We start from the raw sequence: 115,343 nt of genomic DNA on the forward strand, positions 1-115,343 counted from the left end.
TCGGGCTGGGTTTACGGGGTGGGCGGCGGCCGGGCACCTGCCCGGCGCCGCACCTGTGTGTCAGCCGCAGTACCGGATCAGCCACTCGTCGGGGTTGTAGGTGTCCCGCGCCGGGTCGGGAACGCTCGCCGGCTTCGTCTCCACCGTGTCCTCCGGGCGTATCCGCTCGGGCAGCGAGCCGAAGCGGTCGCGACGCAGGCGCGCCGCGTCGGTGGTGTCCACGGGCGCCTTCCGGGGCTCCGTGCCCTGTGTCATCTGGTCCCTCCCGTCTGCGCGGGCGTCCCCCGTCATGGTGCACAACGCCCGCGTGCCCCCGGTTGGTTCCCGGCCACGCCGGAACCGAATCCGTCGTGGTTGCGCAGGAACGACCGGGGGCACGCGGCAGCTTCACGCTCCGCAGGACCGCAGGAACCGCCGGGTCCGCACCGCGATCGGCAGGGGCCGGTCCGGCTCGCAGGGATACATGTCCTGCTCGACGATCGCGAAGAGCTCCACACCCAGCCGCTGCGCGGCCTGCAGGACCGGCTCCAGCTCGGGGACGCCGGACGGCGGTTCGCACATCACGCCCCGCTGCACCGCCGGCCCGAACGGCACCTCGTTCGCGACCACCTCGGCGAGGACGTCCGGGTCGACCTGCTTGAGGTGCAGATAGCCGATGCGCTCGCCGTAGGTCTCGATGAGCTTGACGCTGTCCCCGCCGCAGTAGGCGTAGTGGCCGGTGTCCAGGCAGAGGTTGACCAGCTCGGTGTCGGTCGAGTCCAGGAAGCGCTCGACGTGGTCCTCGGTGTCGATGTGGGTGTCGGCGTGCGGATGGACCACGATGTCCAGGCCGTAGGTCTCCTTGACCTCGTGGCCGAGCCGCTCCATGCCCTTGGTGAGATGGGCCCACTGCTCGGGCGTCAGCTCGGCCGGCTCCAGGATCTCGGCCGTCTTGTCGTCCCGCCAGAAGGAGGGGATGACCACCAGGTGCCGCGCGCCCGTCGCCCGGGTGAGCGCGGCGACCTGGCTCACGTGCGCCCAGGTCTCCTCCCAGACGGACGGGCCGCGGTGCATGGCGGTGAACACCGTGCCCGCCGAGACCTTCAGGTCGCGCCGGGCCACCTCGTCCTTCAGTCGCGCGGGGTCGGTGGGGAGGTAGCCGTAGGGGCCGAGTTCGATCCACTCGTAGCCTGCCTCGGACACCTCGTCGAGGAAGCGTTCCCAGGGCACCTGCCGCGGGTCGTCTGGGAACCACACGCCCCAGGAGTCGGGGGCCGAGCCGACCCGGATACGGTCCAGCGGAGTGGGGACGGCCATGGTCAGGGGGTTCCTTCCGCAGAGGGCGCGACGGGTGCGGTGAGGTCGCTCTCCTCGGGGAGTTCCTCGGTGTCGACGCCGCGTACCTGGGCCAGTTCGTGCTTGAGCGCGGCGAGTTCGGCGCCGCCGGCCATGTGATTGGTCAGCTCCTCCAGGGTGACCTCGCTGCGGTCGGCGGACAGTTCCAGGGTGCCCAGGCGCAGCACGCTGAAGTGGTCGCCGACCATGTAGGCGTGGTGGGGGTTGTGGGTGATGAAGATGACGCCCAGGCCGCGGTCGCGGGCGGCGGCGATGTACTTCAGCACCACACCGGACTGCTTGACGCCCAGGGCCGCGGTCGGCTCGTCCAGGATCAGCACCCGCGCGCCGAAGTAGACGGCGCGGGCGATGGCCACGCTCTGGCGCTGCCCGCCGGACAGGGTCCCGATGGGCTGTTCCAGGTCGTCCAGGACGATGCCCATGTTGCGCAGTTCCCGGTCCGCGGTGGCCTTCATCCCGGCGATGTCCAGCCGGCGCACGGGCCAGGGACCCCGGGTCATCTCCGAGCCGAGGAAGAAGTTGCGCCACACCGGCATCAGCGGCACCGTGGCCAGGTCCTGGTAGACCGTGGCGATCCCGCGGTCCAAAGCCTCGCGCGGGGTGGAGAAGCGCACCGGGTGCCCGTCGACGAGGAACTCGCCCTCGGTGTGCTGGTGCAGCCCCGAGACGATCTTGATGAGGGTGGACTTGCCCGCACCGTTGTCCCCCAGGACGCAGGTGACCCGGCCGGCGTGGACCGTCAGGTCGACGCCGTGCAGGGCGCGGATGTTGCCGTAGGACTTGCCCGCCCCGCGCAGCTCGACCAGCGGTTGGCCCGAGGCGGGCGGTGTGTCCTGCACGACGGTGCCGTGGGTGGTGTTGTCGCTCATGGGTTACCTCCGGGTCGCCGTGCGCTGGACCCACAGATTGATCAGGACGGCGCCGAGCAGCATCACGCCCAGGAAGGCCTTGAACCAGTCGGGGTTCCAGCCCGCGAAGACGATGCCCTGGTTCACCATGCCGAACATGAACGCCCCGAAGACCGGTCCGATCGCCGAGCCGTAGCCGCCGGTGAGCAGACAGCCGCCGATCACGGCCGCCGCGATGTAGATCAGCTCCTGGCCCACGCCCTCGCCGGACTGCACGGTGTTGAAGGAGAACAGCTGGTGCATGCCGATGAACCAGGCCCCGAAGCCGACCAGCATGAACAGCGAGATCTTGGTGAAGGTGACCGGGACACCGACCGCCCGCGCGCTGTCCTTGTTCCCGCCGACCGCGAAGATCCAGTTGCCGTACCTGGTGCGCAGCAGCACCCAGGTGGCCAGCGCCGCGAAGACCAGCCACCACACCACCGTGATCTTCACCTCGACCCCGCCGACGTCGAACGAGGACGCGAAGACCTTCTTCGCCTGGTCGAAGCCGTCCATGTCGCTGATGTCGTCGGTGGCCACGTTCCCCGTGACCAGCTTGGTCACGGCCAGGTTCACGCCCTGCAGGATCAGGAACGTGCCCAGCGTGATCAGGAAGCTCGGCAGACCGGTCCTGACCACCATCCAGCCGTTGAGGAAGCCGATCGCCAGGGACACCACCAGGGCCACGACCACGCCGGTCCACACGTTCATGCTCAGCTGGTAGCTGAGCATGCTCGCGGTGAGCGCCGACGTGATCACGGCGACGCCCGCGGAGAGGTCGAACTCGCCGCCGATCATCAGCAGGGCGACCGGCAGGGCCATGATCCCGATCGTCGAGGACTGGTACAGGACCGTGGCCATCGAGCTGCCCTGGCGGACCGAGGGCGCCACGATCAGGAAGAAGACCAGTACGGCGGCCGCGCCGAGGAAGACGCCCACCTCGGGCCGGGCCAGCAGGCGCAGCGCCAGCGGGCGCCGGGTGGTGCGGCCGTCCGTCTCCTTGGGGCCGGGCCCCGGCGGCGTGGACACCGCCGGTTCGGCGTGCTGGGCCATGCTCATCACCGGGTCCCCTTCGCGGCGAACTCGGCGACCTTGTCGACGTTGGACTTGTCGACGAAGGCCGGGCCGGTCAGCACCGGCTGGACCCCGCCGCCGCTGTAGTTGCCGTTGTACTTGTAGAGCCACAGCGCGTCGACCGCGAGGTAGCCCTGGAGGTAGGGCTGCTGGTCGACCGCGAACTCGATCGAGCCGTTCTGCACGGCCTTGACCAGGTCTTTGTTCAGGTCGAACGTGGCCACCTTGGCCTTGCTGCCCGCGTCGCCCACCGACTGCACGGCGGTCAGCGCGAACGGGGCGCCGAGGGTGACGACCGTGTCGATGGAGGAGTCCTGCTTCAGCTTCGCCGTGATCGTCGACCGCACGGACGGCATGTCGGTGCCGTTCACATACAGGGTCTCAGTCGTGCCCTTGAACGTCTTCTTCACACCGTCGCAGCGCTGCGTGAGGCCCACGTTGCCCTGCTCCTGGATCACACAGGCGATCTTCTTGGCGCCGGTGGTGTTCAGCTTGTCGCCGAACGCCTCGCCCGCCACGCTCTCGTCCTGCCCGAAGAACTCCAGCAGGCCGAGCCTCTTCCAGTCGCTCAGCCCCGAGTTCAGGCCCACCACCGGGATGCGGGCCTGCTCCGCCTTGCCGACGACGCCCTTCATGGCGTCGGGCTTGGCCAGGGTGACCGCTATGCCGTCGACCTTCTGGTCGATCGCGTTCTGCACCAGGTTGGACTGGTTGCCGGCGTTGGGGTCGGCGGAGTAGACGAGTTTGATGTTGTCCTTGGCCGCGGCGGCCTCGGCGCCCTTGCGGACGGTGTCCCAGAAGGTGTCACCGGGCGCCTGGTGCGTGACCAGCGCGACGGTCATGCGAGGGGTGTTGGCCTTGCCCGCCGAGGCGTTCTGGGCCGCCTCCTCGGCCTTCTTGCCACCGTGGCTGCTGGCGCAGCCGGCGAGGGTGAGGGCCGCCGCGGCAGCCACCGCCACGAACGGGGCCAGTCTCTGCGGACGGGAGGGAGAAGAGCGGTCCATCTTTCCTGCACCTCACTGTGCGTGCGACGGGGGAGGAACGCTGTTGCGTTGGGACGCGATCCAAGTCCTTGGCGGGCCCGCTGTCAATACTTTGTTAAGACATCATTTCACAACGAGGTCCGAATGTAAGTACAAACCATTGACACCCTCGTCCCCCGGGACCTACACCTGGGAGGCATGAGCCCAGTACACCGCACCCCACAGCGAACGGCACCGGGTGAGCGCGCGCTCGACTCCCTCACCTTCACCCTGGACCGCACGAGCCCGGTGCCGCTGTACTACCAGTTCGCGCAGCAGCTGGAGGCGGCCATCGAACACGGCACGCTGGCGCCGGGCAACCTCCTGGGCAACGAGGTCGACCTGTCCGTACGGCTCGGCCTGTCCCGGCCCACCGTGCGCCAGGCGATCCAGTCCCTGGTCGACAAGGGACTGCTGGTCCGCCGCCGCGGCGTGGGCACACAGGTCGTGCACAGCAAGGTCCGGCGGCCGCTGGAGCTCAGCAGCCTCTACGACGACCTGGAGTCCGCCGGACAGGTCCCGACCACCCGGGTGCTGCGCAACGAACGGATCCCGGCACCCCCGGAGGTGGCCGCGGCCCTCGGCCTCGAGGAGGCCGCCGAGGTCACCGTGCTGGAGCGGCTGCGCTGCACCCACGACCGGCCGGTGGCGTTCCTGTGCAACTACCTGCCGGCCGCACTGCTCGAACTCCCCACGGAGCGGCTGGAGTCGACGGGCCTGTACCGGATGATGCGGTCCGCCGGGATCGTCCTGCACAGCGCCCGTCAGTCCATCGGTGCCCGCGGCGCGACGGCCGGGGAGGCCGCCCTGCTGGACGAGAGGAAGGGCGCGGCCCTGCTCACCATGGAGCGCACCGCGTACGACGTCACGGGCCGGCCGGTGGAGTACGGCAGCCATGTGTACCGGGCGTCGCGGTACGCCTTCGACTTCCAGCTGCTCGTCAGACCCTGAGCCGCTGGTCAGCACCCGAAGCGGAACCACTCGTGTTCACACAGCCCCCTCGGCCGTCCGCGCCGTGGGGGCTGTCGGCTCTGCGCTCCGGCGAACACGCAGGTAACCGTGACGATTACGTTTCGGGCAAGACACCGCCCAGTGGGGGCCGACCTATTGACGCATGAGCGGACATGGGGCTGTTATTACGCCCACGATGTTCGGTCGAGTTGGTTTCTGATCGGTTTCGGGAACCTTTCGGTGATCAACTCAACCCCTTGACCGAGCCCTGCATTCCTCAGGAGCCGCCATGCGCCTCTCCCCCTCCGGTCTCTCCCTCCCGGGCCCCAGCCGTCGTTCGGTCCTGCGCGGAGCGGGCAGCGCCGCCCTGCTCGCCGGTGCCGGCATACCCCTGCTGTCCGCGTGCGGAGGCAGCGGTTCCTCCTCCGACCCGAAGACCGTCACCCTGGGCTCCAACGCCTCGGACGCGGTGCCGAAGAAAGCCTTCGCCGAGATCTACACCGCCTTCACCAAGCAGTCCGGGATCAAGGTCGACGTCAACACGAAGGACCACAACACCTTCCAGGAGCAGATCAACTCCTACCTCCAGGGCACGCCCGACGACGTGTTCACCTGGTTCGCCGGGTACCGCATGCAGTTCTTCGCGGCGAAGAACCTGGCCTCGCCGATCGACGACGTGTGGGCGAAGATCGGCGACAACTTCCCCGACGCGATGAAGCAGCTCAGCAAGGGCGAGGACGGCAAGTACTACTTCGTGCCGCTGTACACGTACCCCTGGGCTCTCTTCTACCGCAAGAGCGTCTTCCAGCAGCACGGCTACAAGATCCCCACCACCTGGGACGAACTCGTCGCGCTGTGCAAGCAGATGAAGAAGGACGGCCTGATCCCGATCGCCTTCGGCGACAAGGACGCCTGGCCGGCGATGGGCACCTTCGACCAGATCAACTTCCGCCTGAACGGCTACGACTTCCACAAGTCCCTGATGGCGGGCAAGGAGTCGTGGACCGACCCCAAGGTGAAGGCCGTCTTCGACCACTGGGCGGAGATCCTCCCCTACCACCAGGACGGCTTCATGGGCCGTACCTGGCAGGACGCCGCGCAGACCCTCGTGTCCAAGAAGGCCGGCATGTACCTCCTGGGCTCGTTCGTGGGCCAGCAGTTCACCAACAAGGCCGACCTGGACGACCTCGACTTCTTCGCCTTCCCGGTCCTCAACTCCGCGTACGGCCAGGACACGGTCGAGGCGCCGACCGACGGCTTCATGGTGAGCAAGTCCCCGAAGAACCACGACGGCGTCACCAAGCTCATGGAGTTCCTCGGCACCCCCGAGGCCGAGGCGACCTACCTCAAGGCCGACAACAGCGTGGTGGCCGCCTCCAGCAAGGCCGACACCTCCTCGTACACGGCGCTGCAGAAGAAGGCGTACACGATGATCAGCGGCGCCAAGAGCCTCACCCAGTTCATGGACCGCGACTCCCGCCCCGACTTCACCTCCACGGTGATGCAGCCGGGCCTGCAGAAGTTCCTCCAGAACCCCAAGGGCGTGGACAGCCTGCTGTCGTCCATCGAGCGCCAGAAGAAGACCATCTTCGCGTCCCAGTGAGCGGCCCGATGACGACCGATACGACCACGAAGACCCCGGAGGCGGCCGCGGTGCCGCCTCCGGGCGCCTCGCCTGCGCGCACACGGGCCACACACGGCCACCGCCGCCTGCTGACCCGCCGTGACCGGATCACGCTCGCCCTGATGGCGGGCGTGCCGACGATCCTGCACGTGCTCCTGGTGTGGGTCACCGCCATCGCCTCCATCTTCCTCGCCTTCACCACCTGGGACGGCATCGGGTTCGACTCGATCAAGTGGGTGGGCCTGGACAACTTCAAACAACTTTTCAACGACAACCCGCAGTTCTGGCCGGCCGTCGAGCACAACATCATCTGGTTCGTCGTCCTGATCCTGATCCCGACCCCGCTCGGGCTCTTCCTCGCGGTCCAGCTGGACAAGAAGATCCGCTTCAGCCGCGTCTACCAGACCGCGTTCTTCCTGCCGGTCGTCATCTCGATGGCCTGCATCGGCTTCGTCTGGCAGCTGGTCTACAACCCGGACACCGGACTGATCAACAGCATCATCGGGGCCAACAAGCCCGGCCACTACATCGACTGGATCGGCGACCCGCACCTCAACCTGTGGGCGGTCCTGATCGCCGCGTCCTGGCGGCACGCCGGCTACATGATGATCCTGTACCTGGCCGGTCTGAAGAGCGTCGACCCCTCGCTCAGGGAGGCCTCCGCGCTGGACGGCGCCAACGAGTGGCAGACGTTCAAGAACGTCATCTTCCCGACCCTGCGCCCGACCAACACCGTCGTGCTGGTGGTCACGATCATCGAGGCGCTGCGCGCCTTCGACCTGGTCTTCGTCTTCAACAAGGGCGCCCAGGGCACCGAGTTGCTGTCGATCCTGGTCACCAACAACATCATCGGCGAGTCCAGCCGCATCGGGTACGGATCCGCCATCGCCGTCGTCCTGCTGGTGATCTCCCTCGCGGTGATCATCCCGTATCTCATCGCCACCTTCCGGAAGGAGCGGCGCGCATGAGCAGCACCACTGTGCCGCTGAAGCGGCGCGCCCCGGTCCGCCCCGCCCGCGTCCTGCTGCACGTCTTCCTCGCCGGCACGGCGCTGGCGTGGCTGGCACCGCTGCTGTGGGCGATCTTCTCGGCCCTGCGGCCGTACAGCGAGACCAGCGCCAAGGGCTACGTCTCCTGGCCGAGCAAGCTGACGTTCGAGAACTTCACGAACGCGTACCAGCAGTCGGACATGCTGCACTACTTCGGCAACACGCTGGTCATCGCGATCCCGGCCGTGCTGCTGACGCTGTTCCTGTCCTCCTGTGTGGCGTTCTACGTCGCCCGGTTCGACTTCCGGCTCAACCTGGCCCTGCTGCTGGTCTTCACGGCCGGCAACCTGCTCCCGCAGCAGGTCATCATCACCCCGCTGTACCGGCTGTACCTGCTGACGAACCTGCCGGGCATCACGGCCAGCGGCAAGCTGTACGACTCCGCGCTCGGCCTGGTCCTCATCCATGTGGCGTTCCAGTCCGGCTTCTGCGCGTTCGTGCTGAGCAACTACATGCGCTCGCTGCCGCACGAGCTGACGGAGGCCGCGCTGGTCGACGGCGCCTCGGTGTGGCGGCTGTACTGGCAGATCACCCTGCCGCTGTGCAAGCCGGCGATGGCGGCCCTGGCGACCCTGCTGTCGATCTGGATCTACAACGACTTCTTCTGGGCGCTGGTGCTGATCTCGACGGGCCAGAACATGCCGATCACCTCGGCCCTGAACAACCTCTCCGGCCAGTACTTCACCGATCCCAACCTGGTGGCCGCGGGCTCCCTGCTGACCGCGATCCCCACCCTGGTCGTGTACTTCGCGCTCCAGCGTCAGTTCGTCAGCGGCCTGACCCTGGGCTCCAACAAGGGCTGAGCCGCGCGTTTCCCGAAAGAGAACGAAGAGAACACAGTGAAACCCACCCTGTCCGTCCCCGGCCTCGCCTACGGCGGCGACTACAACCCCGAACAGTGGCCCGAGGAGGTGTGGGCCGAGGACATGCGCCTGATGCGCGAGGCCGGGGTGAACCTGGTCAGCGTCGGCATCTTCTCCTGGGCGCTGCTGGAACCGTCCGAGGGCGTGTACGACGTCTCGCGCCTGGACAAGGTCCTCGGCCTGCTGCACGACAACGGCATCGCCGCCGACCTGGCCACGCCCACGGCGGCGCCTCCGGCGTGGTTCTTCCGTGCCCACCCGGAGGCGCTGCCGGTCGACCGCGACGGCCGCGCCCTCTCCTACGGCAGCCGGCAGACCTTCTGCCCGTCCTCCCCCGCCTACCGCGAGGCCGCGCTGCGGATCGCGGGCGCGCTCGCCGAGCGGTACGCGGACCACCCCGCCGTACGCATGTGGCACGTGCACAACGAGTACGGCTGTCACAACGCGGCCTGCTACTGCGACACCAGCGCGGCCGCGTTCCGCCGCTGGCTGAGGACCCGCTACGGCGACGACCTGGCGGCCCTCAACGACGCCTGGGGCACGCGGTTCTGGAGCCAGTGGTACTACGACTGGGAGGAGATCCTGCCGCCGCGCGCCACCGGCGCCGTACCCAATCCGACGCACGAGCTGGACTGGCGCCGCTTCTGCTCCGACGAGCTGCTGTCGCTGTGCACGGCGGAACGGGACGTGCTGCGGGCGGCCGCGCCGTCGGTCCCGGCCACCACCAACTTCATGGTCATGTTCAACTTCGACGCGCTGGACTACTGGCGCTGGGCGCCGGAGCTGGACATCGTCTCCAACGACCACTACCTGATGTCCACCGACCCGGAGCCGGAGATCGACATCGCGCTCAGCGGCGACCTGACCCGTTCCCTCGCCGGTGGCCCGTGGCTGCTGATGGAGCACTCCACCGGTGCCGTGAACTGGCAGCCGGTCAACCGGGCAAAGCGGCCGGGCGAGTTGCGCCGCAACGCGCTCGCTCATGTGGCGCGCGGCGCCGACGGCATCGCGTACTTCCAGTGGCGGCAGTCGAAGGCGGGTGCCGAGCAGTGGCACTCGGCGATGGTGCCGCACGCGGGCACCGACAGCCGGATCTGGCGCGACGTGGTGCGACTGGGCGCGGATCTGCGGGCGTTGGCCGAGGTCCGGGGCAGCACCAGCCCGGCCGAGGTGGCGATCGTCTGGGACTGGGACGCCCGCTGGGCGCTGGAACTGCCCTCGCAGCCGAGCGGCGAACTGCGCTACGCGGACCTGGTCCGGTCCTGGTACGAGCCGCTGTGGCGGGCGGGCGTGGCCGTGGACTTCGTACGGCCGCGGGCGGACCTGTCCGCCTACCGCGTGGTGCTGGTCCCGAACCTGTACCTGGTCGACGACGAGGGCGCGGCGAACCTGTCCGCGTACGCCGAGCGCGGCGGCACCCTCGCCGTGGGCTTCCACAGCGGGGCCGTGGACGAGAACTCCCATGTGCGCCTGGGCGGTTACCCGGGCGCCTTCCGCGAGGTGCTGGGCGTGCGCGCGGACGAACCGTTCCCGCTGCTGCCCGGCGAGCGGGTCGCGCTTGCCGGCGCGGTGCCGGACGGGGCGGCGGGCACGCTGTGGTCGGAGCGGCTGCGCCTGGAGGGCGCCGAGGCGGTCGCGTCGTACGCCGACGGTCCGCTGTCCGGTGTCCCCGCGGTGACCCGCAGGCCGCACGGCGCGGGCGCCGCCTGGTACCTGGCCACGCTCCCGGACCCGGCCACGCTGGCCGCCCTGCTGGACCGCGTCCGGGGCGAGGCGGGCGTGGAGCCGGTGCGCACGGCCCCGCCCGGTGTGGAGGTGGTCCGCCGGCGCGGTCCGGAGGCGGACTATCTGTTCGTCATCGACCACGCCGGCCGGGGCGCCGAACTGCCCGTCGCGGCGGGCTCCTCGGAGCTCCTCACGGGCAAGGAGACGGCAGGCACGGTCACCGTCGCACCGGGTGACGTGGCGGTCGTGCGGGAGCCGCGCACACGGTGACTTTGGTCCCGGCGGACGCGTTCGCCGTCCGGTTCCGGGACAGGTGATCTACCTAAGTGGTCCCTGCCCGGAGGGGATTACCTACGTAGGGCGCGGCCGGCCGGGCCGGAGGCCGCGCCCTACCCCGATCGCGTGCTGTGACTCCCGTCACAGGAGTGCCCGGTCGTGGGCTCCGTGATCAGGCGGAAATGGTCATCGCGGGCCGGCATTCCGGGAATCCCGGCCCGCTGCCGCGCCGCCCGGCTTTACGTACGCAGTTTCCCCGATGTGCGGCACGGAGACGGTGAGCGAAGGTGAACTCCTTGCACGACGTGGGGAGGACGCTACGTGTACGGCAGCCGGACAGAATTCCGGGGGGACCTCTCGGGCAAAGAGATCCTGACGGGCTGGGACCGTTCCCCTGGAGAAACGACAGCACACCTCGTGGTGGACAAGGACGATCCGTTCTTCTTCGACCACACCCTCGACCACCTGCCGGGAATTCTCATCGTGGCCGGCCTGCTGGATCTGGTCCGGGCCACGGACAGGAGCCCGCGTCCGAACCGGCGGCTCACGCTGTCCCTGGACTTCCACAAGTTCTGCGGCCTGGACGACGACGTCACCCTGTCGGTCTCGCCGCCGCCGGCCGGGGACGGCCACGAGTCCCGCTGGGAGCTGCACGGCGCCATCGGCCCCGATCCCGCCTGCGGTGGAACGGCCGTGCTGCGCGACGACCCCGCGGCGCGCTGCGCACCCGCCGCCCCCGGCCGGACCGGGGACACCCTCCCCGTGGCCGACCTGTCCCATCGCGCCCGGCCCGAGAACTGCTTCATCGACGCGGCCTGGTGGCACGCGGACCGCCTGCTGGCCCGGGTGCGGCGGCCCGGCGCGGACCATGCGCTGCGGGACCGCCCCCTGGAACATCTCATCGAGGCGGCACGGCAGTTCGCGACACTCATCGGGCACGCCGGCTTCCAGAACGCCCTCGACTCCAAATTCATTCTGCGGACCCTGGAGGCGGACCTTCCGCTGACGCCCGCGCCGGGCGACATCCGTATGGAATGGACGCGACGGCCCGTCGAAAGGCGGACGTTCGATCTCATGATGAGGCTTTACCGCCGTACCGGCGGAAGCTTCGACGAGGAAATCGGCAGCGCGAATTTCCACACGCTGATCGTGGACCCGTACCGGTACGAGAGAATTCGCAATCGCCGGCCTCGCGTCGAGGAGCGTGTCGTATGACGCACGGGACGGTCTTCGCCGACACCGCGCCGGAGGCGGCCGATCCGCTGCTCGTCGGGCACAAGTTCGCGCGTCAGGCGCGACTGCGGGCCGCGGGACACCGGGTTCCGGAGTTCGTCTGCGCCTCGGCCGCGGCCTTCGACCGGATGATGGAGACGGCCGGCCGGGACATTCCCGAACCGGCCGCGGGCAGCACTCCCGGCGAGCTCGCCGAGTGGGCGCGGAAGGCCGGGGCCGCGGTACGGCGGCACGGCGTGCCGCGAGAGCTGGCCGAGGCACTGCTGGACCACTTCGACCGACTGGCCGGGGCGTCGGGGGTCGTGGCGGTCCGCTCCTGCGCCGTCCCCCACGCGGGCGACGGGGAACAGGGCGGCGAGGACTCCGCGGCCGACCCCTTCGCCGGCCTGGGGCGCAGCTTCCTGGCCGTCGGCCGTGCCGAACTCGTCGACCGGGTCGCCGAGTGCTGGGCCTCGGCCTTCACGGAGGAAGGGGTGCTCTACCGGACCAGACGCGGCGGCGATCCCACCGCGACGAGGATGGCCGTGGGGCTGCAGCGCATGGTCGCCGCCACGCGCTCCTTCGTGGCGTTCAGCCGCGACCCCCGTGGCACCTCGGAGAACGGCCGGTGCCTCGTCGCGGCGGCCTACGGGCTCGGGGAGGGAGTGGTCCAGGAACAGGCCGATGTCGATCACTTCTCCGTGGACCGGGAGACCGGGACCGTCCAGGCGCGGCTCGTCCACAAGAAGCGCCGTGTCGTGCCGGGCGAGTCCGGCGGCACGACCACCGCACGGGTGCCCGACGAGCTCGCGGACCGTCCGGTCCTCGACGACGGCACCGCACGGCGCGTCGCGGAACTGGCGGTGGCACTGGAACGCCACTTCGGCACACCGCAGGACATCGAGGGAGCGATCACCGAGGACGGTGAGATACACCTCGTCCAGGCGCGGCCCGCCGTCCTGTCCGCGCCCGCCCGGGCGACGCGCGAACTGCACTGGAGCAACGGGAACATCTCCGAGAGCTTCGCCGGGTACACCTCCGTGCTGACCTGTTCCGTGGCCCGCGAGCTGTACGCCGTCGGATTCGAGGAGCTCTACCGCCGCATGGGGGTCCCGGAGAGGACGCTCCGGGCGCACCGCTACGAGCTGCGGCGGATGCTCGGCCATCTCGACGGCCGCGTGTACATGCGGCTGGAGTCCTGGTACCGGCTGCACTCCCGGATGCGGGCCTTCCTCGGACTGCGCCGCAAGTGGGAGAAGGCCGTGGTGACGGTCGACTCCTCGGTGGTCGTGCCCGCGCCCGGGCGGTTGCGGCGCTGGGCGACCCTGGCGCGCGAGCTGCCGGCCTCCGGTGTCCGGCGTGCCCTCAACCCGCCGCGGATGCGCCGGTTCTTCGCCTGGTGGGAGGAGCGGCGCGAGGCACTGCCCGATCCGCGGACCCGCACGCCCGGGCAGATCGTGCAGGACTACCGGGAGCTGTGGGCGGACGTCGCCCTGCGCTGGGGCGGCACGCTCGTCACCGGCTCCCATGTCATCGCCGAACTCGACCTGGCCGAGCGGCTGATGGGCCGCTGGGCCCCGGGGGCCGACCGCGGGGTGCTCAACGGCATGCTGTGCGACGGCCCCGTCAACCGGTCGGTCCTGGCGCTGCGTTCGCTGCTGACCCTGGCGGAGGCCGTCGGGAACCGGCCCGAGGCGCGGGCGGCCGTGCTGGCGGACGGGGAGCGGGACTCGGCCGCCGTGTGGCGCCGGCTGTCGGCGGGCGGGTTCGGCACGGACCTCGCCGAGCTGGCCCACGCCCATGTGCGGCGGTACGGCGACCGCGGGCTGCACGACCTCAAGCTGGAGACCACCGTGGTCGCGCAGCGTCCCGAACTGCTCGTCGACCAGCTCAGGCCGCTGGTCGCCACCGGCCGCACGGTCGCGGTCAGCGTCGAGGAGGAACGCCGGGCGCGCCGGCAGGCGCAGAGCGAGCTGCGGGCCCACTGCCGGGGACCGCTGCGGCTGGCCGCGCTGCGGATTCTGTTCTGGTCGCTGCGCCGCAATCTGCTCATCCGTGAGAACGCGCGCTTCTGCCGCACCGAACTGATCGGTGCCTCGCGCCGGATGGTGTCGGCGCTCGCCGGGCACCTCGTCGCCGCGGGGCAGCTGGACGCGGTCACCGACGTCCACGACCTGACCATCGAGGAGATCCTGGGCGCCTACGAAGGCGACGGGACGGGCGTCGCCCTGCGCGACCTGGCGCGGCTGCGGGCCGCCGCCCGCGAGGCCTCCGCCGGGCGGGCCGACCCCCCGAACGTGTTCACCACCGACGCCGACCTGCCCGTGACCACCGCGCTGGCGACCGCCACCGCGGTCCGCGGCGAGAGCGGACCCGAGTTGCACGGCCTCGCCTCCAGCGGGGGTGTGGTCAGCGGACGGGCCCGGGTGGTCACCGACCCGCACGTGGACCCCGAGTCGTGCCGCGACCGGATCCTGGTGGCCCGGGAGACCGACCCCGGCTGGCTGTTCCTGATGCTGGTGGCCAAGGGGCTGGTGGCCGAGCGGGGAACGGTCCTGTCGCACATGGCCATCACCGGGCGGATCTTCGGCGTCCCCACGGTCGTCGCGGTGCGCGGAGCCGTGGACCGCATCCCCGACGGGGCCTGGATCGAGGTGGACGGCGACCGGGGTACGGTCACCGTGCTCGAGGAGCCGGGAGCCGAGGACGCGTCGTGATCATCCGGCTCACCAGGTACGCCCTGACGTATCCGCTCTGGTTCTACGCGACGGCGGGCCTCGGCTGGTCGTACGGCCTGACCGCCGTCTACCGCACGGCCCACCGCTCCGGACCGGTTCCGGCCTCCGGTCTCGCCGTGACCGCGGCGACCATCGCGGTCACGCTCCTGCTGTTCCGCGCCGTCGACGACGTCCGCGACCTCGACTACGACCGGGTCCAGAACCCCCGCCGGCCGCTGGTCACCGGTGCCGTCCGGGTCATGGACCTGATGCTGCTGTTCTTCCTGGGCATGGGCGGGCTGCTGCTGCTCAACGCGCCCCGCGGCGCCCCCGCGGCCGGCTACGCCGCGGTGTGCGGGTACGTGTGCCTGATCCTGTTCGTCGAATGGCGCTGGCAGTGGCCGGACCCGGAGCGGCCCCTGCTGCAGCTCCTGATCAACGTCCCGCTGCAGACGCTGATGTGCGGCTATGTGTACCTGGGCTCCGTGCAGGGGTACGACGCGTCGCCGAGCGGCGCGGACCTGGCCGCCGCCCTGGGATTCGTGCTGTCGCTCACCCATCTGGAGTTCGCGCGGCGGCTGGTGCGCGACCCCGCTGAGCACCTGCGCACCCCCGTGCACGCGCTGGGCGTCCAGGGCACCGCGAGGGTCACGCTGGCCCTCGCGTACGCGGCGGCGGCGCTGGAACTCGTGGCGACCCGGCCCTGGTCGGCGGGCCAGGCGGCGGGCTGGCTGGTGCTGCTCCCACTGCCCGTCCCCGTGCTGGCCGCGACCCGTTTCCACCGGGGGGCGCCGCGCTGGCCCGTGGGCCTCGCCGTGCTGTACCTGCTGCTGTCCTTCCTCTCCTTCGCGGCCCTCGGCCTGCTGGACACGCGGTGACAGGGGCTGGACTCGACCGAGGAACAGGAGGGAAGTTCCCTTGACCGGATTCTGGACACTGCTCGGCCCGGACTTCTCCGGAAAGTCCACGCTCCTGAGCCGGCTGCACACCGAGCACGGCTGGCACGTGGTCTCCTACGACGACCGCTACCTGGAGGGCTCCCCACTCGTCCGGCAGCTCCGCGAGACCTGGGTGGACGGGGCGTTCGCGCGCACCGGCCGGCCGTACTCGCCGGAACTGGTCCTCGCCGTACTGCACCCGATCGTGCTGCACCTGCGGGACGAGCTGGCGCGGGCCGCGAACCGGGAGAAGGTGGTCGTCGACTCGTACTACTACAAGCTGCTCGCCAAATGCGCCCTGCTCGGTGTCGAGCACCGGGAGCTGTTCGACTACTGGCGGACCTTCCCCCGGCCCACGGGCGTGGTCTACCTGGACCTGCCCTCCGCGGTGGGATGGGCCCGCAGCGGCGGCGGCCACCGGCTCAACGCCTTCGAGTACCTGGGCGCCGAACCGACCGAGGCGGGCTTCGCGCGGCTGCAGGACGAACTGCGCGGCGCGCTGCTCAAGGAGGTCGCAGAACTCCCGCTGACCGTGCTGGACGCCGACGTGCCGCCCGCGAGCCTGCTGGCCCGGGTCCGCGAGGTGATCGAACCGAGGGCGGCCCGATGACTCCGGCACCCGCGCCGGTCACCGCCCGGGAGGCCCAGGACACCCGGGGCGCCCAGGACCGGCTGACGTCGCTGTTCGACGAACGGGCCCGGCTGGTGGCCGAGTCCGGCAAGGACGCCGACCCCGTCACGACCCTCGTCGTACTGCGCAGCCTGGACGTCCACGACCTGGTGCACGGCGTCCGCGCCTTTGCGGCGGACCTGTCCGCGGCGGAGGGCCGGGCCTGGATGGGCTCGTGGACCCGCACCCGGTTCCTGTTCGGCAACCCGGTGAACCTGACCGGCCGCGCCCGGGCCCGGACGGTGGCTCCGGCCGGTTCGGCGGCCTGGCTCGGGCCCTGCCCGGCGCAGCATCCGCCGGGGGTGAGCCGGCTGCTCAAACCGCTCACCGGTTCGCTGCCGCCGCTCCCCGCGGTCCTCGACATACCGGGCCGCGCCGCCGGCCCGCCTCGCGAACTGCAGCTCGCCACGGGCGGGCTGACGCTCGTCGGCTACCTCGTGCACCTGCACCACACGCTCGCGGAAGCCGCGCTGCTCGGCCGGCTCGGCCCCGGGGAGCCGCTCCGGATCACCCACCGGCTCGAACTCGACGCGCACCGCGCCCCCGGCGGTCCCGGCTACGCCCGGGTGCACCACGCCGCCGACGACTCGCCGGCGCTCCGCCTGTACGCCTCGCTGGCACCCTGACGTAGGAGGAAACGATGCCGGCTCACTTCACCGAGTCCGACCTGGCCCGGCTGGCGCTGTCGGCGCGGCTGCGGGACCTGTCCGAGGAGCTGCGCGAGGCGGTCGCCGCGCCGGACGGTCCCGCCGGTTCCGGGAGCGCGCTGGCCGAGCGGCTCTGGCAGCTCCTGGACGATGACGTGCCCGCGCTGCGGGACGCGCTGGTGGGCTATCTGCGCGCACGCGACACCCCCTGGTCCTGGATCGGCGAGCGCACCGGCACGGGTGAGACCGGCGCCCGGGCGCGCTGGGGCACCGCCGGTCCCGCTCCCCTGGACGACCCGCGGGCCACGGCCGCCGCGCTGGACGCCTGGTACGTGCGACACGCCCAGGTGGAGCCCCTGGCCCAGGTCGCCGACCCGGTCAGCCGGCTGCTCGGCGGGAGCGAACCGGGGCAGGAGCGCTGCCTGATCTGCGCCAAGTACGCGGGTGAGCCGGTGCCCGCCTGGGCCGGCCGCCCGGTACCGCCCGGCGGGCACCTCGTCGACGACGGAACCTGGCGGGTCGGGCACGGTCCGACCGGGTTCTGGCCGCGCGGCACCCTGCTCATCGAGTCCCGCCGCCACTTCCTCGACCACAGCGACATCTCCCCGGACGAGGCCGTCTCGCTCGGACTGCTGGTCCGGCGGCTGACCGGGGCGATCAAGGAGGCCACCGGAGCGCCCCGGGTGCACGTGTGGTCCTGCATGGAGGGCACACCGCACTTCCACACCTGGCTGGTGCCGCGCGTCGGCGAGGTGGACAGCGGACGGGCCTTCATCGGCGCCCCCGGCCACTGCACCGAGGCCCAGGCGACGCAGAGCGTGCAGGCGATACGCGAGGCCCTGCAGGGCCGTGAGCCGAGGGAGGACGCCGCGTGAACCCGGCACGGCCGTTCCCCTTCCCCGAGCACCACGGCGTCGAGCCGGCCCCGGACTTCCGTACCCTCGCGGGGCTGGGCCGGCTGGTGCCGGTGACCCTGCGCAGCGGGGTGTCCGCGCTGCTGGTGCACCGGCACGCGGACGTGAGCCGGGTGCTCACCGACCCCGCCTTCGCCCGCTTCCCCGCGGCACGGTTCGGGCTCAGCGCCCGGTCGCCCGAATCGCTGGCGCTGAACTCGGTGGATCCGCCCGACCACACCCGGCGACGTCGTCTCGTGGCCCACGCCTTCACCGGCCGGCAGGCCGCCCGGTTGCGCCCGGAGGTGACGCGGCTGGCCGAGGACCTGCTGGCGGGGATGATCGAACGCGGCGGGCCCGCCGACCTGTTGGCGGACTTCGCGGTGCCGCTCACGGTGGGCGTGATCGGCGGGATCTTCGGACTCGCCGAGGCCCGGGTGAGGGGGCTGCTGCCGCTGGTGGAACGGATGATGTCCACCACGGCGTTCGACCGGGACGAGGTGGCGGCCGCGCACCGTGCCATGTTCGACGAGTTCGAGACCTTCCTCGCCGGGCCGCACGCGGATCCCGACGGCGTGTTCGGCCGGCTCGCGCGGGCCCGCGACGACGGGGAGGTGACCTCGGACGAGGCCGTGCACCTGGCGTACGGGCTGCTGATCGCCGCTCACGAGACGACGGCCAACCAGCTCGGCCTGTGCGTCCTGGTGCTGCTGCGCGACCCCACGCTGGCGGGGCGGCTGCGCGGGCGTCCGGACCTGCTGCCCGCCGCCGTGCAGGAGATGCTGCGGTTCACGTCGCTCAACGCCACCGGCGGGGTCCCGCACGTGGTGCGGCGGCCCGTCCGGCTCGGTGGGTGCCGCCTCGGACCCGGCACGGTCGTCCTGCCCGTGACGGACGGCGCCAACCGCGACCCCGAGGTCTTCCCCGAACCGGACACCCTGCGCCCGGACCGGCCGGCCAACCCGCACCTGTCCTTCGGGCACGGCCGTCACCGGTGCCTCGGCGCACCGCTGGCCCAGATGGAACTGGAGGTCGCTCTCGGCTGTCTGCTGCGTCTGCTGCCGGGGCTGAAGCCGGCCGTCCCGGAGAAGGAACTGCAGTGGCGGACCGGCATGTACGTGCGCGGCGTACGAAGGCTGCCGGTCTCGTGGTAGCCGACGCCGCAGGGCGCGGCCGGCGCCAACGGGTCCTGCTCGCCCCGGTCACGGTGAGCCCCACCAAGCCGCTGACGCCCACCCATGTGAAGTACCTGCTGTCCCTGGACGTCATCAGACGGGCCACACCCGCCTTCGCGGACATCGACGTCGCCTACCATCATGCGTCGTACGCGGGCAGCCGTCAGGTGGCGGGGTTCTGGGAGTACCTCGACCGCCGGCACCCGGGGCTCGACGCCGGGGCGCTCGGCGAGGAGGACATCGGCCGCCTGTACGTCGCGCATCACCGGGAGGGGGGCGCACCGTTCGCGTCGATCAGGCCGACGGTGCGGCGCGCCGAGGAGGGCTGGGTCCACCCGGTCAGCGCCCGGCTGCTCGACCTGTGGGAGCAGCACTACCGTCGCCTCGGCCTGGCGGACCCTCACCTCGGCCGGGGGCGGCCGGAGCTGGCACCCACCGACGAGGTCATCGACCTGCTGGTGCGCCACGACGTGTGCCTGGACGGGCGTCCGCTCGGTGCCCCCGTCTACCTGGACGCCACCCGCGAGGGACTGCCCCTGCGCGCCGTGCTGAGCGAGGAGGGGCAGGCCAACTACCTGCTGTACCTCCTGCGCGAGCTGATTCCGGTGCTCGGCCGGTACGACCTGGTGGTGCTCGCCCACGACGTCGAACTGCGTTCCGACTACCGGACGGTGGCCCGCGTTCTGGAGACGCTCGGGGCCCCGGCCGTGCTGCGGTTCGAGGTGCCGCGGGTCCCGCTGGACGGCGTCACCCGCTCGGCGCGGGCCGGCGGCTGGGAGGGGTACACCCTCGGCGCCTACCAGGGAGCCCTGATCGAGGAGCACGGCCCGGCGGCGTTCCGGCTCGGTCTGCGCCTGTACCTGGTGGCCGGGCTGGGCCGGACCGCCGCACAGTCCTTCTCGCTGCGGCAACTCGGGCGGTGGGTGCGGCGGGCCGGGCGGCTGCTGCGGGACCACGCCGGCGACGGTGCCGAGGCAACGCGCTATCTGACCCGGCTCACCGGTCGGCGCGGGTACGCGGACCCGTACCGGGTGACCACCGCCCTGCTCAACCACGACAGCGAAGTGCCGGTCGCGGGCCTGCTCCGCACGGTGACCGGCGGAAGCGAGGAACAGTGAGCGGGTTCTCCTCCGGTACCGTCCTGCTGACCGGCGGGTTCGGCTTCATCGGCTCCCACGTGCGCGAGGCCCTGGGCTCCCGTGGGACGCCGGTACGGGTGCTCGCCCACCGCGCCGGTGCGGACGCGACCGAGGTGGTGCGGGGCGACCTGGCCGACCCCGCCTCGCTCCGCGGGATCTGCCGGGGCGTCGGCACGCTGGTGCACACCGCCTCCGTGATCGACGGCGGCGAGGAGGAGTGCTGGGCCGTCAACGAGCGCGGCACGGCGGCCCTGGTCGCCGAGGCCCGGCGCGCGGGAGTGCGCCGCATCGTCTACGTCAGCACCGCCGCGGTGTACGGCGAGGGCGTCCACCGGGGCATCGCCGAGGACGAGGTCGAGCCCGCCCCGGTGTCGCCGACCAGCCGCTCCCGGCTGCTGGCCGAGCGCAGCGTCCTGGCCGCCGGGGGCACGGTGCTGCGGCCGATGTTCGTGTACGGCGCCGGGGACCGCTGGTTCGTGCCGGCGGTGGCGGAGCTGGTCCGCCGGTTGTCCGCCCGCCCGGCCGGCGGTGCCGCGAGGCTCTCCCTCATCTCCGTGCACGCGCTGGCCGAGGCGGTGTGCGCGGTGGCGCTGCGACGGGCGGCCGGTCTCGAAGGGGCCGTCCTGCACGCGGCGCATCCCGTGCCGACGACGCTGGCGGAGATCCTCGACGTCCTCGCCGCCGAGTCCCTGGCTCCCGCCGTCACCGACGGGATCGGCCACGACCGTGCCGTGGCCGTGCTGGGCGCCGCGGCCGCCCGCCGCCTGAGCCTGCTCGGTCAGGACCACTACTACGACAGCACACGGCTGTGGCGGTCCGTGGACGTCTCCCCCGGCGCCGGCTTCCGCGAAACCTGCCCGCGCTACGCGCACTGGTACCGCGACGCCCTCAGCACCGCCCGCCCGCCGGGGTGAGCAGGCCGGCACGCGGACCGCGCCCCGGACTTCACCCGGCACTCGGGCCCCCGCGCCCAACGGCTGCGGCAGGGCGCACAGTTGCCGCCGGTGGCGCCTCCACGGCCGACCGGCCGGTGATGCCTCACCCGGGGCAGAGCGCGCCCCTCCCCCTAGGCGGGCTCCCGGCCCGGTGCCGGTGCCGTCCCTTCCGGGATGTCCCCCCTCGCAACCGCGGCGGACTCCCGGCCCTGTACCGGCCTCGCCCGCCCCGCGTTGCCGTGTTCCGCGGGCCGGCTCGCGGTGACGGCCCGCCACCAGGGCTCGTCCGGCGTCTCCAGCAGGGGCTCGAAGGGCCGGCCCGGTTCGGGTGCGGCCACCCGTACGTCCCGACGGCGGGCCGCGGCCGTGATCCCCTCGACGGGGGCGGACCAGGGGTGCGGGGCCAGGTCGAAGGTGCCCCAGTGGATCGGCAGCAGCGCGCCTCCGGGGGCGCCGCCGGACAGCTCCAGGTGAGCGCGCAGGCCTTCCTCGGGGGTCATGTGGTGGGTGGGCCACAGCTCGTTGTACGCCCCGACCTGGATCATCGTGGCGTCGAACGGCCCGTGCTCGGCGCCGATCCGGGAGAACCCCGGGAAGTAGCCGGTGTCCCCGCTGTGGAAGAGGCGGTGGGCCGCGGAGGCCACCACCCAGGAGGCCCACAGCGCCCGCCGCGGTCCCGCCAGCCCCCGGCCGCAGGAGTGCAGTGCGGGCGTGGCGGTGAGCGCGAGGCCCGCGATCCCGGCGGACTCGCCCCAGTCCAGCTCCCGCACCCGGTCCGCCGGCACCCCCCAGCGCTCCAGGTGGGCGCCGACGCCGAGCGGTACGGCGAAGACGGCGTTCCCCGTGGCCAGGGTGCGGACGGCCGCCATGTCCAGATGGTCGTAGTGGTCGTGGGAGACGACGACCACGTCGACATCGGTGAGCGCCTCCAGCGGCACGGGCACCGGATGCAGCCGCCTGGGGCCGAGGAAGCCGAAGGGCGAGCAACGGGCGCTCCACACCGGGTCGAAGAGCACCTTCCGGCCGCCGATCTCGGCCAGCACGGTGGAGTGTCCGAGCCAGGTCAGCCGCAGCCCGGAGGCCGGCGGCACGGCGAGGTCCGCGAGCGTGGTGCGGTGCAGCGGGACGGGCCGGACCGGCCTGCGCCCCGAGTCGGTCCACACCCGCACCTGTCCCAGCAGCTCGGGCAACACCTTCCAGAAGCGCGGCAGTTCGGGTTCGGGCACGGGATTGACGAAGCCGCCGCCCGCGTGGTTCGGCGAGCGCAGGATCCGCTGGAGCCGTCGCCCCTCGGGGACGGCGCCGAACACCGCCGGGCGCTTGCGGAGCGGTCGTAACAGGCGGCGAGCGGTGGCGAGCACGGGGCCTCCCGGTGGGCGGAGCGCGCGTACGGACTTCCTCATCACTTCGTCAGCTGGCTCCACAGTTGTTCTTCGACGGCGTCCAGCGGCACTCCGGCGACCAGGCGCTCGGGATGCCCCGGCCCCGGTTCCGACAGGACCGGTCCGGTGCCGGGCTCCTCCTCCCACTCGTCGTCCCAGTGCCAGCCGAGCGGGAGGAGGGCGCCACAGGCCAGTCCGAGCGCGGTCAGTGCCGGGCCCATGCCCCGCAGCGCGCTCCATGTCCAGCCGCCCAGGCGACGCCACATCGGCATGCCCCCTTCGTTCACGGATACCGAATCCAGAAGCCTGCAGATCACAACAAGAATCAGAAGTCAACGCGCAGAAGACAAGAGACAAAAGGAGCCACACGATGAGAACACCATCGTCGTGGTGACCTCCAAAGCCCGGCTAAGGTGGCGCCGGGACGGGACGGTCCGCTGTTTTAGGACAGCTTTATGCGAAGGGGCGATTCTGGCGGTACGGCAAGGCCCGCACAGGTCACTGCCCGACGCTCGTCCGATCGAAGGAGACGACACATGACCGCGCCCAGGCCCAACGTCTTGCTCCTCGGTGGCCGGCCCCCGCAGCTGAGCCAGGAGGAACGGATCCGGTATGTGGCCGACGTCAGCACGAAGGTGAAGGTCCTGAACGGAAACCGGTACGACCACTTCGAACCCACCGGCGAGACCGTCGTGGAGGAGGAGCACGAACTCCTCGTGTACGAGTGGAGCGGGTGCACCTACGTGGCCGAATAGCCGCGGTCCGCGGCTCATGCCGTACGTCGTCCCCCGCCCGAGAGGAATCGGACAGTGCGCAGACTCGCGATCGAAGGTGTTTGGCTGCATTCTCCCCTCATTCACCGTGATGAGCGTGGAAGCGTGCTGGAGTGGTTCAACGGAGAGGAATTCCGCAAAAGCGTGGGGCACGAACTGACCGCCGCGCAGGCCAATTGCCCGGTGACCCGGCGCGGGGCGATCCGCGGAATACATTTCGCGGACGTCCCGCCCGGTCAGGCGAAATACATCACCTGCGCGGCCGGGGCGATCCTGGACGTGGTCGTGGACCTGCGCACCGGCTCGCCCACCTTCGGCCGGTGGCTCTCCGTGCGGCTGGACGACCGGAACCGGGACGCCCTCTACATCGCGGAGGGCCTCGGCCACGCGTTCATGGCGCTGAGCGAGGAGGCCACGGCGTTCTACCTGTGTTCGACCCCGTACACGCCGGAGCGTGAGCACGGCATCCACCCGCTGGACCCGGACATCGGCATCGACTGGCCGGCCGGCACGACCCCGGTCCTCTCCGCACGCGACGCGGCCGCCCCCACCCTGAAGGAGGCCGAACGGGACGGGATCCTGCCGAGCTTCCGCGCCACGCAGGAGCTCCGCCTGTCCCGCGTCTGAGCGGCACCCCGCTCCCCTCGATCCCCCCACTCCGGCCGGACCGCGTCCCCTTCCGGTCCGGCCGGATTCCCCCACGAAGAAGCCGCAGCTCCCGGACAGCCCGTCAGGCTCCGGGAGCTGCGGCTTTCCGGGTGTCCGACCGCGCTCCGGCACGGACGGAGGCGGGCGGGGAACCGGGCCGCACACCCCGATTCCCCGCCCGCCTCTGCGTGTGCCTCCTCAGCCCAGGACCGCCGGCGCCCGGCTCGGGCCGAACCAGTGGTCCAGTGCCCGGGCCGGCGAGTCCGCCTCGGTGCCGAGATCGCGGGCCCAGGCGACGTACCCGTCGGGACGTACCAGCACCGCGGCCAGTCCGGGGCGGCCGGGGCAGACGCCCCGGACCCAGCGCAGATCCGGACGGCCGGCCACGGCCGCACGCAGTCCGGCCGAGCCCACCACGTCCACCAGCAGCCCACGGCCGTCGACGGGCCGGAGCACGCCACCGTCCTCGGCGGACACCAGGTCGGGTGCGAAGGCGCCGACGAGCGGATGGCCGGAGGCGGGCCCGTCGTAGACGATGTCCAGTCCGTGCAGCATCTCGATCAGTGTGCGCTTGCCCTGCGGGAGTCCGGCCAGCTCGGTGAACAGCTCACGCAGCGCGTCCACCTGGGGGCCGTGGCGCAGCAGTGCCGCCTGGGCCCGCGAGTTGCGCAGGACGCGGGCCGCCACGGGGTGGCGTTCGGCCGTGTACGTGTCCAGCAGTCCGGGCTCGGAGGTGCCACGTACCACGCGGGCCAGCTTCCAGCCGAGGTTGGCGGCGTCCTGGATACCGAGGTTGACGCCCTGCCCGCCGAAGGGCGAGTGGACGTGCGCGGCGTCGCCGGCGAGCAGCACCCGGCCGCGCCGGTAGGTCGAGGTGTGGCGGGCGTTGTCGCTGTAGCGGAACGGAGAGCGCACCCGGGTGACCGTGACGTCGGTGCCGCTCACCCGCCGCAGCGCCGCCTGCAGTTCGTCCTTCGTGGCCGTCGCCAGCCGGTCGGCCGGCGGGACGTCGTACTCGATGGCCACGAGCTGGCCGGGCACCACGTCGACCATCAGCGCGCCCCGTGGTGTCCGCGTGAACCCGTGCGGGAGCTGCTCCGGATCCAGCAGGGTCACGTCCTCGCCGCCGACGGCGAACAGCGTCGGCTCGGTGCCGGGGAAGTCGAATCCGGCCAGGCGCCGCACGAGGCTGCGCCCGCCGTCGGCACCCACCAGGTAGCGGGCCCGCAGGGCGCGCCCGTCGTCCAGGTGGACGACCACTCCGGACGGACCGGCGTCGAGGTCGACGACGGCGCGTCCCTCGACGAGCCGGACACCGTGCCGGCGCGCCCGGCCGGCGAACACCTCCCGCAGGGCCGCGTACGGCACCGGCAGCAGGGACACGTCGGGGAACTCACCGGCCGGGTCGGTCAGGGGCACCATGCCGATGTGTCCCTTCGTGGCCCCGCCGGCGCCGAGCCGCGTCGACGTGACCTGGCCCGGTTTCTCGTGCCGCGGGGGGCGGTCCGGACGCAGCCCGGCCGCGGTGCCGATCAGGTCCCGCAGGGCCTGCTCCGCCGCCCGGACGACCGGTTCGTCCAGGCCGCGCAGCGCGAGCGTGCGCATGGTGCGGGTGGTCACTCCGCGCAGCGCGGGACTGTTGGCCCGCACCGGCCGGTCGAGCTTCTCCACGACGACCACGGAGGCGCCGCCCAGCCCGAGTTCGGCGGCGAGGAAGAGCCCTACCGGTCCTCCCCCGACGACCACCACGTCGGCATCGACGTCCGTCAAGGCATCGGCGTCCACGATGCGATCTCCTTCCACGAGGTACGGGGTGTGTCCGGCGAATCAGGCCGGAGAGCGGAGCGGGGCCGGAGGGATCCGGCCCCGCTCCCGGGTCAGGACCCGCCGGGCAGGCCCTGGACGGCGGCCGCGCCCGCGAGGGCCGTGTGCAGGTAGCCGGCCAGGGCCGACGGGCTGGGGTGCTCGAAGATCTGCCCGAGCGGCAGTTCGACGCCCGTGGCGTCCACCAGCCGGCCGCGCAGTTCGAAGGCGGTGAACGAGGTGAGTCCGAGGTCGACGAAGGGCGTGTCCTCGGGGACGGCGTCGGCCGAGCCGTGGCCGAGGACGAACGCGGTGCTCCTGCGCACCAGCGAGAGCAGCGCCGCCTCCCGCTCCTCGGCGGACAGTTCGGCGAGGTGGGCCGTCAGCCGGGTCTCCGCCTCCGCCCCGGCGTCCGCCGCGTCGGCCGGCACGTCGACCAGGTCGCGCAGCAGCGGGTGCACCGGGCGGCCGGTGAACTCGGTGAGCAGGTCGGTCAGCGGGATGCCGGCCACGACGAGCGAGGGCTCGTCGCCGCGCAGGGCGCGCGCCGCCGCCTCCGCCGTCTCGCACGTGCCGTCCCACGCCACGCTGTGCCCGGCGAGCCCGGCCGTCCTGCGCTCACGCACCAGCCCGTCGTGCACGGCGTGGACCAGCGCGTGCTCGACACGGCTGCCGCCGTCGAGCGGTGTGGTGAAGGGCGCGAACAACGCGAAGTGGGTGAGCGGCAGTTCACGGGTGAGCTGATGGAGGTTCAGCGCGGCGGCCAGCGCGAACTGGGCGTCCGCCGCGGGGTCCACCGAGACCTCCCGGTCGTCGGCCAGCGCGCCGAGGTGCAGGACCGCGGTGAGCGGCTGTCCGGCCGGCACCGTGGCGAGTACGGCGGCCAGCGCGGCCTGGTCGGCCGGGTCGCAGTCGACCGCCGTGAGCCGGCAGCCGAGGGCGGGGCCGGTGTCCGCCGGGCCGCCGCTCTTGCGGCCCGGTTGCGTCAGCAGCAGGACGTGGGCGGCTCCGTGCTCCGCCGCCCAGCGCACCGCGGCCCCGGTCAGCGGCGTGCCGGAGTCGGTGACCAGGACGGTGCCGGTGAGCGCCCCTTCCGTGCCCGACGGCCGCTCCCCGGCCCGGACCAGGCGCAGCACCTGCACTCCGCCGGGCCGGATGGCCACGTGGTCCGGTCCGGCGGGGGCCGCCAGGGTGCCGACCAGCCAGTCCAGGATGCGGGGGGTGAGGCGCTCCGGCAGGTCGACGAGCCCGTACCAGGGGATGTCCGCGGGTCGGCGGGTCTCGGTGAGCGCCCACAACTGGGCGGCGGCGGTGCCCTGTTCGCGTCCGTCGGGATCGACGGCCGCCCGGGTCAGGCACCACAGCGGTGCGTCGATGTCGGCCTCGGCGAGGGCGGCGCCCAGCCGGTAGGCGGTCAGCAGCTCGGGCACCGCCGCGTCGGCCGACGCGGGGACGCGTTCGTGGCAGGCGAGCAGCGAGACCACTCCGGCCACCCGCGGCTCGTCGGGGTCGGCCGATTCGGCCTGCCTGGCCTCCAGCGCCATGCGGAGCACCTCGGCGAGATCCGCGCAGTGCTCGGTGACGACGACGGGGACGACGGTGGCTCCGGCGGCGGCCAGGGCGGCCACGACGGCGGCCGGATACCGTTCGTCCGTTCCGCCGCGGGGCAGCACGGCGAGCCAGCGGCCGGACAGCAGCGGCACTCCGGGAGGCGGTGTGCGGCGCCAGACGGGCCGGTGGAAGACGCTCGCCCCGGCGGCGTCCGGATCGGGCCCCCGGCGCCAGGCGGCCAGCGCGGAGACGACCTCGGTGAGGGTCCGCGGCAGGCCGTCGGCCATCCCGGTCAGCCGGGCGATCCGGTCGACGTCGGCCTGGTCGACCGCCGTCCAGAACAGCTCCTGCCGTGTGCGCTCGTCGGCCGGGGAGAGCGGCTGCAGCCAGTAGCGCTGCCGCTCGAACGGGTAGGTGGGCAGCTCGACCGGGGCGGTGGGCGCCTCGCCGAAGGCCGGTTCCCAGTCGACGTCGACGCCGTTGACGTACAGCGCGGCCAGCGCGCCCAGCGCGGCCTCGGGCTCCGGGCGGTCACGGCGCAGCAGCGGCACGGCCACCCGGGCCTCGGCGGGCCCGGTGTCGCCGGCGCGGGCGGCGGCCGTCGGCGTGCGCTGGGCCAGGGCGGCCAGGACGCCGTCGGGACCGAGTTCGACGTAGGCCTCGGTGCCCAGTTCGCGCAGCCGCTGCAGTCCGTCGTGGAAGCGGACGGTGCCGCGCAGGTGCTCCACCCAGTAGTCGGGGGTGAGCAGCCGGGCGTCGGCGCTGTCGCCGGTGCTGCCGCAGACGACGGGGATGCGCGGTTCGTGGAACTCGGCCTCGGCGGCGGCCCGGCGGAAGTCGTCGAGCACCGGGTCCATCAGCGGCGAGTGGAAGGCGTGGCTGACGGAGAGCCGGCGGATCTGGCGTCCGGCCCTGCGGAACCGCTCGGCCACCCGTTCCGCGTCGTCGGCCGCGCCGGACAGGACCACGGCGCGCGGCCCGTTGACGGCGGCGATGCCCAGGCGGTCCTCCGCTCCGGCGATGGCGGTGCGCAGTTCGTGTTCGGTGGCCTCGACGGCGATCATCGCGCCGCCGTCGGGGAGTTCCTGCATGAGCCGTCCGCGGGCCGCCACCAGTTTGCTCGCGTCCGCCAGCGAGAGCATGCCGCTGCAGTGGGCGAGGGCCAGTTCTCCGACGGAGTGGCCGATCAGCTGGTCGGGCCGGACGCCGAATGCCTCGAGCAGCCGGAACAGGGCGACCTGGAGGGCGAAGAGGGCGGGCTGTGCGTACTCGGTACGGCTCAGCAGTCCGGCCTCCGGACCCGGCGGCCGGGCCCAGGCGACCTCGCGCAGGGGCCGCCCGAGGTGCGGGGCCATGGCTTCGCAGACCTCGTCGAAGGCGGCGGCGAAGGGCGGATAGGCGCGGTACAGGCCCTGGCCCATGCCGAGTCGCTGGCCGCCCTGCCCGGAGAACATGAACGCGGTGCGCGGTGGTGCCGTCGCGCTGCCCGTGAGCAGGTGGGGCCGGGTGCGGCGGTCCCCGACGGCCCGCAGGCCGTCGGTGAACGAGGCGCGGTCGGTGCCGACCACCACGGCACGGTGCTCGAACGAGGTGCGGGTGGAGGCGAGCGCCCGGCCGATCCGCCGGTCCGTCACCTCGGGCCGGGACCGGACGTGGTGCAGGAGCCGCTGGGCGCTGTGCGCGAGGGCGGCCGGGGTGCGGGCGGACAGGATCCACGGGTGGGCGCCGGGCGCGTCGGCGGGCACGTCCTGGTCCGCCGAGACGGTGTCCGGTCCCTGTTCGACGATGACGTGGGCGTTGGTGCCGCTGATCCCGAACGAGGAGACGGCGGCCCGGCGCGGACGGTCCACGGCCGGCCACGGGACGGTCTCGGTGAGCAGTTCGACGGCTCCCGCGGCCCAGTCGACGTGCGGTGAGGGGGCGTCGACGTGCAGCGTGCGCGGTAGCCGGCCGTGGCGCATGGCCTCCACCATCTTGATCACACCGCACACCCCGGCGGCCGCCTGGGTGTGGCCGAGGTTGGACTTGACCGACCCGAGCCACAGCGGCCGGTCCGCCGGCCTGCCCTGCCCGTAGGTGGCCAGCAGGGCCTGGGCCTCGATCGGGTCGCCGAGCGGGGTGCCGGTGCCGTGCGCCTCCACCGCGTCCACGTCCGCGGCGAGCAGCCTGGCGCCGGCCAGGGCCTGGCGGATGACGCGTTCCTGGGCCGGTCCGCTCGGCGCGGTCAGCCCGTTGCTCGCACCGTCCTGGTTGATCGCGCTGCCGCTGATGACGGCGTGCACGGGGTGGCCGTTGCGGCGGGCGTCGGAGAGCCGTTCGAGCAGCAGCACGCCCGCGCCCTCGGCCCAGGCGGTGCCGTCCGCGCCGGCCGCGAAGGACTTGCAGCGGCCGTCGGGGGCCAGCCCGCGCTGCCGGCTGAACTCGATGAAACCGCGCGGGCTGGGCAGCACGGTCACCCCGCCCGCCAGCGCGAGGGCGCAGGTGCGGTCGCGCAGTCCCTGGGCCGCCAGATGGACGGCCACCAGGGACGAGGAGCAGGCCGTGTCGAGGGTGACGGCCGGGCCGTCCAGGCCGAGGGTGTAGGCGACCCGCCCGGAGGCGACACTGGTCTGGTTGCCGATGGCGAAGCCCTCGATGTCGGCGGGCACACCGCTCGCGCTGACCGGCCCGTAGTCCTGGCCGATCACACCGACGTAGATGCCGGTGTCGCTGCCCTTGAGCGTGGTGGGGTCGATGCCGGCCCGTTCCACCGCCTCCCAGACGATCTCCAGCAGCAGCCGCTGCTGGGGGTCGGTGGCGAGCGCCTCGCGCGGACTCATCCCGAAGAACGCGGCGTCGAACTCCCCGGCCTCGTGCAGGAACCCGCCGCGGTCCACGTAGCTGGTGCCGCGGTGCTCGGGGTCGGGATCGTGGATGCCCTCGATGTCCCAGCCGCGGTCGGCGGGGAAGGAGGTGATGGCGTCGGTGCCGGACGCGACCAGCTCCCACAGGTCCTCGGGGGTCTGCACCCCGCCCGGGTAGCGGCAGGCCATGCCCACCACGGCGATCGGCTCCTCGCGTTCCGCCTCGACCTCCTGCAGCCGGCGGCGCGTCTTGAGCAGGTCGGCTGTGACCCGCTTCAGGTATTCGGTGAGCTTCGGTTCATCCGACACGGCTGACCCGGCCTCTCTCTCGGTGGGTACGGTCCACGGCTGCGTACGGCCCCTGTCTCCCGCTCACAGGCCGAGCTCCCGGTCGATCAGGGCGAAGATCTCGTCCGCGCCCGCGGTCTCGATCTCCTTTTCGGGTGCCGTGGTGTCCAGCACGTCCGGCGTCTCGGGGCGCAGGCGCTGCACCATCGCCTCCAGGCGGCCGAGGATCTCCTCGCGCAGGTCGTCGGCGGGGACGTCGGCGACGAGCCTCGCCTCGAGCTCGCCGAGGTCGTCGAGCAGGCCGCTGCCGGCGGCGGCCGGGGCCAGCTCGGCGAGCAGGTGTTCGGCGAGTTCGGCCGGTGTCGGGTGGGCGAAGACCACCGTCGCGGGCAGCCGCAGCCCGGTCGCCCGGTTGAGCCGGTTGCGCAGCTCGACCGCGGTGAGCGAGTCGAAGCCGAGTTCCTTGAAGGGCTGGGTGACGGAGACGTCCTCGGGTGAGTCGTGGCCCAGGACGAGGGCGGCGTTGCCGCGGACCAGCTCCAGGACGAGGCGGCCGCGTTCGGCCGGGTCCGCGTCGGCCAGCCGCAGGTCCGCACCGCCCGGTGCGGTCCCGGTGGCGGGGCCGGAGTGCCGGGCCTGGCGGCGGACGAGGTCCCGCAGCACGGGGTGGAGCATGTCGGCCTCGGCCTGGCGGCGCAGGGCCGTGGTGTCGAACAGGGCCGGGACGACGGCCGCGTGACTGCCGTCCAGGGCCGCGTCCAGCAGGCCGAGGGCCACCTCCTCGGTCATGGCCAGCACGCCGGTGCGCTGCAGCCGGGCCCGGTCGCCGCGGTTCAGGTGGCCGGTCATGCCGGACGCCTGCGCCCACAGTCCCCAGGCCAGCGAGACGGCCGGCAGTCCGCGGGCCCTGCGGTGCTGGGCGAGCGCGTCCAGGAAGGCGTTGGCGGCGGCGTAGTTGCCCTGGCCGGGAGCGCCGACGGTGGAGGCCAGCGAGGAGAAGAGCACGAAGTCGGAGAGGTCCAGGTGCTCGGTGAGGCGGTGCAGGTTCCAGGCCGCGTCCACCTTGGCGCGCAGCACGGAGTGCAGCCGGTCGTCGGTGAGGTTGGGTACGGTCGCGTCGTCGAGTACGCCGGCGAGGTGGACGACGGCGGTGAGCGGGTGGGCCGCGGGGATGTCCGCGACCAGGGCCCGCAGGCGGTCCTCGTCGGCGGCGTCGCAGGCGGCGAGGGTGACGTGCGCGCCGAGTGCGGTCAGTTCCCCGGCCAGTTCACGCGCGCCGGGTGCCTCGGGTCCGCGACGGCCGGCGAGCACTAGGTGCCGCACGCCGCGCTCGCGCACCAGGTGCCGGGCGACCATGGCGCCGAGCGTGCCGGTGCCGCCGGTGAGCAGCACGGTGCCGTCGGGGTCGCGCGGGGCGGGCAGGGCGAGCGCGAGCTTGCCGGTGTGCCGGGCCTGGCTGAGGAAGCGCAGTGCCTCCTTGGCCTGGCGGACGTCCCAGCTGTGCACGGGCAGCGGGGTGAGCACGCCGTCGGCGAAGAGCCGGGCCAGGTCGGCGAGCATCTCCCGGATGCGTTCGGGGCCGGCGTCGAGCAGGTCGAACGCCTGGTAGCGGACGCCGTCGTGGTCGCGCGCGACGGTGCCGGCGTCACGGATGTCGGTCTTGCCCATCTCCACGAACCGGCCGCCGGGCCGCAGCGAGCGCAGGGAGGCGTCCACGAACTCCTTGGCCAGGGAGTTGAGCACGATGTCCGCACCCTGTCCGTCGGTCCGCTCCGCGACCATGGCCTCGAAGCCGAGGTCGCGGGAGGAGGCGATGCGTTCCTCGGGCACACCGAGCCGGCGCAGCACCGGCCACTTGGCGGGGCTGGCGGTGGCGAGCACCTCCAGGCCCCAGTGCTCGGCCAGTTGGAGGGTGGCCATGCCGACGCCTCCGGTGGCCGCGTGCAGCAGCAGCCGTTCGCCGCGCCGGGCGCCGGCCAGGTCCTGCAGGCCGTAGTAGGCGGTCAGGAAGACGATGGGCACGGTGGCCGCCTGGGCGAAGGACCAGCCGTCGGGGATGTGCGTCAGCATGCGGTGGTCGGTGATCGCGACGGGGCTGGTGCCGTGGGTGATGAGGCCCATCACCCGGTCGCCGGGCCGCAGGCCGCTGACGCCGGGCCCGGTCTGCAGCACGATGCCGGCGCCCTCGCCGCCCATGCGTCCGTCGCCCGGGTACATCCCGAGACCGATGAGCACGTCACGGAAGTTGAGTCCGGCTGCGCGCAGCGCCACCCGGACCTCTCCGGTCTCCAGGGGCCGTCCGAGTTCGGGGCAGTCGGCCAGCACGACGTTCTCCAGGCTGCCGCGCTCGCTGACGTCGAGCCGCCAGATGTCCGCGCCGTCCGGTGCCGCCAGGTCGGGATGGGCGCCCGCGGAGCGGGCGAGGCGCGGCAGGTGCAGGGTCTCGCCGCGCAGCGCGAGCCGTGACTCGCCGGTCGCCAGGGCGGCGGGCACCGCGTTCCAGGAGGCGTCGTCGACGTCCAGCAGCACGAACCGGTCGGGGCTCTCCGCCATGGCAGCGCCGACCAGGCCCCAGACCGCGGCGCCGCCGAGGTCGGGCGCGGGCTCACCGGCACCGGTGGCGACGGCCCGCCGGGTGACGAGGACCAGCCGGGCGTCGGCGAACGTCTCGTCGGCCAGCCACCGCTGGAGCAGCCCGAGCACGTCGGCGGTCAGGGCGTGGGTGTGGCCGGCCGGGTCGGCGTCGGTCCGGGAGGGGATCACCGTCAGCACCGTGCCGGGGCAGGGGCTGCCCGCGGCGACGGCCGCGCGCAGCTCCTCCAGGCTGTCGTGGCAGGGCAGTCGCTCCGGTCCGGCCGAGCTGTCGGCCAGTCGCAGCGCCGCCTCCTCCACGGCCGCCGGCCCGCCGGTGACGGGCGCGGTGAGCAGGGCCCAGACGCCGGAGGGCGGCTGGGTGCGGTCGGCCTCGGGCAGTGCCGTCCAGCCCAGGTGGAACATTCCGTCGCGGACGGGCCGGCCGGCCGTGGCGAGCTGGGCCGGGTCGACGGGCCGCAGGGTCAGGGCGGAGGCGCTGACGACGACGCGTCCGTCCGGGCCGGTGGCGAGCACCGCGAGGGCCTCCGCTCCGGCCGGGCGCAGACGGACCCGCAGGGTGCGTGCGCCGGTGGCGTGCAGACGGACGCCGCTCCAGTTGAACGGCAGCCGGATGCCGGCGTCGCCGTCCGTGTCGCCGCCGTCCGCGAGCAGCGCGTGCAGGCAGGCGTCCAGCAGGGCGGGATGGATGCCGTAGCCGGCGGTGTCGGCCTCGGCGGGGAGCTCCACCTCGGCGTACAGGTCGCTGTCGGCGCGCCAGAGTGCGCGCAGGCCGCGGAAGGCGCCGGAGTAGTGGTAGCCGAGGTCCGCCAGACGGTCGTAGGCGTCGTCCAGGGCGACCGGGCGGGCGCCGGGCGGCGGCCAGGCCGCTGCAAGGCCGGCGGCGTCCGGGACGCTTTGCCCGTCGGCTTCCCGGGACAGGGTGCCGGAGGCGTGGCGGATCCACTCCCCCGGTGTCTCCTCCTGCGCCGTGCGGGAGTGGACGGTGACGCGGCGGCCGCCGTCCTCGTCCGGGGCGACGGCGACCTGGATCTGCGTGGCCGTGTCCTCGGGCAGGAGCAGCGGCGCCTCCAGGGTGAGTTCCTCCACCTGGGCGCAGCCGGCCTCGGCCGCGGCGTGCAGGGCGAGTTCGAGGAGCGCGGTGCCGGGGACGAGCACGGTGTCCGCGACGGCGTGGCCGTTCAGCCAGGGGTGGGTGCGCCGGGAGATACGGCCGGTCAGGACGGTCGTACCGTGCTCGGCGGTGCTCAGTGTCGCGCCGAGCAGCGGGTGCGCGGCCGGTTCCAGGCCGAGTCCGCCCGCGTCGGCGGCACCGGCGGGGGTGTCGATCCACAGGCGCCGACGCTGGAAGGCGTACGTCGGGACCGCGGCGCCGGGCGCCGGGACAGCCGGCTGGAGGGCCGGCCAGTCGACGTCAGCGGCCTGGGTGTGGACCTCGGCGGCTGACTGCAGGAACCGGCGGGCGGCGGGCTGGTTGCGGCGCAGGGTGCCGACGGTGGTGACCGCGGCCCCGGCCTCCTCGGTGGTCTCCTGGATCGCGCCGGTGAGCACGGGGTGCGGGCTGGACTCGACGAACAGCCCGTATCCGTCCTTCAGAAGCCTGCGGGTGGTCTCCTCGAACCGGACGACCTGACGCAGGTTGCGGTACCAGTAGGCGGCGTCCAGCGTGGTGGTGTCGACGGGGCCGGCGGTGACGGTGGAGTAGAAGGCGGTGCGTGCGGGACGCGGCGTCAGACCGGCGAGGGCGTCGGTGACTTCGTCCCGGATGGCTTCGACGTGCGGGGAGTGGGAGGCGTAGTCCACCGGTATGGTGCGGGCCTTCACCCCGGCCGCACGGTAGGCGTCGACGAGTTCCTCGACCGACACCGGGTCGCCCGCCACGACGGTGGCCGCGGCGCCGTTGACCGCGGCGATCGCCACGCCGGGAGCGCCGTCGGCGATCCGCTGCGCGACCTGTGCGGAGGGCAGCGGGACCGAGGCCATCGCACCCGTCCCGGCCAGCCGGGTCAGGGCCCGGCTGCGCAGCGCCACCGCGCGTGCCGCGTCGTCCAGCCCGAGCGCCCCGGCGACGTGGGCGGCTGCGATCTCGCCCTGCGAGTGGCCGACGACGGCGTCCGGGACGATGCCCACCGACTCCCACAGCCGGGCCAGCGACACCATCATCGCGAACAGCGCGGGCTGTACGACGTCCACGCGGTCCAGCAGCTCGCCCCGGCCGCCCTCGCGGACGGCGTCGAGCAGGGACCAGTCGGTGTACGGCCCGAGCGCGTCGGCGCAGTCCTCCAGGGCGAGCCGGAAGACCGGCGAGCGCTCGAGCAGGTCGCCGGCCATGCCGATCCACTGCGTGCCCTGCCCCGGGAAGACGAACACCGTGCCCCCGGTGGGCTCGGCCCGGCCCTCGACGAGGTCGCGGGAGGTGCGTCCGTCGCCCAGTGCGTCGAGTGCCTCCCGGGTGCGGGCGCGGTCCTCGCCGAGCAGTACGGCCCGGTGCTCGAACAGGGTGCGCCCGCCCGCCAGGGTGGCGGCGATCTCGGCGTCCGTGATCCGGGGGTCGTCGTCCAGCCAGGCGCTCAGCCGCCGGGCCTGGCCGCGCAGGGCCCCTTCGGTGCGGGCGGACAGCACCCAGGGCGGCGTGGCCGAGGCGACGGCCGGAACGGGCGGGGCCGGGGCGGGCCCGGACGCCGCGGGAGCGGGTTCCTCGACGATCACGTGGGCGTTGGTGCCGCTGATGCCGAAGGAGGAGACGCCCGCCCGGCGGGCCCGCTCGCCCTGCGGCCAGGGCAGCTGCCCGGTCAGCAGCTCGACGCCGCCCGACCAGTCCACGTGCGGTGAGGGCTCGTCGGCGTGGAGGGTGCGCGGCAGTGTCTCGTGGTGCAGCGCCATGACCATCTTGATCACACCGGCCACGCCGGCGGCGGCCTGGGTGTGACCGAGGTTGGACTTGACCGAACCGAGGCGCAGCGGGGCCTGGTCGGCGCGGTGCCGGCCGTACACGTTGACCAGCGCGCCGGCCTCGATCGGGTCGCCGAGGGTGGTGCCGGTGCCGTGTGCCTCGACGGCGTCCACGTCCGCGGGGGTGAGACCGCCGTTGGTCAGGGCCTGCCGGATGACCTGTTCCTGGGAGGGGCCGTTGGGAGCGGTGAGCTGGCTGCTGGTGCCGTCCTGGTTGACGGCACTGGAGCGGACGAGGGCGAGCACCCGGTGGCCGTTGCGCACCGCGTCCGACAGCCGCTCCAGCAGCAGCAGTCCGCCGCCCTCGCCCCAGCCGGTGCCGTCGGCCTGCGCGGAGAACGGCTTGCACCGGCCGTCGGGGGCGAGTCCGCGCTGGCGGCTGAACTCGACGAAGGTGTCCGGTGTCGCCATCACGGTGACCCCGCCGGCCAGGGCGAGTTCGCACTCGCCGCGGCGCAGGGAGTCGGCGGCCAGGTGAATGGCGACGAGGGAGGACGAGCAGGCGGTGTCCACGGTGATGGCCGGGCCGTGCAGGTCGAAGGTGTGGGCGACGCGGCCGGAGGCGACGCTGCCGGCACTGCCGCTGCCCAGGTAGCCCTCGAAGGTGCCCGGCATCGGCCGCAGCCGGCCGGCGTAGTCGTTGTACATGACGCCGGTGAAGACACCGGTGGCGCTGGAGCGCAGCGTGCGCGGCGCGATGCCCGCGCGTTCGAACGCCTCCCAGGCCAGTTCCAGCAGGAGGCGCTGCTGCGGGTCGGTGGCCAGGGCCTCGCGCGGGTTGAGCCCGAAGAACTCCGGGTCGAACTGGTCGGCGTCGTGCAGGAAGCCGCCCCGCGTGGTGTAGGTCCGTCCGGTGGCCTCCGGGTCGGGGTCGTACAGTGCCTCGGCGTCCCAGCCCCGGTTGCCGGGGAACTCGCTCGTGGCGTCGCGGCCCTCGGCGACCAGCCGCCACAGGTCCTCGGGCGTCTGGACGTCGCCGGGGTAGCGGCAGCTCATGGAGACGATCGCGATCGGCTCGTGCCGGGACTCGTCCAGCTCCCGCAGCCGGGCCTTGGCCTGCTGGAGCTGGCCGGTGACCCGCTTGAGGTAGTCGCGCAACTTCTGTTCGGTCAGGGTCTGTTCGGTCGGTGTCTGTTCGGTCGGCACGTCGGTCCGTCCTCTCGGGGTCTTGGGAGGCAGCCTTCGGTGGCCCATCAGGAGGCCCCGAGTTCCCGGTCGATGAAGTCGAAGATCTCGTCGTCGCTGGCCTGGTCGAACGCGTCCGGGCCGGCGTCCGCGCCGGCCGGGGCGACGGCCGGCCGGTCGAGCGTCAGCAGCAGTTCCCGGAGCCGCTCGACGGCGGCCGCCCGGGTGGCGTCGTCGCCGTCGAGCTGCGGCAGCGAACGGGCGAACGCGTCGAGTCCGGCGAGGGCGGAGCCGGCCGGCTCCGGGTCGTCGGGGCCGCTCAGCGTCAGCAGGTGGCCGGCCAGGGCGTCCGGGGTGGGGTGGTCGAACATCACGGTGGTGCTCAGGCGGAGCCCGGTGAGCCGCTCCAGGTCGTTGCGGAACTCGACGGCGGTCAGTGAGTTGAAGCCCATGTCGAGGAAGCCGCGGCCGGGCTGGACGGCGTCGTGGGAGCTGTGGCCGAGGGCCACGGCGGCACGGCGCCGCACCGTGTCGAGCACGGTCTGCCGCTGCTGGTCGGCGCCCATCGTGGACAGCCGGTGCCGGAACGCCTCGGCATCGGCCGGTTCGGCCGTCGTCGCCGTGCGCGCGGGTGCCGTGCGGGTCCGGGCCGGCACCAGGCCGCGCAGGATCGCGGGCAGGGTGTCGGCGGCCGCCTGCTCGCGCAGGGCGCGCAGGTCGAGCCGGGCGGCCACCAGCACGGGGTGGTCCACCGTCAGGCTCCGGTCCAGCTGGGCCAGGCCGTCCTCGACGGTGAGCGGCACGACGCCGGTGCGGCGCAGGCGGGCCCACTGTTCGCCGTCGAGCGCCCCGGTCATGCCGTGGCCCTCGCCCTCGGACTCCCAGCTGCCCCATGCCAGCGAGGTGGCGGGCAGGCCCAGCTCCCGGCGCCGTTCGGCCAGTGCGTCCAGGGTCGCGTTGGCGGCGGCGTAGTTCGCCTGGCCGGCCGAGCCGAGGACACCCGCGACGGAGGAGAAGAGCACGAAGGCGCCCAGGTCCTGGCCGTCGGTCAGCTCGTGCAGATGGATCGCCGCGTCGGTCTTGGGCCGCAGCACCGCGTCGAGGCCGGCGGGGGTCAGCGACGCGAGCACGCCGTCCGCGACGACACCGGCGGTGTGGAACACGGCGGTGAGCGGATGCCGGTCGGGCACGGACCGCAGGACGGCCGCGACGGCGTCGCGGTCGGCGACGTCGCAGGCCGCCATGGTCACCGTCGCCCCGGCCGCGGCCAGTTCGGCCTCCAGCTCCGCGGCTCCGGGCGCCTCGGCACCCCGGCGGCTGACCAGCAGCAGCCGGCGCAGTCCGTGGTGGTGCACGAGGTGGCGGGCCACCTGACGGCCCAGGGCACCGGTCGCACCGGTGATCAGGACGGTGCCGTCGGCGTCGAGCACACTGTCGCCGCCGGCCGCCGCCTCGGTGCCGTCCGCGACCGGCGCGAGGCGTGGCACGCGGGCCGTCCCGGTGCGCAGCGCCACTTCCGGTTCGTCCGCGGCGCAGGCCGCGAGGAACACCTCGGTGGTGGTGTCGTGTCCGTCGGTGTCCACCAGTACGAACCGGCCGGGGTACTCCCGCTGGGCGGACCGCAGCAGCCCGCGCAGCGCGGCGCCGGCCAGTGCGGTGCCCGACACCTCCTCCCCCGGCTCACCGGCGCCGGTGACCACGGCCAGCCGGCCGCGGGACAGGCTCTCCTCCGCCAGCCAGGAGTGCAGCAGGTCCAGGAGGCCCGCCAGCTCCGCGCGCACGGTTTCGGCGGGCGACTCCGCGGCCGGAGCGAGGGCCGGGAAGGAGGCGACGACCACGTCGGGCACGCTGCCTCCCGCGGCGACGAAGCGGGCCAGGGCGGCGACGTCCGGGAACCGCTGCGTACCGGCGGGCAGGCTGATCCCGGGTGCGGGCCGGTCGGTGTCGCCCAGGAGGGCCCACTGGTGTCCGGCGGGCGCCGACGGCAGTGACGGCTCGGTCCATCCGGTCACGTACAGGCCGCCCCGGTCGCCGCGTGCGGCGCCGGCGAGCTGCCCGGCCGGGACCGGCCTGGTGGTCAGGGAGTCGACCCCGGCCACGAATCGCCCGTCCCGGTCCCAGGCCTCCAGCCGCAGCCGGTCGTCGGCGAGCAGGGTGATCCGCGCCCGGAGCGCCGTCGCACCCGTCGCCCGGACCCGGGCGTCGCTCCAGGCGAACGGCAGGACAGGTGCCGCGCTGTCGCGGGCCAGCAGGAAGCCGTGCAGTACGGCGTCGAGCAGGGCGGGGTGCAGCAGGAAACTGGTCACATCGGTGCCCGGGGGCAGTTCGGCCTCCACCAGGACGCTGTCCGCGTCGCGCCAGGCGGCGCGGAGCCCCTGGAACAGGGGGCCGTAGCCCAGTCCGGCGTCGGCGAGGTCGTCGTAGAACGTGTCGACGGCGAGGGCCGCGGCGCCCGCCGGCGGCCAGGCGCCCGGGTCCGCCGGTGCGTCGGGTCCCGCCTCCGGGGTCAGCCGGCCGCCGGCGTGCCTGGTCCACGCGGTGGGCGAGGTGTCGTCCTCCGGCCGGGAGTAGAGCGCCACGGTCCGCTCCCCCTCCTCGCCCGGTCCGCCCACCACGAGCCGCAGCTGGAGCGCCCCGGTCTCCGGTACGAACAGGGGGGATTCCAGGAGCAGTTCACGCACCTGGGTCGCCGCGGTGCGGCTCGCGGCGTGCAGGACCATGTCCAGAACCGCCGCGCCGGGCACGATCGCCGCCCCGGCCACGCGGTGCTCCGCGAGCCAGGTCTGCGTTCCGGCGGTGAGGCGCCCGGTCAGGGTCGTGCCGCCCGTGTCCGGGTGGTCCAGGACGGCCCCCAGCAGGGGGTGCTCCAGCGCGTCCAGCCCGGCCGCCGCGACGTGGGCGTGCTCCGCGGTCGGCTCCAGCCAGTAGCGCTGCCGCTGGAACGGGTAGGTCGGTACGGCGAACGAGCCGGTGCCGGTGCCGAGCACCGCGGCCCAGTCGACGTCGACGCCGTGCACGTGTGCCTGGCCCAGCGCGCCGGCCACCGCCACGTCCTCGGGCTGTTCCGCGCGCAGCGCCGGGACCACGGCGGGCCGCTCGGCCGTGGCCGGCCAGCTGTCCAGGGCCATCGGGGTGAGGACCGCGCCGGGGCCGATCTCGATGAGGACACCGACGCCCTCCGCCTCGGCACGCCGTACCGCGTCGGCGAAGCGGACGGTGCCCCGGGCGTGGCGCACCCAGTAGTCGGCGGAGCCGAGTTCCCCGGCGCCGACGGGTTCACCGGTGAGGGTGGAGATCACCGGCAGCGCGGCGGCTCCGTGACCGGTCTCGCGCAGGACGTCACGGAACTCCTCCAGCATCGGTTCCATGAGCGCCGAGTGGAAGGCGTGACTGACCGTCAGGCGCTTGGTCCTGCGGCCCGATTCGGCCAGCTCGCGGGCGATCCCGGTGACCGCGTCCGCGTCGCCCGCGAGCACCACGGCCGTGGGGCCGTTGACCGCGGCGATGTCCACGGCGGATCCGCGCGCCTCGATCAGTGCCCGCACCTCGTCCTCGGCCGCCTCGACGGCGAGCATCGCGCCGCCCGCGGGCAGCGCCTGCATGAGGCGTCCCCTGGCGGTGACCAGCCGTGCCGCGTCGGCCAGCGAGAGCACGCCGGACACATGGGCGGCCGCTATCTCCCCGACCGAGTGTCCGAGCAGGACGTCCGGGCGGATGCCCCAGTGGCCGAGGAGCCGGAAGAGGGCGACCTCCAGGGCGAAGAGCGCGGGCTGGGTGTAGGCGGTGGTGTCGAGCAGGGCGGCCTCCTCGCTGCCCGGCTCGGCGAACATCACCTCGGCCAGCGGGCGCTGGAGGTGCGGGTCGAGCGCGTCGAACAGCTCCTCCAGGGCGGTGGCGAACACCGGGTACGTCTCGTACAGCACCCGGCCCATGCCGGCGCGCTGGCTGCCCTGGCCGGTGAACATGAAGCCCACCGAGCCGGAGCGGGTCCGGCCGCTGAAGGCACCGGGCGCGGAACCGCCCGCGGCCAGTTCGTCCAGGCCCGCGAGGTGGCCGGCCCCCGGCTGGGGAACGACGGCCGCGCGGTGGTTCCAGCGGGTGCGGGTGGTGGCCAGGGCCCGGGCGACGGCGACCGGGTCGGCCGCCTCACCACCGGCACGTACCGCCTCGGCGAGGTTGGCGGCCTGCTCCCGCAACGCCTGCCCGGAACGCGCCGACAAGATCCACGGCACCACACCCGGCACCGGCTCCACCGACTCCACCGACTCCACCGGCTCGGCCACCGGCGGCTGCTCCAGCACCACATGCGCGTTGGTGCCCGAGATACCGAACGCGGACACCGCCGCCCGACGCGGCCGCCCCACCTCCGGCCACCGCACCTGCTCGGTCAGCAACTCCACCCCGCCACCGGCCCACTCCACATGCTCCGTGGGCGCATCCACATGCAGCGACGCGGGCAACACCCCGTGCTCCATCGCCTTGACCATCTTGATCACACCCGCCACACCGGCCGCCGCCTGCGTGTGCCCGATGTTCGACTTGACCGACCCCAACCGCAGCGGCACCTCACGACCCCGCCCATAAGCGGCGATCAACGCCTGCGCCTCGATCGGGTCCCCCAGCCGGGTCCCCGTACCATGCGCCTCCACCGCGTCCACCTCACCCGGCGCCAGACCCGCGTCCGCCAGAGCAGCCCCGATCACCCGCTGCTGCGCCGGACCGTTCGGCGCCGTCAGACCATTGGACGCACCGTCCTGATTGACCGCCGAACCCCGCAACACCGCCAGCACCCGATGCCCGTTGCGCCGCGCGTCCGACAACCGCTCCACCAGCAGCAGACCCGCACCCTCACTCCAGCCCGTACCATCCGCCGCCTGCGCGAACGGCTTGCACCGCCCATCAGCCGCCAGACCACGCTGCCGGCTGAACTCCACGAACATCGAGGGAGTGGCCATCAGGGTCACCCCGCCGGCCAGGGCGAGATCGCACTCGCCGCGGCGCAGCGACTGGGCGGCCATGTGCAGGGCGACGAGGGAGGAGGAGCACGCGGTGTCGACGGTGACCGCCGGTCCCTGCAGGCCGAGTTGGTACGACACCCGGCCGGACGCGACGCTGGAGGAGTTGCCGATGGACAGGTACCCCTCCATGCCGTCGGGCGTCTCATGGAGGCGGGAGCTGTAGTCGTTGTACATGACGCCGGTGAAGACACCGGTCTGCGTCTCACGCAGGCTCACCGGATCGATCCCGGCCCGCTCCACCACCTCCCACGCCAGCTCCAGCAACAACCGCTGCTGCGGATCCGTCGCCAACGCCTCACGCGGACTGATCTCGAAGAAGTCCGCATCGAACTCCGCCGCGTCATACAAGAACCCACCCCGACGCGCATACGACTTCCCCCGCGCCTCCGGATCCGGGTCGTACAACCCCTCCACATCCCACCCCCGGTCCCGCGGGAACTCACCGATCGCATCCGCACCCGAAGCAACCAACCGCCACAGGTCCTCCGGCGAACGCACCCCACCCGGGAACCGGCAACTCATCCCCACGATCGCCACCGGCTCCTCCACCGGCACCGCCACCCCAGCACCCGCCACCACAGCCGACGCCACCGACTCCCCCAGCAACTCCTGCCGAAGGAACGCCGCCAGCACCACCGGACTGGGATGGTCGAACACCACCGTCGCCGGCAACCGCACCCCCGCGGCCGCCTGCAACCGGTTCCGCAACTCCACCGCCGTCAACGAGTCGAAACCCAGATCCTTGAACGGCCGGCCCGCATCCACCCGCGCCCCGTCCGCATGACCCAGCACCACCGCGACCTGACCCACCACCAGCTCCAGCAGCAACCCCTCCTGCTCCGCCACCGACAACCCCGCCAACCGACCCGCCAGGGAGTCGAGGCCCTGCATCGAGGCGTCGGCCGCGGTGCGCCGCCGTACCGCCGGGGCCAGGCCGCGCAGCATCGGTGAGAGGGTCGCGGAGCGGGAACCGGCGCGCAGGGCCGCGGTGTCGATGGCGGCGGTGACGAGCAGCGGTTCGGGGCGGCGGAGGGCGGCGTTGAAGAGACGCAGACCGAGTTCGTCGGACATCGGGGCGATGCCGGCGCGGGCCATGCGGGCACGGTCGGCCTCCGCCAGATGCCCCGTCATCCCACTCGCCTGCTCCCACAACCCCCACGCCAGCGACACACCCGGCAGACCCCGCTCCCTGCGCCACACCATCAACGCGTCCAGGAACACATTCGCCGCCGCGTAGTTCGACTGACCCGCCGTCCCCAACGTCCCCGCCACCGACGAGAACACCACGAACGCCGACACACCCGACGCCAGCAGATGCAGATTCCACGCACCCGCCACCTTCGGACCCAGCACCCGCGCCAACGACTCCGACGACACGTTCTCCACCGTCGCGTCATCCAGCACACCCGCCGCATGCACCACACCCGACAACGGGAACTCCACCGGCAGACCACCCACCACACCCGCCAGGGCGTCGAAGTCGGCGACGTCGCACGCGGCCACGTCCACGGTGCAGCCGGCGGCGCGCAGTTCCTCCGCCACGTCCACGAGTCCGGCGTCGGCCCCGCCGCGGCGGGAGACCAGCAGCAGGCGCCGCACACCGTGCTCGGACACCAGCTGCCGCGCGACGAGACCACCCAGCGCACCACCGGCACCGGTCACGAGGACCGTCCCGTCACCCCACGACCCGGTGCCGGGCTCCGCCTCGGCGGTCCGGGCCAGCCGGGGCACGCGTACGCCGTCCTCGCTCACGGCGAGCTGCGCCTCCCCGGAGGACACGGCGCGTGCCAGCGTGGCCGCGTCGACGTCGCCGTCCACCTCCAGCAGGACGAACCGTCCCGGGTGCTCGGTCTGCACACTGCGCAGCAGACCCCACACCGCGGCACCGGCGAGACCCGCGGCACCGGAGACACCGCCGGGCCCCACCGAACCCGACGTCACCACCACCAGCCGGCTCGACTCCCACCGCTCGTCCGCCAGCCAGTCCCGCACCAACGACAGCGTCCGCTCCAGGAGTTCGTGAACGGCTTCCGGGGGTTCCGGTTCACCGGCTCGCGGGGTCGCCGGGGGCACGGCCTGCCAGAACACGACCTGGGGCAGGCCGGCGTCCGTGCCGAGGGCACCGAGGCCGGGGGCCTGCTCCAGGGCGGCCACGGCGCGCAGCCCGAGGGGGTCGGGGCCGAGCAGCGCCCAGCCGGTGGCCTCGTGCGCGGTGTCGTCCGCGGCGACGGGCTGCCATTCGACGGCGTACAGCGGGAGGGCGCGCTCGTTCCCCTGCCCGGGGTCCCGGGTCATCTCGCGCAGGACCAGTGACTCGACCGAGGCGAGCGGGGCGCCGAGCGCGTCGGCGATCTCGATGGTGGCCGTGTCGCCGCCCGCCGGGCTCAGTCGCACCCTGAGCAGGGTGGCGCCGACGGCGTGCACCTGGACGCCCGTCCAGGAGAAGGGCAGCACGCCCGGCCGGGGCTCGCCCAGCTCGCCCATGGCCAGCGGATGCAGGGCGGCGTCCAGCAGGGCCGGGTGGACCGCGAAGCGCTGGGCCTCGCGCTGTTCCTCCGGGCGCAGCCGTACCTCGGCGAAGAGGTCGTCGCCCCGGCGCCACAACCGGTGCAGGCACTGGAAGGACGCCCCGTACTCGTAGCCGAGTTCCCGCAGCCGGCCGTAGGCGTCGGCCAGGTCGACGTCGACCGCTCCGGGCGGTGGCCAGGCACCGGCGAGGGTGCCGGCCGGGCGTGCCGTGGAGTTGGTGGCGGCGAGGACGCCGGTCGCGTGGACGGCCCACTCCCGCTCGTCGTCGGCACCGTCCGGGCGGGCGTAGACCGTGACGGCCCGGCGTCCCGCCTCGTCCGCCTCGGTCACCGCCACCTGGACGGCGACACCGCCGTGGGCGGGCAGCACGAGCGGCGCGACCAGGGTGAGGTCCTCGATCAGGTCCGCTCCGGTGGCCTCGCCGGCCCGGAGCAGCATCTCCAGGAAGGCGGTGCCCGGCAGCAGTACGGTGCCGGACACCCCGTGGTCCGCGAGCCACGGATGTGTGTGCAGCGCGAGCCGTCCGGTCAGCAGGGTGCCCCTGCCGTCGCCGAGCGGGACGACCGCGCCGAGCAGCGGGTGGTCGGCCGTGTCGAGACCGGCGGCCGCGACGTCGGCGGTCTCACGGGTCGGCTCCAGCCAGTAGCGCTGCCGTTGGAACGGGTAGGTCGGCAGGTCGAAGGCCGGCCGGCCGTCCTCGGGCAGTGCCCGGTTCCAGTCCACCGGGAGGCCTCCCGTGTAGCCCTCGGCGAGGGAGAGCAGGAAGCGGTCGAGTCCGCCCTCCTGGCGCCGCAGGGTCTGCAGGGCCACTCCGGCGGCCGGGCCGGTGCCGAGGTCCGCCAGGGTCTCCTCGATGCCCATGGTCAGCACCGGGTGCGGACTGGACTCGACGAAGTGACGGAATCCGGCGCCGGCCAGGGCCCCGACCGCCTCCTGAAGACGCACGGTCCGGCGGAGGTTGGTGTACCAGTACTCGGCGTCGAGTGCGGTGGTGTCCAGGAACGCGCACTCGACCGTCGAGAAGAACGGCACCTGCGCGGCCCGCGGCCGGATCGGCGCGAGGACGTCGAGCAGTTCCTCGCGCAGGTCCTCGACGTGCGCGGAGTGCGAGGCGTAGTCGACGGGGATCCGCCGGGCGCGCACGCCGTCGCTCTCCAGCTCGCCCATCAGGGTGTCGAGGGCCGCCACGTCTCCGGCGACCACGACGGAGGCGGGGCCGTTGACGGCCGCGACGCAGACCGCTCCGCCGTGGCGCTCCAGCCGGCGCTCCACCTCGGACGCGGGTAGGGCCACGGACACCATGCCCCCGGTGCCCGCCAGCCGCAGGATCGCCCGGCTGCGCAGGGCCACCACGCGGGCGGCGTCCTCCAGGGAGAGCGCCCCGGCCACGCAGGCCGCGGCGATCTCGCCCTGCGAGTGCCCGACCACCGCGGCCGGTTCCACGCCGTACGACCGCCACAGCTGCGCCAGCGAGACCATGACGGCGAACAGCACCGGCTGGACCACGTCGACGCGCTCCAGCGACGGCGCGCCCTCGGCCCCGTGCAGGACGTCGAGGAGCGACCAGTCGACATGCGCCTGGAGCGCCTCGGCGCACTCGGCCATCCGGGCGGCGAACGCCGGGGCGGTGCGCAGCAGTTCCGTCGCCATGCCGGCCCACTGCGAGCCCTGGCCGGGGAAGACGAACACGGTCTTTCCGTCGGCGGCGACGCCCTGGGCCACGCCGGCGCCGGGGGTGCCGGCCGCGATGCCGTCGAGCAGCCCGGCGAAGTCCGCCGTGTCGTCGGCGAACAGGACCGCGCGGTGGTTCCAGCGGGTGCGGGTGGTGGCCAGGGCCCGGGCGACGGCGACCGGGTCGGCCGCCTCACCACCGGCACGTACCGCCTCGGCGAGGTTGGCGGCCTGCTCCCGCAGCGCCTGCCCGGAACGCGCCGACAAGATCCACGGCACCACACCCGGCACCGGCTCCACCGGCTCCACCGGCTGGGCCACCGGCGGCTGCTCCAGCACCACATGCGCGTTGGTGCCGGAAATACCGAACGCGGACACCGCCGCCCGACGCGGCCGCCCCACCTCCGGCCACCGCACCTGCTCGGTCAGCAACTCCACCCCGCCACCGGCCCACTCCACATGCTCCGTGGGCGCATCCACATGCAGCGACGCGGGCAACACCCCGTGCTCCATCGCCTTGACCATCTTGATCACACCCGCCACACCGGCCGCCGCCTGCGTGTGCCCGATGTTCGACTTGACCGACCCCAACCGCAGCGGCACCTCACGGCCCCGCCCATAAGCGGCGATCAACGCCTGCGCCTCGATCGGGTCCCCCAGCCGGGTCCCCGTACCATGCGCCTCCACCGCGTCCACCTCACCCGGCGCCAGACCCGCGTCCGCCAGAGCAGCCCCGATCACCCGCTGCTGCGCCGGACCGTTCGGCGCCGTCAGACCATTGGACGCACCGTCCTGATTGACCGCCGAACCCCGCAACACCGCCAGCACCCGATGCCCGTTGCGCCGCGCGTCCGACAACCGCTCCACCAACAGCAGACCCGCACCCTCACTCCAGCCCGTACCATCCGCCGCCTGCGCGAACGGCTTGCACCGCCCATCAGCCGCCAGACCACGCTGCCGACTGAACTCCACGAAGGTGTTCGGCGTCGACATGATCGCGACGCCTCCCGCGAGCGCCAGGTCGCACTCGCCGCGGCGCAGCGACTGGGCGGCCATGTGCAGGGCGACGAGGGAGGAGGAGCACGCCGTGTCGACGGTGACCGCCGGTCCCTGCAGGCCGAGTTGGTACGACACCCGGCCCGAGGCCACGCTGGCCTGGTTGCCGGCGAGGAGGAATCCTTCGAGTTCTTCCGGGGCCTGGTGCAGTCGGGCGCTGTAGTCGTTGTACATGACGCCAGTGAAGACACCGGTCTGCGTCTCACGCAGACTCACCGGATCGATCCCGGCCCGCTCCACCACCTCCCACGCCAGCTCCAGCAACAACCGCTGCTGCGGATCCGTCGCCAACGCCTCACGCGGACTGATCTCGAAGAAGTCCGCATCGAACTCCGCCGCGTCATACAAGAACCCACCCCGACGCGCATACGACTTCCCCCGCGCCTCCGGATCCGGGTCGTACAACCCCTCCACATCCCAGCCCCGGTCCCGCGGGAACTCACCGATCGCATCCGCACCCGAAGCCACCAACCGCCACAGGTCCTCCGGCGAACGCACCCCACCCGGGAACCGGCAACTCATCCCCACGATCGCCACCGGCTCCTCCACCGGCACCGCCACCCCAGCACCCGCCACCACAGCCGACACCACCGACTCCCCCAGCAACTCCTGCCGAAGGAACGCCGCCAGCACCACCGGACTGGGATGGTCGAACACCACCGTCGCCGGCAACCGCACCCCCGCCGCCGCCTGCAACCGGTTCCGCAACTCCACCGCCGTCAACGAATCGAAACCCAGATCCTTGAACGGCCGGCCCGCATCCACCCGCGCCCCGTCCGCATGACCCAGCACCACCGCGACCTGACCCACCACCAGATCCAGCAGCAACCCCTCCTGCTCCGCCACCGACAACCCCGCCAACCGACCAGCCAGGGAGGAGCCGGAGCCGGTGCCGGCCGCCGCGCCCGTCGCCCGGCGCAGTGCGGGCCGGACCAGGCCGGTGAACAGCGGGGAGAGCGCTGAACCTCCCTGCTGGGACTGCGACTTGAGAGCCGCGGTGTTCAGCGGGGTGAGCACCAGGTGCGGCCGGTTCAGCTCCAGCGCGGTGTCGAGGAGGCGCAGACCCAGTTCGGTGGGCAGGGGGGCGGTGCCGGCGCGGGCCATGCGGGCACGGTCGGCATCCGCCAGATGCCCCGTCATCCCACTGGCCTGCTCCCACAACCCCCACGCCAGCGACACACCCGGCAGACCCCGCTCCCCGCGCCACACCATCAACGCGTCCAGGAACACATTCGCCGCCGCGTAGTTCGACTGCCCCGCCGTCCCCAACGTCCCCGCCACCGACGAGAACACCACGAACGCCGACACACCCGACGCCAGCAGATGCAGATTCCACGCACCCGCCACCTTCGGACCCAGCACCCGCGCCAACGACTCCGACGACACGTTCTCCACCGTCGCGTCATCCAGCACACCCGCCGCATGCACCACACCCGACAACGGGAACTCCACCGGCAGACCACCCACCACACCCGCCAGGGCGTCGAAGTCGGCGACGTCGCACGCCGCGGTCTCCACCACCGCACCCAGGTCGCGCAACTCGCTCGCGATGGCGGCCAGTTGGGGGTCGGCCCCGCCGCGGCGGGAGACCAGCAGCAGCCGCCGCACACCGTGCTCGGACACCAGGTGCCGCGCGACGAGACCACCCAGCGCACCACCGGCACCGGTGACCAGGACGGTCCCCTCGCCGAAGGACACGCCGGAGTCGGAGTCCGCGCCGGACACCCGGGCCAGCCGGGGCACGTAGGCGCCGTCTCCGCAGACGGCCACCTGCGCCTCGCCGGACGCCAGCACGCCGGGCAGGGCGCCCGCGGCCACGCCGACGTCACCGTCGGCGTCGACCAGCACGAACCGTCCCGGGTGCTCGGACTGCACACTGCGCAGCAGACCCCACACCGCGGCACCGGCGAGACCCGCGGCACCGGAGACACCGCCGGGCCCCACCGCACCCGACGTCACCACCACCAGCCGGCTCGACTCCCACCGCTCGTCCGCCAGCCAGTCCCGCACCAACGACAGCGCGGTCTCGGCGGCGGCGAACGCCCTGGTGTGGGCGTCCTGTCCGGTCTCGTCGCCGACCGGCCAGCCGATCGGTGCCAGCACCACCGCGGGCCGCGGCACGTCGGTGCCGAGCGCGTCGGTGAGGTCGTCCAGGCGGGCGTACCGGGTCGCGCCCAGCTCCGTGGTGTCCAGGACGTCGGGGCCGACGAGGGCCCATCGGCCGGGCTCGGGCGCGGGCTCGGCCGCCACCGCGAGCGGCAGCCAGTCCACGCCGAACACCGAGTGCTGGGCGGGTCCGTCGGCCTGCCCGGTGAGCGGCTTCATGGCACGCAGGGTCAGTTCCTCGACGGAGACCACGGGGGCGCCGGTGGCGTCGGTGACGTCGAGCGCGGCGGTGTCGTCGCCGGTGGCGCGCAGCCGGACCCGCAGGTCGGTGGCGGCCACGGCGTGCAGGGACACGCCCGACCACGCGAACGGCAGGCGCGGGGCGGCGCCGCTCGCGGCGGCCGCGGGGTCCAGGACGAGCAGGTGCAGGGCCGCGTCGAGGAGTGCGGGGTGCAGTCCGTAGCGGTCCGCGGCCGGGCGCTGGTCCTCGGGCAGCGCGGTCTCGACGTAGGTGTCGCCGCCGAGTTCCCAGGCCCGGGTCACGCCCTGGAAGGCGGGGCCGTAGTGATAGCCCTGCTCGGCCAGTCGCCGGTAGAGGTCGTCGAGGTCGAGCGGTGTCGCCCCGGCCGGCGGCCACTGCCGCGGCGGGGACGCCGGTGCCTGCGCGCCGCGTACCAGGGACGCGGTGGCATGACGGGTCCACGGGGCGTGCGCCGGGTCCCCCACGGGGTCGTCGGGGCGTGCGGAGACCGTGAGGAGACGGCGCCCGGTGTCGTCCGGCGCGGTGAGCGACAACTGCAGCTGGACCGCCCCGTGTTCGGGCAGGACGAGCGGCGCTTCGAGGGTCAGGTCCTCCACGCGTCCGTGACCGGTGCGGTGGCCCGCGTGCAGGGCCAGCTCGACGAAGGCGGTGCCGGGCAGCAGGACGGTGTCGCCGACCCGGTGGTCCGCGAGCCACGGATGGGTGCGCAGCGAGAGCCTGCCGGTGAAGACGGTCTGGTCGCTGTCCGCCAGGGTCACGGTGGCGCCGAGCAGCGGGTGGTCCTCGCTCTGCAGGCCGAGCTCCGCGGCGTCGCCGGTGCCCGGACCCTCCGCGAGCCAGTAACGCTCCCGCTGGAAGGGGTAGGTGGGCAGTACCGCCGGGGTGCCGGCCGCAGAGAAGAGTCCGGCCGGGTCCAGTGGGGCTCCGCTCGTGACCGCGACGGCCAGCGCGTGCAGCATCCGGGGCCAGCCGCCCTCGTGGCGGCGCAGTGAGCCGACGGCGGTGCCGCGCACGCCCAGCGCGTCCAGGGTCTCCTCGACGCCGACCGTGAGCACCGGGTGCGGGCTGACCTCGATGAACAGGGTGTGCCCCTGCTCGGCCAGGCCGCGGATCACCTGCTCGAACAGCACCGGGTTGCGCAGGTTGCGGTACCAGTAGCCGCCGTCGAGCTGTGCGGTGTCCTCGATGAGGTCGCCGGTGAGCGTGGAGTGGAACGGCACGGCCGAGTAGGGGCGCGGCGCGATCGGTTCGAGCAGCTGGGCCAGCCGGTCGCGGAGCACCTCCACGTGCGCCGAGTGCGAGGCGTAGTCCACGGGGATGCGGCGGGCCCGGACGTCCAGTTCCGCGCAGTGCGCGAGGAGTTCGTCCAGGGCGTCGGCGTCGCCCGAGACGACCGTGGAGCGCGGGCCGTTGGCCGCGGCCACGGAGATCCGTCCGGACCACTGCGCCAGCAGCCGTTCCACCTCGGCGGACCCCTCGGCCACGGAGACCATGCCGCCGCTGCCCGCGAGGGCGACCAGGGCCTGGCTGCGCAGCGTCACCACGAGGGCGGCGTCCTCCAGCGAGAGGGCGCCCGCGACGCAGGCGGCGGCGATCTCGCCCTGTGAGTGCCCGACCACCGCGGCCGGTTCGACCCCGAGGGCGGACCAGAGCGCGGCGACGGAGACCATGACGGCGAACAGCACCGGCTGGACCACGTCGACGCGTTCCAGCGACGGCGCGCCCTCGGCCTGGTGGAGCACGTCGAACAGCGACCAGTCGACGTGTGCTTCGATCGCGCGGGCGCAGTCCTGCATGCGCTCCCGGAAGACCGTTGAGGACTCCAGGAGTTCCAGGGCCATGCCGGCCCACTGCGAGCCCTGTCCCGGGAACACCAGCACCGGCCGCACGTCCCGGGGCGCGTGGCCGCGCACCAGGAGGTCGTCCGCACCGCCGCTCTCCAGGGCGCGCAGGGCCCGCAGGAAGTCGTCGCGGCTGTCGGCGGTGACGACGGCACGGTGTTCGAACCGGGCGCGCCCGGCGGCCAGGGTACGGCCGACGGCGCGGGTGTCGATCCCGTCGCCGGCGGCCACGAGGTCGGCCAGCCGGCCGGCCTGGGCGCGCAGCGCCGTCTCGTCGCGGGCGCTCAGCAGCCAGGGCACGGCGGATCCCGCCGAGGCCGCGGGTCGTGCGGCGTCCGGCCGTACGGCGTCGGGGGCGGCGGCCTGCGGGGCCTCCTCGACGATCAGGTGGGCGTTGGTACCGCTGATCCCGAACGAGGAGACGGCGGCGCGGCGCGGCCGGTCACCGCGCTCCCACGGCACGGACTCCTGGAGGAGGGCGACGGCTCCGCTGCTCCAGTCGACGTGCGAGGTCGGGCGGTCGACGTGCAGGGTTCTGGGCAGCACCCCGCGCTGGAGGGCCATGACCATCTTGACGACGCCGCCGACGCCCGCCGCGGCCTGGGCATGTCCGATGTTGGACTTGAGGGAACCGAGCCACAGCGGCCGGCCGGCTTCGCGGCCCTGGCCGTAGGTGGCGAGCAGGGCGCGGGCCTCGATCGGGTCGCCGAGCGTGGTGCCGGTGCCGTGCGCCTCGACGGCGTCGACGTCGGCGGTGGTCAGCCCGGCGGTGGTCAGCGCCTGGCGGATGACCCGTTCCTGGGCCGGACCGCTGGGCGCGGACAGGCCGTTGCTCGCGCCGTCCTGGTTGATCGCGGAGCCGCGGATGACCGCGAGCACCGGCAGTCCGCGGCGCTCGGCCTCGGACTGCCGCATCAGCAGCAACATTCCGGCGCCCTCGGCCCACGCTGTACCGTCCGCGGCCTCGGCGAAGGCCTTGGCGCGTCCGTCCGGGGCCAGTCCGCGCTGCCGGCTGAATTCCACGAACATGCCGGGGGAGCTCATCACGGTGGCACCGCCGGCCAGCGCCATGTCGCACTCGCCCTGGCGCAGCGACTGGGCCGCCATGTGCAGGGCCACCAGCGACGAGGAGCAGGCCGTGTCGACGGTGATGGCGGGGCCCTGGAGGCCCAGCGTGTACGCCACGCGGCCGGAGGCCACGCTGGAGGTGCTGCCGGTGAGCAGATAGCCCTCGTAGCCCTGGGCGGCCTGGTGCAGGCGGGGTCCGTACTCGGGGGCGACGGCGCCCACGAACACCCCGGTCTGGCTGCCGCGCAGGGTGGCCGGGTCGATGCCGGCCCGTTCCAGCGCCTCCCAGGAGGTCTCCAGGAGCAGTCGCTGCTGGGGGTCCATCGCGGCCGCCTCGCGCGGGCTGATCCCGAAGAAGCCGGGGTCGAAGCGGTCGGCGTCGTAGAGGAAGCCGCCGGCGTCGACGTAGGAGCGCCCGGTGCGGTCCGGGTCGGTGTCGAAGAGGGTGTCGAGATTCCAGCCGCGGTTGTCGGGGAAGGCCCCGATCGCGTCGGCGCCCGACTCGACGAGCCGCCAGAGGTCCTCGGGCGAGGCGACGCCTCCCGGGTAGCGGCAGGCCATGGCGACGATCGCGACCGGTTCGTCGGCGGCCGTGGCGGCACCGGGGACGCCGGTGTCCTCGCCGGTCGCGCCGCCGAGCAGCCGTTCCAGGTGGCGGCCGAGTTCGAGCGGGCTCGGGTGGTCGTACAGCAGCGTGGTCGGCAGGTCGAGGCCGGTGGCCTGGGACAGCCGTTCGCACAGGTCGACCGACATCAGGGAGTCGAGGCCGAGGTCGCGGAAGACGGCGGTGGCGTCCACCTCGTGCGCGGACGCGTGTCCGAGCACCGCGGCCACCTCCGAGCGGACCAGGGCGAGGACGGCACCCGAGCGGTCCGGACCGCCGGGCGCGGCCTCGGTGCGGACCGTGCCGGCGCCGGCCGGGAGGGCCGGGGCAGGGGTGCGGGCCGGGCCGGGGGCGGCGGCGGTGAGTTCGGGCCAGAAGCTCCGGCGCTGGAAGGCGTACGTCGGCAGCTCGACGAGACGCGCGTCGTGCGGGGCGAAGAAGGCGGCCCAGTCCACTTCCGTGCCGCCCGTGTGCAGTTGGGCGAGCGCGCGGACGAACGTCTCCTGTTCCGGACGCTCACGTCGCTGGGCCGCGGCGACGAGCGGGCGGGCGGCGCCGTCCGGCACGGTCTGCCGGATCATGTGGACGAGCACGGCGTCCGGACCGATCTCGAGGTAGCGGGTGACGCCCTGTTCGTGCAGGGTGCGCACGCCGTCGGCGAAGCGGACCGCGGCGCGCACGTGTGCGGCCCAGTAGTCGGGGGAGCAGAGGTCGTCGGCCGTGGCCACGGCGCCGGTGACGTTCGAGATCACGGGCAGGGCGGGCGCCGCGAACCGCATGCCCCGGGCGGCCTCGCGCAGGCCTTCGAGGGCGGGTTCCATCAGCCGGGAGTGGAAGGCGTGGCTGACCTGCAGCCTGCGGGTCCTGCGGCCGCGGCCGGCGAAGTGGGCGGCCAGCGCGAGCACCCCGGCCTCCGGGCCGGACACGATGGTCGACTCGGGCCCGTTGAGCGCGGCGATCTCGGCGCCGTCGTACTGGGCCAGCGCCTCGGTCACCTCGGCCTCGGTGGCCTCCACGGCGGCCATCCCGCCGCCCTCGGGCAGGGCCTGCATGAGCGCGCCTCGGCGGGCGACGAGTTCGCAGGCGTCGGTGCGGGAGAGCACTCCGGCGACGTGCGCGGCGGCCAGCTCGCCGATCGAGTGGCCTATCAGGTAGTCGGGGCGCACGCCCAGCGAGCCGAGCAGGCGGTACAGGGCGACCTCGAAGGTGAACAGGGCCGGCTGGGTGTACGCGGTCCGGTCCAGCAGGTCGGCGTCCGCGCTGCCGGCCTCGGCGAACATCACGGTGCGCAGGGGGCGGTCGAGGAACCGGTCGAACTCCGCGCAGAGTTCGTCCACGGCCTGCCGGAACGTCTCGAAGGACGCGTACAGTTCACGGCCCATGCCGGCGCGCTGTGCGCCCTGACCGGAGAAGACCAGCGCGAGCGGGCCGTGTTCCGCGGCGGTACCGGTCAGCACGTGTGCGGAGGGCCGGCCGTCGGCGAGTGCGGTGAGCCCGTCCAGCAGGGCGTCGCGGTGCGGGGCGACGACGGCGGCCCGGTGGTCGAAGGCGGTCCGGGTGGTGGCCAGTGACAGCCCGATGCCGGCGGGCCCGGCGTCCGGTGCGGTCAGCAGGTGCGCGCGCAGCCGGCCGGCCTGTCCCCGCACCGCGTCCGGGGTCCGCCCGGACAGCACCCAGGGGAACACGCTGCCGACCTCGTCGGCCGCCGCCTCCACCCCGGCACCGAAGTCACCGTCCGGGCCCACTCCGGCACCCGGCTCCACGGCCGGCTCCGTACCGGCGGAGCCGGGGCCGGGGGCCGGGGTGCGTGTCGTGTCGGACGGTGCCGGGGTTGCGCCGGGTGCCGTCTCGTCCGGGACGTGTTCGGCGAGGACGACATGGCAGTTGGTCCCGCCCATGCTGAAGGAGCTGACGCCGGCCACGAGCCGCTGCTCGGGGCGGGGCCAGGCTCCGTGCTCGGACTGGACCCGCAGGCGGAGGTCGCGGAGCGGGATGTCGGGGTTGGGCGTCCGGTAGTGCAGGCTCGCGGGGAGTTCGCGGTTGCCGATGCTCAGCGCCGCCTTGAGCAGGCCGGTGATACCGGCGGCGGCCTCCAGGTGCCCGACGTTGGTCTTGGCGGAGCCCACCCGCACCGGCGCGTCCTCGGCCCGGTCCGCCGCGAACACCGCACCGAGCGCGGCCGCCTCGATCGGGTCGCCGATCCGGGTGCCGGTGCCGTGCAGTTCGACGTACTGCACCGAGGAGGGACCGAGGCCGGCCGCGGCCTGCGCCCGCCGGACGGCCTCGGCCTGGTACTCGGCGCTGGGTACGGTCAGGCCGTTGGTGCGGCCGTCGTTGGTGACGGCGCTGCCGAGGATGACGCACTGGATGCGGTCGCCGTCCCGCACCGCCTGCTCCAGCGGCTTGAGCAGCACCAGCCCCGCGCCCTCGCCCCGCACGTAGCCGTCCGCCTCCGCGTCGAAGGTGCGGCAGCGTCCGGTCGGGGACAGCGCGCCGAACTTGGAGCTGGTCACCGTGGTGTCGGTCAGCAGGTTGAGGTTGACGCCGCCGGCGATGGCCAGGTCCGACTCCCCCGCACGCAGGCTCTCGCAGGCGAGGTGGACGGCGACCAGGGACGAGGACTGGCCGGCGTCCACGGCGAGGCTCGGGCCGTGCAGACCGAGCACGTAGGAGACCCGGTTGGCGATGATGCTGCGGTGGGTGCCGGTCACCGTGTGGCTGGTGCTGCCGTCCGGTCCGCGCCGGCCGAGCAGGTCGGCGTAGTCGTCCCAGATGGCCCCGACGAACACTCCGGTACGGGAGTCCCGGATCCGCGCGGGGACGATCCCGGCGTTCTCCAGGACCTCCCAGCCGAGTTCGAGCACGAGCCGCTGCTGCGGGTCCGTCTCCACGGCCTCGCGCGGGGAGATGCCGAAGAACGTCGCGTCGAACCCGTCGACCTGGTCGAGGAAGGCGCCGTACCAGGTCCGGTCGCCGTCGGCCGGCCAGCGGTGCTCGGGGGCGGGGACCACCGCGTCCCCGCCCTCGCGGAGGAGCTGCCAGAAGGCCTGCGGACTGTCCGCCTGCGGCAGCCGGCAGGCCATGCCGATGACCGCGACGGCCTCCTGGCGCCGTACGGCGGACTCGTGCGCGTCCATGTCCGAGGTTCCTGCAAACACCTTGTTCACTCCTCCGTCGAATTCCGTGGCCGAGCGTCCGTCGCGCGTTAGTTCTTGCGGGCCAGGCCCGCGTAGATGACCATGTCGCTGACCTTGCGGGGGGCGGCGGTGCCGGACCGCCACTCGGTGGTCTCCACCAGGCCGGGCTCCAGCAGTTCGAGGCCGTCGAAGAAGCGCCTGATCTGCTCCTTCGTGCGGTTGGCGTTGAGCTCGATGCTCCGCTTCTCGAAGGCGCGGTCGGTGGTGCCGGCGAGCTCGTCGAGTTCGGCCAGGGAGACGTGGGACAGCACCAGGTGGCTGCCGGCGGGCAGGGCGTCGAGCAGCACGCGGACGGCCGCCCACGGGTCCTCGGCGTCCGGGACGAAGTGCAGGACGGCGACGAGCAGCAGGGCCACCGGGCGGTCGAAGTCGATCAGCTTGCGCACCCGGGGGTCGTCGAGGATGGCCTGGGGGCGGGCGACGTCGCCGAGGACCACCTCGACGTTGTCCCGGCCGCTCACCAGGGACTCGGCGTGCGCCGCGACCGTGGCGTCGTTGTCCACGTAGACGACGCGCGCGGAGGGGTCGATGGCCTGCGCGATCGCGTGCACGTTGTCCTGGGTGGGCAGGCCCGAGCCGAGGTCGAGGAACTGGTTGATCCCCGCCTCCTCGACGAGGTGGGTGACGGCCCGGATGAGGAAGTCGCGGTTGGCCCGTGCGGCGGCGAAGACGCCCGGGTCGGTGGCGGCGATCTCGTCGACCAGTGCGCGGTCGACCGGGTGGTTCTCGGTGCCGCCGAGCAGGTAGTCGTACATGCGGGCGAGGCCCGGCCGCGTGGTGTCGATCTGCAGGGAGCTGTCGGTCACGGAATCGTCCGTTCTTCGAAGGGAGTTGTCGGGTCAGGCCGGGACGTGCCCGGCGGGGCGGCGGGGGCCGGCCAGTCGGCGCCTGAGGGCGAGGAAGCCGGCGGTCAGGGCCAGCAGGGCGGTGCGCGGGCCGCCGACCCCGCGCATCCTCAACAGGGAGAGGAAGATCCACAGCCGGGTCTCCAGGGCGTTGCCCGGACCCGCGTGGGCGTCGTGGTACTCCAGCACCTTGGTGCCGGCCACCGTGGCCCTGAGCCGGGCCACGTCCTCGCCGGGGACGATCGCGTCCTCGTGGGTGGCCAGGTAGTGGACCGGGATGTCGAGCGCGGCGAGTTCCGCGTCGGTGAGGGCCCAGTCGCTCATGTCGCCGGTGATGGCGGCCGGGCTGGTGCGGGTGAGTCCGGCCAGCGTCTCCACGGTGATCCGGGGCAGGCCCATCCGCCAGACGGGGTCGGCGAAGAAGGCGGTGACGGGCGCGGCGATGGTGACGACACCCCTGATCCGCCGGTCGTGGACCGCGCAGCGCAGCGCGGCGTGACCGCTGAAGCTGAGGGTGAGCGCGTAGGTGTGCTCGACGTCGGCGCGGTCGCGGACCGCGTCGAGCAGAGGCGGGATCATCCGCCAGCTGTCCGCGGAGTAGGGCAGGGGGTTCTCTCCGACGCCCGGCAGCTCCGCCACCAGGACCGCCATGCCGAGCCGGGACGCCTGGGCGAGCAGGGGCATCCACTGTTCCTTGATGCTGATGATGCCGCCCATCACGAGCAGCAGCGGACGCCGCTCGGTGGCCGACAGGCCGCTCGTCCAGCACGGCACGGTGTCGCCGAGGACGGGCACGTCGAGCCGGCTGACGCCGTGACCGGCCGCCCAGGCGGCGCACGCCTCGACGCACCGCTTCAGGGCGCGCTCCCGGGCGGGGCCGTTCACGGCCGGGAAGCGGGCCAGGTTGTAGTAGCCGCACGCCCCGAGCAGGTCGCCCTCGGCCTCCAGCCGGCCTGCCGCGCGGGTCCACTCCCCCGCCCAGGAACCGGGTTCGTCCTCGTCGTCGGAGTGGATCCGGTCGCAGACCGCCTCGTACGCGGCCTGCGGGATGTTCTGGGCGCGGGCGTGGGCCAGCCCGTAGAGCTTCAGCTCGGCCACGTCGTTCATCGCCGGCCTCCCAGGGGCAGGCGGTGGTCGTCCGCGCCGTGCACGACGGGCAGCTGGAAGTTCTCCAGCGCCGCCTTGATGTCGGCGAGCAGGTCGGCCGCCTCGGCGCCGTCGACCACCCGGTGGTCGAAGGCGAGGTTGAGGCGCATCACGGGAGCGACGACGACCCTGCCGTCGCGGACCACCGGCTGGTCGGTGATCCGCCCCAGGCCGAGGGTGATGGTGGTGCCGCCGACCGAGTGGAAGCCGTTGACGGGCCGGTGGCCGAGGGAGGACACGGCCAGGGTGCCCATGAGCCGGCGCCGGCCGGCGGGCGGACGTACGGTCCGTGCGAAGAGCGGCGAGCCGAGCCATGCGGGCAGCCGGTGCAGGCGGCGTACGGGCGCGAACTCGGGCATCGTCGTCGCGTCACCGGCCCGGTAGTGGGCCAGCTGCTCCTGGATGCCGTCGAGGTCGGACACATGGGCGTCGCGGAGCACCGCGGACAGCACGACCCGCTCTCCGTCGAGGTTCTTGTCGAGGGCGACCTTCACGTCGACGCCGTCGTAGCTCTCGATCCGCGGGCGCAGTCCGCCGTGCAGCGCGGCGTTGGCCCGCGGGTGGGCGGCCAGCGCGCGGGCCGCGGCGAGGATGGTGACGGCGACGGCGGAGTAGCGGCGACCGCTCTGTGCGGCGGCCCCGCGCACGTCCTGCACCCGGGTCATGTCGACGTCGGTGTCGAGGAAGACCGGGGAGAAGCCGCGGATGGTCCGCAGGAAGTAGTAGGTGTGGCGACGCCGGGAGGTCAGCGGGCGCAGGCTCATGGCGCCACCGCCAGGTCGTAGACGTGGGCGAGGGTGGGTGCCTCGATGACCTGGGGCAGGGAGAGACGGCGTCCGGTCTCCCGTTCCAGGGCGGTCAGCAGCCACATGACGTGGAGGGAGTCCCAGCCGGGCACCTGGTCCACGCTGCGGCGCAGGTCGTCGCTGGTGACCGGGATGCCTATCTGGTCACTGATCAGCTGCGCGAAGTCGTCCAGGCTGTTCAACGTTCCTCCCTCTCCGGGCGGTCGATCAGACGGATGTGGCCGGGCACGTCGGGCAGTTCGGCGAGCAGATGGCGGAACGTCGTGTGCGTGCCGTCGCCGCCGGTCTCCTCGAAGCCGTGGTCCGGGTAGAGCCCGCGTACCTTGGCGTTCTTCGCGGTGGCGCGGTGGGCGGCCTCGACCACGCGGACGCCCTGGGCCTTGGCGGCGTGCAGCACCGCCGCCAGGCAGGCCTGTTCGACGCCGCGGGCCAGGACCCGGCAGCTGAGCAGGAAATTCTCGATGGTCAGCACGTCGCCGGCGCGGCGCAGGAAGACGGCGCCGGTCAGTCCGCTGCCGCCGAACCGGTCGCTGACGTGGACGGCCAGCACGGTGTGGGCCGGGTCCGCCACCCGCTGCCGTACGTCGGCAGGCTGGAGCCGCTGTGTGGTCAGGTTGAACTGGTTGGTGCGCAGGGTGAGCTGGGAGACGCGGGCGATGTCGTCCGGCCCGGCGGGGCCGATGGTGACCGAGATCCCGAGGTCGTTCAGGTAGTCGTCGACGCTGGTGTGGGCCGCGCGGAGTTCGCCGCGGGCCGCGTCGGCGCGGTAGAGGGAGGTGCGCTCGGCGTCCTCCTGGGTGACCGTCCGGACGGTGAACCAGCCGTCGGCGAGCAGCTTCTCGATGTGCAGGGCCGGTTCGTCGTCGAGCGGGACGACGTCCACCTCGGGGCACTGGGCGCGGACGACTCCGCACTCGTGGGGGCTGTCGTCGGCGAAGACGAAGCTGTCGAGGCCGATGCCGATGGTCGCGGCGAGTTCCCGCAGATGTCCGTGCTTGGCGGTCCAGTCGGCTCTGACCTGGACGAAGTCGTCCTCGCCGAGGACCATGCCGGGGTGCGAGCGCAGCACGTCCCGGACGGGCTCCAGGTCGTTCTTGCTGACGGCGGTGAGCAGGACGCCCTGCGACACGAGCTGCTTGACGACCTTCTGGAACGCGGCGAACGCCTTGCCGCGCAGACCCTCGCCCACCTCGATGCCCTCGGCGCCGTCCTCGCTCAGCACGCCGCCCCACAGCGTCTCGTCCAGGTCGACCGCGAGGCACTTCTTGGTCCGCCCGGTCAGGTGCCGGGCCAGGTGCGCGACCTCGCGGGCGTACGCGGCGAGCAGGGGGGCCGACAGGTGGGCGCCGGCGTAGGCGCTGAGCCGCGGGTCGGTGGCGGGCACTCCGTCGGCCAGCAGCGGGTCGAGGTCGATGACGACCACCTGGGGCTGATCGTCGCCGATGCGCAGCAGCCGGGCGTTGGCCTCCCGCCACATGGCGCCGAGCCGGCCCCGGGAGCGGTGGTCGACGAGCTGGGCCGTGAACCGCCGCAGCAGCGGCAGGGTGTTGAGGACCAGGGTGGCCCCGCTGTGGGCCACGAAGCGCTCGGCGAGGCCCTCGATCAGGGTGACCCGGTGGTCCAGCGCCGTCCGCACGGCGTCGAGGTCCCAGGGCGTGGGCAGGTCGTCGATGACGGTCATGGGGTCGAGGACGCACAGGGCGAGCGCGGGCCGGGCGGCGTGCAACTCGCTGGCCGGGTCGGACAGTTCGTGGACGTAGGCGTCGAAGTCGGTGACGGTCGGGCGCAGCAGCAGTCCGTGCCGGGCGAGTTCCGCGGTCAGCGGGGGCACGAGCATGGCGAGGTTGCCGTGGCCTGTCACCGCGACGGAGACCTGCTGGACCCGGTCGTGCGCTCCCAGTACGTCGTCCGGGTCGAGCCGGGCGAGCAGCTGACCCGCCTGCTGGAACTCGGCTTCGGTGGCCTGCGCCAGACGGGCCCGCACCTGCGGGTAGTCCGCCGCGAGCCGGCCCGCCCGGTGCAGGTCGAGCAGGGAGCCCGGGGTCGGGGTGGTCGGGGTCATGGCCGTCACACCCGCTCGATCGCGAAGCCGGCCCGGATCCACTTGCTCGACTCCACGGAGATGGCGAGCGCCTTGTCTCCGGGGCTCATCAGCTCCAGCGCCCGTTCCAGCTGGAAGAAGGGCGTCGCGTTGCCGGTGTTGCCGGTCTGCGCGACACAGCTGATCTCCTTGGCGCCGAGCAGGTCGATGGCCTCCACCACCCGCCGGGTCATCCGGCCCGACAGCTGGGGCGGCAGGAGGTAGTCGACGTCCTCCGGGGCCCAGCCCAGTTCCGCCAGGAGCTGGTCGCGGATCTCGCGGCTCATCGTCGGCACGGAGGCCTCGATGGCCTTGTAGTCCTCCGCCGCGGGCGTGCGGTCGGAGAACCGGTCGGCCGGGCCGAACCACTCGAGGATCTGGCCCGCGGCCCGGCCGAGGCCGGTGAGCCGGGCCGCGGTGAGGCGGATGGTGGCCTGGGCCTGTGCCGGGTCGGTGCCGAGCACCACGGCGCCGGCGCCGTCGCCGAACAGCACGTAGTTGATGAGCTGTTCCGGGCGCAGCGCGCCGAAGTCCTGGCCGAGGTCGAAGTACTTCTCGTTCAGCTCTCCGCCGATCACCAGGGCCCTGCGGTAGGCGCCGGTGGTCAGCAGCTGGTGGGCCACGGTGAGCGCCTGGAACGCCCCGGTGCAGCCGGACTGCAGCTGGAAGACGGGTACGCCGTCGATGCCCAGCCGGTCGGCGATCACCGAGGCGGTGGTCGGCAGCAGCTGGTCGGGGGTGGCCGTGCCCATGACCACCAGGTCGATGTCCGCGGGGGCGGCGCCGGCGGAGTCGAGCGCGCGACGGGCGGCGAGCTCGCCGAGGTCGGCGAGGGAGTTGCGGCGTTCGCCGGAGTCCAGGTCGACCGAGAGGTGGCGGGTGTCCGTGCCGATGAAGACCTGGATCCACTCCTCCCACTGGTCGCTCATGCCGAACCGCCGGGCGAGAGCGGCGTTGTCCACGGGCGCGCCGGGTACGGCGGTGCCCGCGGACACGATGTGGATTGCCTCGGGTGTCATGTGATCCCTCCGTGTAGTCGCCGTCGCCGCCGGTCCGGGCCGGCTCGTCGAACGGCTCGAAGCGGGCGGTTGACCGGACCCGGGTCCGGCAGGGCACCGATGGCAGACATCCTCGAAGGGGCCGCTTAAGCGGTCTTAAGGGCTCCCTTGTCTTCCGGCGCCGGGAGGCCGGGACGGCGCCCTGGTGCCGCACCGACGTCGACGCGGGTGGCGGTGGCGGTGGCATGCGAAAGCGCCCCGGGTCCGACACGGAACCCGGGGCGCTCATGCCCGTGCGCGCGGCCCGCCGGGGCGAGGCGGGGCCGGTGGCGCGCCGGACTACTGCGGCACGAGCACGGGCGCCGGCCGCCCGACGTACTCGGCCAGCGCGTGCCGCCAGGGGCGCTGCAACCTCCCCGCCCAGCCGGGGAGTTCGCCGACCAGAGGGGTGTACGTGGGCCGCGGGGCGTCCACGTGCTGCTGGGGCCGGGCGCGGGTGATGGGCACGTCGAAGCCGACCATCTGCACGGCGGCCTCGGCCAGTTCGTACCAGGAGGCGCTGCCGGAGTTCACCACGTGGTAGGTGCCGGAGGCCGGCTCGTCGAGCGCCAGGGCGAGTGTCATCCTCGCCAGGTCGACGGTGTACGTCGGCGACATCACGATCGAGTCGACGACGCTCAGCGGCTTGCCCGCGTGGGCCATGTCGAGGATTCGGCCGACGAAGCAGGGCCGGGCGCCCGCGCTGCGCGGAGTGGGCCCGAACAGGCCGGCGGTACGGGCCACGATGTGCCGGGGGCTGCCCAGCCTGGTCTCGTGCTCGCCGGCCAGCTTGGTCACGCCGTAGGTCAGTACGGGCGAAGTGGGCGAGTCGGGGCCGTACGGGGACCCGGAGTTGCCGTCGAAGACGAAGTCCGTGCTGATGTAGATCGGCAGCGCGCCGATCCGGGCACAGGTACGGCTCACCCAGCGGGCGCCGAGCGCGTGGGTGCGGTAGGCGACCTCGGGGTGGCGCTCGCAGAGGTCGGCGGGCATCAGGGCGGCCGCGTTGACGACGGCGTCGGGCCGGTTGCTCTCCAGGTACCGCTCGACCTGGACCTGTTCCGCGATGTCGAGTTCGCCGCGCCCGGGGAAGAGCACTTCCGTGACTTCGGGGAACTGCCGGACCGCGGTCCGAAACGCCGTTCCGAGCAGGCCGCCGGAACCAATGACGACGACGCGCACGCGATCACCCACCGATCTGTTTGGGGGCCTGGTTCCCGCTGCCGGCGGCGGCCCGTGGGAAAAACTCCCGGGTCTTTCCGGGAAAAGCCGTTCTCCCAGGAAGGCTCACTGCGGCTCGGGGGATGGCGCCGCAGTGAGCTGCTCTGGGTGTTTTCCTTCTTCTTCCTGTTGTCGCGCCGCCGGTTGCGGCGGCGCCTAGTTGCTGCCGACCGCCTCGGGAACCGGTTCCGTCCCGGAGACCGCGGCGGCCTTGCCGTCCCCGCGGAAGAGGGCGACGGCGGCCAGCATGGTGAGGACCATGAGTCCCGCGGCGATCGCGAACCCGACCTGCAGGCCGCTGTTGAGCGACTCGAGGGCGGGGTGGCCCTCCTCGAGCAGGTGGTCGGTGCGCGTGGTGGCCAGCGTCGAGATGACCGCGAGGCCGACCGAACCGCCCACGAAACGCGTCATGTTGACCATCGCCGAGGCGACGCCGCTGCGCTCCTCGGGCACGCCGTTCAGCGCGGCCATGGTCATCGGGATGAACAGGATGCCGAAGCCGACGCTCAGCACGACCGACGGCAGGATGATGTCCGTCAGCAGGCTGCCGTGCTCGGAGATACGGGCGAACAGACCGAGCCCGGCGGCCGAGATGACCGCGCCGGCCGCGATGACCGCCCGCATCCCGAACTTCGCGACCAGCTTGGGGCCGACCGGAGCGGCGCACAGCAGCAGCACCGTCAGCGGGATGAAGCCGAGGCCGGTCTTGAGCGCCGAGAAGTGCAGGACCTGCTGCTGGTACAGCGTGGCCAGGTAGAACGTGGCGAACATGGCGCACCCGCACAGGGCGGACACCACGTTGGCACCGAGCACCGAGCGGTTGGCGAACAGGCTGAGCGGGACGAGCGGCTGGGACGCGATCCGGGCTTCATGGACCACGAAGTAGGCGAGGACCAGGGCGGCCCCGATCAGCAGGCTGACGGTGCGGCCGGAGCCCCAGGGGTGCTGGTCGACCTGGGCGATGGCGTAGCACAGCAGGCTGATGCCGCCGGTGCCGGTCACGGCGCCCACCAGGTCGAAGGTGCGGTCGGTGACGCGCCGCGCACGGTCGTCCGGGATGAAGCGCAGCGCCGCGATCACCATGAAGACGCCGATCGGGATGTTGATGTAGAACAGCCAGCGCCAGCTGGGGCCGCCGCCCAGCAGACCACCGAGGATGAGGCCGACGGAGCCGGCGACGCCGGTGATGCCGCCCCAGATGCCGAAGGCCTTGTCACGCGGTTTGCCCTCGGGGAACACCCCGTTGAGGATCGCCAGGGTCATCGGGGCGACGAAGGCACCGGCCAGGCCCTGGAGTCCGCGGGTGACGGTGAGGGTCGCGGCGTTCTGCGCGAGGCCGGAGCCCAGGGAGGCGAGGGTGAACGCGGAGACGCCCCAGAGGAACACCCGGCGGCGGCCCAGGAGGTCACCCACGCGCCCGCCGAGGAGGAGGAAGCCTCCGAAGAGGATCAGATAGGCGTTGACCACCCAGGCGAGGCTGGCCTGGGAGAAACCGAGGCCGCTTTTGATGGCGGGCAGTGCGACATTGACGACGGTGATGTCGATCGCGTCGAGAAACGCGGCCAGGCAGAGCACCGTGAGGGTGATCGTGTGTTTCCGGGTCCATTCGAAGTCCGAAGTCGACTCACCCGCGGCCTCGGGACCGGGGGTTTGCGTTTCGACGGAGGACAGTTCGACACTCCCGGCTTCGCTGAGTCCCAAGGTGGGCTCCTCACAAAGAGTTCCATCGACTGATGTACGACGAGTATGGGGAACTTACCGACCGATCGTCAAGTGAACTTCGGCGGTCCACGGCCGGCGTCGGGAAGCACGGCACCGCACGCGCGCCTCACGAACGTCGTTTCCGCTGCTCACACGCGCGGACACTGAAGAGATCCATGCGGTCCGCGATGTCCGGGCCCGGATCCCTGCCGAGCGCCCGTCAAGTAGACTGGGTGGCCGAAGGAGGACGTCGTGAACACGAACGGACGGGACAGCGGTGGCACCCGCGCGCGGATTCTCGAGATCGCCCGGGAACTGATGGCGAAGCAGGGGTACGCGGGCACCTCGATCGCGCACATCGCCAACCAGCTGGGCACCAGCAAGGCGGGGATCTACTACCACTTCAAGTCCAAGGAGGAGATCCTGGACGCCCTGCTGACCAAGCCCGTCCTGGCCTACGCCGACATCGCCGAGCGCGCGGCGCAGGGCGCCCCGCCCGAGGAACTCCTCGGCGCCATCATCGACCTCACCGCGGAGCTGAGGGAGTTCGCCGGTTTCCACAGCGACCCCTCGACCCTGCTCGCCCTCGGCGAGCGCACCCAGCAGTCCGACATCCTGAGCAAGCAGGCGCGGATCATCGCGGCGCTCGCCGGCCCGCGGCCCTCGCAGGCCGCCCGCATCCGCGCCCGCTCGGCCTTCGCCGTCGCCAGCGACGGCACCGCGGGCGCGGTGGCGGCGAGCGACAACGGCCTGACCAAGACGGAACGCGACGAACTGCTGGCCGCGGCCCTGCGCGCCCTCAAGCCCCGCTAGGGGCTGTCGTTCGGATCAGGTCGCAGGACAGCGCCGGGGCTGCTCGGCGCCGGTGAGCGTGCCAGGCCCCGCGTCCGCGGCGTGATCCAAACGACAGGCCCTGGGCCGGCCGAAGGCCCACGAGGTGCACCGCCCGGACCGGGTCCGGGCCGCCCCGAGGGTCCGCACACCGGCGAACTCCATCCGGCACACGACTCCGTCCAGAGCGTACGGACGTGGACCCGCGCGCACTCCGGGCCGCCACCGACCCACACACGACGGCACCACCACGGCACCCACCCGGGGCACCTTCCCGTCACGGGGTGGAACGTGCGTGCCGGCGAGCGGTTCCCGGAGGGTTCCGCTAGGGGACACGCACCGCCGCACCCTGCTCGACGGTGTCGAGGACTCCGTCGAGCAGGGCCGAGATCGTGGGCAGCGCCCGCATCTCCGCTGCTACGCGGGCCGCCGCCTCGCCGTAGGACGGATCGGCGAGCACCCGCTCCACGGCGGCCCGGATCCGCGGCACGTCGGCGGGCCCGATCTTGCCCACCCGGTCCTCGGACTCGATCCCGGTCTCGACCCGCAGGCCCACCCCCGACTCGTGCACCAGGCGCGCGTTGGCGGGCTGGTCCGCGAAGACGGGCACCACGACCGTGGCCAGACCCGCCGCCAGCGCGCCGAGGAGCGTGGCGGAACCGCCGTGGCAGACGACCACGGAGGCCTCCCCGAAGACGTCCGCCTGGGGCACCCACTCCTCGACGTGCACGTTCCGCGGGACATCGCCGAGCTGGGACACGTCCGTGCCGCGGCCCACGGTGAACAGCACCCGGGCCGGCAGATCCCGCACCGCCTCCAGGGCGGCCCGGAACACGTCACCGGCCAGGGGCAGTTGGCCCGTGACGCTACCGAACGTCAGGTACACCAGAGGCGCGTCGCTGCCGCCCCACCAGTCGGGCAGCATCCCTCGCCGGGGTTCGACACCGTCGCGGAAGCGGCGGGTGTCGGCGAACGACGAGGGGTCGAGCGAACCCGGGAACCGGGACAGGAACGGAACCGAATGGAGCCGCTCCACGATCGCCGGGTCATGACGGACGAGTTCCGGCGCGGCCCGGTCGAGCGAGGCGTTCTCGACCACCGCCTGGGAAATCCCGATCTGGACATGCGGAATTCCGTGCCGGGCGGCGGCGATTCCCGCGGCATAGGCCCGCGAGTCGTGCATCAGGACATCCGGCCGCCAGTCACGGCACGCCTCCTCCAGCGCCGGCAGCATCGCCTCGGCATAGTGCTTGCCGAGGACCTCCCGGTCGGCCACGATCTCGGCCTCGTCCGGCGGCAGGGTGACGAAACGCCGGTAGATCTCGCCCATCACCTCGTCCGAGGGCTTTTCGCAGATGCGGTACGGATAACCCCGCTTCTCCACCGTCTCCCGCAGGTCGGACGGCACGACGAGAAGCACCTCGTCCCCGCGTTCGAGCAGCGCGTCCACGAACAACGCCACCGGGTTGAAGTGACCCGCTCCGTCGATCGATGTGAACAGTACGCGCACGGCGTTCTCCCTCTCCTCTGCCGGCCTTCCGTGCGGCGACGGACGGCCGTGCGGTCGTCGGTCAGCCGAGGCTGATGCGCAGGTTGACCGTCATGGTGGAGACCGGGAGGATCAGCTGCCACTCGCGGACGCCGGTCAGGCCCAGGAACTTTCCGCCGGTCCCGACGGCGGGGAAGCGCACCGCCCCGCCGGCCAGCATCTCCTGGCGGTCGATGGTCCCGCTGGAGCGCAGGGTGCCCTCGGGCAGCTCGATGGCCTCCTCGTAGTGCGTCATGAGGTGGCCGTTCGGGGCGACATGGGTCGCGACGACCATGCCAACGGTGTGGCCGATGACGGCGCCGGTGGCGTCGTAGATCTCGTCGAAGTAGACGATCGAGTCACCGACCTCCTGGATCGGAAGCGGCTCGTTGCGGCCGATGTAGTTGTAGTGAACCGTTTTCTCGGTCACATTGTCGATCACGATGGCGCTCATGCCACTCCTTCACGCTGGCAGCCGAACCGCAGCGATCGGCGAACAGAAGAACAGGAACGGCCCGACGCTAGGCCGGCCCGCTAAAGCCGCTCTATTTCCGCCGTAAAAGCCGGCTCCCGGCAAGTCCGGCTTTAGAATCATTGAATTTCCGGCGCGCATGGTGGCCCAAAACTCTCTGGGAGGCACTCAAGTGCGCGAGTGGGAAGACCTCAGGCCGGGTCCCGGCCCGACGGCACCGTGGACCCCGTACCTCACGATCAGGCCGGCACCGTCCGATGGGCGACCGCGGCTGTTCTGCTTCCACCACGCCGGCGGCAGCGCGTCGGCCTTCACCGTGCTGCGCAACACCGTGGCCGCACACGTCGAGGTGCTGCCCGTCCAACTGCCCGGCCGGGAGAACCGGCTGCGGGACACCCGGCCCGGTTCCATGGCCGAGCTCGTGGCCGACCTCGACGAACACCTCGACCCCCATCTCACCGGTCCCTACGCCTTCTACGGCCACAGCATGGGCGCCCTGGTCGCCCACGACCTGATCGCCCGCAGGCAGGCCCGCGGTGCCCTGCCCCCCGTCCGGTTCATCGCCGGCGCCGCCCGGGCGCCCCATCTGTCCCCGGCGTTCGCCGCCGCCTGGGCCGAGGCCGACGACGAACTGGTCCAGAAGATCATCGCGATCGGCGGCATGTCCCCCGACCTCCTGCAGTACCCCGACTGGCTGCGGCCGGCTCTCGACCTGACCCGCGCGGACCTGCGCCTGTGCACGACCCGCGGCTCCGCCCCGGTCCCCGAACTGAGCTGCCCCGTCGACGTGTTCCACGGCGCAGCGGACCCGCTGGTCTCCGAGGCGGACGCCCTCGCGTGGACCGGGCGCAGCTCGGTGGACAGCACCCTGCACCGCTTCGACGGCGGGCACTTCTTCTTCCTCAAGGAGTCGCCCGCGCCCTTCGCGGCCCGGCTCACGACACTCCTGCACCGGGTGCGGGACCTCGTCCGCGAGCACTGACGCGGAACCGCCCGGTACGACGGCCGGGGCCGGCGGGTTCGATGCCCGCCGGCCCCGGCCGTCGTTTCGAGTGCACGATGAGGTCTCAGACCCCGGCCAGATCCTGCAGATAGGCGCCGTACCCCGAGGCGGAGGCATCCAGGATGCCCTTGCCCAGCACGGCCAGCTGCCCGGCGTCGATGAAGCCCATCCGGAACGCCACCTCTTCCACACAGGCCAGCCTGATGCCCTGGCGCTTGGCCAGGATCTGCACGAACAGGGACGCGTCCATCAGGCTGTCGTGCGTACCGGTGTCGAACCAGGCGCTGCCCCGGCCCAGATCGACCAGGCGCGCCCGGCCCTGCTCGACGAAGGCCCGGTTCAGATCGGTGATCTCCAGTTCCCCGCGCTCTGAGGGCTTCAGCTCCGCCGCCAGCTCCACCGCCTCGTTGTCGTAGAGGTAGAGGCCGGTGACGGCGAGGTTGGAACGCGGCCGGGCGGGCTTCTCCTCCAGCGAGGTGATCCGTCCGGCGTCGTCCACGGTCGCGACGCCGTACCGCTCGGGGTCCGAGACGGGATAGCCGAACAGGGTGCACCCGTCGAGCCGTTCCCGCTCCCGGCGCAGGATCTCCGTGAGCGCGTGGCCGTAGAAGATGTTGTCCCCCAGGATGAGGGCGACCTGCTCGTCACCGATGAAGTCGCGCCCCACGCGCAGCGCGTCGGCGAGGCCGCGCGGCCGGTCCTGCGGGGCGTAGCCGATGTCGATGCCCAACTGGCTGCCGTCCCCGAGCAGTTGACGGAAGTCGTCGAGGTACTCGGGGTTGCTGATGACCAGGATCTCGCGGATCCCGGCGAGCATGAGCACGGACAGGGGGTAGTAGACCATGGGCTTGTCGTAGACGGGGAGCAGCTGTTTGGAAGAGACGGCGGTGATGGGGCGCAGCCTGCTGCCCGTCCCTCCCGCCAGGATGATTCCGCGCATGTGGACACTCTCCTCGCTGATGGTGGATCTCGACTGGGCCGGCGGACGCGTCCGCCGGCGGTGGTGCTCAGCCGGCCGCGGCGTGCGCGCCGCGCAACGGCCGCCACCAGTCCGGATGGGCGCGGTACCACTCGACGGTGTCGGCGAGGCCCTGCCGGAAGGGGACCTGCGGTGCGTAGCCCAGGCCGCGCAGCTTGCCGTCGTCCAGGGAGTACCGGCGGTCGTGACCGGGCCGGTCCGCCACCTTGCGGATGCGCTCGGGGCCCGCTCCGCAGGCGTCCAGGAGCATCCTGGTCAGCTGGAAGTTCGTCAGCTCCTCCCCGCCTCCGATGTTGTACACCTCGCCGGGGCGCCCCTGTTCCAGGACGAGCTGGATGCCGCGGCAGTGGTCGTCGACGTGCAGCCAGTCCCGGACGTTGAGGCCGTCCCCGTAGAGCGGGACCGTGCCGCCTTCCAGCAGGCTGGTCACGAACAGCGGGATGACCTTCTCGGGATACTGGTACGGGCCGTAGTTGTTGCTGCACCGCGTGATGCTGACGTCGAGCCCGTGGGTCCGTGCGAAGGCCCGGACCAGCAGGTCACCGCCCGCCTTGGACGCGGCGTAGGGGGAGTTGGGCAGCAGCGGGCTCTCCTCGGTCCAGGAGCCTTCGTCGATGGATCCGTAGACCTCGTCCGTCGAGACGTGCACCACCCGGGGGACACGGGTGGCCCGGGCCGCCTCCAGCAGCGAGTGGGTGCCCTGGACATTGGTGCGTACGAAATCGACGGAGCCGTTGATGGAGCGGTCCACGTGGGTCTCCGCGGCGAAGTTGACCACCGCGTCGTGCCCGGACATCACCTCGGTCAGCAGACCCGTGTCACAGATGTCGCCCCGGACGAACTCCAGCCCGGGGAGCGTACGGACAGGGGCCAGGTTCTCCGGATTCCCGGCGTACGTCAGTTTGTCGAAGACGGTGACATGGACGTCCGGCATGCTCGGAAAGCCACCGGTGAGGAGTTTCCGCACGTAGTGCGAGCCGATGAAACCGGCTGCGCCGACGGCGAGAATGCGCATGGCAAGCCTCTCTTGGAACGTCCCGCGGTCCCCGGCGCGGCGCCGGGCCCACGGGCGGACATGATGATCGGCGCGGGCGGAGCCACGCGCCGGTCCGGAACCCGCGACCGTGCTCAGCTCGCCATGGACAGGTCCAGCTCGCGGTCGGAGGTGAGGATGGCCTGGTGCAGCCGCCGCAGGGACCGGCAGGGCTCCAGGCCGAGTTCGGAACGCAGCACCCGCTGGGCGGTGCGGTAGACCTGCAGGGCCTCCACCTGGCGTTCCGAGCGGTACAGCACGAGCATGAGCTGGCGGTAGAACGACTCGCGCAGCGGATGATCGGCGATCAGGCCGTACAGCAGCCCGACGACCTCACGGTGCCGGCCGAGCGCGGCGCGCGCCTCCACCGACTCCTCCAGGCAGTGCAGGCGCTCCTCCTCCACCCAGGTGGCGAAGGAACCCAGTACGGGTCCTTCGGCGAGGCCGTCCAGCACCTGGCCACGGACCAGTGACAGCGCCCGTTCGAACTCCTCCAGCGCGCCCTCGTACTCGGCGGCCTGCTGATGGGCGTGTCCCTTGCGTATCGCCTCCCGGAAGTCGTGGAGATCGAGGTCTCCGGGCTTGACGTTCAGGAGGTAACCGGCCGGCCGTGTCACGATCGCGCGTCCCTCGATGTCCCCCGCCGACACCAGGAACTTGCGCAGTTGTGAGACGTACACGTGCACGGCGGCGGCCGCGCGGCGGGGCGGCACGCCCGCCCACAGCTCGCTGATGAGTTGTTCCTTGTTGATGAAACGTCCGGCTCCGACCAGCAGGGTCGCGAGCATCATCTCCATCTTCGGGGCGCTGAGTGTGAATTTTCGGGAGCCGTCGGCAACGCGGAGCGGCCCCAGAATCTCAAATCGCATGCATACCTCACGAGGTCGGGCGACAAGGGCTGACTTCCCTCTCGATCGGGAACGCCTTCAGCCTCGCTGAAGGCGCCGGTTCACACATCGGAGAAACCGCCTACGTATGTCCGAGTGGCCGAGATCCGCCTACCGGTTTCCCGGGCTTCCCCGGTGCCCGGCACCGCCCTGCCCGCATATCGGACGTAACTCCGTCCCTCATGCCCTCCCGGCCGGCCGCACGCCCCGTGGCGGCGCATCACCGTGACGACGGTCACCGGTCCGAACGGGCCGATCGACAAGATCCAGCCGTGACCGATCACCGTTCACCTAGGTAATGAGCGCGGGCTCCGCGACGTAGGTAGATCGATTACCGCCATGGGAGGGGGGTTTTCCGACGAACCCCGGCCGCCCGGGACAGGCCGGAACAGGTCGGCACGGCCGGAAAAGGACCGCACGCCTCGCACCGACACGGGCTCCGTGATCGCACCGGCACCGGCCACAGCGGCAACCCGGCCCCAGGCAGGCAGATCGGCGGGACCCGGGCCAAGGCCGACGGCCACGGTCTGCGAAGTCCGCCCGGGGAACGCCCTCCCGGTGCCGGCCCGGGAGGGGGTGGCGCCCCTCGAGTCGGTTCCGGGTGCCGGGTGGTGCCAGGTGGTACGCCGGTCCGCGCACAGCGGAAGCTCCCCCCTGCCGACCGGATACGCGACCGGCGCCAGGCCGTACGGGACGCTGCCGATGCCGGAGTGCGGTTGGCTCCGGTGATGGTGTGAGAACGCGCGGGCCGCTGCGGTCAGGGGCGCGCCGGCACGGGGACCGGCTCCAGTGCCCGCAGGGCTGCGGCCAGGAGTTCCTCGCGGTCCGCCGCGGTCAGGCCGGAGGCGCTGGCCGCCTCGACCCCCGCGGTTCCGTCGCTGGCGACGCTGAAGGCCGAGCGGGCGCGGACGCGGGCGGCCTGCGAGGCGCCGGGGCCGGCGAGCGCGTCGATGATCCGCGCCTGCTTGCTCACGATGTCCGCCTGGCGGGTGTTCTCGCTCAGGGCATGGAGGGCGGACGGATCGTCGTGGAATCCGGCGAACGCCTTCAGCTCGAGCGTCAGGTCGATGATGGCACCGAGGAGTTCCTCGGGCGGGGCGCCCTGCGCCGCGCGCTCGGCGATGTCGGCGTAGGCCAGGACGGGCTTGGTCAGCAGGGCGTCCAGGATCTCCTCCTTGGACTTGAAGTGGTAGTAGATCCCCGCCTTGCTGGTGCCCAGCTGGTTGGCGATGTGCGCGATCGAGGTGCCCGCGTACCCCTGCTTCGCCATCAGTTCCCGGGCGATCTCGAGAATCCGCGCCTTCGTGCCGTTCCCGTCCCTCTCCCTCACAGTCCCTCCTCCTTTCCCTCAGCATACTTGACGATCGCTCGGTAGGTAGAGGGGCAGACAGCACGTGCCGCCCGCACAGCCGTCGCCGGTCCACCGACCGAAAGCGCCTTCTTCCAGGGCAGGTTGACGACGAAGATCCGGGAGCACGCGGCCCTCGTCGCCGGTCCGACAGATCCCTCCGCTTCCTCCCCACAGTCTTGACGATCGGTCGGTCCGAGGTGCAGAATCAAACGTGGGGTGACGAATCACCCCCTGTCGCATCGCGCGCGCCCGGGAGGTGGCGGGAATCGGTCGGCCAAGCACGACGGGAGCACACCCGGACGAAAGGGCGATGGCCCGTCCGGGGACGGGCCATCGCGTGCGCAGCGAGGGTGCGGCGCGGGACGCGCACGCATGCGGTCGGAGGCGGCGTGCGGAGCGGCTCAGTCCGTGAAGAACACCTTCCGGACGAGTTCGGCCCGGGTACGGACGCCGACCTTGCTGTAGATCCGGGCCAGATGGGCGTCGACCGTCCGCGGGCTCACTCCGAGCCTGGTGGCGATGTCCTTGGTCTTCAGCCCCTCCCCCGCCAGCCGCGCGACCTCCCGCTCACGCGTGGTCAGGGACACCAGTGGCGCCCCCTCGTCGTCGCGTACCGGCAGTCCGGCCGGCTCCTGTACGGCGGCTTCCCTGCCCGGACCGGCGCTCTCTCCCGTCCGGCCCCGGCCCTCCGTCCCGGCGGCCAGCGCGTTCGCCCGTGCCCTGGCCGGCCCGTCACCGCCCAGCACCTCCCAGGCCGCCTGGTAGTACGGCTCCGCCTCCGCGGCCTGCAGCGCATGCCCGCGGGCCAACAGCGCGTGCCCGCGCGACTCCCGCAGTCCGACCGCCGCCGCCACGTCCGCGGCGCGCGCCGCCCATCGCTCGGCGTTCGCCTGGTCCCCGAGGGCCCCCGCCCCCGCGGCGAGCAGTTCGTAGCCGCGGGCCTCGTGCACCCTCGCGGGCCCCGAGCGTCTCCATGCGGTCTCCCACGGCAGGAGGACGTCCAGTGCCCCGGCGCTGTCCCCGGCGGCGAGGACCGCCTCCGCACGCAGGATGGAGGTGACGGGCCCCCAGAAGTTCTCGTCGGCGGGGTCGTCGGCGCCCTCGGGCCTCGGCACGTGCTCCCCGGGCCGTGCGGACGCGGCGGCCATGAGCGCGTCCGCCGCGGCGGCGTAGTCCTGTCTCCCGATGCCCCGCGCCGCGGCGTGCGCCTGCTGCGCCGTGTCGAACGCGTCCGGCAGCCGGCCCGCCTGGTAGTGGACGTAGCTCAACAGCGTCAGCACCAGCGCCGACTGGTGCGTGTCACCGGTCTTGTGGAGCGCCGCCTGTGCCTCCTGGGCGTGCGTCTGGGCCGCGCCGTAATGCCCCACCAGTGCTTCGGCCCAGGCCATGGCGATCAGGAACTCGGCCAGCCCGATGGTGTCCGGGCTGGGGGCCGGGCAGCCGACCAGGGCCTGCGTACAGGCCGCGAGCAGCCGCCGCCCGGCCTCGATGTCACCGTCGAAGACCGCGCACAGCGCCCGGATGGCCTGGATGCCGAAGGCCTCGACGGGGCCGGCGTCACCGAGCCAGCGCGCGAGCCCCTCCACCTCGGAACGGTCGGGGACCACCCCCGCCAGGAGGTTGACCAACTGGCCGAAGACGTGGCTCACCGCGGCGGCCGCGGGATCGCTCTTGACGAGCCTCGCCTCCTGCGAGGCGATCAGGGCCCGTCCGCTGTCGACGTCGCCGAGCGATGCCTGGAGGCAGGCCATGGTGGCGGCCACGTTGACCCGGGTACCGCCGGAGTCCTCGTCGAACGCCGTGAGCAGTTCGGTGCCGACCGAGAGCACCCGCTCGCGGTCGCCCTTCGCCGCGATGGCCTGGAGCACTCCGCGCCACACCCCGGTACCGACCTGCGCACCGCCGGCGCCGCCGCCGAGGATGCGCTGCGAGCGCAGTGCCGCGACCAGCCAGCGGGCGGCGAGGTCCGGCTTGCCGGAGTGCAGGGCGGTGTCGGCGGCCGCGATCAGCGTCTGTACGGCGGCGACGTCCTCGGCCCCCGCCCCCTCGATGTGCGGGGCGAGTTCCATTGCGGACTCCCCCCGGGTGGTCAGGTGGGCGAAGGCACGGCGGTGCGCGTCACTGCGCCACCACGCGCCCGTACAGCCGTACAGGCAGTGCCTGACCAGCGGGTGCCGGAAGGACAGCATGCCGTTGTCCGTCAGCCGGACCACGTCGTGCCGGCGCAGTTCGCCCAGCGCCCGGGCAGCGGTCTCCAGGTCGATCTGGGCGACCGCCGCGACGATCGAGGCGTCGAACGTCTCGCCGAGCACCGACGCGGCATGCGCGACCAGTCGCGCGTCGCTGTCGAGCCGCGTCAGCTCGGTGAGCAGCCGGGCGCCGAGCGGGCCGTACGCCCACGCCTCCGAGTTGCCCGGCCGGGGCGCCTCGTTCTCGGCGAGGGCCACGACGTACAGCGGGTTGCCCTCGCCCTCCCGGTGCAGGCGCGCCAGTTCCGGGGAGGCCGGGTCCTCGTCCAGCATGACCGCGCACTGCCGGATGGTCAGGGGGTCGAGGTGGACGGTCGACGCGTAGCCCAGGTCGTGCCCCTCCTGAAGAGCCGCCCGGAGGGTGACCGGGCTCTGTCTCGGCCGGTACGCCACGGCGATCGCCAGCGGCTCCTCCAGCGGCCAACGGATCAGTATCTCAAGGAACTTGATCGACCAGGCGTCCGCCCACTGCACGTCGTCGAGCACCAGCAGACCGCCGGCCGGGGCCGAGGCCAGACACTCGGACAGCAGTCGGCGCTGTTCGAAGAAGAAGTCCCACGGCGGAATCTCCTCCGCCGATCCGATGCACTCGCCCAGGGCGCGCGTCAACGCCCGGGCCCTGCCGATCGCTTCGTCGTCCCGGTTCCCGTCGGGCGAGACCGTCCAGGCGTTGAGGGCCTGGAGGAAGGGGTGGAACGCCACATCACCCTCGGCGACGGAGCAGCGGGCCCGGAGCACCCAGACGCCACTGCGCCGGGCATCGCGCGCGACCGCGTCGAGCAACCGCGTCTTGCCGCTGCCGGGATCTCCCAATAACTCCACGACACCGTGTCCGCGTTCGATCGCGGATCGCACCAGCTGCGTCAGCCGGGCCAACTCCGCCGTTCTCACCGTCTGCCGTTCAGCCGAACCTGGTTTCCGCAGATCCGTCACAAACCCCCCCGTTTGTGGCCCACTATGCGAACCACCGGACGCATGACCGAACTTCGATGGTCGCCCCGTCGAACTGGTATACGCCAAGCGGCGCACCCAACATACACGCGTACCGTGAGACGAAGATTTCACCGGGTTCAAAAGCTCCGTTGAGCAAGTAAAAACTTGGCAATGACTGGAGCCGTCCGGTCGCTTCTGCCATCAGGCCATCACGAACAGGCTCTTCCTGTCCAGATGTCGCTGTTTTCGCGAGGGACCCGCCCGGCGCCCCGGTCCGGCGGCCGGAGCGGGGAACACCGGAGGACGGGCCTCCTCATCCGGAGGGTGCATCACGCACCCATGATTCAAACGCAGGTATTATCGGCCGTTTTCAAACTTTGGCAGGAAGACGTCTTGATCTGGGCGGCATACCTTTGACGAGCGCTGGGCCGACCCGCTTCGTCGGCACCCCGTCCCCGCCCGTCCCACGTGCCGAAGGAGCGCCATGGCCGCCCACGTTGCAGGCCGCGAGGCCTTTGCCGACCGCGTCGTCCCGCACTCGGTGCGCGGGCCGGCCACCGAGGACGCGGCACCGGGACCGGCGTCGGCGGCCGAGGAACGCGCCGACGACGGCGTCCCCGAGTGGGACTCGATCGGCCTCTTCGACATCTTCTGCCTCGGCCCGCTCGCGGAGAGGTTCGAACTCGGCCAAGCCGACGTTCGATTAGCCCCCCTACTGAAGAGCAACCGCACGCACCGGTGAACAAAGGCCGGATGCCGCATTCCGTCCGCCCGGATTGTGCTTCAGAGGCGGTTAAGACCTCGCGGATACAACGGATCTGTTCGATAGCCGGTCATCGGACCGGAGGAATCGAACGAGAATTCCGCGACTTCCGGGGGACGCTCATGCAGACGCTGCCCAGTCAGAACGCCCGCTCCGCTCCGGCACGGGCCCGCACGGCCGTGCCACCCCGGACACCGCTCGTCCCGCTGCTCCACCACCGGCCGGGTCCTGCGGCCCGAGCCGTCGTGAAGGTGCTCGTGTGCGAGAGCCACGAGCTGTACCGGATCGGTCTGCGTACCGTCCTGGAGTCGAGCCGCGGCCTGATGGTGGCCGGCGAAGCCGCAACGGCGGCCGGGGCGCTCGAGCTTGCGGCCGGGCTGCGCCCCGACGTGGTCCTGGCCGGCGATCCCGGCCCCGGTGCCTGCGTCCCCGAACTGGTCGGGGCGCTGTGCCGGCTCCGCGCCCGGCCCGTGGTCCTCACGGAGAAGCCGACGGACGTGCCCGCCCTGCTGCTGGCCGGGGCCCGCGGCTGCCTCCCGCGGCTGGCGCGGCCCGACCGGATCCGGGACGCGGTCCGGGCGGCGGCGTGCGGTGACGCGGTGCTCGGCGCCGAGGCCGTGGACGTGGTCCTGGGGTTGCTCGGTCGCCCGGCGCCGGACACGACACCCGGATCTCCGGTGACCGACGTCCCGGCAGACGCTCCGGCCGGCCTGACACCGCGTCAGTGGGAGGTGGCACGGCTGGTGGCCGAGGGCTGCAGCAACGCCGAGATAGCCGCCTGCCTGCACGTCGGCGAGGCCACGGTCAAGAGTCATCTCGTGTCCGTGCTGCGCAAGTTGGGACTGCGCGACCGCACACAGCTGGCCATCCGGCTGATCCGCTCCCACGCCGGCTGAGCGCACCGGCCCGCGTGCCGCTCCCGGACCGTTCCGCCGGTCCCGGGACCGTCCCACCGGTCCACCGGACCGTCCCCATCGATCCCCGGACATGATCGAGGGGCCGCTCCGTGACCTCCGAAGCAGCCCCTGACCTGCGTATCCGCAAGTCGGGACGACAGGATTTGAACCTGCGACCCCTTGACCCCCAGTCAAGTGCGCTACCAAGCTGCGCCACGTCCCGATGCACTCACTCGCGGTGACCCGCGTGATCGCGCGAACAGCACTTTACCCCACGTCCGGGGGTGGGCCGAAGAGGGCCCGGCGGTGAACGGGGGACAATCGGCCGTATGACGAGTGCGGGTGCTTCGGATGCCAGGGACCGGGACACGCAGGGGCGGGCGCGCAACGCCCGGCCCCGGGACGGGCTCGGCCGGCCCCTGCCCTACGGCACGGAGGGTGTCCCCCGGCAGCCGGAGGGTGTCGTACGGGCGCCGGAGGAGACGGTCGCCGAGGCCCAGACGCTGCTGGACGCCGGGAGGCCGTTCCACGCGCACGAGGTGTTCGAGGACGCCTGGAAGTCGGGGCCCGAGGAAGAACGCGCCTTGTGGCGGGGGCTGGCCCAGCTGGCCGTCGGGCTCACGCACGCGGCGCGCGGGAACGCCGTCGGCGGGGCACGGCTGCTGCGCCGGGGCGCCGGGGCGCTGGTGGAGTGGGAGACGGAACGGGGCGAGGACCGACCGTACGGGATCGATCTCGGCGGGCTGGTCCGGTGGGCGGAGGGGCTGGCCGGGCGGCTGGAGGGCGGGCACGGGCCCGTGGACGCCGGGGAGGCAGCACCCCGGCTCGGCCCCTGACGGGCGGACCGGGAGGCCTGCCGACCGGCCCCCGTCGCCGTGCGTGCGGACGCGGTGCACGGGCTGTCAGTGGTATGCGGCAGACTCGGGGCGTGCGAAAGATTCATGTCATCGGTATCGGCGCGGGCGACCCCGAGCAGCTCACCCTGCAGGCCGTCGGGGCGCTGCGGAGCACGGACGTGTTCTTCCTGCTCGACAAGGGCGAGGTGAAGAGCGATCTGACCGATCTCCGCCGGGACATGCTGGACGCCCATCTGCCCGAGGGGTCGTACCGGGTGGTGGAGGCCCGTGACCCGGAGCGGGACCGCAAGGCGGGCGGGGCGGCGTACTCGCCGGCGGTGGAGGACTGGCGCAGCGCCCGCGCCGGGATCTACGAGCGGCTGATCGCCGAGGAACTGGGCGAGGACGGCACCGGCGCCTTCCTGGTGTGGGGCGACCCCGCGTTGTACGACAGCACGCTCGGGATTCTGGAGGAAGTGCTGGCGCGCGGCGCGGTCGCCTTCGAGTACGACGTCGTACCGGGCATCAGCAGCGTCTCGGCGCTGGTCGCCCGCCATCGCACGGGCCTGAACCGGGTGGCCCGCCCGGTGCAGATCACCACCGGGCGGCGGCTGGCCGAGGGATTCCCCGAGGGCGTCGACGACGTGGTCGTGATGCTGGACGCGCACCAGGCCTTCCGGCAGTACGCCGGGGAGGACATGGACATCTACTGGGGCGCGTACATCGGCACCGCGGACGAGATCCTGGTCTCCGGCCCGATCGCCGAGGCCGGCCCGCGCATCGAGCGGGTGCGGGCCGAGGCGCGCGAGCGCAAGGGCTGGATCATGGACACGTATCTGCTGCGCCGGAATCCCGGCGACGTCTGACGGTCCGCCGGTCCTGTGGTCCGTCCCCGGACGTGGGCGAGGCGGGGCATCGGCCTGTGCGGGGGATCGCGGGGACCGGCCGCGGACCCGTGCTCCGGCGCCCGCCTGTGGCTCCGGCGGGAGACCCGGCACGGCCCGCTGTGGACCTACGGCCTGCGGCACCTCGGTCTGATCCGGCGGCACGCGGGCGCCGCCCCGCGTGAGCGCGGCCACCGGTGCGACACCGGACGGAAGATGACCCTGGCCGCCCGCCTCCCGGCCCGGATCAAGCGCGCCGAGCACCGGGACGAGACGCTGCGCGCCGTCGGCCGACTCCGGGAGTCGGTCCTCACCCGCGGCTGAGACCGAGCCGCTCCAGTACGCCCGCCACGTCGGGCACCGCCGTCACACCCTGCGGGAGCGGCGGGCGGCGTACGACCACGACGGGCAGCCGGAGTTCCCTTGCGGCGGTGAGCTTCGCGGCCGTCGCGTCGCCGCCGCTGTCCTTGGTGACGAGGACGTCGATCCGGTGGACGCGCAGCAGTTCGGTCTCCTCGGCCACGGTGAACGGGCCGCGCGCGAGGACCAGTTCGGTGTCCGGCGGCACGGGCGGCTCGGGCGGCTCCACCGAGCGGACGACGAAGTGCAGGCCGGTCAGGTGGGCGAAGGCCGCGAGGCCCAGGCGTCCGGTGCTGAGGAAGACCCGGCGGCCGAGGCCGGGCAGCGCCCCGGCGGCTGCGGACAGGGTGGGGACGTCGTACCAGTGGTCGCCGGGGCCCGGCCGCCAGCCGGGGCGGCGCAGCACCACGGCCGACACTCCGGTGGCCGCCGCCGCCCGGGCGGCGTTGGCGGTGATCGCCTCGGCGAAGGGATGGGTGGCGTCGACCAGGGCGTCGACGTGGTGGGCGCGCAGCCAGTCGGCCAGGCCCCGTGCTCCGCCGAAGCCGCCGGTCCGCACCTCGCCGGCCACCGCGCCCGGCCGCGCGACCCGGCCGGCCAGGGACGTGGTGACCCGGACTCCGGGCCGGCCGGCGAGGTCGGCGGCGAGGCGGCGGGCCTCGGTGGTGCCGCCGAGGATCAGGACGTGCGCGGGCATAGGGGTGAGCGTACGAGGTCGTACGGGCCGAACCGCCGTGCGGGTCGCTACGGTCTGGGTCATGGAGGTCATGGAATCCGTGCGTGCCGTCCTCGTCGACATCGACGGCGTCCTCACCGTCTCCTGGCGGCCACTGCCCGGTGCGGTGGAGGCGCTGCGGGGCATCCGCGCGGCCGGACTCGGTGTGGCGCTGGTGACGAACACGACGTCGCGGACCCGGGCGTCGATCGCCGGGACGCTGGGCGAGGCCGGTTTCGACGTGAGCGCCGAGGACGTCCTCACCGCGCCCTCGGTCACCGCCGCCCATCTGGCCGAGCACTTCCCGGGCGCCCGCTGTGCGCTGCTCAACAGCGGGGACATCGCGGAGGACCTCGGTGACGTCACCCTCGTGGACGACGATGCCGAGGTGGTCGTCCTCGGCGGAGCCGGGCCGGACTGGGACTACGCGGCGCTCAACCGGGCGTTCGGGCACCTGCAACGGGGTGCGCGGCTGGTAGCCATGCACCGCAACCTGTACTGGCGGACGGACGCGGGGCTGCAGCTCGACTCGGGGGCCTTTCTGCCCGGGCTGGAGAAGGCCGCCCGCATCGAGGCGGAGGTGACGGGCAAACCGTCACCGGCGTTCTTCGAGGCGGCGCTGGCCCGGCTCGGCGCCGATGCCGGGCAGGCGTTGATGGTGGGCGACGACGTGGAGTCGGACGTGCTCGCGGCACAGCGGGCCGGGCTCACCGGGGTGCTGGTGCGGACGGGGAAGTTCCAGGAGGAGACGCTTCAGGGCGCGAGCGGCACCCCCGACCATGTCCTGGACTCCTTCGCGGACCTTCCGGCGCTGCTGGGGCTAGCGCAGTAGCAGTTGTACGCCGCCCACGATCGTCGCCGCGATCACGAGTTGTTCGAAGAGTCGCTGGTTGATCCTCTTCACAGCCCACCTGCCGAACAGCGCACCGGGCACGACGAACACCGCGAGTGCGGCGTCGAGGAGCAGCGAACGCCCGTCGATCAGCCCGAGTCCCGCGCTGAACGGCACCTTGGACACGTTCACGATCAGGAAGAAGAAGGCGGAGGTGCCGAGGAAGCCGAGCTTGCGGAATCCGGCGGAGAGCAGGTACATCGACATCACCGGGCCGCCCGCGTTGGCGACCATCGTGGTGAACCCGCCGAGCACCCCGTACGAGCGCGCCTTCATCCGGCCCGACCGGCTCGTCACCCCGTCCGGCTCGCCGGCCGCGTCCTCCCTGTCCGCCCGGCGCCGGCGCCACAGCGTGACGCCGGCCATGAGCAGCAGGATCGCGCCGATCGAGGTCCGTACGATCCCGTCGTCGGCCCACATCAGGAAGAGCGTGCCGACCACGACACCGGCCGCGACGGCCGGGAACAGCCGCCAGAGGGTGGGCCAGTGGGCGTGCCGCCGGTAGGTGAGGACGGCGAGCACATCACCGGCGATCAGGACGGGAAGCAGCACGCCGGTGGAGGCGCGGGCCGGCAGGACGGCCGCGAAGATCGCGAGGCTCACCGTGTTGGCCCCGCTCACCGCTGTCTTGGAGAAGCCGACGAGCAGGGCCGCGAAGGCGAGCGCGGCGAACTCCCAGCCGGATATGTGCCAGAGCGTCATCGTGTTCATGCGGGGACCGATGTTATGTCCGGACAAGCCTCCGGCGTAAGCACCGTCTCGCCTGGTGATCCCTGGCGCCCGCTACGACCGTCCTGCGTACTGCGTCCGGAGTTCCCGCTTCAGCACCTTCATGCTGGGGCCGAGCGGCAGCGCCTCCGCGAACTCCACGCGCCGTGGGTACTTGTGCCGGCCGAGGTGTTCCTTGGACCACTCGGTGATCACGGTGGCGTCGGGCGCGGCTCCCGGTGCCGGGACGACGACGGCGCACACCTCCTCGCCGTGCAGTTCGTCGGGCAGGCCGATGACCGCGACCTGGGCGACGCCGGGGTGGCGCATCAGGACCTCCTCGACCTCCCTCGGGTACACGTTGTAGCCGCCGCGGATGATGACGTCCTTCTTGCGGTCGACGATCGTGAGGAAGCCCTCGTCGTCCTTGGTGCCGAGGTCGCCGGTGCGGAACCAGCCGTCGACCAGGGCCTCGGCGGTGGCCTCGGGCCGGCCGAGGTAGCCGGAGAAGACGTTGTGGCCGCGGATGACGACCTCGCCCAGTTCGCCGGGCGGCAGCAGCTCGATGCGGCCCTCCACCTCGGCGCGGGCGATCTCCACGTCGACGCCCCACAGCGGGTGGCCGATGGTGCCGGCCCTGGTGCCGAAGACGGGCTGATTGACGGTGGCCGTCGGCGAGGTCTCCGACAGCCCGTACCCCTCGTAGATCCTGGCCCCGAAGGCGTCCTCGAACCGCTCCAGTACGGCGACGGGCAGCGAGGCCCCGCCGGAGACGCAGACCCGCAGCTCGGGCAGCCGGTCCGCGTGCGTCGCCGCGGCCACGAGCGCGACGTACATGGTCGGCACCCCGTGGAAGGTGTTCACCCCTTCCGCGGCCATCAGCTCGATGGCGCGGGCCGCGTCGAAGCGGGGCAGCAGCACGAGCGTGGCGCCCGCCCGCCAGGTGGAGTTGAGCGACACCGTCTGGCCGAAGGCGTGGAACAGGGGAAGTGCGCCGAGGGCGATGTCGTCGGCGCGGATGTCGTTGGCGTCGAAGGCGTTGACGGTCGCGTTCATCACGAGGTTGAAATGGCTGAGCACGGCGCCCTTGGGCACGCCGGTCGTCCCGCTCGTGTAGAAGATCACCGCAGGGTCGTCGGCCGCGCGGGTGACGTACGAGGGGAGCGGCTCGGCGTCGGCCGCGAGCTCGTCGAACTCCGCGCCCAGGGTGACCACCCGGACGCCCAGGGCCCCGGCGGCGGCGCGTCCGGTCTCCGCCTGGGCCGGGTGGACGAGCAGCAGGGTCGCCCCGCTGTCCCGCAGCACGTGCCCGACCTCACCGGCCGACAGCAGCAGATGCACCGGTACGACGACGGCGCCGGCCGCGGCGATCGCGTAGTAGGCGACGGGGAACTCGGCGGTGTTGGGCGCCATGAGGGCGACCCGGTCCCCCGGCCGTACGCCGAGGGCGGTGAGCGCGCCCGCCCGGGCGAGGGACCGCCGCCACACCTCGCCGAAGGTGAGCCGCAGTTCGCCTTCGACGAGGGCGGTCTTGCCGGGACGTCGCCTGGCGTTCTCGGCGAGGATGCTGGCGACGGACAGGGTTGCCATGGAGTGCTGCTCCGTTTCCTTGCTGCGGCTCGTGCTACCGGGTCCCCTTGCGGGGAGCCCCCGTTGAAGACGTCTCAGTGCCTCTCGACCAGCACCGCGCTGCCCTGGCCCACCCCGACGCACATGGTCGCCAGGCCCCGCCCGGCGCCCGTGCGCCGCATCCGGTGCAGCAGCGTCGTGAGGATGCGGGCGCCCGAGCAGCCGAGGGGATGGCCGAGGGCGATGGCGCCGCCGGTCGGGTTGACCAGGTCGGGATCGATGCCCAGCTGGTCGACGCAGGCGAGTGCCTGCGCGGCGAACGCCTCGTTGAACTCGGCTTCCTGGAGGTCGGCGACGTCCCAGCCGGCCCGGTCCAGCGCCTTGCGGGTGGCGGGCACCGGGCCGATGCCCATCACGTCGGGGTGGACCCCGGCGGAGGCGCCCGCGACATAGCGGCCCAGGGACTCCAGACCCAGCTCGTTCAGGGCCTCCTCGCTGACCAGCAGCAGCCCGGCCGCACCGTCGTTCATCGGCGAGGCGTTGCCCGCGGTGACCGTGCCGCCCTGGCGGAAGACCGGCTTCAGCCTCGACAGCTTCTCCAGCGAGGTGTCCTCGCGGACGCACTCGTCCTGCTCGACGACGACACCGTCCGGACGTTCCACGGGCAGGAGTTCGTCGTCGAAGTGGCCGTCCTTGCGTGCGGCGGCCGCGAGTTGGTGGCTGCGCAGGGCGAACGCGTCCTGGCGGTCGCGGGAGATGCCGTACCGCTCGGCCACCTCCTCGGCCGTCTCGCCCATGGCCAGCAGGCCGTGCAGGTCCTTCATCGCGGGGTTGACCAGGCGCCAGCCGAGCCGGGTGTCGTAGGTCTCGATGCGCTGCGGGAGGGCCTCGTCGGGGCGGGGCAGCACGAAGGGGGCGCGGCTCATGGATTCCGAGCCGCCCGCGATCACGATGTCGGCCTCGCCGGCGGCGATGGTGCGGGCGGCGGTGGTGACCGCTTCGAGGCCGGAGGCGCACAGCCGGTTCACGGTGGCGCCGGGCACGGACTCGGGCAGTCCCGCGAGCAGCGCGGCCATGCGGGCGACGTTGCGGTTGTCCTCCCCGGCCTGGTTGGCCGCGCCCCAGTAGACGTCGTCGATCCGGGCCGGGTCGAGCCTGGGCACCTCGGCCACCAGGTGGCGGATCACGGTCGCCGCCAGGTCGTCGGGCCGGACGGCGGACAGGGATCCGCGCAGCTTGCCGATGGGGGTGCGGCGGGCGGCCGCGAAGTGGACGGGACGCACGGCTTCGACTCCTGACGTACGACTGATCTACGACACTGTCGATCAGCGGACCACACGAGGACACTTAATTAGCACTGCTAGTTTTGGACTATAGACCTCCGACCGGCCCGCTGGGAAGATCCCCCCGACCCTCACCGAGCCCGCCGGAGGAGACATGCCCCACGTCCGCGAGCACACCCTCGACGGCACCCGCGGCCCGATCGCCGTACGCGAGTGGCCGCACCCGGCACCGCGGTACCTGGCCCTGGTCGCGCACGGGTACGGCGAGCACGCGGGCCGGTACGACGAGCTCGCCGCCGTCCTCACCGGGCACGGGGCGGCGGTGTACGGCCCCGATCACGTCGGCCACGGCAGATCGGCCGGGGAGCGCGTGGTGATCGAGGACTTCGAGGACGTGGTCACCGACGTGCACCGGGTGGCCGGCCTGGCCCGCTCCGCGCACCCCGGCCTGCCGCTCGTCCTGATCGGCCACTCGATGGGCGGACTGATCGCGTCCCGTTACGCCCAGCGGTACGGCGGCGAACTGAGCGCGCTGGTCCTGTCCGGCCCGGTGATCGGCGCCTGGGAGCTGCCCGGGCGGCTGCTGGCCCTGCCGGAGATCCCGGACGTCCCGGTCAGCCCGGCCGCGCTCTCCCGGGACCCGGCCGTCGGCGCCGCCTATGCCGCCGATCCGCTGGTGTGGCACGGGCCGATGAAGCGGCCGACGGTGGAGGCGTTCGCCCGGACCCTGGAGACGGTGGCCCGCGGCGGGGACATCGGGCCGCTGCCGTTGCTGTGGCTGCACGGGGACGACGACCGGCTGGTGCCGCTGCCCGGCAGCCGGGTCGGCGTGGAGCGGCTCGCCGGTGGCCGGCCGGCCGAGCGGATCTTCGCCGGCGCGCGGCACGAGGTGTTCCACGAGACGGTCAAGGAGCAGGCGTTCGCCGAGGTCATCGGCTTCCTGGACCGGTCGCTACCCCGCTGATCAGGCCTGTTTGCTCCCCCGGACGCTGGGCACCCGCCCTGTCGGACACGACCGTACGCAACTGGCGAAAGGGGACGGACACAGCATGACGGTGCTGAGGAGCACGCTGCCCGAGGAGGCGCTCGGCGTCACCGGGACCGCCCTGCAGGAGACCCTGGTGGACCTGCTCGGACTGTCGCTGATCGGAAAGCAGGCGCACTGGAACGTCGTGGGCCCGCGGTTCCGGTCGATCCACCTCCAGCTCGACGAGGTGGTCGCGACGGCCCGCGCCCACTCCGACACGGTCGCCGAGCGCGCCGCCGCGCTGGGCGTGGCCCCTGACGGCCGGCCCGAGACCGTCGCCGCGACCTTCGCACTGCCCGGCACCAAGGACGGCCGGCTGCGCGACACCGAGGTCGTGGAGCTGATGGTGTCGGCGCTCGGCACGGCGGTCGCCCGGCTGCGCGAGCGGATCGTGGCGACGGAGAAGCCCGACCCGGTCACCCAGGACCTGCTGATCTCCATCACCGCGGACCTGGAGAAACAGCGCTGGATGTTCGAGGCCGAGAACCACCCCCGCGACAACGCCTCCAGCTAGCACGACACCCCCGCACGGAAGGGGAGACCCATGGCCGACGCCCTCGAAACCGAAGCGCTGTGGGAGGACTTCCACCGCGTGGTCAACATGACCTCGGCGGAACTCGCGGCCTGGCTCAGGGTCCGCGACGCCCACGAGGACACGGAGCCCCTGCCCGAGGACGCGGGCACGCCGACCGGGCAGCATGTCCTCGCCATCCTCCAGAAGCGCCGCACCGACCTCACCGACGACGACATCCGCGTGATGCACGAGGTCGTCGACACGGTCGGCGACCTCGTGGACATGGAGGACGAGCCGGAGCCGGAGACGGCGGCGGAGGACACCGGACGGCGGCACCGGCTGATGACGCTGGGCCACGACCCGCTCAAGCCGTAGCCGTGAACCGCGACGAACGCGTCCTGCGCGAGCTGCTCTCCGCGCACGGACGGACCTACGCCGAGGAGGCGGGCATCCGCCTGAAGGACACCCCGCAGCCGCTGTACCGGCTGCTGGTGCTGGCCTTGCTGCTCAGCGCCCGGATCCGCGCCTCGGTCGCGGTCGCCACCGCGCGCGAGCTGCACGAGGACCACCTCGACAGCCCGCGCCGGATGGCCGACGCCGACTGGCAGCAGCGGGTGGACGCCCTCGGCCGAGGCGGCTACCGGCGCTACGACGAGCGCACCGCCACCCAACTCGGCGACGGCGCCGAGCTGTTGCTGGACCGCTGGGCCGGTGACCTGCGCCGGCTGCACGAGGAGGCGCACGGCGACACCGGCGAACTCAAGCGGCTTCTGCAGGAGGAGCCGGGGGTCGGCCCGGCCGGCGCCGACATCTTCCTGCGCGAGGCGCAGCGCGTGTGGCCGGAGGTCGCCCCCTATCTGGACGGCAAGGCGCTCTCCGGGGCGCGGCGGCTCGGCCTGCCGCAGGACCCTGACAGGCTCACCGAGCTCGCCGGGAACACCGAACCGGCCGTGCTGGCGGCCGCGTTGGTGCGCGCCGCACTCGACAAGGAGGTGGCCGAAGACTGTCTGCGTCGCGCGGCATGATCGTGTCAGACTGCTGCTCGCATTCGGCGGGAGCGAAGGAGCAGCACGTGACGGGGACCGAGCCGGCCGCGCCGTACATCGACACCACGCGGCCGCATCCGGCCAGGGTGTACGACTGGTTCCTGGGCGGCAAGGACAACTACCCCGTCGACGAGGAACTGGGCCGGCGGATCGCGGCGGTGGACGGGGGCGGCGCGCCGCGGGCCGCGCGCGCCAACCGGGCGTTCATGCACCGGGCCACGCGGGCGCTCGCCGAGGACGGCGTCCGCCAGTTCCTGGACATCGGCACCGGCATACCGACCGAGCCGAACCTGCACCGGATCGCCCAGTCGGTGGCGCCCGACGCGCGCGTGGTCTACGTCGACAACGACCCGATCGTGCTGGCCCACGCGGGGGCACTGCTGCGCGGCACGCCCGAGGGCGTGACGGAGTACGTGCAGGCCGACGCCCGCGACCCGCGCACCATCCTCGAACAGGCCGCCCATGTCCTCGACCTCACCCGTCCGGTCGCCCTGTCCCTGATCGCGCTGCTGCACTTCGTCGCCGACGAGGACGGCGCCCACGAGGTGGTGGCCACCCTGGTGGACGCCCTGGCGCCGGGCAGTTGCCTGGTGGTGTCGACGATGACGGCCGACTTCGAGCCGGAGAACGTCCGGAAGGGCATCGCCGCGTACGCCGCGGGTGGAGTGACCCTGGTCGCGCGGTCCCGGGACGAGGTGGCCGCCTTCTTCGACGGACTCGACCTGCTGGAGCCGGGCGTCGTACCGGTCGACGGCTGGCGGCGCGAGGAGGCCCCGGACGGCGCGGGCCCCGTCTCCCTGTACGGGGCGGTGGGCCGCAAGCCCTGACACGCTCCACGGCGTGGGGCCCGGCGGACGCGGGTGCCGCCCGCCCCCCCGCCGGCCTACAGCCCGAGGACCCTGGACAGGGTGCGCAGGACTCCGTTGTCGTTGTTGGACGGCGCGAGGTGGCGGGCGCGGCGGACGACCTCCGGGTGGGCGTTCGCCATGGCGAAGGACCAGTCGGCGGCGTCCAGCATCTCCAGGTCGTTGAGGTAGTCGCCGAAGACCATGGTCTGCGCGGGCGTGATCCCGAGGGCGCGCTGCAGGCCGCGCAGCGCGGTGCCCTTGTTGGCGGTGCGGTTCATGACGTCCACCCAGTGCTCGCCGGAGACCACGACCTGGTGCGTCTCGGCGAAACCGGCGAGAGCGGGCGCGGTGGAGTGCTCGGCGGACCCGAAGTCGAACAGCGCGACCTTGATCACGTCGTCGTCGACGGCGGTGACGTCCTCGACGACCCGGTGCTCGACGTAGTACTTGCGCACCTCCGCCAGGAACGCCTCGTCGGTCCGCTCGACGTACGCCGCCCGCTTGCCGCACACCACGGCGCCGACGTCCACCCCGTCCGCGACCAGCCGCCGCACCGTTCGCGCGATGCCCGCGGCCACCGACGGCCGAAGGATGTCGGAGCTGAGCTCCACGCCGTCGCGGACCACGTACGTGCCGTTCTCGGCGATGAAGACCATGCCCTCGGCGACCGGCGCGAACTGCCGGGCCAGCGTGGCGTACTGGCGGCCGCTGGCCGGGCTGAACAGCACGCCCCGCCGGCGCAGTTCGGCGAGCACCGGCCACAGCCCGTCGGGAATCCGCTTGGCGTCGTCCAGCAGCGTGCCGTCCATGTCGGTGACGATCAGCCGGATGCCGGCGGGCCCGGCGGCCGGGCCGGCGAGGTCCAGGAGGGGCGTGGGCGTGGCGGGCATGTCCTGCTTCCAGTCGGGGACGGCGTACCGGTCCAGTGTTCCTCATGCGCCGGGACGTCCCGGAGCCGGTCCCTCCTGTGCCGGTTCGTCACGGAGCCGCCCCGAACCGCCCACGGTGCGCGTTTCCCAAGACAGCGCGATCAACGGGCGGCACAATGGCGGCTGAGGAGCAACCTTCAGAAGGGCGGCGACGTGACGGAGGGCCAGTCCCCGACGGCCGGACCGGAGAAGCTGAACACCTCCGTGGCGCACAACGCCCGGGTGTGGAACTACTGGATCGGCGGCAAGGACAACTACGAGGTCGACCAGCGGGTCGGTGAGCACGTCGCGGGGATGTTCCCGGTAATCCGGGCGGTGGCCCGCGCGGACCGGGAGTTCCTGGCCCGCGCGGTGCGGTTCGTGACCGCCGAGCGCGGGATGCGGCAGTTCCTGGACATCGGCACCGGCCTGCCGACCGTCGACAACACCCACGAGATCGCCCAGCGGATCGCCCCCGAGTCCCGGATCGTGTACGTCGACAACGACCCGATCGTGCTCGTGCACGCCCGCTCGCTGCTCACCAGCGCCCCCGAGGGCGTCACGGACTACCTGGACGCCGATGTGCGCGACCCCGACACCATCCTGCAGCGCGCCGCCGAGACCCTGGACCTGGACCAGCCGGTCGCGCTGATGATGCTCGGCATCCTGAACTTCGTCCTGGACACCGCAGAGGCCCGGGACATCGTGCGGCGGCTCGTGGCGGCGCTGGCCCCGGGCAGCCACCTCGTCCTCACCCACCCGACCTTCGACGCCGAGGTGGGCGGCGAGGGGAACGTGGCCGCGATGGAGTTCTGGAACGCCAACGCCACCCCGCCGATCACCGCCCGCAGCCGCGCGGAGATCGCCGGCTTCCTGGACGGTCTGGAGCTCTTCGAGCCGGGCCTGGTGCCGTGCTCGCAGTGGCGCGCCGGGGCGGCCGCCGCCGCGGTGCCGCAGTTCGGCGCCGTGGCCGTGAAACCCTGACGCCGGCACCGGGCGGCCCACGCCGGAGGACGGCGGACCGACGCGGAGGAGGACGTATGGCCGAGGAGGACGTATGACCACCCTTGCCGATCCCGTGCCCGGCGGGCGCCCGGAGGATCTGCGCCGGGTCGCCGGGCTCACGGCCGATCTCACCGCTCGGGGTGTGCGCGGGATCGTCCTGGCCCATGTGGACACCGCCGGTGTCTGCCGGGTGAAGACGATCCCCACGGCACGGCTGGAGGCGGCCGTGGCGTGGGGTGTCGGCATGTCCCCGGTGTTCGACACCTTCCTTGCCGACGACTCGGTCGTCACCACCGACGTCCTCGGCTCACCGGACGGCGACCTCAGGCTCTATCCGGACCTGGACCAGCTGGTCGTACTCGCCGGGCAGCCCGGCTGGGCATGGGCGCCGGTGGACCGGATCACCCAGGAGGGCGCCCGGCACCCCGGCTGTGCCCGGACCTTTCTGCGCCGGATCGTCGCCGACGCCGCAGAGCGGCACGGCCTCGCCTTCAAGGCGGCGATCGAGGTCGAGTGGGTGGTGGGACTCGACTCGGCGCCCGCCGGGGAGTTCGTGCCGGCGGTGTCCGGCCCGGCGTACGGCGCGGTCCGGCAGGTCGGGCTGAGCGGCTACGGCGCCGATCTGCTGGCCGCGCTCGCCGCCCAGGACGTGCCCGTCGACCAGTTCCATCCCGAGTACGCGGCCGGGCAGTTCGAGGTCTCGGTGGGCGCGCTGGACCCGGTGGCGGCGGCGGACCGCAGCGTGCTGGTACGGCAGACGATCCGGGCGGTCGCCGGACGCCACGGCCTGCGGGTGTCGTTCTCGCCCGCGGTGTCCGCCGAGGGCGTCGGCAACGGCGGCCACATCCATCTGTCCTGCTGGCGTGACGGTACGAACCTGCACGCCGGCGGCGCGGGCCGGCACGGCATGACGCCCGGCGCGGAGTCCTTCACGGCCGGGATCCTGGCCCGCCTCCCCGCGCTGACGGCCGTCACCGCACCGAGCCCGGCCAGCCATCTGCGGCTCAGACCCTCCCAGTGGGCCGGGGTGTTCACCGCCTGGGGCCGGGAGACCCGGGAGGCCGCACTGCGGGTGATCACCGGTACGAAGGGCCGCCGGGACCAGGAAGCCAACCTGGAGGTGAAGCCGGTCGACCTGGCCGCCAACCCCTATCTGGCCCTCGGCTGCGTCATCGCCGCGGGCCTCGACGGGCTCTCCTCCGCCCGCGTCCTCCCGGACGAGATCACCGGCGACCCGGCCCGGTACGGCACGGACGAGGCGGCGGCCCTCGGCGTTCGCCGGCTGCCGCGGTCGCTGTCCGAGGCGGTCCGGGAGTTCCGGGCGGACCAGGTGCTGCGGGCCGCGCTGGGCCCGGTCCTCGCGGACGCGGTGACCGCCGTACGGCTCGGTGAGGCGGCGGCCGTCCAGGGCCTGGACGACGCAGGGGTGGCGGCGGCCTACCGCTGGGTGTACTGACCGTGACATCGCCGGGAGCAGTCCACGAGGCACTCGCCGAGCTGGAGTTGGTGGACCACCACTGCCACGGCGCGGTGACGGCCGACCTCACCTGCGAGGAGTTCGCCGCGCTGCTGACCGAGGGCGGGAGCTGGCCCGGGACGTCGCCCTTCGACACACCGGCCGGTGTGGCCGTACGCCGCCACTGCGCACCCCTGCTGGACCTGCCCCGGCACGCGCCCCCGGCCGAGTACGCGGCCCGCCGCTCGGCCCTGGGCTGGCAGGAGGTCAACCGCCGCTTCCTGCGCGCCGCGCGAGCCGAGGCGTTCTTCGTGGACACCGGCTACGCCCCGCACCCCCTCACCTCCCCCGCCGAACTGGCGGAGGCGTCCGGCGCGGCCGCCCACGAGGTCGTACGCCTGGAGCAGGTCGCGGAGGCGGTGGCCGCGCGGGGTGTCGAGGCCGGTGAGTACGCGGCCGTGGTCCGTGCGGCCGCCGAGGAGGCCGTCGGCCGGCCGGGCGTGGTGGCGGTGAAGTCGGTGGCCGCCTACCGCACCGGCTTCGCCCTGGACCCGGCGCGCCCGGCGGAAGCCGAGGTGACCGGGGCCGCCCACCGCTGGCTGGCGGCCGGGGGCCGTCTCGACGACCCCGTCCTGGTACGGCACCTGCTGTGGACCGCCGTGGACCTCGGCCTGCCGTTGCAGCTGCACACCGGCTTCGGGGACGCGGACCTGCGGCTGCACCACGCCGACCCGGCCCTGCTCACCGACTGGCTGCGCCTGACCTCCGGCACGGTCCCGGTCCTGCTGCTGCACTGCTGGCCCTACCACCGCCAGGCCGCCTATCTGGCCGCGGTGTTCGAGCAGGTGTACCTGGACGTGGGCCTGGCCCTGCACCACACCGGCCCGGCCCGCTGCCGCGCGGTGCTGGAGGAGGCGCTGGAGATCACCCCGTTCCGCAAACTGCTGTACAGCTCCGACGCCTACGGGGTGGCCGAATTCCACCACCTCGGCGCCCTCTGCTTCCGGCGGGGGCTGGCCGACCTGCTCCAGGCCCGTGTCGACGCCGACGAGCTGAGCCTGCCCGACGCCCTGCGGATCGCGACCTGGACCGGCCGCGACAACGCCCTGCGCCTCTACGGACCGCCCGTATCCGACCCGGCCCGCGACCCCAGCGGACGCCCCACCCGGAAAGTATGATCAAGCAATGTCTGACATGACCGAGACGACGCCCGGCTGGCTGTCCACGGACGAGCTGGAAATGGCCAGGGCCCGGATGCCGATCCTGTACGTCGAGGCCGTGCCCGTGCGCGTGGACGACAGCGGCGAAGTGACCAGCATCGGACTGCTGCTGCGGATCGGCCCGGACGGGACGGTCAGCCGGACCCTGGTCTCCGGCCGCGTCCTGCACCACGAGCGGGTCCGCGACGCCCTGCTGCGCCACCTGGAGAAGGACCTCGGCCCGGTCGCGCTCCCCCGGATCCCGGCCTCGCTCCAGCCCTTCACCGTCGCGGAGTACTTCCCGACGGCCGGGATCACGCCCTACCACGATCCGCGCCAGCACGCGGTCTCCCTGGCCTACATCGTCCCGGTCACCGGCGACTGCCGCCCCCGGCAGGACGCGCTGGACCTGGTGTGGTTCAGCCCACAGGAGGCCGCCTCCCCGGCCGTGCAGAGCGAGATGCCGGGCGGGCACGGCGTGCTGCTGAAGCAGGCACTCGCGCACGTCGGCCTCACCTACTGAGCCCGGCGGCGGCCCGACCCGCCTGTCTATCAGGCTGGTCAGGCCGCCGACCAGGGGTTTCCGTGACGCGTTCAGGTTGCGTTCAGGCTCGCGGTCACCTGTGGCAACAGCTGCACCAGAAGCCCCAAAGCAATGGCAAAGGGGTCTGGGGAAAAGGCAGTTGGGCGTGCGAGGGTGCGGGCCATGAGCACAGAGCACGTCCTCGACCACCGGCCCGTCGGCCACGCACGCGCGCGCATACGCGAGGGCGCGAACAAGGTGCCGGAGGTCACCGTCTACTTCTGGATCATCAAGGTCCTCACCACCGGCATGGGCGAGACCGCCTCCGACTTCCTGGCCCATCTGCTGGGCCCGATCCCGGCGGTCGGCCTCGGCGGTCTCGCGTTCGCGGCGTCCCTCGTGCTCCAGTTCGCCGTCCGCCGGTACGTGGCCTGGATCTACTGGACGGCGATCGTCATGGTCAGCGTGTTCGGCACGATGGCCGCGGACGTGCTCCACGTGGGCCTCGGCGTCCCGTACACGCTGTCCACCCCGCTGTTCCTGGTCGCCCTGGCCGCCGTCTTCGCCCTCTGGTACGCCTCCGAGCGCACCCTGTCCATCCACTCCATCCGCACCCGGCGCCGCGAACTCTTCTACTGGGCTGCCGTCCTCGCCACGTTCGCGCTGGGCACCGCCGCGGGCGACCTCACCGCGACCATCGGCCTCGGCTACCTGGGCTCGGTCGCCCTGTTCGCCGTGGCGATCTGCGTCCCGGCGGTCGCGCACCGCGCCCGCCTGCTGGGCGCGGTGACCGCCTTCTGGTCGGCGTACGTCATCACCCGACCGCTGGGCGCGTCCCTCGCCGACTGGATGGCCCTGCCGGCCAGGCGCGGCGGCCTGGACCTGGGCCTCGGTCCGGTGACGCTGTCCTGGACGGTGGCCATTCTGGGGCTGGTCGGCTACCTCGCCGTGTCACGGCAGGACGTCCGCACCGCCTGACCCCGCCCGCCGCATGGCAGAGGGCCTCGCCGCGCGGCGAGGCCCTCTGCCATGCGGTGCCGGCCGCCGTCACGCCATCCGGTCAGGGGGCCCGTGCCGCGCTCGAAGGCGGTGTGGCAGCAGGGCGACGGCACGCCCGGAAGGCCACCGCGGCCGTCCGGGTGGCGTGCCGCTGCCGAGTGGTGGAGGTTGGTCCTGACGGGCCATGTCACGCTGTCGTCCCGCGCGGACAGGGGCCGTGTCAGGAGGCCGTGATGGCGGGACACAAGGCGGGGAGACAGCCCGGCCGGCCGTACCTCCCCGACCTGCACATGCGTCTGCGGTCCGAGCTCGGCCGGATCGACGACCAGTTGCGTGCCCTGCTGACCTCCATGGACCGGCTGCAGGGCCTGCTGGACGCGGTGGTGGCCATCAGCCGTGAGGTGGAACTGCCCGCGGTGCTGCACCGTATCGTGACGACCGCCATGGACCTGGTCGGCGCCCGCTACGGAGCGCTGGGCGTCCTCGACGAGGCCGGGGAGAGCCTCGACCAGTTCATCTCGGCCGGTCTGACCCAGCGGGAACGCGATGCGCTGGCCGCGGCCGGACTGCCTCGCGGGCTGGGCGTCCTCGGCCACCTGATCCGCTACCCCGACCCCCTGCGGATCGACGACATCCAGGGCCATCCCTCCTCCGCCGGATTCCCGGCAGGCCACCCGCGCATGCGCACCCTGCTCGGCGTCGCCATCACGGTGCGCGGCGAGATCTACGGCGACCTCTACCTCTCCGAGCGGGAGGACGGGCAGCCCTTCGACGTGCACGACGAGAACGTCGTGGTCGCCCTGGCCAGCGCCGCCGGCATCGCGATCGAGAACGTGCGCCTGTTCGAACGGATCCGCCTCGGAGCCGAGCAGTTCCAGCGGCTGCTGCTGCCCACCCTGCCCGACCTGCGGCCGTTCACCGCCGCCGCCATCTACCGGCCCGCCGCCGAGCCCAGTCAGCTCGGCGGGGACTGGTACGACGCCATCCCCCTGCCCGACCACGTCGTGGCGGTCGTCATCGGCGATGTGGGCGGCCATGATCTGCAGGCCGCGGCCGCCATGGCCGCCACCCGCAACATGCTGCGCGCTCTCGTCCTCGACCAGGGCAGACCGCCCGGCGCGGTGCTCGCCCAGCTCGACCGGACCCTGGAGACGGTCACGAACGACCGCGTCACGACGACAACCCTGGCCCGCATCGAACCGGAGGGATGCCGTTGGCGCCTGCGCTGGAGCACCGCGGGTCACGTCCCGCCCCTGCTGGTCACGCGGGAGCGCCACGCGCTGTATCTGCTCGCCGAGCCCGGACTGCCACTCGGTGTCGACACCACGCAGCCCCGCCCGGACCACTCCCGCCTCCTGCCGCCGGAGGCCACCGTCGTCTTCTTCACCGACGGGCTGATCGAGCATCCTGCCCACCCCATCGACCGGAGTCTGAGCGACCTCGCCCGTCTCGCCAGGGTCCACGCCGGCCTGCCCCTGCCGGATTTCGTCAAGGCGCTGGCCGATCACCACCCCAGCGACGGTCACGACGACATGGCCGTCCTCGCCCTGCGCACCCCGCCGGCCTGACCCCCGGACCGCCGCGCTCGTCGCGGGCCCCGGGCCTGCCGGCCTGCCGTGGAGGATCCGGGAGATCGGGCGGATGATGGGTTCGGGGCGATGTCGAAGCGGAGGTCGCCCGATGACTGTCGCACGGCATCGATCGTTCCGGCGCAGTGGTCTCGCCGTCCTGGAGATCTGTGCCATCACCGCGGTCTACTACGGCTCGGCCAGACTGGGCCTGCTGCAGCAGCTGGTGCGTGGCCAGGTCACCCCGCTGTGGCCGCCGAGCGGTGTCGCGGTGGCGAGCCTGCTCCTGCGCAGCCCTCGGGTCTGGCCCGGTGTCGCACTCGGCGCGTTCCTGGTCAACATCTCGCTGGGCCCCTCGCTCCCGGCCGTGCTCGCCATCGCGGCGGGGAACACCCTCGCGCCGCTCTGCTCCTACCTGCTGCTGCGCCGTACCGGCTTCCGTACGGAACTGGACCGTCTGCGCGACGCGTTGGCACTGATCTTCCTCGGGGGGTTCACCGGGATGCTCGTCAGCGCCACGACGGGCAGCGGGACCCTGCTCCTCGCCGGGGTGCTGAGCACCGGCGGCTTCTGGCCGACGTGGTCGGTGTGGTGGACCGGCGACGCGATGGGCGTCCTGGTGGTCACACCGGTCCTGCTCGTCCTGCGCTCGGCACACCGGCCGGCGAACCCGCGGCCGTCCCGGTGGGCGGAGGCGCTGCTGCTCCTGGCGGCCACGGCCGGTCTGGGATTCCTCCTGACCAGTCACATGCCCCTGCTGTTCCTCGGCTTCCCGCTCCTGATCTGGGCGGCCTTCCGCTTCCGGCTGGCCGGGGCCGCGCCCTGCGCGCTGGCCGTGTCGACCTTCGCGATCATCGCCGGTGCCGAGAGGTCGGGGCCGTTCGCCGGGCACGACCTGCTCACCAAGATGATCACCCTGCAGGCCTTCAACGGTTCCGCCGCGCTGACCGCGCTGCTGCTCGCGGCGGTCATCAGCGAGCGGGACCAGACCCAGCGGGAGATCGCCCGGGCCTGCGGGCAGCTCGCCTCGATGGCGGCCAAGATCGCCGCCGGCGACCTCCTCCCGACGCTCCCCGACACGGCGGGCGGAAAGAACGGCGGAGCCCGGCGGACACGACAAAGGTCGTCCCCTCATCCCTGAGGAGACGACCTCCGACCGGCAAAGAAGCTGGTCGGGACGACAGGATTTGAACCTGCGACCCCTTGACCCCCAGTCAAGTGCGCTACCAAGCTGCGCCACGTCCCGGTGCCGTTTGACCTGGGGTTTCCCCGGTCGAAACGCGCATGGAAACAATACCGCACTCCGCTCGGTGGTCGCGCATCCGTTTTCCGGTTGACCTCAAGCTTGGTTGAGGTTGCACGCTTTCCGGCATGACGATCACAGCGGACGAGAGCCGCACCCACGGGTACGAGGACCTGCCCGGCCTGATGAGTCTCATGACCGGCGACGAGAAGCACGGACCGGCGGCCACCTCCACCCTCGATGTGCTGTGGGTGTTCTACGACCGGGTGCTGCGGGTGACGCCCGAGCGACGGGAGGATCCGGCCCGGGACCGGTTCCTGCTCAGCAAGGGGCACGGGCCCATGGCGTACTACGCGGTGCTGGCCGCGAAGGGATTCCTGCCGGTGGACTGGCTGCCCGGCTTCGGGTCGTACGACTCACCCCTCGGGCACCACCCGGACCGGGTGCTGGTACCGGGCGCCGAGATCGGCAGCGGCTCGCTGGGGCACGGGCTGCCGATCGCCGTGGGCAGCGCGCTCGGGCTGCGGGCGCGGGGGCTGCACGACCCGGCGGTCTGGGTGCTGATCGGGGACGCCGAGCTGGACGAGGGCAGCAACCACGAGGCGATCGCCTTCGCCGGGCCCGCCGGTCTGGAGCGGCTGCACACGGTGGTGGTCGACAACTCCTCGGCCAGCCACACCGTGCCCGGCGGGATCGCCGCCCGGTTCGCGGCGGCCGGCTGGTCGGCGGTGACCGTCGACGGGCGCGATCACGAAGCCTTGTACACCGCGTTCACCGCGCCGCATCCCGGGCGGCCGCACGTGGTCGTGGCCCGCGTCGAGCCGAAGAACGCCCGATGACATCCTCCGACTGGAAGGGGTCCCTTGTCGTGGACACCATGCGTGACCGTTTCGCCCCCGTCGTCTCCCGGCTGCTGGACGAGGACCCGCGGGTCGCGGTGGTCCTCGCCGAGATCGGCAAGGACGGCTTCCGCGAGGCCATGGCCCGGCATCCCGACCGGGTCGTCAACGTCGGCATCCGCGAGCAGTTGCTGGTCGGGGCGGCGGCGGGGATGGCGCTGACCGGGCTGCGGCCCGTGGTGCACACCTTCGCCAGCTTCCTCGTGGAGCGGCCGTTCGAGCAGGTCAAGCTGGACCTCGGGCACCAGGACACCGGGGCGGTGCTGGTGAGCGCGGCCGCCTCCTTCGACTGGCCGGCCGGCGGATACACCCACATGGCCCCGGGTGACGTGGCACTGCTGGACACGCTGGACGGCTGGACCGTGCACGTGCCCGGGCATCCGGACGAGGCCGAGACCCTGCTGCACCACGCGGTCGCCGCGGGCGACGACAAGGTGTACGTACGGCTGTCCGTGCAGGCCAACCGGCAGGGGCGGGTGATCGACGGCGAGCACCTCGTCACGGTCCGCGAGGGCCGCCGCGGTGTGGTCGTCGCCGTCGGCCCGATGCTGGACCCGGTGCTCGCCGCCACGGAGGGCCTGGACGTGACCGTGCTGTACGCGACGACGGTACGGCCCTTCGACGCGGCGGGGCTGCGGCGGGCCGCACAGGCGGCGGGCACCGATGTCGTACTGGTCGAGCCCTACCTCGCGGGCACCTCCACGACGACGGTGAGCGAGACCCTGTCCGACGTGCCGCACCGGGTACTGGGCCTCGGCGTGAGCCGCCGCGAGCTGCGCCGTTACGGGACCGTCGAGGAACACACGGCCGCGCACGGTCTGGACCCGGCGGGCCTGCGCGAGCGGATCGAGCGGTTCACGGCGCCTGCCCTGCGGGCCGGTTGAGCGCCGTGCGCACCAGGCGTGCTGTCCGCCGCCCGCCGGCGAGGTCAGTGCTCGAGCGCCCCCGCATCCGCCCGGACCAGGTCCCGTATCGCGGGGACGGCGAGCAGGGCCATGGCCACGGCCAGGCTCGTCGCGGCGGAGATCAGCAGCACGTGACCGGCGCCGAGCACGCCGGCCGCCGGGCCCGCGAGGGCCTGGCCCACCGGCATCATGGCGAGGGAGCCCGCCACGTCGTAGGCGTGGATGCGGTTGAGGACGTCGGGCGGGACCTGGGTCTGCACGCTGGTCGCCCACATCACGCCCCAGAACGACATCCCGGCGCCGGCCACGGCCGCTCCGGCCGCCATCGCCGGCACGCCGAGGCCCGCTCCGACCGCCGCCGGGAAGCCGCAGAAGGCGAACAGGGAGAGCGCGCCGGCGCGCAGCATCCGGCGGGGCCGCAGCCGGAGGGCGAGCAGGCCGCCGACGACCGTGCCCGCGCCGAGGGCGGAGTTGACCAGGCCGTAGGCGCGGGGACCGTGGTGCTGGACGACCTCCGTGGCCACGAGCGGGACGGTCGGACCCCACACGGCGATCATGTACAGGCACCAGACCGCGATCACGCCCCACAGCCAGCCCCGGGACCGGAACTCCCGCCAGCCCTGGACCAGGTCGGCCCGGAAGGCGCGCATCCCGCGGCCGGTGGCGGCACGGGCACCCTCGGGCAGCGGTGGCAGCCGGAGCAGCAGCAGGCACAGGGCGCTGGTGGCGTAGGTGGCGGCGTGCGCGGCGAACACCGCGCCGGGCGAGGCGAAGCCGACCAGGAGACCGGCGACGGCCGGACCGGCGAGCTGGGCGGCGGACTCGGCGATCCGGATCGCGCCGTTCGCGCCCTGGATGTCGGCGGCCAGCCGGGGCACCGTACTGGCCACGCCCGGCTGGAACACCGCTCCCGCCACGCCGTTGACCACGCCGATCGCGCAGATCTGCCACAGCACCACGTGCCCGGCGAAGAACAGACCCGCGGCGAGGGACTGGGTGACGAGCCGGACCAGGTCGGCACCGATCATCAGCCTGCGGGTGCTGAACCGGTCGGCGATGACCCCGCCGAAGACGACGAGACCCGCGAACGCCGCCGCCGTCGAGGCCATGGCGAGACCGACCGCACCCGCGCCGTACCCGTGCTCCAGCAGGCCGGCGGCGAGCGCCACGGGGAGCATGGTGTCGCCGAGCCGGGCGACGGCTCGCGCCACGAAGAACAGGGCGAAGTCCACTGACCGGACGGCCCGCCCGCCGACTTGGGCCCTGTCCCCCCGCGCGCCGACGGCGTGCCGCGCGTCCGTCTCCCTCATCCCGGATGCTCCCTCCGCGCCGCCCCCTGCGGTGGCGTGCCCCGTCCGCGCCGCGCGGGATCATGCCACGTCCGGCTCGCGCGCACGGGGCATTTTCACCCTGTGGGCGGCAGCCCCAACTCGGGGTGGGCGTCGAGGAGTCGGGGCGGGGCCGCCTGGCGCCAGGAGTCGGCGAGGATGTCCCGCAGCTCGCCCTCGTCCTCCAGCGCGGCGAGTCTCGCTCTCACCCAGGCGAACTGGGCCTCGTGGTCGGCGATCCAGAACTTCTCCGGCTCGGCCATCACGAGTTCGTCGCGTTCCTCCTTGGGGCAGCGCACGGCGATGGACGTCTCGTCCTCGGGCAGGGTCGCGAACATCTTCCCGGACACCCGGAACGTGGGCATGCTCCAGGCGACCTTCTCCGTGGTGTCCGGCAGGGACAGGGCGATACGGCGTACGTCTTCGGCATCCGGCATGCCACGCACCGTAGCCCCTGGCACTGACAGTCACCCTCCGAGCCGCTTGAAATACAGCGTCGTGGGCCGCAGCTCGCCGGTGGGGCTCGCCGCGTAGTCGGGGATGACGCCGGCCCGGGTCCAGCCGGCCGAGCGGTAGAGGTGCTCGGCGGGGCTGCCGGTCTCGGTGTCGAGGTGGAGCAGGGTGATGCCGGCGTCGGCGGCCGCCTCCTCCGCGGTGCGGAGCAGACGGCGGCCGAGCCCCTGACCGCGTGCCGAGCGGTGCACCATCAGCTTCACGAGTTCCGCGCGGTGGCGGCTGTTGGGCTTGCCGGGGTGGGCGAGGCTCACGGTGCCGGCCGGGCGGCCGGTGGCGTCGAGTGCCGCCCAGACGGCGAGCCGGCCCGCCTGCGCCGCCTGCGCCCGCTCCCGCCACCAGGCGGCGGCCTCCTCGTGGGCGAGCGGGGCGAGGAAGCCGACCGACGCACCGCCGGCCACGGTGTCGGCCAGCAGTTCCGCCAACTCCCCCGCCCGCCGGCGTACTTGCGCGGCGGTCCAGCGTTCCACCCTCACGGCCGCACCACCGCCAGTACGTACCGCGCCTCGACGGGGCCGGCGCAGCGGAACCGGGTGGAGCCGAAGACGCGCATCCGCAGGCAGTCTCCGGGCTCCAGGTGGTGGACCTGTTCGCCGTCGGTCACCTCGAGGGTGCCGTCGAGCACCCACAGATGCTGTTCCAGGCCGGTCACGGGCGGGCGGTCGTAGGCGATGTCTGCGCCCGGCGCGAGGCGCCCCTCGACCAGTTCGCCGCGGAGTCCGGGGTGCGGCGGGGAGACGGAGCGCCGGACGAAACCTGAGTCCCGGTCCTCCCAGATCTGCTGGCCGGCGGCCCGCACCAGCGGCGCGGGGGCCGCCTCGACCTCGCTGAGCAGCTGGGACATGGTCCGGCCGTAGACATGGCAGAGGCGGTTCAGCAGGGAGGCGGTGGGGCTGATCTCCGCGCGTTCGGCGCGCGAGAGGGTCGACCGGCTCACTCCGCTGCGCTCGGCCAACTCCCCCAGGGACCAGCCGTGTTGCGTGCGCAGTTCGGTCAGCCGGGCGCCGATCCGGGTGTCGAGGGCATCCTCGGGGCTTCTCATATCCGGGACATTATCCCGAATATGAGACAGCCGGGTTACGGAAGCCTCACGCCCCCTGCGCCGCCCTCGCCAGCGCCTCCAGCACCGGCCGGATCAGCGGGTGCCCCTCGGCTCCACGTCGTACGGCGGCGAAGACGCGGCGGGTCGGGGCCACGCCGTCGACGGGGCGTACGACGACGCCGGTGAGGTCCATGCCGTTCAGCGCCGAGCGCGGCACGAGGGCCACGCCCGCGTCGGCCGAGGCCAGGGCGACGACGGCGCGGAAGTCGTCGGAGGAGTGCTCCAGGCGGGGCTGGAAGCCGGCGCTCTCGCAGGCGAGGACGACCACGTCGTGGCACGGGTTGCCGGGATAGGGGCCGATCCAGGGATCCTTGGCCAGCTCGGCCAGGGGGACCTCGGCGGCGTCGGCGAGCCGGTGGCCGACGGGGACGACCGCGTCGAACGGCTCGGCGTAGAGCGGGACATGGGCGAGCCGGGGGTCGTCGGCGGGCGGGGCGCCCCGGTACTCCACGGCGACCGCCACGTCGACCTGCCGGTCCAGCACCATGGGCAGGCTCGCGTCGCCCTCGGCGTCCTGGACGCGGATGCGTATGCCGGGCGCCGTGCCGGCGAGCCGGGCCACGGCCGGGGCCACGACCTGGGCGATGCCGGTGGCGAAGGCGGCCACGGTGACCGTGCCCGCCTCGCCCGAGCCGTACGCGGCCAGCTCGGCCTCGGCCCGCTCCAGCTGGGCGAGGACCGCGTTGGTGTGGCTGAGCAGGATCTCGCCGGCCGGGGTGAGCCGTACGCCCTTGGCGCTGCGCTCGACCAGCCGGTGGCCGGTCTCCTGCTCCAGGGCCGTGAGCTGCTGGGAGACGGCCGAGGGGGTGAGGTAGAGCGCGGCGGCCGCCGCGGTGACCGTGCGGTGGTCGGCCACCGCACGGAGGATGTGGAGCCGCCGTGCCTCGATCATGCCGTCAATTATCGCAAGCGGTCCCCGCTGGTCAGGCCGCCAGCTCGGCGCGCGCCGCGACGAACGCGTCGACCGCGCGGTTGACGTCGTCCGTGGAGTGGGCGGCGGACAGCTGGACGCGGATGCGGGCCTGGGCCTGCGGGACGACCGGATAGGAGAAGCCGATCACGTACACACCCCGCTCCAGCAGCAGCTCGGCCATGCGGCCCGCCTCGGACGCGTCTCCGATCATCACGGGGGCGATGGCGTGGTCGCCGGGGAGGATGTCGAATCCCTCCTCGGTCATCCGGCGGCGGAACAGCGCGGTGTTCTCGTTCAGCCGGACGCGCAGGTCGTCGGCGGACTCCAGCAGGTCGAGGACCTTCAGGGAGGCGGCGGCGATCACGGGCGCCAGGGTGTTGGAGAACAGGTACGGCCGGGAGCGCTGGCGCAGCAGGGCGACGATCTCGGCGCGGGCGGCGACGTAGCCGCCGGAGGCGCCGCCGAGGGCCTTGCCGAGGGTGCCGGTGATGATGTCGACGCGGTCCATGACGCCGTGCAGCTCGGGGGTGCCGCGGCCGGTCGGGCCGACGAAGCCCACGGCGTGCGAGTCGTCGACCATGACCATCGCGTCGTAGCGGTCGGCGAGGTCGCAGATCTCACGCAGCGGGGCGACGTAGCCGTCCATGGAGAAGACGCCGTCGGTGACGATCAGGCGGCGCCGCGCGTCGGACGCCTCCTTCAGCTTCGCCTCCAGATCCGCGAGGTCCCGGTTGGCGTAGCGGAAGCGGCGGGCCTTGGACAGCCGGATGCCGTCGATGATGGAGGCGTGGTTGAGGGCGTCGGAGATCACCGCGTCCTCCTCGCCGAGCAGCGTCTCGAAGACACCGCCGTTGGCGTCGAAGCAGGAGGAGTACAGGATCGTGTCCTCCTGGCCGAGGAAGGCCGAAAGGCGCGCCTCGAGCTCCTTGTGCACCTCCTGGGTGCCGCAGATGAAGCGGACGGAGGCCATGCCGTAGCCCCAGCGGTCCAGGGCCTGGTGGGCGGCGGCGATCACCTCGGGGTGGTCGGCGAGGCCCAGGTAGTTGTTGGCGCAGAAGTTGAGGACCTCGCCGGGGCGGCCGCCGGCGCTGACGTTGACGGTCGCGGACTGCGGGGTGTCGATGACCCGCTCGGGCTTGTGGAGTCCGGCGGCGCGGATCTCGTCGAGGGTGGCGCGCAGGTCGTCGCGGACGGTGTCGAACATGGGAAGCTCCTGAAAGTGCTGGCGCGGCTGGGGGTGTACGTCGTTCACGCGGTCCAGTCGAGGATGACCTTGCCGCCCTTGCCGCTGGCGGCATCCGCGAACGCGGCCTCGAAGTCGCGGTAGCCGTACCGGCCGGTGATCACGGGAGCGAGGTCCAGGCCGCCCTCCAGCAGCACCGACATCGCGTACCAGGTCTCGAACATCTCGCGTCCGTAGATGCCCTTGATGGTGATCATCGAGGTGACGATCCGGGACCAGTCGACCGGGAACTCCTGCGCGGGCAGGCCGAGCATGGCGATCCGGCCGCCGTGCGTCATGTTGGCGATCATGTCCCGCATGGCCTCGGGCCGGCCGGACATCTCCAGGCCGATGTCGAAGCCCTCGCGCAGGCCCAGCTCCCGCTGTCCCTCGGCGATCGAGGACTCGGCCACGTTCAGGGCGAGGCTCACGCCGATCTTGCGGGCCAGCTCCAGGCGCTCCTCGCTGACGTCGGTGACGACCACGTTGCGGGCGCCGGCGTGCCGGGCGACGGCGGCGGCCATCAGGCCGATCGGCCCCGCGCCGGTGATCAGGACGTCCTCGCCGACCAGCGGGAAGGAGAGCGCGGTGTGCACGGCGTTGCCGAACGGGTCGAAGATCGCGGCCACGTCGAGGTCGACGGGGACGCGGTGCACCCACACGTTGCCCGCGGGCAGCGCGACGTACTCGGCGAAGGCGCCGTCGCGGCCGACGCCGAGGCCGACGGTGGCACGGCACAGGTGGCGGCGTCCGGCAAGGCAGTTGCGGCACTTGCCGCACACGAGGTGTCCCTCGCCGCTGACCCGGTCTCCTATGCGGATGTCGGTGACGTCCCGGCCGACCTCGACGACCTGGCCGACGAACTCGTGCCCGACCACGAGCGGGGTGCGGATCGCCTGCTGCGCCCAGCCGTCCCAGGCCCGGATGTGCAGGTCGGTGCCGCAGATGCCGGTCCGCATGACCTTGATCAGTACGTCACCGGGGCCGATCTCGGGCTCCGGGACGTCCGTCAGCCAGAGTCCCGGCTCCGCCTTCTCCTTGACCAGCGCCTTCACGCGTGCGGCTCCTGTGGGTGAGGTCCCGGCCCGCGGGCAGACGTGAGCAGCCCGCACCGGGTCAGAGGGGTGGAATCACCCTGCAATCTGCCGTATGCGCGGACCGCGGGTCCATCGAGCTTTTCTTAACCGCCGCCTCAGCTTTCCTTCACGCCGCAGGTGCCGGAAGCGGAGGCGGGCCGTCGCCCGTCACAGCGGCAGGCCGTCCTCGGCGCTCCGTTCGAGGCGCAGGACGAGGTCGGCGGCCAGCGCCTTGATGGTCTCCAGGCCGGATCTGCCCCAGGCCCGGGGTTCGGTGTCGGCCGCGCTCACGGTCCCGAGCGCCATGCCGGAGCTGTCGATGAGCGGGGCGCCGAGATAGGAGCGGATGCCGTACTCGTCCACGACCGGGTTCCCGGCGAACCGCGGATAGTCGCGCACGTCCTCCAGGACCAGCGCCTTGCGGCGGACCACCACATGGGGGCAGAACCCGTGGTCGCGGGGCAGGACCCGGCCGAACTCCGGTGCGCTGCCGTCCTCCCGCAGGACCGGCGCGGTCGCGGGGAGGCTGAGGCCCGCGAAGAACTGGTGGTCCTCGCCGATGAAGTTGACCATGGCGTAGGGCGCGCCGGTGAACCGGGCGAGATGGTCCGCGAAGGCGTCCAGCGCCGGGTCGGGACGGTCCACCAGGCCGAGCAGGCGCAGGCGGTGGACGCGGGCGGGGGCCTCCTTGTCCTCGGGGGTGAGCAGCAGACCCCGGACCGGACGGGGCGGCTCGTACGTCATGGCCGGGCTCCGGCGCTGTGGGCGTCTGTCATGGGGCGGCTCCATGGGCGGTAGGACGGGATCACCTGTGGGCGCCGTGGCTCGGCGCGGGCGCCGGGGCGTGGGCGAGGAGGTGGCGTACGAGGGTGAGCAGGGTCTGCACGCCGGAGCTGGAGATCCGGGCGTCGCAGCGGACGACGGGGACCCGGGGGTCGAGGTCGATGGCGGCACGCACCTCCTCGGGGTCGTAACGGTGGGAGCCGTCGAACTCGTTGACGGCGATGACGAACCCGAGTCCGCGTTCCTCGAAGAAGTCGACGGCCGCGAAGCAGTCCTGCAGCCGGCGGGTGTCGGCGAGGATCACCGCGCCGAGCGCGCCCTCGGACAGCTCGTCCCACATGAACCAGAACCGCTCCTGCCCCGGCGTGCCGAACAGGTACAGCACATGGTCCGGATCGAGGGTGATCCGGCCGAAGTCCATGGCGACCGTCGTCTCCATCTTGTTCTCCACGCCGTCGAGACTGTCGGTGCCGACGCTGACCGTGGTGAGCAGCTCCTCCGTGCTGAGCGGCGCGATCTCGCTGACCGCGCCCACGAAGGTCGTCTTGCCGGCCCCGAAGCCGCCCGCCACCAGGATCTTGAGTGCGGTGGGGAACGGGTCAGAGCTGTCGTCGTAGTCCATCGAGCACTGCCTCCAGCAGAGACCGGTCAGTGGGTGTGGTGTGGAAGACGGGTGGCTTGGTGGTCAGCGCCCCGCAGTCGACGAGGTCCGAGAGCAGCACCTTGGTGACCACGGCGGGTAGTTTCAGGTGCGCGGCGGCCTCGGCGACCGAGACGGGTGCCCGGCACAGGTCGAGTGCCTGGGCGTGCTCGGGTCCGAGGTAGCCGAGCGGGGTGACGCCGGTGGCCATCACCTGCGACATCAGGTCGAGGGCGACGCTGGGTTCGGTACGCCCGTTGCTGACCGTGAACGGGCGCACCAGCCGTCCGGCCGCGTCGTCCAGCCAGGGCCCGTCGCCGGCTGCGGTCACGCTCAAGGCCTCGTCGCCGTGGAGTCGACGGGGTGCTGCCGGGGCGCCGTCACCAGGTAGGGGCGGACGCTCTTGACGAGCATCGCCATCTCGTAGCCCAGGACGGCCGCGTCGGCCTCGCGCCCTGCGAGTACGGCGAGACAGGTGCCGGAGCCGGCGGTGGTGACGAACAGCAGGGTCGAGTCGAGTTCGACGACGACCTGGCGTACGTCACCGCCGTCGCCGAACCTCACTCCCGCGCTGCGGCCGAGGGAGTACAGGCCGGACGCCAGCGCCGCCATGTGGTCGGCGCTGTCGATGTCGAGACCGTGCACGGACTTCACCAGCCCGTCGCAGGAGAGGAGCACCGCGCTGGTGGTGTGCGGTACGCGCTGCACGAGGCCGCTCAGCAGCCAGTCGAGGTCGGATGCATGGGCGGTCGGCGCATCGCTCGCCATGGTGGATCGACTCCTTGGGGTGTCTGCGGGAGCGCTGGGGGGGTTGGGGGTGAGTGGTCAGTGGTGGGGGTCGTACGGTGCGGGCGGTCAGCCGGCCGGGGCGCTCCCGTCGGGCCGGCCGACGCCATGGGCACCGTCGGATGCGGGCGCATGGGTGCGCCCCTGTCGTATGGGGGTCGGGTCCATGTGGTCCGATCCCATGTGGTCCGCGTTCGTATGCGCGGGGCCCGGAGGATCGGTGCGCGTACGTCCCGGCTCGCAGAACTCCGGCACCGCGGAGGGAATGTGATGCCCCGACAGGTAGTCCCTGGCATCCCTGTGTACGGGCTCCATGGAGCCCGACTCCATGGGTGCCGACTCCATGGGGTGTGGTCCCGTGTGTGCGGCGTCCAGGTGGCCGGCGTCCATGGTGGCGGGTTCCTGGCTCTCCATGTGCTGCTGCGCCTCGGCGAGTCCGATGCCGCGCTGGAAGGCGGCCATCAGACCCGGGTCGTGGCCCGGGACGGTGTCGCCGTCCTGGCGGGGCGCGGGGCCGCCGCGGAGCTGGGGGACGATGTGCTCCTGGGCGCGGCGGCGCGGCAGTTGGGGCTTGGCCGGGGTGCCGCGCTCGGTGCCGGTGCGAGGCGTCGGCAGGACACCGGCGTGCGCCTCGACCGCCGCGCGGTCCACGGCGCTGACGCCGGGTACGGCCTCGGCGGGGTTGGGCCGGTCCTGCCGGGTGCCTCGCACGGGGAGCGGCGCCGGGGCGCCTCCGGTGGGCTCGCCGTCCCCGTTGTCCGCAGCGGTCCGCCCGGCTCCGCTCTCGTCACCGTGCCGCCCGCTGCCGTGCTGGGCATGGCGCCGACGCGCGGTCGTCGGACGCCGCCCGGCACCGGAGCCGGCCTCGCCCGCGGACCCCGTCACGGTCTCGGGCCCCGGCACGGAGGGGGCCGGGGCTCCCGTGAGGCCCGTGCCCGGCGCGGGACCACGGCCCTGAACCGACCCCTGGGAGTGCGGACGCGGCTGCTGCGGCGGCTGCGGTACGCCCGCCCCGGCGAGCGCGCCGGGCACGCCGGGTGCCGTGCCCAACAAGGCCTGCGGGACGACCAGTACGGCCTGCACACCGCCGTAGATGTTGGTCTGCAGGCGCACGTGGATGCCGTGCCGCCGGGCCAGCTGGGAGACGACGTACAGACCGATGCGGCCGTCGGCCAGCAGGCTGGCGACGTTGACCTGGTCGGGGTCGGCGAGCAGGGCGTTCATCCGGTTCTGTTCGCCGACGGGCATGCCGAGCCCGCGGTCCTCGACCTCCACGGCGAGCCCGGAGGTGACGAGGTTGGCGCGCAGCAGCACCTGGGTGTGCGGGGCGGAGAACACCGAGGCGTTCTCGATGAGTTCGGCGAGGAGATGGATGACGTCGGCGACGGCGTGGCCGCGCAGTTCACCGTCGATCGGCGGCACCAGCTTGACCCGCGAGTACTGCTCGACCTCGGCGATGGCGGAGCGCAGTACCTCGGTCATGCTGACCGGGTTGCTCCACTGGCGCCGGGAGACCGCGCCGCCGAGGACGGCGAGGTTCTCGGCGTGCCGCCGGATGCGGGTGGCCAGGTGGTCCACGTGGAACAGGCCCTTGAGCAGGTCGGGGTCCTCGATCTCGTTCTCGAGGTCGTCGAGGATCGAGATCTCCCGGTGCACGAGCGACTGCAGCCGGCGCGCGAGGTTGACGAAGACCTCCAGCTTCTGCTCGCTGCCCGCCTGGCTGGAGAGCTGGGCGGCGCGCACGACGGCGGTGACGGCGCCGTCGTGCGCACGGGCCAGGTCGGCGGCGAGCAGTTCGAAGTCGTCGGCGTCCTCGGGCGGCCTGCGGCGCGACGCGCGCTGCGGCGGGGTCTCCCCCTGGCGCAGCGCGTCGACCAGCGCGTGCAGGTCGGCCTCACCGCGCGCGGCGGCACGGCGCAGCGCGTCGACGCGGTCGGAGACCGAACGCGCGGCCCGGTCGGCGGCCACGGCGGCGATGAGGATGCCGGCGACGGTCACGGCGACCGCACCGGCGAGTACGGCCCAGAGCGTGGGGCCGGTGCGGGCGCCGGTGGAGCGGATGCTGAAGAGGACCGCCGCGGTGGCGCTCAGCGCGACCGCGAGGGGCGGCAGCACGGCGAGCCGCATGAGCTGGGGCCGTATGTGCGTCTCGGGCAGTGCGGGAGCGGGTCGGGCGACCGGTCGCCCGTGCCGGCCGCCCTCCCGGCGGTCGGCTCGGGTGGCCGGTGCTCGGAGCTGAGACATCTGCGTCCTCGTACTGATCCCTCGGGCCTTTCCTCGCGCGGTGCGCGAGGCGGGCATGCGTCATCGCGGTGTCGGCGACGGACCCGGCGAACCCGGCTTCGCGGCACGACGGGCACTCACAGTAGTCGCCTGCGCATCATGTGCGGTGGGCAGTTGACAAAGTCCCCCGGGCAGCGTCCCGCTCTGGTATGAAGCGTCGTACGACAGACCGATAACCCGGTCGCACACCCTCTGATCCGGGCGTAAAGAGCGATACGACCTGATCAAAAGCGGTCAGAAGAAAAAGTGCGGGGCGGTGGACCGCATCGGTCCACCGCCCCGCCGTACGCCTTCCGCGCAAAGCGCCGGGCCGCACGCCGACCCCGGGAAGCCGGCATGCCCGGCGCCACCGCCACCCGCCGAAAATCACGGAGAGTGACAGTCTTGGCCCTGACTCCTTCTGAGCTCAGCCCCGCTTCGGCGGCTCCGCCACGAACGCCCCGACCGAGCGCCAGGTACGCCGGACCTCGCCCGCCACGCCCCGCCACCACGCCTCCGCCGGCAGCTTGCCCGCAGGCTCGAAGGGCTCGCCGGGGCGGGGCAGGGCGACCGCCTGGCCCGCCTCCTCGGCGGCCTCCTTCGTCCACTCGCCCGGCTCGGCCCACGGGTGCGGGGCCAGGTTGAAGGTGCCCCAGTGGATCGGCAGCAGCACGCCGTGCGGGGCGCCGCCCTGCAGGTCGAGGTGGGCGCGCAGGCCCTCCTCGGGGGTCATGTGGATGTCGGGCCAGAACTCGCTGTACGCGCCGATCTGGATCATCGTGGCGTCGAAGGGGCCGTGGGCCGCGCCGATGTCCTTGAAGCCCTCGAAGTAGCCCGTGTCACCACTGTGGTAGATCCGGTGCTCCTCGCCCGCCACGGCCCAGGAGGCCCAGAGCGTGTGCTGGGTGTTGCGCAGGCCGCGGCCGCAGAAGTGGCGGGCCGGGGTGGCGGTGAGGGTGAGGCCGCCGACCTCGGTGGACTCGTGCCAGTCCAGCTCGCGCAGCCGGTCCGGGGAGACACCCCAGTGCTCCAGGTGGGCGCCGACTCCGAGCGGCACGGCGAACAGGGTGTCGGATCCGGCCAGCGCCCTGATGGTGGGCAGGTCGAGGTGGTCGTAGTGATCGTGGGAGATGACGACCACGTCGACCTCTCCGAGCGCGGCCAGCGGCAGCGGCACGGGGTGCAGCCGCTTGGGCCCGGCGAACGGGAACGGGGAGCAGCGCTCGCCCCAGACCGGGTCGAACAGGACCCGGTGGCCGTCGATCTCCGCGAGGACGCTGGAGTGGCCCATCCAGGTCAGCCGCAGCCCCGTGGCGGGCGGCCTGGCCAGGTCGGCGAAGGTCGTGGGATGCACCGGGACGGTGCCCTTCGGGGCGCGCAGGGGCCGGGTCTCCTTGTCCAGGAACACCTTCGCGAGGTCCATCGTGGAGCCGGACGGCCGGGTGCGCGCCGTACCGCCCGGATTCTGGAAGACGCCGTCCTTGAAGTGGGGGGAGCGGCGGATGCGTGCCAGGCGCTCACCGCCCGGATCGGCGCCGAAGGCCGCGGGCCGCAGCGCACGGAGCCCGGAGCTCGAGGAACGCGGTCCGGTCACGGTACCTCCCGGTGAAGTGGGTGAGGTCCCCATTATGGTCGGCCCGTCCGACTAGCCCGGCACCGCCGGGGCGCCGTCCCGGTCCCGACCCTGCCTACTGAACCTACGTTCAGCACGTTGACAGGGTGCGGACCGACTCCGGATACTGACTCGCCGTTCAGTAAAGCTCGGCGACGATCTGCCCGGCCCCCTTGTCCGACCACCGTCCGCGGCCACCCTGGAGGCACCGTGTCCGACCTCCCCACCGAGCTGGTCCCGCTCCGCCCCGAACAGCGCGGCGTCGTCGCTCTCGCGCGCACCTTCGCGCGTGCGGAGACACGGCCACGCGCGCGTGCCGTGGACGAGGCCGACGTGGAGACGCCCTGGGACCTGTGGCGCGAGGCGGCCGCGGCCGGCATCACCGAGTCCTGCTACTACGGCACCCTCCCCCACCTCCCCCTCGGCCCGGAGGGCCGCTATCTGCACCCGACCGGCTTCGGCACCCTCGGCCACGCCCTGCCGGCCGCCCTCGGCGCCAAGGTCGCCGCACCGCACGACCTGCCCGCCCTGGCCCGCACCCACGGCGGACACGGCACGGGAGCGTGCGGCCCGTCCGCACTGGCGCGCGCCGTGACCGAGGCCCCCGGCCGGCCCGGCCGCACCACCCTGATCACCGTCCCCGAGGAGACCCCATGACCGCGCCCCTGATGTCGCTCGTCTGGACCGACCACGTCACCGGCCGCCAGGGCTTCCTCGTGGTGGACCGGCTGGTCCGGGGCGTGGCCAGCGGCGGGCTGCGCATGCGCCCCGGCTGCACCCTGGAGGAGGTGGCGGGGCTCGCCCGCGGCATGACGATGAAGGAGGCCCTGCACTACGACCCCGACGCCCGCTACGTGCCCCTCGGCGGCGCCAAGGGCGGCATCGACTGCGACCCCCAGGACCCGGCGGCGTACGGGCTGTTGGTGCGCTACCTGCGCGCCATGCGGCCGTACATCGAGAGCTTCTGGACCACCGGCGAGGACCTCGGCCTCACCCAGGACCTGGTCGACCGCGCGGCCGCCGAGGCGGGTCTGGTCTCCTCCGTCCAGGCGGTCTACCCGCTGCTGGACGACGAGGCGGCGGCCCGGGCACGGCTCGCCGACGCCTTCGCGGTCGAGGTGGACGGCATCGGCCTGGACGAGCTGTCCGGTGGCTGCGGGGTCGCCGAGTCGGTGCTCGCGGCGCTGGACCGGGCGGCCGTGCCGTACACGGGCACGCGCGTGGCCGTGCAGGGACTCGGCACGATGGGCGGGGCCACCGCACGGTTCCTCGCGCGCGCGGGACTGACGGTGGTGGCGGTCGCCGACGTCAAGGGCACGATCGCCAATCCCGCGGGCCTGGATGTCGAGGCGCTGCTGACCGCGCGGGACGGGTACGGCACCGTCGACCGCCGTGTGCTGCGCCCCGGCGACCGGGAACTGCCCGGCGACGCCTGGCTGTCCGCCGACGCGGAGGTGCTCGTGCCGGCCGCCGTGTCGTACGCGATCGACTCGGCCGACCAGGAACGGATCCGCGCCCGCTGGATCGTCGAGGCGGCCAACATGCCGGTGCTGCCGGAGGCGGAGGAACTGCTGGCCGCGCGCGGGGTGACCGTGCTGCCGGACGTGGTGGTCAACTCCGGTACGAACGCCTGGTGGTGGTGGACCCTGTTCGGTGACATCGGCGCGGACGCCGAGGAGGCCTTCGCCCACATCCGGCGCTCGATGCGCGCCCTGATCGATCTGGTGCTCGCGCGCGCGGAGGCCGACGGCACGACCCCGCGCGCGGCCGCGCACGCCCTGGTGACCGACCGGCTGCCGGTGATCGCGGACCGCTTCGGGTGGTACCGGTGACCGGCCCGGGCGAGCCCCCGGACGCGCTGTCCGACTCACGGGCGGACTCCTACGGGCGCGGGCTGACGCCTACGACGGGGGGTGGCGGTGGCACGGGTGGCCGACGGTGACGGCGAGGTCGTCGGCGCCCTCTCCCGGCCGGCCGGGGGAGAATGCCGGCATGGCAATGGCACGGCACTGGTACTCCTCGTCGCCCGTGGTGGACGGGCTCCCGCTCCTGCACGAGCCGGGTTTCTGGCCCGCGCACCTGGCGGACCTTTCCGAGGGCTTCCCGCCGGAGGCCTTCGGCGCCGACGCGGGCGACGCGGGGGCCATGCTGGACAAGCTCCACGACCCGTCGGCGTGGCCGGCGTTCACGGTGCCCCTGGCCGGCGGCTTCACGATCGTCGTGCACTACAACAGCGGTGAGGAGTTCACGAGCACGGACTACTTCCTCACGCACCCCGAGTGGAGCCAGGATCTCGTCCTGGCCTGCGACGACCAGGACCGCATCGGTCCGGGGCTGTGCTGGCCGGAGCTCGCCGCCCTGCTGGAGGCGCCGCCCGGCGCCGTCGGTGTCACCGACACCCATGCCCGGCTCCTTCTCCTCCTTCCGGTCCTGGGAGACACCGCGCGCCCGGAAGGTGCTGTGGCGGCCGTGGTCCGGGCCCTGGTCGCTCAGGGCGCTCCCGATTCGAGTGAGGCGTTGGCCAGGCACCTGCTCCAGGGGCACCCCATGTGGGGCGCCCAGGGCTGGTGGTTCGACGAGGATGAGCGGAGCTGGATCTGCGAAGGCGACCACAGTCCGCGCAAGGTGCCCTTGGGCGACCACCTGCCGGAACGGCTGCGAGCCGCACTCGAAGTCTGCCTCACTCCTGGCCCACGGGCCCGGCCCGAGCCTGGGACGGCGTCGGGGTGATCCGCTCATGGGCTTCCCTCAGCCCGGGGGACCGAAGGCGTCGGTTCCGCACTCGAAGAGCCCGAAGGAACCAGGCCCCTTCGGTGCCGCCCTTGGCGACGGATTAGGGTGACCGCGTGGCGAGAGTGCGGTTGAGCGTGGCCGAGCGGCGGGAGGAACTGCTGCGGGCTGCCATCGGGCAGATCGAGGCGCGGGGCGTGGCGGCGGTCAGGATCGCCGACGTGGCCGCGGTGCTCGGGGTGAGCAACGCGCTGGTGCTGTACCACTTCTCGACCAAGGAGAAGCTGGTCGCGGCGGCGTTCACCTACGCGGCGGAGGACGATCTCGCGCATCTGCGCAAGCTGCTGGGCCGGCGGACGTCCGCGCTGCGCCGGCTGCGGGCCGCGGTGCGCTGGTACGCGCCGACCGGGCAGGCCAAGGGCTGGCGGCTGTGGATCGAGGGCTGGGCCGTGGCCCTGCGCGAACCCGCCCTGCGGGAGGTCACGCGGGACCTGGACAAGCAGTGGAAGGCGGCGATCACCGAGGTCATCGCCGAGGGCGTGGCGGCGGGCGAGTTCGCCTGCGCCGACCCCACCGGGGCCGCGCTGCGGCTGACCGCGCTGCTGGACGGGCTGGCCGTCCAGCTGACGTCGTATCCGGGAGCGGTGCCGCGGACACGGGCACAGGAGTGGGCCGACGACGCCCTCGCGCGCGAACTGGGCCTGGAACGGAGCGCGTTGACCGAGCGCTAGGCCGGCCTGTGGCAGTGCCGGCCGCGATGTGCCGTGCACCGGCGGACCGCGGT

The 115,343-nt window shown here is 73.0% G+C and carries 86 protein-coding genes and 2 tRNA genes; 42 read left to right on the forward strand and 46 right to left on the reverse strand.

The features are described from left to right. Nucleotides 1-60: 60 nt before the first annotated feature. The 5 genes from AB0D93_RS20430 to AB0D93_RS20450 all read right to left on the reverse strand — a co-directional run bounded on the left by AB0D93_RS20430 (nucleotide 61) and on the right by AB0D93_RS20450 (nucleotide 4,303). Nucleotides 61-255 carry a hypothetical protein gene (locus AB0D93_RS20430; protein WP_362121152.1) on the reverse strand — a complete coding sequence of 65 codons (195 nt, stop codon included), beginning with the start codon at nucleotides 253-255 and terminating at the stop codon, nucleotides 61-63. 132 nt (nucleotides 256-387) lie between these two features. Further along, nucleotides 388-1,296, reverse strand: a complete 909-nt coding sequence (locus tag AB0D93_RS20435) for a sugar phosphate isomerase/epimerase (protein ID WP_362121154.1) — start codon at nucleotides 1,294-1,296, stop codon at nucleotides 388-390. Nucleotides 1,297-1,298: 2 nt separating this feature from the next. Further along, nucleotides 1,299-2,204, reverse strand: a complete 906-nt coding sequence (locus tag AB0D93_RS20440; RefSeq protein ID WP_362121156.1) for an ATP-binding cassette domain-containing protein — start codon at nucleotides 2,202-2,204, stop codon at nucleotides 1,299-1,301. Nucleotides 2,205-2,207: 3 nt separating this feature from the next. After that, nucleotides 2,208-3,284, reverse strand: coding sequence for an ABC transporter permease (locus AB0D93_RS20445; RefSeq protein WP_362121158.1), 1,077 nt, complete (start codon nucleotides 3,282-3,284; stop codon nucleotides 2,208-2,210). Continuing rightward, nucleotides 3,284-4,303 (reverse strand): substrate-binding domain-containing protein, encoded by a 1,020-nt coding sequence (locus tag AB0D93_RS20450; RefSeq protein ID WP_362121160.1) that lies wholly within the window; start codon nucleotides 4,301-4,303, stop codon nucleotides 3,284-3,286. Before AB0D93_RS20450 ends, AB0D93_RS20445 begins: the two co-directional genes overlap by 1 nt. 177 nt (nucleotides 4,304-4,480) lie before the next feature. Here AB0D93_RS20450 and AB0D93_RS20455 point away from each other — a divergent pair, with 177 nt between their 5' ends. From AB0D93_RS20455 to AB0D93_RS20520, 14 genes are all read left to right on the forward strand, one after another. Then, a complete protein-coding gene (locus AB0D93_RS20455; RefSeq protein WP_362121162.1) occupies nucleotides 4,481-5,272 on the forward strand; it encodes a GntR family transcriptional regulator in 792 nt (263 codons plus the stop codon). A gap of 289 nt (nucleotides 5,273-5,561) precedes the next feature. Then, nucleotides 5,562-6,875, forward strand: coding sequence for an ABC transporter substrate-binding protein (locus AB0D93_RS20460; RefSeq protein WP_362121164.1), 1,314 nt, complete (start codon nucleotides 5,562-5,564; stop codon nucleotides 6,873-6,875). Between the two features lie 8 nt (nucleotides 6,876-6,883). Beyond that, complete coding sequence (locus AB0D93_RS20465; protein ID WP_362121166.1) at nucleotides 6,884-7,864, forward strand: sugar ABC transporter permease; 981 nt, start codon at nucleotides 6,884-6,886, stop codon at nucleotides 7,862-7,864. Then, a complete protein-coding gene (locus AB0D93_RS20470) occupies nucleotides 7,861-8,748 on the forward strand; it encodes a carbohydrate ABC transporter permease (protein ID WP_362121168.1) in 888 nt (295 codons plus the stop codon). The genes AB0D93_RS20465 and AB0D93_RS20470 overlap by 4 nt, the downstream gene beginning before the upstream one ends. A gap of 36 nt (nucleotides 8,749-8,784) precedes the next feature. Further along, nucleotides 8,785-10,803: a beta-galactosidase gene (locus AB0D93_RS20475; protein ID WP_362121170.1), complete on the forward strand. Its 2,019-nt coding sequence runs from the start codon at nucleotides 8,785-8,787 to the stop codon at nucleotides 10,801-10,803. Between the two features lie 423 nt (nucleotides 10,804-11,226). Further along, complete coding sequence (locus tag AB0D93_RS20480) at nucleotides 11,227-12,024, forward strand: AfsA-related hotdog domain-containing protein (protein WP_362121172.1); 798 nt, start codon at nucleotides 11,227-11,229, stop codon at nucleotides 12,022-12,024. Beyond that, nucleotides 12,021-14,738: a PEP/pyruvate-binding domain-containing protein gene (locus AB0D93_RS20485; RefSeq protein WP_362121173.1), complete on the forward strand. Its 2,718-nt coding sequence runs from the start codon at nucleotides 12,021-12,023 to the stop codon at nucleotides 14,736-14,738. The genes AB0D93_RS20480 and AB0D93_RS20485 overlap by 4 nt, the downstream gene beginning before the upstream one ends. Further along, nucleotides 14,735-15,616: a hypothetical protein gene (locus AB0D93_RS20490; protein WP_362121175.1), complete on the forward strand. Its 882-nt coding sequence runs from the start codon at nucleotides 14,735-14,737 to the stop codon at nucleotides 15,614-15,616. Before AB0D93_RS20485 ends, AB0D93_RS20490 begins: the two co-directional genes overlap by 4 nt. Before the next feature lie 40 nt (nucleotides 15,617-15,656). Next, nucleotides 15,657-16,286: a hypothetical protein gene (locus AB0D93_RS20495; protein ID WP_362121177.1), complete on the forward strand. Its 630-nt coding sequence runs from the start codon at nucleotides 15,657-15,659 to the stop codon at nucleotides 16,284-16,286. Next, a complete protein-coding gene (locus tag AB0D93_RS20500; protein WP_362121179.1) occupies nucleotides 16,283-16,972 on the forward strand; it encodes a DUF6182 family protein in 690 nt (229 codons plus the stop codon). The genes AB0D93_RS20495 and AB0D93_RS20500 overlap by 4 nt, the downstream gene beginning before the upstream one ends. Before the next feature lie 14 nt (nucleotides 16,973-16,986). Next, nucleotides 16,987-17,868 carry a hypothetical protein gene (locus AB0D93_RS20505; protein WP_362121181.1) on the forward strand — a complete coding sequence of 294 codons (882 nt, stop codon included), beginning with the start codon at nucleotides 16,987-16,989 and terminating at the stop codon, nucleotides 17,866-17,868. Further along, the gene (locus tag AB0D93_RS20510; protein WP_362121183.1) at nucleotides 17,865-19,040 is read left to right on the forward strand and encodes a cytochrome P450; all 1,176 of its coding nucleotides are present in this window, start codon (nucleotides 17,865-17,867) and stop codon (nucleotides 19,038-19,040) included. Before AB0D93_RS20505 ends, AB0D93_RS20510 begins: the two co-directional genes overlap by 4 nt. Continuing rightward, nucleotides 18,986-20,179 carry a hypothetical protein gene (locus AB0D93_RS20515; RefSeq protein WP_362121185.1) on the forward strand — a complete coding sequence of 398 codons (1,194 nt, stop codon included), beginning with the start codon at nucleotides 18,986-18,988 and terminating at the stop codon, nucleotides 20,177-20,179. Before AB0D93_RS20510 ends, AB0D93_RS20515 begins: the two co-directional genes overlap by 55 nt. Beyond that, nucleotides 20,176-21,114 (forward strand): NAD-dependent epimerase/dehydratase family protein, encoded by a 939-nt coding sequence (locus AB0D93_RS20520; protein WP_362121187.1) that lies wholly within the window; start codon nucleotides 20,176-20,178, stop codon nucleotides 21,112-21,114. The genes AB0D93_RS20515 and AB0D93_RS20520 overlap by 4 nt, the downstream gene beginning before the upstream one ends. A 152-nt stretch (nucleotides 21,115-21,266) precedes the next feature. On the opposite strand, the gene AB0D93_RS20525 is transcribed toward AB0D93_RS20520, so the two are convergent. Further along, on the reverse strand, nucleotides 21,267-22,496 hold the full coding sequence (locus AB0D93_RS20525) for an MBL fold metallo-hydrolase (protein WP_362121189.1): 1,230 nt from the start codon (nucleotides 22,494-22,496) through the stop codon (nucleotides 21,267-21,269). Between the two features lie 41 nt (nucleotides 22,497-22,537). Continuing rightward, on the reverse strand, nucleotides 22,538-22,789 hold the full coding sequence (locus AB0D93_RS20530; protein WP_362121191.1) for a DUF6059 family protein: 252 nt from the start codon (nucleotides 22,787-22,789) through the stop codon (nucleotides 22,538-22,540). 264 nt (nucleotides 22,790-23,053) lie between these two features. Between AB0D93_RS20530 and AB0D93_RS20535 the strand changes: the two genes are divergently transcribed. Continuing rightward, nucleotides 23,054-23,272, forward strand: coding sequence for a DUF5988 family protein (locus AB0D93_RS20535; RefSeq protein WP_362121193.1), 219 nt, complete (start codon nucleotides 23,054-23,056; stop codon nucleotides 23,270-23,272). A 54-nt stretch (nucleotides 23,273-23,326) separates the two neighbouring features. Beyond that, a complete protein-coding gene (gene rfbC, locus AB0D93_RS20540) occupies nucleotides 23,327-23,917 on the forward strand; it encodes a dTDP-4-dehydrorhamnose 3,5-epimerase (protein WP_362121195.1) in 591 nt (196 codons plus the stop codon). A gap of 219 nt (nucleotides 23,918-24,136) precedes the next feature. Here rfbC and AB0D93_RS20545 read toward each other — a convergent pair whose 3' ends face one another. From AB0D93_RS20545 to AB0D93_RS20600, 12 genes are all read right to left on the reverse strand, one after another. Next, nucleotides 24,137-25,723, reverse strand: coding sequence for an FAD-dependent monooxygenase (locus AB0D93_RS20545; protein ID WP_362121197.1), 1,587 nt, complete (start codon nucleotides 25,721-25,723; stop codon nucleotides 24,137-24,139). Nucleotides 25,724-25,815: 92 nt separating this feature from the next. After that, nucleotides 25,816-30,444 carry a type I polyketide synthase gene (locus AB0D93_RS20550; protein ID WP_362121199.1) on the reverse strand — a complete coding sequence of 1,543 codons (4,629 nt, stop codon included), beginning with the start codon at nucleotides 30,442-30,444 and terminating at the stop codon, nucleotides 25,816-25,818. 63 nt (nucleotides 30,445-30,507) lie between these two features. Then, a complete protein-coding gene (locus AB0D93_RS20555) occupies nucleotides 30,508-37,113 on the reverse strand; it encodes an SDR family NAD(P)-dependent oxidoreductase (protein ID WP_362121201.1) in 6,606 nt (2,201 codons plus the stop codon). Between the two features lie 47 nt (nucleotides 37,114-37,160). Then, nucleotides 37,161-56,384 carry an SDR family NAD(P)-dependent oxidoreductase gene (locus tag AB0D93_RS20560; protein WP_362121203.1) on the reverse strand — a complete coding sequence of 6,408 codons (19,224 nt, stop codon included), beginning with the start codon at nucleotides 56,382-56,384 and terminating at the stop codon, nucleotides 37,161-37,163. Nucleotides 56,385-56,452: 68 nt separating this feature from the next. Beyond that, the gene (locus AB0D93_RS20565) at nucleotides 56,453-57,250 is read right to left on the reverse strand and encodes an SAM-dependent methyltransferase (RefSeq protein WP_362121204.1); all 798 of its coding nucleotides are present in this window, start codon (nucleotides 57,248-57,250) and stop codon (nucleotides 56,453-56,455) included. Between the two features lie 33 nt (nucleotides 57,251-57,283). Beyond that, a complete protein-coding gene (locus AB0D93_RS20570; RefSeq protein WP_362121207.1) occupies nucleotides 57,284-58,396 on the reverse strand; it encodes an alpha/beta hydrolase in 1,113 nt (370 codons plus the stop codon). Beyond that, nucleotides 58,393-59,199, reverse strand: coding sequence for a 2-oxo acid dehydrogenase subunit E2 (locus tag AB0D93_RS20575; protein WP_362121209.1), 807 nt, complete (start codon nucleotides 59,197-59,199; stop codon nucleotides 58,393-58,395). The genes AB0D93_RS20570 and AB0D93_RS20575 overlap by 4 nt, the downstream gene beginning before the upstream one ends. Continuing rightward, nucleotides 59,196-59,423 carry a phosphopantetheine-binding protein gene (locus AB0D93_RS20580; RefSeq protein ID WP_362121211.1) on the reverse strand — a complete coding sequence of 76 codons (228 nt, stop codon included), beginning with the start codon at nucleotides 59,421-59,423 and terminating at the stop codon, nucleotides 59,196-59,198. Before AB0D93_RS20580 ends, AB0D93_RS20575 begins: the two co-directional genes overlap by 4 nt. Beyond that, a complete protein-coding gene (locus tag AB0D93_RS20585; RefSeq protein WP_362121213.1) occupies nucleotides 59,420-61,303 on the reverse strand; it encodes an HAD-IIIC family phosphatase in 1,884 nt (627 codons plus the stop codon). Before AB0D93_RS20585 ends, AB0D93_RS20580 begins: the two co-directional genes overlap by 4 nt. 5 nt (nucleotides 61,304-61,308) lie before the next feature. Next, nucleotides 61,309-62,340 carry a 3-oxoacyl-ACP synthase III family protein gene (locus AB0D93_RS20590; RefSeq protein WP_362121215.1) on the reverse strand — a complete coding sequence of 344 codons (1,032 nt, stop codon included), beginning with the start codon at nucleotides 62,338-62,340 and terminating at the stop codon, nucleotides 61,309-61,311. A 318-nt stretch (nucleotides 62,341-62,658) separates the two neighbouring features. After that, a complete protein-coding gene (locus tag AB0D93_RS20595) occupies nucleotides 62,659-63,540 on the reverse strand; it encodes an NAD(P)-dependent oxidoreductase (protein WP_362121216.1) in 882 nt (293 codons plus the stop codon). A 195-nt stretch (nucleotides 63,541-63,735) separates the two neighbouring features. After that, nucleotides 63,736-65,280: a DHA2 family efflux MFS transporter permease subunit gene (locus tag AB0D93_RS20600; protein WP_362121218.1), complete on the reverse strand. Its 1,545-nt coding sequence runs from the start codon at nucleotides 65,278-65,280 to the stop codon at nucleotides 63,736-63,738. Nucleotides 65,281-65,532: 252 nt separating this feature from the next. Between AB0D93_RS20600 and AB0D93_RS20605 the strand changes: the two genes are divergently transcribed. Continuing rightward, on the forward strand, nucleotides 65,533-66,093 hold the full coding sequence (locus AB0D93_RS20605; protein ID WP_362121219.1) for a TetR/AcrR family transcriptional regulator: 561 nt from the start codon (nucleotides 65,533-65,535) through the stop codon (nucleotides 66,091-66,093). A gap of 343 nt (nucleotides 66,094-66,436) precedes the next feature. Here AB0D93_RS20605 and AB0D93_RS20610 read toward each other — a convergent pair whose 3' ends face one another. After that, nucleotides 66,437-67,621, reverse strand: coding sequence for a nucleotide disphospho-sugar-binding domain-containing protein (locus AB0D93_RS20610; protein WP_362121221.1), 1,185 nt, complete (start codon nucleotides 67,619-67,621; stop codon nucleotides 66,437-66,439). Between the two features lie 61 nt (nucleotides 67,622-67,682). Further along, complete coding sequence (locus tag AB0D93_RS20615) at nucleotides 67,683-68,093, reverse strand: hypothetical protein (RefSeq protein ID WP_362121222.1); 411 nt, start codon at nucleotides 68,091-68,093, stop codon at nucleotides 67,683-67,685. Nucleotides 68,094-68,283: 190 nt separating this feature from the next. On the opposite strand from AB0D93_RS20615, the gene AB0D93_RS20620 reads away from it, so the two are divergent. Next, entirely contained in the window at nucleotides 68,284-69,093 is an 810-nt protein-coding gene (locus AB0D93_RS20620; protein WP_362121224.1) for a thioesterase domain-containing protein, read from the forward strand. Between the two features lie 85 nt (nucleotides 69,094-69,178). On the opposite strand, the gene rfbA is transcribed toward AB0D93_RS20620, so the two are convergent. The 5 genes from rfbA to AB0D93_RS20645 form a co-directional block, all read right to left on the reverse strand. After that, nucleotides 69,179-70,054, reverse strand: coding sequence for a glucose-1-phosphate thymidylyltransferase RfbA (gene rfbA / locus AB0D93_RS20625; RefSeq protein ID WP_362121226.1), 876 nt, complete (start codon nucleotides 70,052-70,054; stop codon nucleotides 69,179-69,181). A gap of 67 nt (nucleotides 70,055-70,121) precedes the next feature. Beyond that, complete coding sequence (gene rfbB / locus AB0D93_RS20630; RefSeq protein ID WP_362121228.1) at nucleotides 70,122-71,108, reverse strand: dTDP-glucose 4,6-dehydratase; 987 nt, start codon at nucleotides 71,106-71,108, stop codon at nucleotides 70,122-70,124. Between the two features lie 113 nt (nucleotides 71,109-71,221). After that, nucleotides 71,222-71,923, reverse strand: coding sequence for an AfsR/SARP family transcriptional regulator (locus AB0D93_RS20635; protein WP_362121229.1), 702 nt, complete (start codon nucleotides 71,921-71,923; stop codon nucleotides 71,222-71,224). A gap of 847 nt (nucleotides 71,924-72,770) precedes the next feature. After that, a complete protein-coding gene (locus AB0D93_RS20640; RefSeq protein WP_362121231.1) occupies nucleotides 72,771-73,343 on the reverse strand; it encodes a helix-turn-helix domain-containing protein in 573 nt (190 codons plus the stop codon). A 422-nt stretch (nucleotides 73,344-73,765) separates the two neighbouring features. Beyond that, on the reverse strand, nucleotides 73,766-76,489 hold the full coding sequence (locus AB0D93_RS20645; protein ID WP_362121233.1) for an AAA family ATPase: 2,724 nt from the start codon (nucleotides 76,487-76,489) through the stop codon (nucleotides 73,766-73,768). A 541-nt stretch (nucleotides 76,490-77,030) separates the two neighbouring features. Here AB0D93_RS20645 and AB0D93_RS20650 point away from each other — a divergent pair. Together AB0D93_RS20650 and AB0D93_RS20655 are read left to right on the forward strand one after the other, a co-directional pair. Then, entirely contained in the window at nucleotides 77,031-77,288 is a 258-nt protein-coding gene (locus AB0D93_RS20650; protein ID WP_362121235.1) for a hypothetical protein, read from the forward strand. Between the two features lie 143 nt (nucleotides 77,289-77,431). Beyond that, complete coding sequence (locus tag AB0D93_RS20655) at nucleotides 77,432-78,205, forward strand: response regulator transcription factor (protein ID WP_362121237.1); 774 nt, start codon at nucleotides 77,432-77,434, stop codon at nucleotides 78,203-78,205. A 149-nt stretch (nucleotides 78,206-78,354) separates the two neighbouring features. On the opposite strand, the gene AB0D93_RS20660 is transcribed toward AB0D93_RS20655, so the two are convergent. Then, nucleotides 78,355-78,428, reverse strand: a tRNA-Pro gene (locus AB0D93_RS20660). Nucleotides 78,429-78,534: 106 nt separating this feature from the next. Here AB0D93_RS20660 and AB0D93_RS20665 point away from each other — a divergent pair. From AB0D93_RS20665 to AB0D93_RS20675, 3 genes are all read left to right on the forward strand, one after another. Continuing rightward, nucleotides 78,535-79,041, forward strand: coding sequence for a DUF309 domain-containing protein (locus AB0D93_RS20665; protein WP_362121239.1), 507 nt, complete (start codon nucleotides 78,535-78,537; stop codon nucleotides 79,039-79,041). Nucleotides 79,042-79,133: 92 nt separating this feature from the next. Beyond that, complete coding sequence (cobF, locus tag AB0D93_RS20670; RefSeq protein WP_362121241.1) at nucleotides 79,134-79,907, forward strand: precorrin-6A synthase (deacetylating); 774 nt, start codon at nucleotides 79,134-79,136, stop codon at nucleotides 79,905-79,907. A 15-nt stretch (nucleotides 79,908-79,922) separates the two neighbouring features. Further along, nucleotides 79,923-80,249, forward strand: coding sequence for a hypothetical protein (locus tag AB0D93_RS20675; RefSeq protein ID WP_362121243.1), 327 nt, complete (start codon nucleotides 79,923-79,925; stop codon nucleotides 80,247-80,249). On the opposite strand, the gene AB0D93_RS20680 is transcribed toward AB0D93_RS20675, so the two are convergent. Further along, on the reverse strand, nucleotides 80,236-80,982 hold the full coding sequence (locus AB0D93_RS20680; RefSeq protein ID WP_362121244.1) for a cobalt-precorrin-6A reductase: 747 nt from the start codon (nucleotides 80,980-80,982) through the stop codon (nucleotides 80,236-80,238). The two genes, AB0D93_RS20675 and AB0D93_RS20680, sit on opposite strands and share 14 nt — an antisense overlap. A gap of 70 nt (nucleotides 80,983-81,052) precedes the next feature. Here AB0D93_RS20680 and AB0D93_RS20685 point away from each other — a divergent pair, with 70 nt between their 5' ends. Beyond that, nucleotides 81,053-81,832, forward strand: coding sequence for an HAD-IIA family hydrolase (locus AB0D93_RS20685; RefSeq protein ID WP_362121514.1), 780 nt, complete (start codon nucleotides 81,053-81,055; stop codon nucleotides 81,830-81,832). Here AB0D93_RS20685 and AB0D93_RS20690 read toward each other — a convergent pair. The 3 genes from AB0D93_RS20690 to AB0D93_RS20700 all read right to left on the reverse strand — a co-directional run bounded on the left by AB0D93_RS20690 (nucleotide 81,821) and on the right by AB0D93_RS20700 (nucleotide 85,452). After that, nucleotides 81,821-82,603, reverse strand: coding sequence for a sulfite exporter TauE/SafE family protein (locus AB0D93_RS20690; protein ID WP_362121246.1), 783 nt, complete (start codon nucleotides 82,601-82,603; stop codon nucleotides 81,821-81,823). The two genes, AB0D93_RS20685 and AB0D93_RS20690, sit on opposite strands and share 12 nt — an antisense overlap. Nucleotides 82,604-82,675: 72 nt before the next feature. Beyond that, nucleotides 82,676-84,190, reverse strand: a complete 1,515-nt coding sequence (locus tag AB0D93_RS20695; RefSeq protein ID WP_362121248.1) for a long-chain fatty acid--CoA ligase — start codon at nucleotides 84,188-84,190, stop codon at nucleotides 82,676-82,678. Between the two features lie 74 nt (nucleotides 84,191-84,264). Further along, nucleotides 84,265-85,452, reverse strand: a complete 1,188-nt coding sequence (locus AB0D93_RS20700; protein WP_362121249.1) for a thiolase family protein — start codon at nucleotides 85,450-85,452, stop codon at nucleotides 84,265-84,267. Between the two features lie 154 nt (nucleotides 85,453-85,606). Between AB0D93_RS20700 and AB0D93_RS20705 the strand changes: the two genes are divergently transcribed. The 5 genes from AB0D93_RS20705 to AB0D93_RS20725 all read left to right on the forward strand — a co-directional run bounded on the left by AB0D93_RS20705 (nucleotide 85,607) and on the right by AB0D93_RS20725 (nucleotide 88,866). Beyond that, nucleotides 85,607-86,416 carry a lysophospholipase gene (locus AB0D93_RS20705; protein ID WP_362121251.1) on the forward strand — a complete coding sequence of 270 codons (810 nt, stop codon included), beginning with the start codon at nucleotides 85,607-85,609 and terminating at the stop codon, nucleotides 86,414-86,416. A gap of 85 nt (nucleotides 86,417-86,501) precedes the next feature. Next, on the forward strand, nucleotides 86,502-86,993 hold the full coding sequence (locus AB0D93_RS20710) for a DNA starvation/stationary phase protection protein (protein WP_362121253.1): 492 nt from the start codon (nucleotides 86,502-86,504) through the stop codon (nucleotides 86,991-86,993). Nucleotides 86,994-87,023: 30 nt separating this feature from the next. Continuing rightward, a complete protein-coding gene (locus AB0D93_RS20715; RefSeq protein ID WP_362121255.1) occupies nucleotides 87,024-87,368 on the forward strand; it encodes a DUF3140 domain-containing protein in 345 nt (114 codons plus the stop codon). 2 nt (nucleotides 87,369-87,370) lie between these two features. Beyond that, nucleotides 87,371-88,018 (forward strand): endonuclease, encoded by a 648-nt coding sequence (locus AB0D93_RS20720; RefSeq protein WP_362121257.1) that lies wholly within the window; start codon nucleotides 87,371-87,373, stop codon nucleotides 88,016-88,018. A gap of 47 nt (nucleotides 88,019-88,065) precedes the next feature. After that, on the forward strand, nucleotides 88,066-88,866 hold the full coding sequence (locus tag AB0D93_RS20725; protein ID WP_362121259.1) for an SAM-dependent methyltransferase: 801 nt from the start codon (nucleotides 88,066-88,068) through the stop codon (nucleotides 88,864-88,866). A 56-nt stretch (nucleotides 88,867-88,922) separates the two neighbouring features. Here the strand turns inward: AB0D93_RS20725 and AB0D93_RS20730 are convergent, their stop codons facing one another. Further along, complete coding sequence (locus AB0D93_RS20730; RefSeq protein WP_362121261.1) at nucleotides 88,923-89,777, reverse strand: Cof-type HAD-IIB family hydrolase; 855 nt, start codon at nucleotides 89,775-89,777, stop codon at nucleotides 88,923-88,925. Nucleotides 89,778-89,969: 192 nt separating this feature from the next. Between AB0D93_RS20730 and AB0D93_RS20735 the strand changes: the two genes are divergently transcribed. From AB0D93_RS20735 to AB0D93_RS20765, 7 genes are all read left to right on the forward strand, one after another. Next, the gene (locus AB0D93_RS20735) at nucleotides 89,970-90,779 is read left to right on the forward strand and encodes an SAM-dependent methyltransferase (protein WP_362121263.1); all 810 of its coding nucleotides are present in this window, start codon (nucleotides 89,970-89,972) and stop codon (nucleotides 90,777-90,779) included. A 73-nt stretch (nucleotides 90,780-90,852) separates the two neighbouring features. Continuing rightward, a complete protein-coding gene (locus AB0D93_RS20740; RefSeq protein ID WP_362121265.1) occupies nucleotides 90,853-92,256 on the forward strand; it encodes a glutamine synthetase family protein in 1,404 nt (467 codons plus the stop codon). A 2-nt stretch (nucleotides 92,257-92,258) separates the two neighbouring features. Next, complete coding sequence (locus tag AB0D93_RS20745) at nucleotides 92,259-93,434, forward strand: amidohydrolase family protein (protein WP_362121267.1); 1,176 nt, start codon at nucleotides 92,259-92,261, stop codon at nucleotides 93,432-93,434. A 16-nt stretch (nucleotides 93,435-93,450) separates the two neighbouring features. Further along, complete coding sequence (locus tag AB0D93_RS20750) at nucleotides 93,451-93,978, forward strand: NUDIX hydrolase family protein (RefSeq protein ID WP_362121516.1); 528 nt, start codon at nucleotides 93,451-93,453, stop codon at nucleotides 93,976-93,978. A gap of 183 nt (nucleotides 93,979-94,161) precedes the next feature. Continuing rightward, nucleotides 94,162-94,956, forward strand: coding sequence for a hypothetical protein (locus tag AB0D93_RS20755; protein WP_362121268.1), 795 nt, complete (start codon nucleotides 94,162-94,164; stop codon nucleotides 94,954-94,956). 254 nt (nucleotides 94,957-95,210) lie between these two features. Beyond that, the gene (locus tag AB0D93_RS20760; RefSeq protein WP_362121270.1) at nucleotides 95,211-96,545 is read left to right on the forward strand and encodes a GAF domain-containing SpoIIE family protein phosphatase; all 1,335 of its coding nucleotides are present in this window, start codon (nucleotides 95,211-95,213) and stop codon (nucleotides 96,543-96,545) included. 112 nt (nucleotides 96,546-96,657) lie between these two features. Next, on the forward strand, nucleotides 96,658-97,686 hold the full coding sequence (locus tag AB0D93_RS20765; protein WP_362121271.1) for an MASE1 domain-containing protein: 1,029 nt from the start codon (nucleotides 96,658-96,660) through the stop codon (nucleotides 97,684-97,686). A gap of 28 nt (nucleotides 97,687-97,714) precedes the next feature. Here AB0D93_RS20765 and AB0D93_RS20770 read toward each other — a convergent pair. Further along, a tRNA-Pro gene (locus AB0D93_RS20770) sits at nucleotides 97,715-97,791 on the reverse strand. A 125-nt stretch (nucleotides 97,792-97,916) separates the two neighbouring features. Between AB0D93_RS20770 and AB0D93_RS20775 the strand changes: the two genes are divergently transcribed. Together AB0D93_RS20775 and AB0D93_RS20780 are read left to right on the forward strand one after the other, a co-directional pair. Next, nucleotides 97,917-98,627: a transketolase gene (locus tag AB0D93_RS20775; RefSeq protein WP_362121273.1), complete on the forward strand. Its 711-nt coding sequence runs from the start codon at nucleotides 97,917-97,919 to the stop codon at nucleotides 98,625-98,627. 29 nt (nucleotides 98,628-98,656) lie between these two features. Beyond that, on the forward strand, nucleotides 98,657-99,571 hold the full coding sequence (locus AB0D93_RS20780; protein WP_362121275.1) for a transketolase C-terminal domain-containing protein: 915 nt from the start codon (nucleotides 98,657-98,659) through the stop codon (nucleotides 99,569-99,571). A gap of 44 nt (nucleotides 99,572-99,615) precedes the next feature. Here AB0D93_RS20780 and AB0D93_RS20785 read toward each other — a convergent pair whose 3' ends face one another. From AB0D93_RS20785 to AB0D93_RS20845, 13 genes are all read right to left on the reverse strand, one after another. Then, nucleotides 99,616-100,902: an MFS transporter gene (locus AB0D93_RS20785; RefSeq protein ID WP_362121276.1), complete on the reverse strand. Its 1,287-nt coding sequence runs from the start codon at nucleotides 100,900-100,902 to the stop codon at nucleotides 99,616-99,618. Between the two features lie 95 nt (nucleotides 100,903-100,997). Next, a complete protein-coding gene (locus AB0D93_RS20790; RefSeq protein ID WP_362121278.1) occupies nucleotides 100,998-101,357 on the reverse strand; it encodes an MmcQ/YjbR family DNA-binding protein in 360 nt (119 codons plus the stop codon). A gap of 30 nt (nucleotides 101,358-101,387) precedes the next feature. Then, complete coding sequence (locus AB0D93_RS20795; RefSeq protein ID WP_362121518.1) at nucleotides 101,388-101,903, reverse strand: GNAT family N-acetyltransferase; 516 nt, start codon at nucleotides 101,901-101,903, stop codon at nucleotides 101,388-101,390. A gap of 2 nt (nucleotides 101,904-101,905) precedes the next feature. Next, nucleotides 101,906-102,475 carry an XRE family transcriptional regulator gene (locus tag AB0D93_RS20800; protein ID WP_362121280.1) on the reverse strand — a complete coding sequence of 190 codons (570 nt, stop codon included), beginning with the start codon at nucleotides 102,473-102,475 and terminating at the stop codon, nucleotides 101,906-101,908. Between the two features lie 46 nt (nucleotides 102,476-102,521). Then, nucleotides 102,522-103,427 (reverse strand): LysR family transcriptional regulator, encoded by a 906-nt coding sequence (locus tag AB0D93_RS20805; RefSeq protein WP_362121282.1) that lies wholly within the window; start codon nucleotides 103,425-103,427, stop codon nucleotides 102,522-102,524. A gap of 31 nt (nucleotides 103,428-103,458) precedes the next feature. Next, nucleotides 103,459-104,652: a glycine C-acetyltransferase gene (locus AB0D93_RS20810; RefSeq protein WP_362121284.1), complete on the reverse strand. Its 1,194-nt coding sequence runs from the start codon at nucleotides 104,650-104,652 to the stop codon at nucleotides 103,459-103,461. 44 nt (nucleotides 104,653-104,696) lie between these two features. Next, nucleotides 104,697-105,725 carry an L-threonine 3-dehydrogenase gene (gene tdh, locus AB0D93_RS20815; protein ID WP_362121286.1) on the reverse strand — a complete coding sequence of 343 codons (1,029 nt, stop codon included), beginning with the start codon at nucleotides 105,723-105,725 and terminating at the stop codon, nucleotides 104,697-104,699. Between the two features lie 189 nt (nucleotides 105,726-105,914). After that, a complete protein-coding gene (locus AB0D93_RS20820) occupies nucleotides 105,915-106,490 on the reverse strand; it encodes a GAF domain-containing protein (RefSeq protein ID WP_362121288.1) in 576 nt (191 codons plus the stop codon). Nucleotides 106,491-106,551: 61 nt separating this feature from the next. Further along, nucleotides 106,552-107,151: an ATP/GTP-binding protein gene (locus tag AB0D93_RS20825; RefSeq protein WP_362121290.1), complete on the reverse strand. Its 600-nt coding sequence runs from the start codon at nucleotides 107,149-107,151 to the stop codon at nucleotides 106,552-106,554. Then, nucleotides 107,129-107,500 carry a DUF742 domain-containing protein gene (locus AB0D93_RS20830; protein WP_362121292.1) on the reverse strand — a complete coding sequence of 124 codons (372 nt, stop codon included), beginning with the start codon at nucleotides 107,498-107,500 and terminating at the stop codon, nucleotides 107,129-107,131. The genes AB0D93_RS20825 and AB0D93_RS20830 overlap by 23 nt, the downstream gene beginning before the upstream one ends. Nucleotides 107,501-107,502: 2 nt before the next feature. Continuing rightward, a complete protein-coding gene (locus AB0D93_RS20835) occupies nucleotides 107,503-107,937 on the reverse strand; it encodes a roadblock/LC7 domain-containing protein (protein ID WP_362121294.1) in 435 nt (144 codons plus the stop codon). 87 nt (nucleotides 107,938-108,024) lie between these two features. After that, nucleotides 108,025-110,199, reverse strand: a complete 2,175-nt coding sequence (locus AB0D93_RS20840) for an ATP-binding protein (RefSeq protein ID WP_362121296.1) — start codon at nucleotides 110,197-110,199, stop codon at nucleotides 108,025-108,027. A gap of 445 nt (nucleotides 110,200-110,644) precedes the next feature. Further along, nucleotides 110,645-111,811 carry an MBL fold metallo-hydrolase gene (locus AB0D93_RS20845; RefSeq protein WP_362121298.1) on the reverse strand — a complete coding sequence of 389 codons (1,167 nt, stop codon included), beginning with the start codon at nucleotides 111,809-111,811 and terminating at the stop codon, nucleotides 110,645-110,647. Nucleotides 111,812-112,039: 228 nt separating this feature from the next. Here AB0D93_RS20845 and AB0D93_RS20850 point away from each other — a divergent pair, with 228 nt between their 5' ends. The 4 genes from AB0D93_RS20850 (at nucleotide 112,040) to AB0D93_RS20865 (ending at nucleotide 115,290) form a co-directional block, all read left to right on the forward strand. Next, entirely contained in the window at nucleotides 112,040-112,486 is a 447-nt protein-coding gene (locus AB0D93_RS20850) for an acyl-CoA dehydrogenase family protein (RefSeq protein WP_362121300.1), read from the forward strand. Further along, nucleotides 112,483-113,661, forward strand: coding sequence for a Glu/Leu/Phe/Val dehydrogenase dimerization domain-containing protein (locus tag AB0D93_RS20855; protein ID WP_362121302.1), 1,179 nt, complete (start codon nucleotides 112,483-112,485; stop codon nucleotides 113,659-113,661). The genes AB0D93_RS20850 and AB0D93_RS20855 overlap by 4 nt, the downstream gene beginning before the upstream one ends. Before the next feature lie 160 nt (nucleotides 113,662-113,821). After that, nucleotides 113,822-114,559 (forward strand): hypothetical protein, encoded by a 738-nt coding sequence (locus AB0D93_RS20860; protein ID WP_362121304.1) that lies wholly within the window; start codon nucleotides 113,822-113,824, stop codon nucleotides 114,557-114,559. A 116-nt stretch (nucleotides 114,560-114,675) separates the two neighbouring features. Beyond that, complete coding sequence (locus tag AB0D93_RS20865; RefSeq protein WP_362121306.1) at nucleotides 114,676-115,290, forward strand: TetR/AcrR family transcriptional regulator; 615 nt, start codon at nucleotides 114,676-114,678, stop codon at nucleotides 115,288-115,290. Nucleotides 115,291-115,343 lie beyond the last annotated feature (53 nt).

Origin of the sequence: Streptomyces sp. NPDC048191, assembly GCF_040652655.1 — a bacterium.
GTDB lineage: Bacteria > Actinomycetota > Actinomycetes > Streptomycetales > Streptomycetaceae > Streptomyces.

Coding starts and splice junctions, on each gene's coding strand:
- AB0D93_RS20430 (WP_362121152.1), bottom strand. CDS start 255: ATGACACAGGGCACGGAGCCCCGGAAGGCGCCCGTGGACACCACCGAC.
- AB0D93_RS20435 (WP_362121154.1), bottom strand. CDS start 1,296: ATGGCCGTCCCCACTCCGCTGGACCGTATCCGGGTCGGCTCGGCCCCC.
- AB0D93_RS20440 (WP_362121156.1), bottom strand. CDS start 2,204: ATGAGCGACAACACCACCCACGGCACCGTCGTGCAGGACACACCGCCC.
- AB0D93_RS20445 (WP_362121158.1), bottom strand. CDS start 3,284: ATGAGCATGGCCCAGCACGCCGAACCGGCGGTGTCCACGCCGCCGGGG.
- AB0D93_RS20450 (WP_362121160.1), bottom strand. CDS start 4,303: ATGGACCGCTCTTCTCCCTCCCGTCCGCAGAGACTGGCCCCGTTCGTG.
- AB0D93_RS20455 (WP_362121162.1), top strand. CDS start 4,481: ATGAGCCCAGTACACCGCACCCCACAGCGAACGGCACCGGGTGAGCGC.
- AB0D93_RS20460 (WP_362121164.1), top strand. CDS start 5,562: ATGCGCCTCTCCCCCTCCGGTCTCTCCCTCCCGGGCCCCAGCCGTCGT.
- AB0D93_RS20465 (WP_362121166.1), top strand. CDS start 6,884: ATGACGACCGATACGACCACGAAGACCCCGGAGGCGGCCGCGGTGCCG.
- AB0D93_RS20470 (WP_362121168.1), top strand. CDS start 7,861: ATGAGCAGCACCACTGTGCCGCTGAAGCGGCGCGCCCCGGTCCGCCCC.
- AB0D93_RS20485 (WP_362121173.1), top strand. CDS start 12,021: ATGACGCACGGGACGGTCTTCGCCGACACCGCGCCGGAGGCGGCCGAT.
- AB0D93_RS20500 (WP_362121179.1), top strand. CDS start 16,283: ATGACTCCGGCACCCGCGCCGGTCACCGCCCGGGAGGCCCAGGACACC.
- AB0D93_RS20505 (WP_362121181.1), top strand. CDS start 16,987: ATGCCGGCTCACTTCACCGAGTCCGACCTGGCCCGGCTGGCGCTGTCG.
- AB0D93_RS20530 (WP_362121191.1), bottom strand. CDS start 22,789: ATGCCGATGTGGCGTCGCCTGGGCGGCTGGACATGGAGCGCGCTGCGG.
- AB0D93_RS20535 (WP_362121193.1), top strand. CDS start 23,054: ATGACCGCGCCCAGGCCCAACGTCTTGCTCCTCGGTGGCCGGCCCCCG.
- AB0D93_RS20560 (WP_362121203.1), bottom strand. CDS start 56,384: ATGGACGCGCACGAGTCCGCCGTACGGCGCCAGGAGGCCGTCGCGGTC.
- AB0D93_RS20570 (WP_362121207.1), bottom strand. CDS start 58,396: ATGAACGACGTGGCCGAGCTGAAGCTCTACGGGCTGGCCCACGCCCGC.
- AB0D93_RS20575 (WP_362121209.1), bottom strand. CDS start 59,199: ATGAGCCTGCGCCCGCTGACCTCCCGGCGTCGCCACACCTACTACTTC.
- AB0D93_RS20585 (WP_362121213.1), bottom strand. CDS start 61,303: ATGACCCCGACCACCCCGACCCCGGGCTCCCTGCTCGACCTGCACCGG.
- AB0D93_RS20590 (WP_362121215.1), bottom strand. CDS start 62,340: ATGACACCCGAGGCAATCCACATCGTGTCCGCGGGCACCGCCGTACCC.
- AB0D93_RS20615 (WP_362121222.1), bottom strand. CDS start 68,093: ATGAGCGCCATCGTGATCGACAATGTGACCGAGAAAACGGTTCACTAC.
- rfbA (WP_362121226.1), bottom strand. CDS start 70,054: ATGCGCGGAATCATCCTGGCGGGAGGGACGGGCAGCAGGCTGCGCCCC.
- rfbB (WP_362121228.1), bottom strand. CDS start 71,108: ATGCGCATTCTCGCCGTCGGCGCAGCCGGTTTCATCGGCTCGCACTAC.
- AB0D93_RS20635 (WP_362121229.1), bottom strand. CDS start 71,923: ATGGAGATGATGCTCGCGACCCTGCTGGTCGGAGCCGGACGTTTCATC.
- AB0D93_RS20650 (WP_362121235.1), top strand. CDS start 77,031: ATGGCCGCCCACGTTGCAGGCCGCGAGGCCTTTGCCGACCGCGTCGTC.
- AB0D93_RS20655 (WP_362121237.1), top strand. CDS start 77,432: ATGCAGACGCTGCCCAGTCAGAACGCCCGCTCCGCTCCGGCACGGGCC.
- AB0D93_RS20665 (WP_362121239.1), top strand. CDS start 78,535: ATGACGAGTGCGGGTGCTTCGGATGCCAGGGACCGGGACACGCAGGGG.
- AB0D93_RS20680 (WP_362121244.1), bottom strand. CDS start 80,982: ATGCCCGCGCACGTCCTGATCCTCGGCGGCACCACCGAGGCCCGCCGC.
- AB0D93_RS20685 (WP_362121514.1), top strand. CDS start 81,053: ATGGAATCCGTGCGTGCCGTCCTCGTCGACATCGACGGCGTCCTCACC.
- AB0D93_RS20690 (WP_362121246.1), bottom strand. CDS start 82,603: ATGAACACGATGACGCTCTGGCACATATCCGGCTGGGAGTTCGCCGCG.
- AB0D93_RS20695 (WP_362121248.1), bottom strand. CDS start 84,190: ATGGCAACCCTGTCCGTCGCCAGCATCCTCGCCGAGAACGCCAGGCGA.
- AB0D93_RS20705 (WP_362121251.1), top strand. CDS start 85,607: ATGCCCCACGTCCGCGAGCACACCCTCGACGGCACCCGCGGCCCGATC.
- AB0D93_RS20710 (WP_362121253.1), top strand. CDS start 86,502: ATGACGGTGCTGAGGAGCACGCTGCCCGAGGAGGCGCTCGGCGTCACC.
- AB0D93_RS20715 (WP_362121255.1), top strand. CDS start 87,024: ATGGCCGACGCCCTCGAAACCGAAGCGCTGTGGGAGGACTTCCACCGC.
- AB0D93_RS20730 (WP_362121261.1), bottom strand. CDS start 89,777: ATGCCCGCCACGCCCACGCCCCTCCTGGACCTCGCCGGCCCGGCCGCC.
- AB0D93_RS20740 (WP_362121265.1), top strand. CDS start 90,853: ATGACCACCCTTGCCGATCCCGTGCCCGGCGGGCGCCCGGAGGATCTG.
- AB0D93_RS20750 (WP_362121516.1), top strand. CDS start 93,451: ATGACCGAGACGACGCCCGGCTGGCTGTCCACGGACGAGCTGGAAATG.
- AB0D93_RS20755 (WP_362121268.1), top strand. CDS start 94,162: ATGAGCACAGAGCACGTCCTCGACCACCGGCCCGTCGGCCACGCACGC.
- AB0D93_RS20760 (WP_362121270.1), top strand. CDS start 95,211: ATGGCGGGACACAAGGCGGGGAGACAGCCCGGCCGGCCGTACCTCCCC.
- AB0D93_RS20765 (WP_362121271.1), top strand. CDS start 96,658: ATGACTGTCGCACGGCATCGATCGTTCCGGCGCAGTGGTCTCGCCGTC.
- AB0D93_RS20775 (WP_362121273.1), top strand. CDS start 97,917: ATGACGATCACAGCGGACGAGAGCCGCACCCACGGGTACGAGGACCTG.
- AB0D93_RS20785 (WP_362121276.1), bottom strand. CDS start 100,902: ATGAGGGAGACGGACGCGCGGCACGCCGTCGGCGCGCGGGGGGACAGG.
- AB0D93_RS20790 (WP_362121278.1), bottom strand. CDS start 101,357: ATGCCGGATGCCGAAGACGTACGCCGTATCGCCCTGTCCCTGCCGGAC.
- AB0D93_RS20800 (WP_362121280.1), bottom strand. CDS start 102,475: ATGAGAAGCCCCGAGGATGCCCTCGACACCCGGATCGGCGCCCGGCTG.
- AB0D93_RS20805 (WP_362121282.1), bottom strand. CDS start 103,427: ATGATCGAGGCACGGCGGCTCCACATCCTCCGTGCGGTGGCCGACCAC.
- AB0D93_RS20810 (WP_362121284.1), bottom strand. CDS start 104,652: ATGTTCGACACCGTCCGCGACGACCTGCGCGCCACCCTCGACGAGATC.
- AB0D93_RS20820 (WP_362121288.1), bottom strand. CDS start 106,490: ATGACGTACGAGCCGCCCCGTCCGGTCCGGGGTCTGCTGCTCACCCCC.
- AB0D93_RS20825 (WP_362121290.1), bottom strand. CDS start 107,151: ATGGACTACGACGACAGCTCTGACCCGTTCCCCACCGCACTCAAGATC.
- AB0D93_RS20835 (WP_362121294.1), bottom strand. CDS start 107,937: ATGGCGAGCGATGCGCCGACCGCCCATGCATCCGACCTCGACTGGCTG.
- AB0D93_RS20840 (WP_362121296.1), bottom strand. CDS start 110,199: ATGTCTCAGCTCCGAGCACCGGCCACCCGAGCCGACCGCCGGGAGGGC.
- AB0D93_RS20855 (WP_362121302.1), top strand. CDS start 112,483: ATGACCGCGCCCCTGATGTCGCTCGTCTGGACCGACCACGTCACCGGC.
- AB0D93_RS20860 (WP_362121304.1), top strand. CDS start 113,822: ATGGCAATGGCACGGCACTGGTACTCCTCGTCGCCCGTGGTGGACGGG.